The organism is Rahnella inusitata, from assembly GCF_018288855.1.
GTDB classification, from domain to species: Bacteria; Pseudomonadota; Gammaproteobacteria; order Enterobacterales; family Enterobacteriaceae; genus Rahnella; species Rahnella inusitata.
The window spans coordinates 172,567-287,909 of sequence record NZ_CP065025.1 but is presented as its reverse complement, the minus strand read 5'-3'; the positions used below and the strand labels follow the sequence as shown (position 1 = coordinate 287,909).

Annotated in this window: 89 protein-coding genes and 4 pseudogenes (2 of these 93 only partly in view); 41 read left to right on the top strand and 52 right to left on the bottom strand. The window is 51.8% G+C overall.

Annotation, left to right across the window (positions count from 1 at the left end):
• Positions 1-209: the 5' end (the start) of a LysR family transcriptional regulator gene (locus I2123_RS23125; protein WP_112164005.1), read on the bottom strand. The gene continues 703 nt to the left of window position 1, outside the view; 209 of the gene's 912 nt are visible here — the first part of the coding sequence; it begins with the start codon at positions 207-209; the stop codon falls past the left edge of the window.
• Positions 210-395: 186 nt separating this feature from the next.
• Between I2123_RS23125 and I2123_RS23120 the strand changes: the two genes are divergently transcribed.
• On the top strand, positions 396-1,001 hold the full coding sequence (locus I2123_RS23120; protein WP_213052905.1) for a cysteine dioxygenase family protein: 606 nt from the start codon (positions 396-398) through the stop codon (positions 999-1,001).
• Positions 994-2,610 carry a rhodanese-like domain-containing protein gene (locus tag I2123_RS23115; protein WP_213052904.1) on the top strand — a complete coding sequence of 539 codons (1,617 nt, stop codon included), beginning with the start codon at positions 994-996 and terminating at the stop codon, positions 2,608-2,610. The genes I2123_RS23120 and I2123_RS23115 overlap by 8 nt, the downstream gene beginning before the upstream one ends.
• 56 nt (positions 2,611-2,666) lie before the next feature.
• Here the strand turns inward: I2123_RS23115 and I2123_RS23110 are convergent, their stop codons facing one another.
• Positions 2,667-2,933, bottom strand: a complete 267-nt coding sequence (locus tag I2123_RS23110; RefSeq protein ID WP_112164008.1) for a YjbD family protein — start codon at positions 2,931-2,933, stop codon at positions 2,667-2,669.
• Positions 2,934-3,321: 388 nt separating this feature from the next.
• On the opposite strand from I2123_RS23110, the gene I2123_RS23105 reads away from it, so the two are divergent.
• The 4 genes from I2123_RS23105 to msrA all read left to right on the top strand — a co-directional run bounded on the left by I2123_RS23105 (position 3,322) and on the right by msrA (position 8,320).
• Positions 3,322-4,701 carry a glycoside-pentoside-hexuronide (GPH):cation symporter gene (locus I2123_RS23105; RefSeq protein ID WP_213052903.1) on the top strand — a complete coding sequence of 460 codons (1,380 nt, stop codon included), beginning with the start codon at positions 3,322-3,324 and terminating at the stop codon, positions 4,699-4,701.
• Positions 4,698-6,740 (top strand): glycoside hydrolase family 31 protein, encoded by a 2,043-nt coding sequence (locus I2123_RS23100; RefSeq protein WP_213052902.1) that lies wholly within the window; start codon positions 4,698-4,700, stop codon positions 6,738-6,740. Before I2123_RS23105 ends, I2123_RS23100 begins: the two co-directional genes overlap by 4 nt.
• A gap of 330 nt (positions 6,741-7,070) precedes the next feature.
• Positions 7,071-7,577, top strand: coding sequence for a peptide-methionine (R)-S-oxide reductase MsrB (gene msrB, locus I2123_RS23095; protein ID WP_213052901.1), 507 nt, complete (start codon positions 7,071-7,073; stop codon positions 7,575-7,577).
• 17 nt (positions 7,578-7,594) lie between these two features.
• A complete protein-coding gene (gene msrA / locus I2123_RS23090) occupies positions 7,595-8,320 on the top strand; it encodes a peptide-methionine (S)-S-oxide reductase MsrA (protein ID WP_213052900.1) in 726 nt (241 codons plus the stop codon).
• A gap of 35 nt (positions 8,321-8,355) precedes the next feature.
• Here msrA and fucP read toward each other — a convergent pair whose 3' ends face one another.
• The 7 genes from fucP to I2123_RS23055 all read right to left on the bottom strand — a co-directional run bounded on the left by fucP (position 8,356) and on the right by I2123_RS23055 (position 14,626).
• Positions 8,356-9,585, bottom strand: coding sequence for an L-fucose:H+ symporter permease (fucP, locus tag I2123_RS23085; protein WP_213052899.1), 1,230 nt, complete (start codon positions 9,583-9,585; stop codon positions 8,356-8,358).
• Positions 9,586-9,706: 121 nt separating this feature from the next.
• A complete protein-coding gene (locus I2123_RS23080; RefSeq protein WP_213052898.1) occupies positions 9,707-10,051 on the bottom strand; it encodes an L-rhamnose mutarotase in 345 nt (114 codons plus the stop codon).
• Positions 10,048-10,824, bottom strand: coding sequence for an L-fucose dehydrogenase (locus I2123_RS23075; RefSeq protein WP_213052897.1), 777 nt, complete (start codon positions 10,822-10,824; stop codon positions 10,048-10,050). The genes I2123_RS23080 and I2123_RS23075 overlap by 4 nt, the downstream gene beginning before the upstream one ends.
• Positions 10,802-11,659 carry an amidohydrolase family protein gene (locus tag I2123_RS23070; protein ID WP_213052896.1) on the bottom strand — a complete coding sequence of 286 codons (858 nt, stop codon included), beginning with the start codon at positions 11,657-11,659 and terminating at the stop codon, positions 10,802-10,804. Before I2123_RS23070 ends, I2123_RS23075 begins: the two co-directional genes overlap by 23 nt.
• Before the next feature lie 34 nt (positions 11,660-11,693).
• Complete coding sequence (locus I2123_RS23065) at positions 11,694-12,971, bottom strand: L-fuconate dehydratase (RefSeq protein WP_213052895.1); 1,278 nt, start codon at positions 12,969-12,971, stop codon at positions 11,694-11,696.
• Between the two features lie 29 nt (positions 12,972-13,000).
• Positions 13,001-13,843, bottom strand: coding sequence for a fumarylacetoacetate hydrolase family protein (locus I2123_RS23060; RefSeq protein ID WP_213052894.1), 843 nt, complete (start codon positions 13,841-13,843; stop codon positions 13,001-13,003).
• A gap of 42 nt (positions 13,844-13,885) precedes the next feature.
• On the bottom strand, positions 13,886-14,626 hold the full coding sequence (locus I2123_RS23055; protein ID WP_213052893.1) for an SDR family oxidoreductase: 741 nt from the start codon (positions 14,624-14,626) through the stop codon (positions 13,886-13,888).
• Between the two features lie 222 nt (positions 14,627-14,848).
• Between I2123_RS23055 and I2123_RS23050 the strand changes: the two genes are divergently transcribed.
• A complete protein-coding gene (locus tag I2123_RS23050; protein ID WP_112164019.1) occupies positions 14,849-15,610 on the top strand; it encodes a FadR/GntR family transcriptional regulator in 762 nt (253 codons plus the stop codon).
• Positions 15,611-15,737: 127 nt separating this feature from the next.
• Here the strand turns inward: I2123_RS23050 and I2123_RS23045 are convergent, their stop codons facing one another.
• Together I2123_RS23045 and I2123_RS23040 are read right to left on the bottom strand one after the other, a co-directional pair.
• Positions 15,738-16,643, bottom strand: a complete 906-nt coding sequence (locus tag I2123_RS23045; RefSeq protein ID WP_112164020.1) for a proline iminopeptidase-family hydrolase — start codon at positions 16,641-16,643, stop codon at positions 15,738-15,740.
• An 89-nt stretch (positions 16,644-16,732) separates the two neighbouring features.
• Positions 16,733-17,488, bottom strand: coding sequence for a LuxR family transcriptional regulator (locus I2123_RS23040; RefSeq protein WP_112164021.1), 756 nt, complete (start codon positions 17,486-17,488; stop codon positions 16,733-16,735).
• A gap of 227 nt (positions 17,489-17,715) precedes the next feature.
• Between I2123_RS23040 and I2123_RS23035 the strand changes: the two genes are divergently transcribed.
• The 7 genes from I2123_RS23035 to I2123_RS23005 all read left to right on the top strand — a co-directional run bounded on the left by I2123_RS23035 (position 17,716) and on the right by I2123_RS23005 (position 25,373).
• Positions 17,716-18,654: an ABC transporter permease gene (locus I2123_RS23035; RefSeq protein ID WP_213052892.1), complete on the top strand. Its 939-nt coding sequence runs from the start codon at positions 17,716-17,718 to the stop codon at positions 18,652-18,654.
• 2 nt (positions 18,655-18,656) lie between these two features.
• Positions 18,657-19,517, top strand: coding sequence for an ABC transporter permease (locus I2123_RS23030; RefSeq protein ID WP_112164083.1), 861 nt, complete (start codon positions 18,657-18,659; stop codon positions 19,515-19,517).
• Positions 19,514-20,500: an ABC transporter ATP-binding protein gene (locus I2123_RS23025; protein ID WP_213052891.1), complete on the top strand. Its 987-nt coding sequence runs from the start codon at positions 19,514-19,516 to the stop codon at positions 20,498-20,500. Before I2123_RS23030 ends, I2123_RS23025 begins: the two co-directional genes overlap by 4 nt.
• Complete coding sequence (locus tag I2123_RS23020; protein WP_213052890.1) at positions 20,484-21,515, top strand: ABC transporter ATP-binding protein; 1,032 nt, start codon at positions 20,484-20,486, stop codon at positions 21,513-21,515. Before I2123_RS23025 ends, I2123_RS23020 begins: the two co-directional genes overlap by 17 nt.
• Positions 21,516-21,582: 67 nt before the next feature.
• On the top strand, positions 21,583-23,031 hold the full coding sequence (locus I2123_RS23015) for an ABC transporter substrate-binding protein (protein WP_420834361.1): 1,449 nt from the start codon (positions 21,583-21,585) through the stop codon (positions 23,029-23,031).
• 219 nt (positions 23,032-23,250) lie between these two features.
• Positions 23,251-24,747 (top strand): MFS transporter, encoded by a 1,497-nt coding sequence (locus I2123_RS23010; protein WP_213052888.1) that lies wholly within the window; start codon positions 23,251-23,253, stop codon positions 24,745-24,747.
• Positions 24,748-24,794: 47 nt separating this feature from the next.
• On the top strand, positions 24,795-25,373 hold the full coding sequence (locus I2123_RS23005; RefSeq protein WP_112164027.1) for a TetR/AcrR family transcriptional regulator: 579 nt from the start codon (positions 24,795-24,797) through the stop codon (positions 25,371-25,373).
• A gap of 33 nt (positions 25,374-25,406) precedes the next feature.
• Here I2123_RS23005 and I2123_RS23000 read toward each other — a convergent pair whose 3' ends face one another.
• The 35 genes and pseudogenes from I2123_RS23000 to tssB all read right to left on the bottom strand — a co-directional run bounded on the left by I2123_RS23000 (position 25,407) and on the right by tssB (position 67,963).
• Complete coding sequence (locus tag I2123_RS23000; protein ID WP_208640489.1) at positions 25,407-25,571, bottom strand: DUF2474 domain-containing protein; 165 nt, start codon at positions 25,569-25,571, stop codon at positions 25,407-25,409.
• Between the two features lie 11 nt (positions 25,572-25,582).
• Complete coding sequence (cydB, locus tag I2123_RS22995) at positions 25,583-26,590, bottom strand: cytochrome d ubiquinol oxidase subunit II (RefSeq protein ID WP_213052887.1); 1,008 nt, start codon at positions 26,588-26,590, stop codon at positions 25,583-25,585.
• A gap of 2 nt (positions 26,591-26,592) precedes the next feature.
• Positions 26,593-28,017: a cytochrome ubiquinol oxidase subunit I gene (locus I2123_RS22990; protein WP_112164029.1), complete on the bottom strand. Its 1,425-nt coding sequence runs from the start codon at positions 28,015-28,017 to the stop codon at positions 26,593-26,595.
• A 563-nt stretch (positions 28,018-28,580) separates the two neighbouring features.
• Positions 28,581-29,948, bottom strand: a complete 1,368-nt coding sequence (locus tag I2123_RS22985; RefSeq protein WP_213052886.1) for a VasL domain-containing protein — start codon at positions 29,946-29,948, stop codon at positions 28,581-28,583.
• Between the two features lie 26 nt (positions 29,949-29,974).
• Positions 29,975-30,409 (bottom strand): type VI secretion system baseplate subunit TssE, encoded by a 435-nt coding sequence (gene tssE, locus I2123_RS22980; RefSeq protein WP_112164085.1) that lies wholly within the window; start codon positions 30,407-30,409, stop codon positions 29,975-29,977.
• Positions 30,409-30,948 (bottom strand): type VI secretion system lipoprotein TssJ, encoded by a 540-nt coding sequence (gene tssJ, locus I2123_RS22975; RefSeq protein WP_244207837.1) that lies wholly within the window; start codon positions 30,946-30,948, stop codon positions 30,409-30,411. The genes tssE and tssJ overlap by 1 nt, the downstream gene beginning before the upstream one ends.
• Entirely contained in the window at positions 30,920-32,014 is a 1,095-nt protein-coding gene (tssG, locus tag I2123_RS22970) for a type VI secretion system baseplate subunit TssG (RefSeq protein WP_213052885.1), read from the bottom strand. The genes tssJ and tssG overlap by 29 nt, the downstream gene beginning before the upstream one ends.
• Positions 31,978-33,741 (bottom strand): type VI secretion system baseplate subunit TssF, encoded by a 1,764-nt coding sequence (tssF, locus tag I2123_RS22965; RefSeq protein ID WP_213052884.1) that lies wholly within the window; start codon positions 33,739-33,741, stop codon positions 31,978-31,980. The genes tssG and tssF overlap by 37 nt, the downstream gene beginning before the upstream one ends.
• Positions 33,742-33,849: 108 nt before the next feature.
• Positions 33,850-34,059: a hypothetical protein gene (locus tag I2123_RS22960; RefSeq protein WP_213052883.1), complete on the bottom strand. Its 210-nt coding sequence runs from the start codon at positions 34,057-34,059 to the stop codon at positions 33,850-33,852.
• 522 nt (positions 34,060-34,581) lie between these two features.
• A complete protein-coding gene (locus I2123_RS25845; RefSeq protein WP_420834360.1) occupies positions 34,582-34,869 on the bottom strand; it encodes a DUF1240 domain-containing protein in 288 nt (95 codons plus the stop codon).
• A gap of 124 nt (positions 34,870-34,993) precedes the next feature.
• Positions 34,994-36,250: a PAAR domain-containing protein gene (locus tag I2123_RS22950; RefSeq protein WP_213052881.1), complete on the bottom strand. Its 1,257-nt coding sequence runs from the start codon at positions 36,248-36,250 to the stop codon at positions 34,994-34,996.
• 13 nt (positions 36,251-36,263) lie between these two features.
• Positions 36,264-37,856 (bottom strand): type VI secretion system protein TssA, encoded by a 1,593-nt coding sequence (tssA, locus tag I2123_RS22945; protein WP_213052880.1) that lies wholly within the window; start codon positions 37,854-37,856, stop codon positions 36,264-36,266.
• Entirely contained in the window at positions 37,856-41,281 is a 3,426-nt protein-coding gene (locus I2123_RS22940) for an ImcF-related family protein (RefSeq protein WP_213052879.1), read from the bottom strand. Before I2123_RS22940 ends, tssA begins: the two co-directional genes overlap by 1 nt.
• Entirely contained in the window at positions 41,278-42,510 is a 1,233-nt protein-coding gene (locus tag I2123_RS22935; RefSeq protein WP_213052878.1) for a hypothetical protein, read from the bottom strand. Before I2123_RS22935 ends, I2123_RS22940 begins: the two co-directional genes overlap by 4 nt.
• 1,252 nt (positions 42,511-43,762) lie before the next feature.
• Positions 43,763-44,104: pseudogene (locus I2123_RS22930) on the bottom strand (hydroxyethylthiazole kinase); the annotation flags it as partial.
• 43 nt (positions 44,105-44,147) lie between these two features.
• Entirely contained in the window at positions 44,148-44,441 is a 294-nt protein-coding gene (locus I2123_RS22925; protein ID WP_244879955.1) for a hypothetical protein, read from the bottom strand.
• Entirely contained in the window at positions 44,438-44,626 is a 189-nt protein-coding gene (locus I2123_RS25620; protein WP_244879954.1) for a hypothetical protein, read from the bottom strand. The genes I2123_RS22925 and I2123_RS25620 overlap by 4 nt, the downstream gene beginning before the upstream one ends.
• A gap of 761 nt (positions 44,627-45,387) precedes the next feature.
• Positions 45,388-46,487, bottom strand: a protein-coding gene (locus I2123_RS22920) for an IS3 family transposase (protein ID WP_213051187.1) whose coding sequence is annotated in 2 segments (ribosomal slippage) — positions 45,388-46,226 and positions 46,226-46,487 — 1,101 coding nt in all. Because the reading frame shifts where the segments join, the coding sequence is not laid out codon by codon here.
• 162 nt (positions 46,488-46,649) lie between these two features.
• Positions 46,650-48,066: pseudogene (locus tag I2123_RS22915) on the bottom strand (M23 family metallopeptidase); the annotation flags it as partial.
• A gap of 14 nt (positions 48,067-48,080) precedes the next feature.
• Positions 48,081-48,335: a DUF2345 domain-containing protein gene (locus tag I2123_RS22910; RefSeq protein WP_213052877.1), complete on the bottom strand. Its 255-nt coding sequence runs from the start codon at positions 48,333-48,335 to the stop codon at positions 48,081-48,083.
• 148 nt (positions 48,336-48,483) lie between these two features.
• On the bottom strand, positions 48,484-49,257 hold the full coding sequence (locus I2123_RS22905; protein ID WP_213052876.1) for a hypothetical protein: 774 nt from the start codon (positions 49,255-49,257) through the stop codon (positions 48,484-48,486).
• Positions 49,254-49,523, bottom strand: coding sequence for a hypothetical protein (locus I2123_RS22900; protein ID WP_213052875.1), 270 nt, complete (start codon positions 49,521-49,523; stop codon positions 49,254-49,256). Before I2123_RS22900 ends, I2123_RS22905 begins: the two co-directional genes overlap by 4 nt.
• Before the next feature lie 552 nt (positions 49,524-50,075).
• A complete protein-coding gene (locus I2123_RS22895) occupies positions 50,076-50,558 on the bottom strand; it encodes a hypothetical protein (protein WP_213052874.1) in 483 nt (160 codons plus the stop codon).
• Complete coding sequence (locus I2123_RS22890; protein WP_213052873.1) at positions 50,559-52,781, bottom strand: hydroxyethylthiazole kinase; 2,223 nt, start codon at positions 52,779-52,781, stop codon at positions 50,559-50,561.
• A 14-nt stretch (positions 52,782-52,795) separates the two neighbouring features.
• Positions 52,796-55,138 (bottom strand): type VI secretion system Vgr family protein, encoded by a 2,343-nt coding sequence (locus I2123_RS22885; RefSeq protein ID WP_213052872.1) that lies wholly within the window; start codon positions 55,136-55,138, stop codon positions 52,796-52,798.
• Positions 55,139-55,201: 63 nt separating this feature from the next.
• A complete protein-coding gene (locus I2123_RS22880) occupies positions 55,202-55,747 on the bottom strand; it encodes a hypothetical protein (RefSeq protein WP_420834359.1) in 546 nt (181 codons plus the stop codon).
• A 1-nt stretch (position 55,748) separates the two neighbouring features.
• The gene (locus I2123_RS22875; RefSeq protein ID WP_213052871.1) at positions 55,749-56,312 is read right to left on the bottom strand and encodes a transglycosylase SLT domain-containing protein; all 564 of its coding nucleotides are present in this window, start codon (positions 56,310-56,312) and stop codon (positions 55,749-55,751) included.
• A 1-nt stretch (position 56,313) separates the two neighbouring features.
• Positions 56,314-58,823, bottom strand: a pseudogene (locus I2123_RS22870) (type VI secretion system Vgr family protein).
• On the bottom strand, positions 58,820-61,471 hold the full coding sequence (tssH, locus tag I2123_RS22865) for a type VI secretion system ATPase TssH (protein ID WP_213052870.1): 2,652 nt from the start codon (positions 61,469-61,471) through the stop codon (positions 58,820-58,822). The pseudogene I2123_RS22870 and the gene tssH overlap by 4 nt, the downstream one beginning before the upstream one ends.
• Before the next feature lie 161 nt (positions 61,472-61,632).
• The gene (gene hcp, locus I2123_RS22860) at positions 61,633-62,124 is read right to left on the bottom strand and encodes a type VI secretion system effector Hcp (protein WP_112164047.1); all 492 of its coding nucleotides are present in this window, start codon (positions 62,122-62,124) and stop codon (positions 61,633-61,635) included.
• A gap of 32 nt (positions 62,125-62,156) precedes the next feature.
• On the bottom strand, positions 62,157-63,839 hold the full coding sequence (locus I2123_RS22855) for an OmpA family protein (RefSeq protein ID WP_213052869.1): 1,683 nt from the start codon (positions 63,837-63,839) through the stop codon (positions 62,157-62,159).
• A complete protein-coding gene (gene tssL, locus I2123_RS22850) occupies positions 63,839-64,525 on the bottom strand; it encodes a type VI secretion system protein TssL, short form (protein ID WP_213052868.1) in 687 nt (228 codons plus the stop codon). The genes I2123_RS22855 and tssL overlap by 1 nt, the downstream gene beginning before the upstream one ends.
• A complete protein-coding gene (gene tssK / locus I2123_RS22845; RefSeq protein ID WP_213052867.1) occupies positions 64,522-65,874 on the bottom strand; it encodes a type VI secretion system baseplate subunit TssK in 1,353 nt (450 codons plus the stop codon). The genes tssL and tssK overlap by 4 nt, the downstream gene beginning before the upstream one ends.
• 14 nt (positions 65,875-65,888) lie before the next feature.
• Entirely contained in the window at positions 65,889-67,436 is a 1,548-nt protein-coding gene (tssC, locus tag I2123_RS22840) for a type VI secretion system contractile sheath large subunit (protein WP_213052866.1), read from the bottom strand.
• A 29-nt stretch (positions 67,437-67,465) separates the two neighbouring features.
• Positions 67,466-67,963 (bottom strand): type VI secretion system contractile sheath small subunit, encoded by a 498-nt coding sequence (gene tssB, locus I2123_RS22835; protein WP_112164052.1) that lies wholly within the window; start codon positions 67,961-67,963, stop codon positions 67,466-67,468.
• A gap of 862 nt (positions 67,964-68,825) precedes the next feature.
• Between tssB and I2123_RS22830 the strand changes: the two genes are divergently transcribed.
• Positions 68,826-70,373 carry a methyl-accepting chemotaxis protein gene (locus I2123_RS22830; RefSeq protein WP_112164053.1) on the top strand — a complete coding sequence of 516 codons (1,548 nt, stop codon included), beginning with the start codon at positions 68,826-68,828 and terminating at the stop codon, positions 70,371-70,373.
• 118 nt (positions 70,374-70,491) lie between these two features.
• Here I2123_RS22830 and I2123_RS22825 read toward each other — a convergent pair whose 3' ends face one another.
• Positions 70,492-72,039: a methyl-accepting chemotaxis protein gene (locus I2123_RS22825; protein ID WP_213052865.1), complete on the bottom strand. Its 1,548-nt coding sequence runs from the start codon at positions 72,037-72,039 to the stop codon at positions 70,492-70,494.
• Positions 72,040-72,348: 309 nt separating this feature from the next.
• On the opposite strand from I2123_RS22825, the gene I2123_RS22820 reads away from it, so the two are divergent.
• The 9 genes from I2123_RS22820 (at position 72,349) to I2123_RS22780 (ending at position 88,133) form a co-directional block, all read left to right on the top strand.
• Positions 72,349-73,467: a tyrosine-type recombinase/integrase gene (locus tag I2123_RS22820; protein WP_213052864.1), complete on the top strand. Its 1,119-nt coding sequence runs from the start codon at positions 72,349-72,351 to the stop codon at positions 73,465-73,467.
• A 156-nt stretch (positions 73,468-73,623) separates the two neighbouring features.
• Complete coding sequence (gene ovoA, locus I2123_RS22815; protein WP_213052930.1) at positions 73,624-75,765, top strand: 5-histidylcysteine sulfoxide synthase; 2,142 nt, start codon at positions 73,624-73,626, stop codon at positions 75,763-75,765.
• Positions 75,766-76,327: 562 nt separating this feature from the next.
• The gene (locus I2123_RS22810) at positions 76,328-82,750 is read left to right on the top strand and encodes an autotransporter outer membrane beta-barrel domain-containing protein (protein WP_213052863.1); all 6,423 of its coding nucleotides are present in this window, start codon (positions 76,328-76,330) and stop codon (positions 82,748-82,750) included.
• A gap of 100 nt (positions 82,751-82,850) precedes the next feature.
• Entirely contained in the window at positions 82,851-84,449 is a 1,599-nt protein-coding gene (locus I2123_RS22805; RefSeq protein WP_213052862.1) for a tannase/feruloyl esterase family alpha/beta hydrolase, read from the top strand.
• A 120-nt stretch (positions 84,450-84,569) separates the two neighbouring features.
• Positions 84,570-85,235: a TetR family transcriptional regulator gene (locus I2123_RS22800; protein ID WP_244879953.1), complete on the top strand. Its 666-nt coding sequence runs from the start codon at positions 84,570-84,572 to the stop codon at positions 85,233-85,235.
• On the top strand, positions 85,228-85,563 hold the full coding sequence (locus tag I2123_RS22795) for an SMR family transporter (RefSeq protein ID WP_112164059.1): 336 nt from the start codon (positions 85,228-85,230) through the stop codon (positions 85,561-85,563). The genes I2123_RS22800 and I2123_RS22795 overlap by 8 nt, the downstream gene beginning before the upstream one ends.
• Before the next feature lie 34 nt (positions 85,564-85,597).
• Positions 85,598-86,461: a helix-turn-helix domain-containing protein gene (locus I2123_RS22790; RefSeq protein WP_112164060.1), complete on the top strand. Its 864-nt coding sequence runs from the start codon at positions 85,598-85,600 to the stop codon at positions 86,459-86,461.
• Positions 86,462-86,726: 265 nt separating this feature from the next.
• The gene (locus I2123_RS22785; RefSeq protein WP_213052861.1) at positions 86,727-87,404 is read left to right on the top strand and encodes a type 1 glutamine amidotransferase domain-containing protein; all 678 of its coding nucleotides are present in this window, start codon (positions 86,727-86,729) and stop codon (positions 87,402-87,404) included.
• 123 nt (positions 87,405-87,527) lie between these two features.
• Positions 87,528-88,133, top strand: coding sequence for a TetR/AcrR family transcriptional regulator (locus tag I2123_RS22780; RefSeq protein WP_213052860.1), 606 nt, complete (start codon positions 87,528-87,530; stop codon positions 88,131-88,133).
• Between the two features lie 74 nt (positions 88,134-88,207).
• Here the strand turns inward: I2123_RS22780 and I2123_RS22775 are convergent, their stop codons facing one another.
• On the bottom strand, positions 88,208-88,987 hold the full coding sequence (locus tag I2123_RS22775) for a (S)-acetoin forming diacetyl reductase (protein WP_112164063.1): 780 nt from the start codon (positions 88,985-88,987) through the stop codon (positions 88,208-88,210).
• Positions 88,988-89,200: 213 nt separating this feature from the next.
• Between I2123_RS22775 and I2123_RS22770 the strand changes: the two genes are divergently transcribed.
• From I2123_RS22770 to I2123_RS22755, 4 genes are all read left to right on the top strand, one after another.
• On the top strand, positions 89,201-89,641 hold the full coding sequence (locus I2123_RS22770; RefSeq protein WP_244879952.1) for a hypothetical protein: 441 nt from the start codon (positions 89,201-89,203) through the stop codon (positions 89,639-89,641).
• Between the two features lie 139 nt (positions 89,642-89,780).
• The gene (locus I2123_RS22765; RefSeq protein WP_112164065.1) at positions 89,781-89,963 is read left to right on the top strand and encodes a hypothetical protein; all 183 of its coding nucleotides are present in this window, start codon (positions 89,781-89,783) and stop codon (positions 89,961-89,963) included.
• Positions 89,964-90,598: 635 nt separating this feature from the next.
• A complete protein-coding gene (gene ompC, locus I2123_RS22760) occupies positions 90,599-91,729 on the top strand; it encodes a porin OmpC (protein WP_213052859.1) in 1,131 nt (376 codons plus the stop codon).
• A 211-nt stretch (positions 91,730-91,940) separates the two neighbouring features.
• Positions 91,941-92,426, top strand: coding sequence for an RrF2 family transcriptional regulator (locus tag I2123_RS22755; RefSeq protein WP_112164067.1), 486 nt, complete (start codon positions 91,941-91,943; stop codon positions 92,424-92,426).
• Positions 92,427-92,526: 100 nt separating this feature from the next.
• Here I2123_RS22755 and oqxB read toward each other — a convergent pair whose 3' ends face one another.
• Both oqxB and I2123_RS22745 read right to left on the bottom strand, forming a co-directional pair.
• Positions 92,527-95,679, bottom strand: coding sequence for a multidrug efflux RND transporter permease subunit OqxB (oqxB, locus tag I2123_RS22750; RefSeq protein WP_112164068.1), 3,153 nt, complete (start codon positions 95,677-95,679; stop codon positions 92,527-92,529).
• A 16-nt stretch (positions 95,680-95,695) separates the two neighbouring features.
• Complete coding sequence (locus I2123_RS22745) at positions 95,696-96,832, bottom strand: efflux RND transporter periplasmic adaptor subunit (RefSeq protein WP_244879959.1); 1,137 nt, start codon at positions 96,830-96,832, stop codon at positions 95,696-95,698.
• 441 nt (positions 96,833-97,273) lie between these two features.
• Between I2123_RS22745 and I2123_RS22740 the strand changes: the two genes are divergently transcribed.
• Entirely contained in the window at positions 97,274-97,630 is a 357-nt protein-coding gene (locus I2123_RS22740; RefSeq protein WP_112164069.1) for a helix-turn-helix domain-containing protein, read from the top strand.
• Between the two features lie 78 nt (positions 97,631-97,708).
• Here I2123_RS22740 and I2123_RS22735 read toward each other — a convergent pair whose 3' ends face one another.
• Positions 97,709-99,580, bottom strand: coding sequence for a hypothetical protein (locus tag I2123_RS22735; protein WP_213052858.1), 1,872 nt, complete (start codon positions 99,578-99,580; stop codon positions 97,709-97,711).
• A 43-nt stretch (positions 99,581-99,623) separates the two neighbouring features.
• Positions 99,624-101,720 carry a hypothetical protein gene (locus tag I2123_RS22730; RefSeq protein ID WP_213052857.1) on the bottom strand — a complete coding sequence of 699 codons (2,097 nt, stop codon included), beginning with the start codon at positions 101,718-101,720 and terminating at the stop codon, positions 99,624-99,626.
• A 320-nt stretch (positions 101,721-102,040) separates the two neighbouring features.
• Between I2123_RS22730 and kduD the strand changes: the two genes are divergently transcribed.
• The 12 genes and pseudogenes from kduD to I2123_RS22670 all read left to right on the top strand — a co-directional run.
• Positions 102,041-102,802, top strand: a complete 762-nt coding sequence (kduD, locus tag I2123_RS22725) for a 2-dehydro-3-deoxy-D-gluconate 5-dehydrogenase KduD (RefSeq protein WP_213052856.1) — start codon at positions 102,041-102,043, stop codon at positions 102,800-102,802.
• A gap of 72 nt (positions 102,803-102,874) precedes the next feature.
• Positions 102,875-103,513 (top strand): RpiB/LacA/LacB family sugar-phosphate isomerase, encoded by a 639-nt coding sequence (locus I2123_RS22720; RefSeq protein WP_056773844.1) that lies wholly within the window; start codon positions 102,875-102,877, stop codon positions 103,511-103,513.
• Between the two features lie 217 nt (positions 103,514-103,730).
• The gene (locus I2123_RS22715; RefSeq protein WP_244879951.1) at positions 103,731-105,311 is read left to right on the top strand and encodes a putative bifunctional diguanylate cyclase/phosphodiesterase; all 1,581 of its coding nucleotides are present in this window, start codon (positions 103,731-103,733) and stop codon (positions 105,309-105,311) included.
• Between the two features lie 24 nt (positions 105,312-105,335).
• Complete coding sequence (locus I2123_RS22710) at positions 105,336-106,049, top strand: GNAT family N-acetyltransferase (protein WP_213052855.1); 714 nt, start codon at positions 105,336-105,338, stop codon at positions 106,047-106,049.
• Between the two features lie 574 nt (positions 106,050-106,623).
• The gene (locus tag I2123_RS22705; protein ID WP_213052854.1) at positions 106,624-109,140 is read left to right on the top strand and encodes a type VI secretion system Vgr family protein; all 2,517 of its coding nucleotides are present in this window, start codon (positions 106,624-106,626) and stop codon (positions 109,138-109,140) included.
• Complete coding sequence (locus I2123_RS22700) at positions 109,140-111,278, top strand: T6SS effector phospholipase Tle3 domain-containing protein (RefSeq protein ID WP_213052853.1); 2,139 nt, start codon at positions 109,140-109,142, stop codon at positions 111,276-111,278. Before I2123_RS22705 ends, I2123_RS22700 begins: the two co-directional genes overlap by 1 nt.
• 13 nt (positions 111,279-111,291) lie before the next feature.
• A complete protein-coding gene (locus tag I2123_RS22695) occupies positions 111,292-112,002 on the top strand; it encodes a T6SS immunity protein Tli3 family protein (RefSeq protein WP_213052852.1) in 711 nt (236 codons plus the stop codon).
• Between the two features lie 41 nt (positions 112,003-112,043).
• Positions 112,044-112,157 (top strand): annotated as a pseudogene (locus I2123_RS25840) (T6SS immunity protein Tli3 family protein); the annotation flags it as partial.
• A gap of 73 nt (positions 112,158-112,230) precedes the next feature.
• Positions 112,231-113,405, top strand: a protein-coding gene (locus I2123_RS22685) for an IS3 family transposase (protein ID WP_112169525.1) whose coding sequence is annotated in 2 segments (ribosomal slippage) — positions 112,231-112,489 and positions 112,489-113,405 — 1,176 coding nt in all. Because the reading frame shifts where the segments join, the coding sequence is not laid out codon by codon here.
• Positions 113,350-113,940, top strand: coding sequence for a T6SS immunity protein Tli3 family protein (locus I2123_RS22680; protein WP_213052851.1), 591 nt, complete (start codon positions 113,350-113,352; stop codon positions 113,938-113,940). The genes I2123_RS22685 and I2123_RS22680 overlap by 56 nt, the downstream gene beginning before the upstream one ends.
• A gap of 2 nt (positions 113,941-113,942) precedes the next feature.
• Positions 113,943-114,200: a PAAR domain-containing protein gene (locus I2123_RS22675; RefSeq protein WP_213052850.1), complete on the top strand. Its 258-nt coding sequence runs from the start codon at positions 113,943-113,945 to the stop codon at positions 114,198-114,200.
• Positions 114,200-115,343, top strand: the 5' portion of a protein-coding gene (locus tag I2123_RS22670; RefSeq protein ID WP_213052849.1) for a hypothetical protein. 239 nt of this gene lie beyond the right edge of the window; the window shows 1,144 of its 1,383 coding nt (coding positions 1-1,144); its start codon is at positions 114,200-114,202; its stop codon lies beyond the right edge, outside the window. The genes I2123_RS22675 and I2123_RS22670 overlap by 1 nt, the downstream gene beginning before the upstream one ends.

The following is a 115,343-nucleotide window of genomic DNA, read 5'->3' as shown; positions in this document are numbered from 1 at the left end:
TGGCGGCATTGCTGATAAACGCGTTTACCCATCAGGGTGGGTTTCAGCGGTTTGGTCTGCCGGTTAAGTAAAGGAATGCCAAGAGACTCTTCGAAATTTTGCACACGGCGGGTGATAGCGGGCTGCGTCAGACCCAGTTCATCGGCGGCGAGACGCGTGGATTGCAGGCGGATCACCGCGACAAACGCGGTTAAATCTTCAATTTTCATGGCACTCAATGTCCGTCCAGATAGTCAGAAATCAATTCACGCAGCATAAATCAATTTTCAGAATGACGCTGGAACGCACTGCACATTTTTATGTGTGAATTGCATATTAGCTTATCCATAAAATGAATTTTGGTTGAGTTTGACCGGTGCTAGCCTGTCAGGAATGTTCATTAAAAGGGGAAGGCGATGACTGCGTTTCATAATGCGCCGTTGCGACAATTTCTTGCCGATTTTACGCGGCTGATTCAGGCACCTCATGGCCAGACCGAAGTGCTTGCACAGGGCAGTGAACTGCTGGCGACGCTGATCCGCGAGGATAACTGGCTGGCGGAGGAATTCGCACAGCCGCATGCTGAACATTATCAGCAGTATTTATTGTATGCTGATCCGCTGTCGCGATTTTCAGTCGTCAGTTTCGTTTGGGGGCCTGGGCAAACCACGCCGGTTCACGATCACCGCGTCTGGGGGCTGATCGGTATGCTGCGCGGCGCGGAAATCAGTCAAAACTTTGCTCGCCACGGTGACGGAACACTGCAAGCGGAAGGCGAACCTGTCACGCTGCAACCCGGTGACGTCGAGAAGATCGCCCCGGACGTGCAGGATATTCATCAGGTCAGCAATTACTACAGCGACCGGGTATCCGTCAGTATTCACGTCTACGGCGGCAATATCGGCGCCGTCTCACGCGCTGTGTATCTCCCTGACGGGCGCGAGAAAACCTTTATTTCTGGCTATTCCAATTCCAGTCTTCCCAACCTCTGGGACCTGTCAAAAGAGAAAACTCATGTCTGACTCTCATGCATTACCGCTGCGTCATTTCTCCCGGCTATATCAGTTCCTGCGCGAGGGACAGGAACTGGCGCTGATTGATGTCCGTGAGGAAGCCGCATTTGCTACCGGTCATCCTTTATTTGCCGCCAATCTGGCGCTGTCCAAGCTCGAACTTGAAGTGCTGGATCGCATTCCCAACCGCCAGACAGAACTGACGCTTTATGACAACGGCGAGTTCTATGATGTGCAGCACGGCGAGCGTAAAACTACGCGGGCAGCGGCTTTGCTGCATTCGCTGGGCTATAAAAATGTGGGTGTGCTGGCAGGCGATCTGGCTGGCTGGAAAGAGGCGGGCGGCGAGATCTTTATTGATGTGAATGTGCCGAGCAAAGCCTTCGGCGAATGGGTGGAACACCATTACCAGACCCCGTCGCTGACCGCTGAACAAGTGTTGGCGCTGCAACAGCAGGGCGCGAATATTGCAGTGCTGGACGTCCGTCGTTTTGATGAATATCAGGCGATGAGCATTCCCGGCGGCGTCAGTGTGCCGGGTGGGGAACTGGCGCTAAGGGTGCATGATGCGGTTCCCGATAAAAATACGCAGGTGATCGTCAATTGTGCCGGGCGTACGCGCAGTATTATCGGTACGCAGTCGCTGATTAACGCCGGTTTCAAACAACCTGTCGCGGCATTGCGTAACGGGACAATCGGCTGGACACTGGCGGGTCAGACTTTGGCGCATCAGCAGGATGCAACCTTCCCGGAACTGAGCGAAAAATCCCGTCAGGCAGCGTTGAAAGGCGCGCAGGCTCTGGCTATTCGTGCGGGTGTGCGGTCAGTGACGTTGTCACAAATTCACGACTGGCAGCAGGATGATTCTCGCACTTTATATCTCTTTGATGTACGCACAGCGGAGGAATTCCGGGCTGGTCATTTACCGGGTGCGCGCCACGTGGCAGGTGGTCAGTTGGTTCAGGAAACGGATCATTACGCGACGGTGCGTGGTGGGCGAATTGTGCTGTTGGATGATGACGGCGTGCGAGCCAACATGGCGGCGTCTTGGCTGGCGCAGATGAAATGGGAAGTGTATGTGGCTGATGTGACGGCAGAGGATTTCGCCGAACAGGGTGACTGGAAAGCACAGGTCGCTCCGGCTCCGGCGGTGGAATCCGTGACGCCACAACAGCTGCAACGCTGGCTGGACGACGGCGAGACCGGTGTCATTGATCTCACCACCAGTGCGAATTTCCGCAACCGGCGTATTCCGGGCGCAGTGTGGACAACGCGCGGCAATATTCCACAGATAATAGCTTCTCAGCCTGAGAAACAGCAGTGGGTGGTGACCTGCACCAGTGGTTTACTGGCACGTTACGCCGTCACGGAAGTGGCGTCATTAACGGCTAAAAATACCTATTTGCTGGAGAAAGGCACGGTTGGCTGGATTGATGCAGGACTGCCGCTTGAGCGGGGCGATAGCGCGTATCTGGACCATCCACAGGACAGATATCGCCGTCCGTACGAAGGAACGGATGTCAGTGCGCAGGCGATGCAGGATTATCTGGACTGGGAATATGGGCTGGTGGCGCAGCTGGAAAAAGACGGCTCGCACGGTTTTACATTATTGAAATAAGATACAGAACGAAGGCTGACGCCTCTGCGTGAAGCACGCAGAGGATCAGTTAATGCTTAACGACGGCCGCGCGGATGGGTGCGTGCAGTCCAGTCGTAGGTCGCAGAAGTACTAGGAACGGCTTTATTACGGCGTTTTTCCGCACGGGCTTTCGCAGCCACTTTTTCCTTTTCTTCCATCAGTTTGTCGATGTAATCATCTTTGATGCGGTTATTTTCAGAGTTGGTCAACTCGCGGCCCTGTGCTTTACGAGCCCGATCCAGCTGGGTTTTCAGTTCCCGCTGTTCGCTTTCCGTCATATCTTGTTGTGTCAGTCTTTTCATTTGAAACGCATCCTGTGAGGAAAGTGGCAACCAGTGTAGTCGTTAATGGGGGGAAATACCCGCGAGAGTCGCTGAAACAGGGTTTTTTGTGCGGCTGGTGCGGTAAAACGCGTTTTTATCCGATGCCGGATCCCGCCCTGAACTGCGGCCATGAAGCCGTTTTGTTGCCACGGTTACCGGCAATACATTTTCCATCACATCTTCCGGAGTTTCCCGCAAAACCTGCAAGATGTTCCCTTTCGATGTTACCGGTATCACAGAAGCTAAATATCGTAAGAAAATTATTATATCTCGTAATTGTAGCGGCCTTTTAACCTCTCTATAACAGATCCTCAGCCCATCGGACGGACTGACTTTTTTGTTTAACCGGAAAAAGGCAGATCGAGTTATGAGTGGAAAATTATCCGCAAAAGAAAAAGTGAGTTACGGTCTTGGCGATATGGCGAGCCATATTGGCCTGGACAACGTCATTATATTTTTAACCTTTTATTACACCGATGTTGTGGGATTACCGGCGGTATTCGTCGGGACAATGTTTCTGGTCGCACGCATCGCGGATGCTATTGTGGACCCGGCGATGGGGCTTATCGCCGACCGAACCCAAACGCGCTTCGGTAAATTCCGGCCTTATATTCTCTGGCTGGCGCTGCCCTTTGGGATCAGTTGCTTACTGGTGTACGCTGTACCAGAATCCCTCTCGCTGACCGGCAAAATGGTGTACGCCAGCGTGACCTATTGCGTGATGATGCTGATGTATACCGCCATCAATATTCCGTATTGCTCGATGGGCGCAATTATTACCCCGGATAATACCCAGCGTATTTCCCTGCAATCCTACCGCTTTTTCCTTGCCACACTCGGTGGGGCGATGTCCACATTCTTAATGATGCCTTTGGCGGAAATGATGGGTGGAGGAAATAAGCTGGACGGGTATTTCGGCGCGATGGCAATTATGGCGTCAATCGCCGTGGTGATGTTTTTATTATGTTTCCTCAATACTAAAGAACGTATTAGCGCGCCGCCGACGCATGAGAATTTCCTCTCGGATCTGCGTGATTTAGTGCGTAACGACCAGTGGCGCGTCGTCGCGGCACTGATCTTCTTTAACATCTCTTTCGGCGTCGTCCGCCTCGGCGCGATGATGTATTACGTCACTTATTATCTCGGGCATGCCAGCTACTTTATGTGGCTGCTGGCAGCGCATATTATCGGTAAAAGTCTCGGCAGTATGCTGGTCAAACCGCTGACACGAAACCGCAGCAAACTCTCCGCGTTCAGTCTGTGTGCCGTGTTAACCGGTGCGCTAAGCATGGCCATTTTCTTCCTTCCCGCCTGGATTTCACTGCTGGTCGGCATGACGCTGCTGGTCTCGACCTTCTATCAGGTCACGACCACATTAATGTGGGTGATGATGTCCGACGTGGTCGATTACGGTGAATACAAACAGGGCAAACGCATGGACGGCACCGTGTTCTCCACGCTGCTGGCGATCCTCAAAATGGGGATGGCAGTCAGCGGCGCGGTGGTCGGCTGGACGCTTGGCCTGAGCGGTTATGTTCCGCATGCAACCCAGCAAAACCCGGCAGCGATGTTGTCGATTATCGCGCTGTTCTCGCTGGTGCCGGGCGTGTTGTCGATGTTCAGTGCGCTGTCGATGCGGTGGTACAAACTCAACGACGCCACGATGAAAAAGATTAACCAATCCAAAATTACCCCTGAACGCGTGCCTGAACCTCAGGCCACCTTGCATACACAGGAGTCTGCATGAGCGAATTAATCGCCGAGAAAAACCGTATCCTTTGGCATTTCGATCAGCAAACGCTGGTGATTGAACCCTGGGGAGTCCACAGCCTGCGCGTGCGCGCCACCTGTCGTCCGGCGCTAAATGATCATCTTTGGGCGTTGTTGCCACTGAGCGAACAGCCGCAAACGGAAATCAGCCATGGGACAGAAACGCTGACCATCCGCAACGGCAACATTACTGCGACTGTTAACATCAAAGGGCAGCTGGCCTTTTACAATCAGCACGGTGAGCTGATTCTCGAAGAGTATTGGCGGCAACGCTCCACCGTGGGAATTGGCGCGACGGAAAAGAGTCAGGACAAATACATCAGCGCGCTGAAAATGGATGCCCGCGAGTTTAAAGCCATCCCTGGCGGCAAGCATCAGCTGACAGTGCGATTCGAATCGCGTCCCGATGAGAAAATCTACGGGATGGGGCAGTATCAGCAAAGCTGTCTGGATTTGAAAGGCTGCACGCTCGAACTGGCGCAACGTAATTCACAGGCCAGCGTACCGTTTATGCTTTCCAGTCTGGGGTATGGTTTGTTGTGGAACAATCCGGCGATTGGCGAAGCCACGTTCGGCAAGAATATCACCCGCTGGGAAGCGCAGGTGACCGAGCAGATGGATTACTGGATCACCGCCGGTGACACGCCTGCCGAGATCATGCATCAGTATGGTCGCACGACCGGCACTGCGCCGCTGATGCCGGAGTACGCCACCGGTTTCTGGCAGTGTAAATTGCGTTACCGTACTCAGCAGGAAGTGCTGGAGGTCGCACGTGAATACAAGCGCCGTGAGTTGCCGATTTCGGTGATAGTGATTGATTTCTTCCACTGGCCGAATCAGGGAACCTGGTGTTTTGATCCGCTGGACTGGCCGGATCCCAAAGCAATGGTCGCGGAACTGAAATCTCTCGGTATCGAAACCATGGTTTCTGTCTGGCCAACGGTAGACAGCCGCACCGACAATTACAAAGAGATGAAATCCAAAGGGTATCTGGTGAATACCGATCGCGGCGTTTCGGTGAATCTTGATTTTCTCGGCAACTGTACGTTCTTCGATGCCACGCATCCTGATGCCCGTAAGTTTGTCTGGGAGAAGGTGAAGCAAAATTATTACGATCTGGGTATTCGCACCTTCTGGCTGGATGAAGCCGAACCCGAATACCGCGCTTATGATTTCGATAATTATCGCTATCATCTCGGGCCGGTGCTGGAAGTGGGTAACATCTATCCGCAGAAGTTCGCGCAAGGCTTTTACGACGGGCTGCAACAGGAAGGCGAGACGGAGATCGTCAATCTGGTCCGTTGCGCTTGGGCTGGCAGCCAGCGGTACGGTGTACTGGCGTGGTCGGGCGATATCCATTCTTCCTTTCACGCGCTGCGTAACCAGATTGCCGCCGGTCTGAACATGGGGCTGGCCGGTATTCCATGGTGGACGACGGATATCGGCGGATTCCAGGGCGGTAATGTCAACGATCCGGCGTTTCAGGAACTGTTGATCCGCTGGTTCCAGTGGGGAGTCTTCTGCCCTGTGATGCGTTTACACGGCTACCGCGAACCGCAGATCCAGCCGTCAGAACCGTGGCGCGACGGCATCGCCCAGTGCAACAGCGGCGCTCCGAATGAAGTCTGGAGCTATGGCGAAGAGAATTATGAGCTGATGAAAAACGGGTTATTCCTGCGAGAAAAACTGCGGCCTTACATCAGCCGCGTAATGCAGGAAGCCCATGAGAAGGGCGATCCGGTCATGCGCACGATGTTCTATCAATATCCGGATCAGGCTGAAAGCTGGCAGGTGGAAGATCAGTACATGCTGGGCGCAGATATCCTGGTTGCGCCGGTGCTCTATGCAGGGCAACGAGAGCGCACGGTATGGCTTCCCGCCGCAGAGGTGTGGGTCGCGCTTAACGGTGAGCGTTATCCGGGGGGATCGACGATAACGGTGGCCGCTCCGCTGGAAGGTATACCGGTATTTGTGAGGGAAGGGGCGCAGGTGCAGGGGGAGATTGTTTTGAACTAGCAGGTGCCCTACATCCCGGATATGTTCCAGTATCCGCAGCTATTGCCGCAAAACCCCGCTTTTAACGTCAAAATAACTCGATCCGCTCCCTCCCCTGCGAAGGGGAGGGCTGGGGTGGGGTATTGAATAAAATTAATACGTTGAAGTCTGCTTTGACAAGGTGTTAGCCCTTACAACCCCTCCCGACCTCCCCCTTCGCAGGGGGAAGTGCAAAGCAAACCCCCTCAGCGATAACGGATTTATCACAAAATCGTTAACTCTCCGCGAGGATTCCGTAACACCCCTGCCTGTAATCTGTTTCCATCGATACCAACCGGCACGGTGGCAACTATGATCAACAGACGCAATTTCCTGCTCGGCAGCGGTGCAGTTTCCGCCGCAGCGGCCATGGGACTTTTTCCGGCGATTTTCGCCCGTAAGGCGGACGCGCAGGCAATCGCAGAACACTTCGAAGTGACACTCACCGATGACCAGTGGCACCAGCGCCTCAGTGATGCGCAGTATTACATCTTGCGCGAAGCTGGCACCGAACGTCCTTATTCCAGCCCGTTAAACAAAGAACACCGGGACGGTAAATTCGCCTGTGCCGGTTGCAGCCTGTCGCTGTTTTCCTCTGCGACTAAATTCGACAGCCGCACCGGGTGGCCAAGCTTCTGGAAATCATTGCCCAACGCCGCCGTGACGCGCCGGGACACCACGCTCGGGATGGTGCGCGATGAGGTACATTGCCGCCGCTGCGGCGGGCATCTTGGCCATGTCTTTGACGATGGACCACAGCCGACCGGCCTGCGTTATTGCATGAACGGGCTGGCAATGACGTTTACTCCCAACACGTAATCACCTGCGAGACCACTATGAAAATGACCGATAAAAGAGTGAAGTCGTTACGTAATTACAGTCTGATCGCCGGTCTGGTACTGGCATCTGCGTTCGTTTTCCAGAATAACGCTTGGTCATGGGGCGGCGCTGAACAGGCCGTGGTGATTGCCGCGCCTGCAAAGGATGAGCCCGCAGGTACGTCACACAGTGAAACCGCGCTGTTTGCGGGTGGTTGCTTCTGGGGGATCCAGGGAGTGTTCCAGCATGTGAAAGGCGTGACCAGCGCGGTATCCGGATATACCGGCGGCGCGGCGGGGACGGCGAGTTATGAGGAAGTGAGTACCGGCGAAACCGGTCATGCGGAGTCAGTGAAGGTGACGTTTGACCCAACTCAGGTGACCTACGGCGAACTGCTGCACATCTTTTTCTCCGTCGGCCATAACCCGACGCAGCTAAACCGGCAAGGGCCGGACACTGGCAGCCAGTATCGATCGGCGGTTTTCCCGCAAAATGCCGCCCAAACTGAGGTCGCCAAAGCGTACATCGCGCAACTCAACGCCAGTAAAAGCTACAGCGAACCTATGGTCACGACGGTCGAAAACAACGGGCACTTTTATCCGGCTGAAGCCTACCATCAGAACTTTTTGAATGATAATCCCGACTATCCGTACATCGTGGTGAACGATTTGCCGAAGATTAAAGACTTACAACATTATTTCCCGGCGAATTACCGCGAACAGCCGGTGCTGGTTAAAGAGTAGGGAAAACCGGGAGCGGAAGGCTCCCGGCTGACGGTTTACTTCGCCCGCTGACGTAATGCGTACGTTAAGACGACGGCGAAGCAGACCATCGGCAGCGCATAGGACACCGCCGTGGTGTAGCGGTCGGCAATTGCGCCCATCAGGTATGGCATGATCGCGCCACCGACTATGGCCATGATCATCACAGAACTGGCGCGTTTGGTCTGTTTGCCCATGTTCTTGACGCCCATCGCAAAAATGGTCGGGAACATGATCGACATAAAGAAGAAAATCGCCACTAATGCAATGACCGAGACGTTATCAATCCCCGCAACCACTACTGCGCATAAAACGATATTGATGATCGCGTAAATCACCAGCAGGGTGGCCGGGCGTACGAATCCCATCAGCCAGGTACTGAAAAAACGTCCGACCATGAAACTGATCATGCCGACGGAAAGCAGATAAGAAGCGTTCTGGTTCGACAGCGTATGCCAGTGCTCAGTGGTGTAGTTGATGAAGAATGCCCCGACGCCGACCTGCGCCGCGACATAGAAAAACTGCGCGATAACTCCGCCGGTGAAATGACCGTGTTGCCACAAACCTTTTTCCAGCCCGTGAGCTTCCGACGTGCTCTGTTCGCGAATATCCGGCAGTTTTGTCCGGCCAAACACAAAGGCGATCAGCAGCACTAACACCGCGATGGCCACATAGGTCATTTTCACTGACGAGAGACCCTCGGCGGTCGTTCCCTGCGTGGCGCTGAAGAACAGCGAGCCGCCGATAACCGGGCCGATGAACTGGCCTAAGCCGTTGAATGACTGGGAAAGGTTCAGACGACGTTCCGCACCGGCAGGGTCACCCAGCACGGTAGCAAATGGATTAGCAGCGGTTTCCAGACAACCCAGACCGAGTGCTATCACAAACAGCGCCAGCAGAAACATGCCGAAACTGCCCGCGCTGGCAGCGGGAACGAATAACAAAGCGCCCAGCGCATACAGGCATAATCCCACCAGGATCCCGGCCTTATAGCCGAACCTGTCCATAAAGAAACCGGCAGGCAGAGCGATGATAAAATAGGCGCCAAAGTACGCTGCCTGAAGTAAACCCGATTGGGCTTTATTGACGTGTAACACTTCCTGAAAATGCTTATTCAGCACGTCCAGCAACCCGTAGGATAAGCCCCACAGGAAAAACAGCGTGGTGACCAGAATAAACGCGAGCCGGAAACCGGACGTTGTTTTGCGCTCCGCATAGGCAGGTGAAGCGGTTTTGTCAGCGAGCATAGTGTATTCCTCAGTATCTGGTGAAGCATGTAGGGGTTCAGCTCAGGTGGCTGATTTTTTTATGTCAGATAACGTGAAAAAACGTGTTCGGCGCACCTTCCCGGCGAAGGGGAGGTGAAAACTACGGCTGATCCTTCAGGGAGAAAATCCTCTCCATTTCCACCCATTTCTCACCGGCAGGTGTCCAGGGTGTGGGGCGCTGATATTTCCACATCAGCGCTTCCCATTCACAGACTTTGGGGTCTTCCAGACTGCGGCGTTCAAACAGGCCGCTGTCAAAATCTTCCGTGGTTTCCATCACCATCATCAGCCGGTTTCCTAGCCGATAAATTTCCATTTCCGTGACGCCGTAACGTCTCAGATGTGCGGAAATTTCCGGCCAGATTTGCTGGTGATAACGCTGATATTCTTCGATAAGCAGCGGATCGTCGGCCAGATCCAGTGCCTGAACGTAACGGCGGCTCATGTTAACGCCCGGTCAAGATGCATGTAGCCACCGTCCACCGTCAGCCACTGGCCGGTGGTATGAGAGGTGCGTGATGAAAGCAGAAACACCACGGTATCGGCGATTTCCTGCGGCGTGGTCATGCGTTGCCCCAGTGGAATATGTGAAGTTATCTGGTGCAATTTTTCTTCAGGATTTTCGAAGCCTTTGATCCAGCGCTCGTACAACGGCGTCATCACCTCTGCCGGAATAACCGCGTTAACCCGAATTCCATCCTTAAGCAGCGCCGCTGCCCATTCGCGGGTCAGCGCCAGAATGCCGCCTTTTGCCGAGGCGTAACCGCTGGTGTTTCCCTGGCCGGTCAGCGCGGTTTTAGAGCTGATATTGACGATGGCACCCCGGCTGGCGCGCAGGGCGTCGAGGCTCAGATGCGCCATCAGATAGTAATGAATGAGGTTCTGCTCCAGTGAGCGGACAAAAGCTTCGCGTCCGGCGTCCAGCCCGACGCTGTCATTGGCACCGGCGTTATTCACCAGCCCGTCGATGCGGCCATAGCGGGACATCACTTCGCTTACCGCCGCCGCGCAGCTGGCTTCCTCACGCAACTCGGTGAGGATAAAACTGGCCTGTGGAACCTGCTGCTGCAGCTGATGCATCAGTTCATTCGCCGGTTCCGTGTTGCTGATAATGACCGGGATCGCGCCTTCCCCGGCCAGTGTCAGTGAAATGGCTGCGCCAATGCCTGAACCGCCGCCAGTGACTATCACCACTTTATTTTGCAAATGCAGATTCATTGCTCGTTTCCTGTAATCGGTAAACTGCGCAGGCATTGCCGCCAAAAATGGCTGCCTGCTCGTCAGAACTGAGCGTCGCGATGGCCTGCTCGCAGAGCGACCAAGGATCTTCGTCACTCTCCCCCAGCAGACACACCGGCCAGTCGGAGCCAAACATCAGCCGTTCAGTGCCAAAAATCTCCAGAGCGGCGTCGAAATAGGGCAACAGGTCATTAAGCGTGACGCCAGCCGGACGCGGTTCAGTCAGCAAACCTGAGAGTTTGCAACTGACGTGCGGCAGTGCTGCCAGCGGCGCAACTTGTTTTGCCCAGTGCGCCGCGCCGAGGCTCAGGTCGGGTTTGCCAAAATGATCCAGCACCAGAAAATAGTTATCGTGACGTTTGGCGAATTGCACGGCGTCGGCCAGATGCTGGTGCGTCACCAGAATTTCGTACACATAATCTCGCTGCTGTAACTGCCTGATCCCCCTGTTGATGGCGGAATTGCTGAGCCACTGTGCGGGTGAAACTTCATCCTGAACCTGATGCCGGAAGCCGTGCAGCAGCGGATGAGAAAGCGCCTCCAGTTGCTGTTCCAGCTGAGGGGGCAGCAGATCTATCCAGCCGGTGACGGCGCGCACAAAGTCAGTTTTTTCAGCGATTTCAAGCAGCCACTGTGTTTCGCGGCTGTCTGAACACGCCTGAACCAGGATCGTGCCTTGCATATCGTGACGTTGTAACGTGTTTCGCAACGTTTCCGGCAAAAAATCCTGCTTTAATACCGCCATGGTGTCGCTAATCCAGCGGTAATCTCGCGGTGTGTAGTGCCAGAAATGCTGATGGCTGTCGATTCGCATCCTTCAGGTTCTCCGCGTGTGTTCAGTCACAGGCTCAGGCGTGATGACGGTATTTGTCGATGGAAGCCTGATGCATTTCGATCGAGAAACCCGGCGCTTTCGGCGGCATATAGGCTGCGCCGCGAATGTCACACGGATGGACAAAATGCTCGTGGAGATGGTCGACATATTCAATCACCCGGCCTTCATGGGTTCCGGCGATGCACAGATAATCAATCATCGACAGATGCTGCACGTATTCGCAAAGGCCGACGCCGCCCGCATGCGGGCACACTGGCAGGTTGTATTTGGCGGCCATCAGCATCACTGCCAGGACTTCGTTCACGCCGCCCATACGGCAGGCATCAATCTGCACCACGTCGATGGCCTCACGCATGATGAATTGCTTGAACATGATACGGTTCTGGCACATTTCGCCGGTCGCCACTTTTACCGGTGCGACGCCGTGGCGGATTTTGCGATGGCCTTCGATGTCATCCGGACTGGTCGGCTCCTCGATAAACCACGGTTTGGCAAAGGCGAGGGCGTTCACCCACGGAATGGCCTCGTCGGTTTCCCACACCTGATTGGCGTCGATCATCAACTTGCGGTCGGGGCCGATTACTTCACGAGCGATACGCACGCGGCGGATATCGTCTTCCAGATCGCGGCCCACTTTGAGCTTGAGATAGTCAAAACCGGCGTCGACCGCTTCCTGACACAGACGGCGTAGTTTGTCGTCCGGATACCCCAGCCAGCCCGCCGACGTGGTGTAACAGGGGTAACCTTCAGCCAGCAGCTTTTCCCGTCTTTGTGGTTTGTTGTCCGCCCGTTGTTGCAGTAGCGTCAGCGCTTCCTGCGGCGTAATGCAGTCGGTGATGTAACGAAAATCGATGCACCGAACCAGCTCTTCCGGCGACATATCGGCCACTAACTGCCACAGCGGCTTTCCGGCGGCTTTACCCCATAAATCCCACACTGCATTGACCACCGCGCCCGTCGCCAGATGGATGGCACCTTTATCCGGGCCAATCCAGCGCAGCTGGCTGTCACTGGTAAACTCACGCCAGAATTGCCCCATATCGGCGGTAATGCCCGCCAGTTCGCGACCGACGATCAGATGTTCCAGCGCATTAATGGCCGCACAGCAGATTTCATTGCCGCGCCCGATGGTGAACGTCAGCCCATGACCGCGCAGGTCAGGATTGTCCGTTTCTAAAATCACATAAGCAGCGGAGTAGTCGGGGTCAGGATTCATCGCATCCGAACCGTCCAGCGAGAGTGACGTGGGGAAACGCACATCTTCGACCCGTAAAGCCGTAATCTTTGTCATTTCATCTTCCATCAGCAGAAATTAGGGGACTACGCCTGTACCGTCTTCTGGCGCTGTTCGCCCAGACCTTCGATACCCAAACGCATAACCTGACCGGCTTTCAGATACAGCGGCGGTTTTTGCCCTAATCCGACGCCCGGCGGGGTGCCGGTAGAAATGATGTCCCCGGCTTGCAGGCTCATAAAACGGCTCAGATAACTGATGATTTCGGGGATCTGAAAAATCATCGTGCGGGTATTGCCGTTCTGGAAGCGTTTGCCGTCGACCTCCAGCCATAAGTTCAGCTGATGCGGATCGGGGATTTCATCCGCCGTGACCAGCCACGGGCCGGTCGGGCCGAATGTATCGCAGCCTTTGCCCTTGTCCCAGGTGCCGCCGCGTTCAATCTGGAACTCACGTTCCGAGACGTCATTGATCACGCAATAGCCGGCAACGTGCGACATTGCGTCAGCTTCGCTGATATAGCGCCCGCCGGTGCCGATCACCACGCCGAGCTCCACTTCCCAGTCGGTTTTGACTGAATCACGCGGGATCTCCACATCGTCATTCGGCCCGACAATCGCGCTGGTCCATTTACTGAAAATGACCGGTTCTTTCGGGATCTCCGCGCCGGTTTCTGCCGCATGGTCGGCATAATTGAGGCCGATACAGATAAACTTGCCGACCTGAGCGACGCAGGCGCCGAGGCGCGGCTCACCGCTGACCAGAGGCAGGCTTTCCGGATCCAGACGGCGCAGTTTTTCCAGCGTTTCCGGGTGCAGAAATTCGCCGCGAATATCGGCAATGTGCGCAGAGAGATCGCGCAAATTACCTTTGCTGTCCAGCAGGCCGGGGCGTTCAGATCCTGCTTTGCCGTAACGTAATAATTTCATTCAAATCTCCCTCTTTAATGTATTAAATTTGGCGGTCAGGACTCAGTTACTCCAGCCGCCATCAATAATTTGTACCGTGCCGGTGGTGTAGGAGCTGGCATCGGAAGCCAGATACAGTGCCAGCTGGGCGATTTCTTCAGTTTTCCCGATACGCCCGATGGGCTGGCGCGAGACAAATGCCTGATAAACCTCGGCTTCGCTTCGGCCTTCCGCTTCAGCCTGTGCGGCTATGCGCTGGCGCAGAGAAGGGGATTCCACCGTGCCCGGACAGATGGCGTTGCAGCGGATGCCTCGGGTAACATAATCGGCGGCGACTGATCGGGTCAGCCCAATGACGGCAGCTTTTGATGCGCTGTAGGCAAAACGGTTAGGCACGCCTTTGATGCTCGATGCCACAGACGACATATTGATGATGGAACCGCTGCTGCGTTCGAGCATGGCGGGCAGAAAGGCGCGGATCATGTGGAACATCGCCGTCACGTTGAGGTCGAGCGCAAACTGCCATTCGCGTTCGCTGCACGTCAGAATATCGCCGCTGTGTACCACGCCCGCGCAGTTGAACAGCACATCGACCGGGCCGATCTCTTCTGCGGCTGCGGCGATGGCCTGCGGATCAGTCACATCCAGAATGCGGGGACGGATGCCCTGAATATCATGCAGCGCATCGATATTGATGTCGGTGGCAATGACCTCTGCGCCCTGACTGGCGAACAGCGTTGCGGTGTTAAATCCGATGCCTTGTCCGGCGGCGGTAATCAGAACTTTTTTCCCTGCCAGGTTCATAGCAACTCCTGAGAAAATTACGGTTATAGGTCTAATGGTCAGGCCATTGGAGGTGAAAAAAACGCGTGATAGGAGGTGCTTTTTGCTAAGATATTCGGCAAGCTCAACCCAAAAACACGATTTCGATTAACCAATTTTTTACATGCATAAAACAATTCAGCAAGATTTTTGTCCTAAAGTTGCTAGCTGAATCACTTAATGAGAATTGACCTCAGGTGTCCGATGCCGATAAAAAAATTAGAAAATCCCAGAATATACAGGCAGATAGCTGACCAGCTAAAAACGTTAATTGAGAGTAAGGAATTTCCGCCCGGCAGCCGCCTTCCTGCAGAGCGAGAGTTGGCCAGTCAGTTACAGGTTAGCCGTGCGTCGGTACGTGAGGCGCTGATTGCGCTGGAAGTCATCGGGCTGGTGGACGTCCGCGTCGGCAACGGTGTGATTGTCTGTCATCCGCCAGCCTCGGCGGTGATTCCGTCGAAGGAGCCGGTGATGTCTCAGGCAGGGCGCAATCAGTGGGCAGACGTGGATGATGAGCTGAATATCGAGCTGGATTTTACCGCCGAGTTACCACCATTTTCTCTGCTACAAACACGGCGATTAATCGAACCGGAAACCGCTGCGCTGGCAGCACGACATGCAACAGATGAGGAACTTGCGGCGATTCGGCTGGCATATGAGCAGAATTGTCGCGATAACCGGCAAGGTTCTGCGACTCATCCCGGTGACCGTTTATTTCATATACGCATCGCGCAGGCCAGCGGCAACCCGGCTTACGCGTTTATCATCGCTCACCTTCTCGGCCACCGTTACGGCACGATGTTTCGCAGCCTGCAAATGCATTACACGCCGCAGGACATGCCGCACCGTTCCGAGATTGAACATCTCGAAATCCTGACCGCGCTGGAAGCGCGCGATGGTCGCGCGGCTAAAAAAGCCATGAAAGATCATCTGGATGCAGTGATCAAGATCTTTGGGCAGGGGTAGAACCGGTGGGTTGCCACCTGTGATGGCTTTTAATGATGACTCGCTCCGCTCCCTCCCGTGTAAAGGGGTGGGAGCGGGTGGGGTATTAAAGTAAAATCAATAAGTTGAAGTATGTTTTGACAAGGTGTTAGCCCTTAAACCCCTCTATTCTGACCAAAAACTCTCCCACACACGTCATACACGCTTCGCGCTCTTCCACGTGCGGCATGTGACTGGAACTCTCGAAAATCACCCATTCTACCTTCGGGATCAGATCGTAAAACGGCTGCACAACCTCCGGGGCGGCTTCGTCGTAGCGGCCTGATATCAAGAGTACCGGCACATTGATGGTGGGAAGGCGGTCGATAATCGTCCAGTCTTTCATGCTGCCGATGACGTGAAACTCGGTTGGGCCGTTCATGGCGTGATAGACGGTCGGATCGGCGTCCATCGCGGCGAAGGTTCGCAGGACCTCTTCCGGCCATGGGTCGACGCGGCAGACATGGCGCTGATAGAACACCTGCGATGCTGCTTTGTAGTCATCGCTCTCAAGGGTTCCGGCGGTTTCATGCGCCAGCAGGGTGTGCTGTACGTCGGCGGGCAGCTCGCTGCGCAATCGGGCGGCGGCCTGTAGCCAGAGCGTCATCGAGGCGGGGGAATTGGCGATGACCAGCGCTTTCAGGCCCGCGGGCTGCGTCACCGCATGTTCGGCACCCAGCATTCCGCCCCAGGATTGCCCGAGCAGCGCGTAATCCTTTTCGATACCGAGATGGCGTAGCAAATTGTCCAACTCGGCCAGAAACAGCGCAGGTTGCCAGAACTCTGCCGGTTTGTCGGGCAGGTGCGTCGAGCGCCCGTTACCAATCTGATCGTAATGAATGACGGCGCGTCCGGTGAGGGCGATATCACGGAAGGCATCGACGTAATCGTGTGTGCAGCCCGGCCCGCCGTGCGCGACCACCAGCGGCGTGACGCCGTTGTGCAAATCGCCGCAAACGCGGTACCAGGTTTGGTATTCCTGAAATGGCGCAAAACCTTCAGTGACGTTAATCATGTTGTTTCCCCTGCCGGTGAATAATCTTTTCAGGGTAAACATCGCGACGGGGCTACACAGCTAGTAAAAAAGATAGAAAAGGACAAGGCTCAGCTGTCGAGCAGGCGGTAATGCATCGCGCGAACCACCGCCTGTACGCGGTTGCTGGCACCGAGTTTACGGGTGGCGGTGTTGAGATGCAGCGTCACTGTGGCAACCGAACGGCATAGTTTGCGCGCGATTTCTTTCGCGGTCAGCCCTTGTGCCGCCCATGCCAGACATTCGCGCTCGCGTTTGCTTAAACGCACATGCTGACAGGTCAGAACGCTGCTGTCGAAAAGCGGCAATACGCACTCCTGAAAGGTCATCGCCAGCAGGCTCAGATCGGCCAGCGCGTCGTGAATATCCAGCTCATGCCCGGCGCTGGTATGAATACCGGTAACGGTGACAAACCCGCCGTTGGGCAGATGCAGCGGAACCGTTGCGCCGCTCGGCATATTGTTATCACACATGTAATGGGTGACCGGTTTATTGAGATCGCTCAGACGGTTGTGCAGCGAGGTATTGTCCGGACGCTGATATGACCAGACGAACGGCGCGCAGCTCTCCAGCGCGTAATGCTGCACCGGATCGACCTGATAATACCCGCTCTCCAGCCACAACCTCTGCATGTCCCCCGGCACGTTGCACATGTGCAGCAACGACGGAGTGATCAACTCTCCTTCCAGAGAACGGGGAACCGGCGTGTAATCATAGATCAGGGCATCGAAGCCCAGACGCGATGTCTGTGCGAAAAGCTGACTGAACGCGCCTTCCACCGTGGTTTCCCGCATCAATTGCGCACTGTCTTTCACTGCGAGTTTCATGAATTTATCCTCGTCTGGCTTCTTTGCCGCATGAATTGGCTGATCGGGCACCGATTTTGCTCAACTTGATTTGTTGAATAAAAGTTATGCAATCGCAGTGCCACATCACGGCGGGTGCAAACCTAGTATTTTTGCTAACTACCGGCGAGGTTGTACGGGGGCTAACGTAGAACCACTGGCAAACAGACGCTCACATTGCACCAGAAACTGCCATTTAGAGGATTGCCATGCACCGTTATCGATTTCTGCTCTGGCGACCGCTGCAACTGCTGCCGGTGCTGCTGGGGATCAGTATTCTCACTTTTATCATGGTGCGTGCCATACCCGGCGATCCGGCGCGGATCCTGCTCGGTGTGCGCAGTTCGCCGGAAGCGATTGCCCGCATCCGGGCGCAGTACGGGCTGGATGAACCGATGTGGCAGCAATATCTCTATTTCCTGCGCAACCTGATGCACGGGGAAATGGGTAAATCGCTGATTTACCGTGTCGATACGCTGAAACTCATCATGACGCGCATCGAACCCACGCTGTATCTGGTGCTCGGCAGCGTGCTGCTGGCGATGCTGTTTACCGTGCCGCTGGCCGCCACTGCCGCCCGACATCGCGGACGGCTGGCCGATCAGATGATCCGCCTTTTATCCACCATCGGCCTCGGTCTGCCCGCGTTCTGGCTGGCGATCATGATGATTTTGCTGTTCAGCCTGTCGCTGGGCTGGTTTCCGGTCTCAGGCTACGGCAGCGATGCGGGGGAGCGTCTGCACCATCTGTTTTTGCCGTGTCTGACGGTGGCGCTGGCGCTCTCGGCGGTGCTGACTCGTAATCTTCGCGCCAGCCTGCTGATGGAATTACAAAATGATTATGTCACCGCCGCCAGGGCGCGCGGACAAAACGAAAACCGCATTTTCTGGCGGCATGTGATGCCCAATTCGCTGGTGCCGACCGTCAATCTGCTGGCGGTAAACATTGGCTGGCTGATCGGTAGCACGGTTGTAATAGAAAGCGTCTTTGCCATTCCCGGCATGGGCCAGCTGCTGGTCAAAGCGATCATCAGCCGGGATTACATGGTGGTGCAGGGCGTGGTGCTGGTGTTTGCATTGGCGACGGTAGGCGTGAATCTGATGGCGGATCTGGTGACGGTCGCGCTGGATCCGAGGGTGAAACTATGAAAATGAGTATGACCGATAAAGCTCCCACACAGCGTCTGCCAACCTTTCATCTGCGCTGGCTGCCGCGTCAGCAGGCATTGCGACTGGGGATCCTGATGTTGCTGGTGTGGGTTTTGGTGGCGCTGCTCAGCCCGTGGATTGCGCCCTACGACCCGATTACGCAGGACGCCGCCGCGACGCTCCTGCCGCCAAATCTGGCGCATCCTTTCGGCACTGATAATTTTGGCCGCGACATTCTCTCACGGGTGATGTGGGGGGCGCGGGTTGATCTGCAAATCTGCCTGATTGGCGTCATTTTTCCGTTCATCTTTGGCACGCTCATCGGCGCATTCTCCGGCTATCTCGGCGGCGCGGTCGATACGCTCTTTATGCGGATAATTGACGTGGTGCTGGCATTTCCGTTTCTGGTGCTGATGTTGTCGATCATCGCCATTCTCGGGCCGGGTCTGGGCAGTTTTTACATCGCGATGGCGATGGTCGGCTGGGTGTCGTACGCACGTCTGGTTCGCTCGCAGGTGCTGACCCTCAAACACCGCGATTTCATTCTGGCGGCTCGCAGCCTGGGCTACAGCCATCCGCGCATTTTGCTTTTGCATCTGTTACCGAACGCCCTGACCAGTTCGCTGGTATTTTCAATGTCCGACTGTGTGCTGGTTTTGCTGAGCGGGGCGTCGGTAAGTTATCTCGGGCTGGGCGTTCAGCCGCCGGTGGCCGAGTGGGGCGTGATGGTCGCCGAGGGGCAAAGTTTTATCACTACCGCGTGGTGGATCACCACGTTTCCCGGCCTGGCGATTGTGGTGCTGGCAATGAGTTTTAGCCTGCTGGCCGACGGTCTCGGCGACAAACTGGGGGAGCGCCCATGACGCTGTTACAGGTTCGCGGTTTAACCATTCAAGACCGGCAGGGCATCGCGCTGGTGGATCAGCTTTCCATGACGCTAAGTGCAGGGGATATTCTCGGGCTGGTCGGCGAGAGCGGTTCAGGTAAAACCCTTAGCTGCCGCGCCATGATGCGGCTGCTGCCGGGCGAAGGGCTGACTATCAGCGGCGGTGAGATCCTGTTTAACGGCACGGATTTACTGACGCTGAACGACAAACGAATGACGGCGATTCGCGGAAGGGAAATCGGCATGATTTTCCAAAATCCGGCCAGCCATCTCAATCCTGTGATGACCATCGGCCAGCAAATCGCCGAAAGCCGTCGCCTGCATTTTGGCGCAAGCCATCGTGAAGCACACCTTCAGGCGGTGGAATTACTGCGACAGGTGGGCATCCCCGATCCGCTACGCCGCGTAGATAACTACCCGCACGAGTTCTCCGGAGGCATGCGTCAGCGCGCGATGATTGCCGTGGCGCTGGCCTGCGAACCGAAAATGCTGATTGCCGACGAGCCAACCACGGCGCTGGACGTCACCGTGCAGATGCAGATTTTACGGCTGCTGCGCGATCTGCGCGATCTGCGCGATCGTCTCGGTATCGCCATTATTCTGATTACGCATGATCTTGGCGTGGTGGCGCAAACCTGTGACCGCATCGCCGTGATGTACGGCGGGCGGCTGTGCGAGACCGGCGATAAACGTCCGGTGCTGGCGCAGGCGATACATCCTTACACCCGCGGTTTGATTGACTGCCAGCCGGTCAGCGAGGGTGGCAGCGGAAGGCTTATCACGCTGCCCGGTCAGCCGCCTGTCGCGGCACGCTTCCCCACCGGCTGTCGTTTCCATCCGCGCTGCGCAAACGCCACGGCGCAGTGCCAGCGGATGCAACCTGCGATGCAAACCGGCCACGGCCACGTTGCCGCCTGCCACCATCCGCTGAGCGGGAGGGAAAATGAGTCTTCCATCTGAAAACACCCCGCAGCCTTATCCGCTGCTGGAAGTCGAAGCACTGTCGGTGGCGTTTCCGGTATCCGGCGGTTTTGGTCTGAAAAAACGCTATGTGCAGGCGGTAAATGGTGTGTCGTTGTACATCAACGCGGGCGAAACGCTGGGGCTGGTAGGCGAGTCCGGCAGCGGCAAAAGTACGCTCGGCAGGGCGATGCTGCATCTTGAAACCGCCAGCGCCGGACGCGTGCGGTTTCGCGGACAGCTGATCACCGACGGCGTGAAGCCGGACATCGCCCGTCTGCGTCAGCAAACGGCAATGATTTTTCAGGATCCGTACTCCTCGCTGAATCCGCGTCAGACGTTGGGGGAAAGTATTGGCGAAGTGTTGCGGGTGCATCAGAAAGTGGCGAAAGCGCAGATCCCCGCGCGGATAAGCGAGCTGCTGACGCTGGTCGGCCTCGACCCGGAACATGCAATCAAACGGCCACAGGCGCTGAGCGGCGGGCAATGCCAGCGCGCCGGAATTGCCCGTGCGCTGGCCATCGAACCCCGGCTGATCGTCGCCGATGAGTGCGTTGCGGCGCTGGACGTCTCGATTCAGGCGCAAATCATTAATTTACTGATGGATCTGCGCGAAAGCATGGGGCTGGCGATCCTGTTTATCGCCCACGATCTGGCGATTGTCCGCCGCCTGTGCGACCGCGTGGCGGTGATGTATCTGGGGCGCATTGTTGAAAGCGGCCCGACGCAAACGGTGTTTAACGCGCCGCGCCATCCGTATACCGCCGCGCTGGTGGCAGCCATTCCGGAAATCGATCCTGACCGCCCCTTGCCCGAACATTCTTTACCCGGCGAGCCGCCCAGCCCGGTCTCGTTGCCCGCAGGCTGCGCTTTCCATCCACGCTGTGCTCATGCGCTTCCCGCGTGCCGGCACGGCGTGGCACCCGAAACCCGGCATATTGCCGACCATGCCTTCGCCTGTGTGCTTGACGGCCACAGCCGCGACAGGATTTATCCGATGACTGAAGGAATGTGACATGAAGCAAAAGCATTTTAACGTTGTGGCCGCCGGGGTGCTGCTGGCGTTGAGCCTGGTCAGCGAAATGGCGCAGGCTGCCGGCGTATTAACCATTGGTCGTCGCGAGGACAGCACCACGTTTGACCCGATAAAATCCGCACAAAACGCTGATAACTGGGTGTTCTCCAACGTTTTCGATCCGCTGGTACGGGTCGATAACACCGGCACCAAATTGCTGCCGGGACTGGCAGAAAGCTGGACGATTTCACCGGACGGCAAAACTTATACGCTGAAAATGCGCGAAGCCAAATTCTCCGACGGCACGCCGGTGACAGCTTCAGATGCCGTGTTCAGCCTGACGCGCATCCGTGACGATGCGGGCTCACTGTGGAAAGATTCGTACAGCATTATCGATACGCTGAAAGCGGTCGATCCGCACACACTGGTGATCACCCTGAAAACCCCGTCGGCGGCATTTTTATCCCAGCTGGCGCTGCCGAACGCCTCGGTAATTTCACAACAGGCGCTGACCAAACAGGGCGCGGACGATTTCGCCGAGCATCCGGTCGGCTCCGGTGCATTCAGCGTGAAGGAATGGACGCGTGGTGAGAAAGTCGAACTGGTGAAAAACCCGTATTACTGGGATGCGGCGAAAGTGAAACTGGACGGCGTCGAATGGCTGACGCTGCCGGATGACAACACCCGCATGCTGAAGGTACAGGCCGGTGAAATTGATGCGGCGCTGTCGATTCCGTTCTCGCGCATTTCATCCTTGCAAAAAGACCCGAAACTGGATGTCGAGCTGGACACCTCCACCCGTGAAGATCACCTGCTGATTAATCATGCCCACGGTGATCTCGCCAAAGTGGAAGTGCGGCAGGCGCTGGATTTCGCCATTGATAAAAAATCAATCATCGATACCGTGACCTTTGGCTACGGCAAAGTCGCTAACTCTTATATCCCGGACGGTGCGCTGTATCACTACGCCGCTAACCTGCAGCGTCCTTATGATCCGGAAAAAGCCAAAGCACTGCTGGCTGCGGCGGGCGTAAAAAATCTGACGCTGAAATATCTGGTGAATGCCGGGGATGAAGTGGATGAGCAGATTGCCGTACTTTTACAGCAACAACTGGCAAAAGCAGGGATCACCGCCAATCTGCAAAAAGTGGATCCGAGCCAGAGCTGGGACATGCTGGTAGCGGGGGATTACGACATTTCGGTGATGTACTGGACCAACGACATTCTCGATCCGGATCAGAAAACCACGTTCACGCTGGGCCACGATTCCAACAACAATTATATGACTCACTACCATAACGAAAAAGTGAAAGCGCTGGTCGCCGCCGCCCGTATCGAAATGGATCCGGTTAAACGCGAACAGATGTACATCGATTTGCAGAAAATGGCCAAAGCCGACGTGAACTGGATCGATTTGTATTACAGCCCTTACCGCAACGTGACCCGCAAAAATATCAAACAATTCCATCAGAACCCGTTAGGCCGTTTCACGTTAGAGGAAACGGTGAAAGAGTAGTTTTTGCCACACCAGGGAAAATAAGACGTAGCTTAAAATCAGATCGTACTCTCCTTTTGCCCGCTTTCGAGCGGGCTTTTTCATGTCCGTAAAACGCATCCGTTCACGCCTCGCGGGTTAAATCATTCCTCAACCAACGGGCAGACTCACCTTGCTTTTGAGCGCCCGCTCAAGTACCTTTCGCGCTTGAGCAAGTGCTCAAAAACTTCTGAGGATTTTATGTTTTTCAACAACCGCTGGCTGACACTGGCTGTCGTCACCAGTACGCTTTTCCTGATCGTCGTCGATATGACGGTGTTATACACAGCATTGCCGCGCCTCACGCTGGCGTTGGGCGCATCGTCTTCGGAAAAATTATGGATAGTGAATGCCTATCCGCTGGTTGTCGCGGGCCTGCTGCCCGGCGCGGGCATGCTGAGCGACCGGCTCGGCCACAAAAAACTGTTTATGTGCGGGCTGCCGGTGTTTGCGCTGGCCTCCCTGTGCGCGGCGTTCTCACCTTCCGCCGAAATGCTGATCGCTTCACGCGTATTCCTCGCGGTCGGCGCAGCGATGATGATGCCCGCGACGCTGGCGATTGTGCGTCAGGTGTTTTCCAATGAACGCGAAAGGGCGCTGGCCATCGGCATCTGGGCAGCAGTCGCCTCAGGTGCCGCGGCGCTCGGGCCGGTAGTCGGCGGTGTCCTGCTGGAATATTTCTGGTGGGGATCGGTCTTCCTGATTAACGTGCCGGTGGTGCTGGTCGTCTTCCCGCTGGCGCTGCTGCTGATCCCTCGCGGCGAGGGTAACAAACAGCGTCCGTGTGATTTCGTCGGATCGGCGATGGTCATGGCCGGACTGGTCGGCGTGATTTATGCGCTGAAAGAGCTGAGCCAGATTAACTCGTCATGGACAGTTATCTTCAGTGCTGCCGCTGCGGGCGTATTCTTCCTTTGGCTGTTCGCCCGCCGCCAGGCGCGTTCAGCGCAGCCGATGATCGATTTCTCACTGTTCCGTAATCGCGCGTTTGCCTGCGGCGTCGGCGTGGCAATCACCTCGATGATCGCGATGGTCGGTATCGAACTGGTGCTAACGCAGCGCTTGCAACTGGTGCTCGGGTTACAGCCGATCATGGCGGCGATGTTTATTCTGCCGATCCCGGTAGCCTCCGCGTTGGCCTCGCCACTGGCCGGTATGTTGCTGCCGCGCTACGGTGCCCGCGCGATGATGGTGGGCGGATTTGCTCTCGCGGCGCTGGGGATCGTGAGTTATGCGCTGTGGCACCAGACCGGCACGGCGATGCAACTTATTAGCCTCGCGGTGTTAGGTTTCGGCCTCGGCGGGGCGATCACGGCGGCCTCGACGTCAATTATGCTTAACGCACCGGAAGAAAAAGCGGGCATGGTCGCGGCAATCGAAGACGTTTCGTGGGAGATGGGCGGAGTATTAGGTGTAACCTTATTGGGTGGCCTGATGACGGCAGTCTACAGCCGCAGCCTGTCGCTGCCAGCGGAATTAGTCACCGGAGACGGCGCATATGACAGTCTCGACGAAGCGCTGCGCATCGCGGCCAGTCTCAGCCCGGAACACGCGTCGCTCATTACAGATCTGGCGCGAACGGCGTTTGACCAGGCCTTTATGGCGGTGCTGATTTGCGCGGCGGTGCTGGTAGTCGCAAGCGTAGTGGTGCTGAAAATGGTATTGCGTAAGTCATTGGGCGCGCGCCAACCTTCCTGATAAAATGCTGGCCAGAGCGGTTGCTCAAGGCCAGCACAGGAAAGATGATGAAAGAAAACCCGGACTCGCTGAGAACCAAAATTCTCGACGGCGCGATCAGCCTCTTTATCGAAAAGGGGATTGAGAAAGTCACCACGCGGGAACTGACCGAGCACGTCGGTATTTCCCGCAGCCATATTTATCACTATTTCCGCGACTGGCAGACTTTATGCATTGAGGCGTTATCCGTGGTGATGCTGGCGGAGCTGAAAGAGTTCACCGAAGAGATCGCCCTGCTGCATCCTCAGGAAAAACTTCACACGCTGGTGCGCAATTATTTGCCGGACACGCAGGGTGACATCTGGCAACTCTACGGTTCGTTATGGCAGCTTGCCGCGCACAATGAGGCTTATGCTGAGCTGGCGCGACTGATGGTGCAGAAGTGGCTGGAGCTGCTGGCCGAAATCATCAGCGCGGGCATTCACACCGGCGTTTTCCGCTCCACCAACGCCGGACGCGTTACCCGCCAACTCTCCGCCATCATGAATGGCTACTCCGATCAGCTGATCGTCATGCCCTCCGCCGAAGCCCGTCAGGAAGCCATGGACGATATTCTGGATTTTGTGGGACTGGTGCTGGAGAAGTAAAAAAGGCCGCTATTGCAGCGGCCTCTTTGTAATTTAATGCTCCCGCATTCCCGCCATATACATCAGCACATGGAATACCGTCGCGACGACAAACAACCCCAGAACGCTGCCGCCCCAGATGATCGCCATCCAGCCGACGCGTTTCCAGAAAGGCGCTTTGGTGATGACCTTGTCATCCATTTTCTGAATCAGATTCATAATGCGTGCCCTCAGTGATAACCCTGATCCGGCGTGACTTTTCCGCGGAATACGTAGTAGCTCCAGAAGGTGTACACCAAAATGATCGGGATGATAAACAGCGCGCCGACCAGAATGAAGCCCTGACTTTGCGGCGGTGACGCGGCTTCCCAGATGGAGATGGACGGCGGAATGATGTTCGGCCAGATGCTGATCCCAAGGCCGGTATAGCCCAGGAACACCAGCGCCAGCGTCAGCAGGAACGGCGCGTGATGCGCTTTTTTGCTGATGGCGCGATACATCCATGCAGAGACCAGCACCACCAGCACCGGCACCGGCAGGAACCAGTACAGGTTAGGGCGCGTGAACCAGCGGGTCGCGATATCGCTGTGCGAAATCGGTGTCCACAGGCTGACGGCCGCCGTCACCAGCAGAAACAGTACCAGCAGCGGTTTGGCGATTTTATGCATCGCGTCTTGCAGCTCGCCTTCGGTTTTCATGATAAGCCAGGTGCAGCCGAGCAGGGCGTAAGCCACCACCAGCGCAACGCCGCAGAACAGCGTAAACGGCGTCAGCCAGTCCAGCGCACCACCGGCATAGGTGCGGTTAACCACCGGAATGCCGTTGATGACCGCGCCGAGCACCACGCCCTGACAGAACGTCGCCAGCACTGAACCGCCGATGAAGGATTTATCCCACACATGGCGTTTCGCCGGGCTGGCTTTGAAACGAAACTCAAATGCCACGCCACGAAATATCAGCCCGAACAGCATCAGCGTCAGCGGAATAGTCAGTGCATCCAGAATAACCGAGTAGGCCAGCGGAAAAGCGCCGTACAGCGCCGCGCCGCCGAGCACCAGCCAGGTTTCATTGCCGTCCCAGACCGGTGCGACGGTGTTCATCATGACGTCACGGTCGTGCTCTTTTTTTACCAGCGGAAAAAGCAGCCCGATACCCAGATCGAAGCCGTCCATCACCACGTACATCATCACCCCGAAGATGATGATCAAAAACCAGATCAGCGGTAAATCGATACCCATTATCAAACTCCCTTAGCGTCGTCGGACAGTGATTCTTTGATGGCTGACAGCGGACGCGCAGGCGTTCGGTGCTGGCCGGGACCGCCGTGATCGACGCTTTCACCTTCGTGCGCCTGCGGACCCTTGCGGATCAAACGCATCATGTAGCCGTAGCCGACGCCGAATACCGAGCAGTAGATCACGATGAACAGGATCAGGCTGACGCTCATCTGCAACACGTTATGGTTCGAGACCGCGTCTTTGGTGCGCAGCAGGCCGTAAACGACCCAGGGCTGACGCCCCATTTCTGTGGTTATCCATCCCGCAAGCAACGCCAGCAGACCTGACGGCCCCATCAGGAAAGCAAAGCGCAGGAACGCTTTTGATGTGTACATTTTGCCGCCGCGACGCAGGATCAGGCTCAGCACGCCAAGCAAAATCATCAACATACCCAGACCGGCCATGATGCGGAAGGTGTAGAAAATCACCGAGGAGTTCGGACGGTCTTCTTTAGGGAAGGATTTCAGCGCCGGGATCTGATGTGTCAGGCTGTGCGTCAGGATCAGGCTGCCAAGATAGGGGATTTCCACTGCGTAACGCGTTTCTTCGCGGTTCATGTCCGGGTAACCGATCAGCACCAGTGGGGTCGGTTTATCGTCTTTATTCTCCCAGTGGCCTTCAATTGCCGCGATTTTCGCGGGCTGATATTTCAGTGTGTTCAGACCGTGGGCGTCGCCCAAAAAGGCCTGGATCGGAGAGACAATCAGCGCCATCCACATCGCCATCGACAACATTGTGCGAATTGCAGGGGTATCACGGCCACGCAGTAAATGCCATGCCGCCGCCGACCCGACGAAAAACGCGGAGGCGAGGAACGCCGCCGTGGTCATATGCATCAGGCGGAACGGGAATGACGGGTTGAAGATAATCTTCATCCAGCTGACCGGCACCACCAGATTGTTCACAATCTCGTAGCCCTGCGGCGTTTGCATCCAGCTGTTGGAAGCGAGGATCCAGAACGTCGACATCAGTGTGCCGAGCGCCACCATGCAGGTGGAGAAAAAGTGCAGACCGGGGCCGACACGGTTCCAGCCGAACAGCATCACGCCGAGGAAGCCGGCTTCGAGGAAGAACGCCGTAAGCACTTCGTACGTCAGCAGCGGGCCGGTAATACTCCCGGCGAACGATGAGAACATGCTCCAGTTGGTGCCGAACTGGTACGCCATCACCAGACCGGAGACTACGCCCATACCGAAGTTAACGGCAAAAATTTTCGACCAGAAATGGTACAGGTCGCGGTAAGCCTCTTTCTTGGTTTTCAGCCACATCCCTTCGAGCACCGCCAGAAAACTGGCCAGCCCGATGGTGATGGCGGGAAAAATGATGTGGAAAGAGACAGTGAACGCAAACTGGATACGGGCCAGTTCAAGCGCATCAAGACCAAACATAACAACCTCTTTTTGTGCGTCAGGTAATCCTTTCAAACACAGGCACCGGCACGGGAACCGGCGATGTCTGACATTCGCAGGTGAAGTCTTGAATGAAAGGAAGGTATAACGGGGTTTTGCGAGAGGACGATTTAACCACAGCGGGCAAAGGCATTAACAGGGACGGTTTCGCAGGGAAATCAGTCCCTGAAACACTTTCGAATCAGAGGGGAAGAAAGGCGGCAGAAACTAAATGGGGCAGGCGTTGAAGAAAGCGCGAGTAACCTTAAAAACAGCGTGGAAATAATGTTGCGTTGATCTGGATCAAACAGTTTGGATGTTTTAGGGATGTAATTACCCTGCGTACAGTAATGACTTTTTGTGTACCAAAGCCGTTACCAAATGGTTAAAAATCCAATGCCCTTTTCGCTTTATGATCCTAATGCAATGTAAATTTATGTCATCGATTTTGATAATAATGCGGTGCGAAGGGGTAACGGTTGTAGCAAATTTTTACATTTTGAGTAAAAGAACAGAGGGGGAACCGCCAGCAGACAGTCGCAGCTGGCGGGAGTATGGCGGGTTTACTGGGGCGGTGAAAACGGCGGCGCCGGATCCAGCATCGCGTAGCGGTTGATTAACTGTGCAAACTGAACGTCGAGTTGCATCAGCAGTTGCGGTGAGACGGTAGTGTTCTGGCGTTTTGCTTCGGCGAGTTTTCGCAGTGATTCTTCGACAGGCGTGGCGCTGTTGAGTGCCTGCTGAATGGCAAAAACGGAGGATTTCAGCTGTGAGACAGTCATATATTTGCCGCGCTGCTCGTCCAGTCCGTTGAGCTTATCTGCCAGCTGTTGTAACTGCGTGCCTGCCGAGTACCAGCCGTCGAGTTTTTCCAGAGGGAGGGCGTTGGCGGAGAGTTGCTGCGTCCATTCCTGCGTCAGCTTTTGGGTTGCCGGGTTATCCGGCCACAGAGCCTGAGTCTGATACACCAGCTGCGTGCCGGTATCCTGCGCCCAGCGCGGCGAGAGTTTTGCCAGACGACGGGTTTGCTGCCGCGTTGCTGCAATAAGCTGTGGAGCTTCACGGTTAAGCAATTCGGTTTGGCGTTTTTTTAACGTTTCTATCGCCGTTGGGGTCAGCGGTTGCGGTATTCCCTGAAGCGTCGCCATCAGCTGTTCACCGGGTGGTTGACGATAAAAGGTCTTGATACCCGCCATCACGCTGCTGCCCGCCAGTATCGTCACCACCACACCCGCGATAAATCCTTTCCATTGTGGCAGGCGTCTGGACGCTGCGGGCGGGGAAGTTACCACCAGTGGCTCAACGGTTTCGTCTTGTGCAACGTATACCCAGCGCTCGCCTGTGCTGTCTGAGGATTCCTTTTCCGCCTGCATTGCCGCGGCGGGCAGCACGACTCCCACATCTGTGGTGGCGTGCATATTTTCGAGTCGAACCGCTGCGCCGTGCATAAAGGTGCTCAGTGTCGCCAGTTGACTGACATGTTTCAGCTCCAGACGCTGGAGTACGTCACAAAGCACATTGATCAGCTTTTCTGCCTGATAAATCTGCGGAAGGTCACGGTATTCCAGCGTCATTCCCCGCAGGGATTGCTGGAGCCGCTGGCTCAATCCGGTGAGGATCTCCATCCGCGCATGCACCGGTTGCGGCCACAACCCCGGCCACTGACGGGAGATCAGCGCTTCAAGGATGGCTAATCCTTCATTCAGCCCGTTCAGCCCGACGAGTTGCGCCCGCGCCTGGGTGTACCACGATGCGGTTTGCAGTTCGATACCGTTTTGCTGGAACAGGCTCAGGCAAAGCTGCTCGACCTTTTTCCAGTTCACATCCGGGCGCGCCGGATGTGTGAGTTTGCTCAGCTCTTCGCGTAAAACGGCGTACTCAGCCAGCGCACGCGGGTCACCCCCGGTGCGCAGCTGGCGTTCAATAGACATAATCGATTCCTTTCACAGGCGTCTGTTCAGATGAAGTGCTGTTGTTTCAGATGGCGGATTAATACGCGCCCTTCAGGCATAAACGCGGTGCCAAAGCGCACCAGTCCCACCTCTTTCAGTTCGGCGTCGATGCCGTATTCCAGATGACCGGGCGTGGATTGTGGCAACAGCACCACGTTCAGACTTTTCAGGCGCGGTTCGTATTTCAGCAACGTGGCGGAGAGGGTGGTTAACAGGGAATGCGCCGTGCCCGGCATTCCCTGCAAAATTTTGCTCATGTCCGGCAGGCCATAATCCGGCAAATGGCTGAGTGTTCCGGCGCGACAGTTGAGAATACGCTGCATGTTGTCCAGCACCGAAAGCACCACCTGATTCTCTTCACTGACCTGATGAAGCTCAAGGCCGCCCGCAAAGTTGCCGAGCAGCATTTCGTAGAGTGAGGGGGAGTGGGAGCCTGGCATCATTTTTTCTCCGCAAGCAGGGTCAGCGCGTTATTACCCAGTTCGATAGTGCGCGGTTTATCCGGATCCAAATCTTCACGGGTTAACACAAGACGCCACTGATCTTTGGCCATATCCGGATTACGGAACAGACCCACGACCGCCACAAATTTGGCATCCTTTTCCATCGGCATATCAAGTGATGCCGCAGTGCCCGGCTTCACGACCACGTTGCGACTGGCGAGAAGATCGTCTTTCAGGGCATCATCGCCGTCGCCTGCCAGTTGCTGATATACCGTTTTCTGGAAATTTTTATCATCGCGCAGCTGATAAACGCGAACCATCACTGGCTGCGAGGACGAGTTTGTCTCGGTGGCATCGGTATTCAGGGCTTCACGGGCGGTGAAATCCAGATGCAACACTTTTATCTGTTTATAAAATAGAGCTTTTGTGGCTGAGACGGTGCCGTCTGTTACCGTTTGGGTCAGCCCGCAGCCACTCAGTAGTAAAGCCAGCGCAGGCAACCAGAGTTTACTTTTCAAAGAGGTATGTAATAACACGACTATTTCCTTCCTGATGCATATCACGAGCCATTCCGCTGTAGCGGCCCAGCTCCACGGTAAAGTATTCGGGGATATCCTCTGACGGTGCGTCATTGTCCAGCCCCAGCCCCAGCACGCCGGTCAGCCCCAGCCGTATCGGTGTATCCCCCAGCACGGGGGCGGGTAGCAGGTGCGTTGGCACCGTCAGCTGAATACAGGCCTTATAGCGCCACCCCAGATACACTCGCAACAGCACCTGAAAATCCGCATAAATCTGACCGTCCGGCAGCCATTCACTGGCCTCGTCAGGGTCTGAGGTGTGCAGGGAAATCAGCAACTGGCTGTTGGCATCGGTCGCCTCATCTCCCATCACGGTGTAGCCGTCCAGCCAGTTAGCCCCTTCTTCAGCAAACGCCATCGGCGCGGTGATGCGCACAGATCGAAGGCAATGCGGCGTAATATCCGCTTGGGTGAAGGGCGCTAACAGCCGCACCAGCGCCTGCACGCCTTCCGCCGTTCTTCCCGGCTGGCGCATAACTCCGAGCAATGCCAGAAAGCGTGAGGAAGGTGTCGCAAAATGTTGTTGCGAACCGGGGATCCCCATACCAATCAGCCCCAGCAGGCTTTGCGATGTGTTGTCTTTGCCGCCTGCTTCGAAGGTGGCCGGATACGAGTATTTCCGCCAGATGCGGTAGAACTGCGTCATGATGCGGTGGTTGAAAATATCGAGAAAACCTTCGAGCGCCTCATGTCCTTCGCGCCGCTGGGTGATGTCGTCGATATACGATGTCGGCAGCGGCGAATCCACCCCGTACAGCCCCATAAACGTGGTGCGCACCGTCGGCGGCGCATCGGGATGTTCTTCATCCGTTTCGAAGGCCTTCAGTTCACTGACCGGGAACCCCATGCCCGGATGCGGGCGAAAACGCACCGGATCGTCGGCAGGATTGGCAGTGCTCCCCAGCGGCTGGCTACCCGGTTGTTGTTCCAGTAACTGACAGAAACGGAAAAAGTTGATCTTGCCGATGTCGCGCTCAAGCCTGGCGTTTAGCCGGGAATGCGCGGCTTGTGATTCTCTTCCCATTCCAGACGTTCTCCTGTCGGTTGCAGTATCAGGGTCAGGCGGTTAAACAGGTGGATATCGGTGTACAGTGCGAAGAAGCGGCTGAGCATTTCCCCGAACAGGCAGATATCGCCGGTACCGGCAAAGCCGTTGCTGTCGAGCGTGATTTCGATATGCACGCCGCGCAGCAGATAACCGCGTTCAAAGCGTTCGATCTCGCTGTGCTTCACTTCGGCGATGGCATCCAGACGGCGGCGGTTCATCTCATTTCCCGTCCAGTCATACAGCGCCAGCGTGCCGCGCAGGACTTCGGCGTTATCCATCATCCACAGGAAGCTGCTGCCCAGATGGCTCAGCACCCGCCAGTGAAAACGGTCGCGGTTCGGCGGATAACACGGCATCGACGGCACGGACAGATTGCGCACCCGCACATTGGCCCCGGTGGATTTCACCGCGGTATCCAGCACCGTGCTTTGCAGTGATTTTCGCGGCAGCTGGCCGTTGGTTCCGGTCAGGCTAAGGGACAGGTTTTCGTTCTCCGGCACGGTGTGGTTATCAAACGCCTCACCACCCAGCACCAGCCACGTATCGTGCAGGCCGGAAGGACCACGTTTGACGCGCGTGTGGTAGTAATACTCCGGTGCGTCGTGGCGCAGCATCCCGCCTTTGTGGCGGAAGCTGGTGAAAGGTACATACACCTGATGTCCCGAATGTTTGGAAGAGATAACCGAGTCCACCGAGTAGATCTCGGTATAGCCATCCTGCACGCGCATCGGGCGCAACAGATATTCCGTCTGCAAGGAGGAGAGCGAGAGCGGATCAGATTCCAGCGGGAACAGATTAATGACCGGCACGCAATGCAACCGCAGATGTTTTTCCGAGAACGAGAAATCATGTTCCCAGCGATTTTCCAGCACGACATCGATTTCAAACCACGCCAGTTCTGCTGGTAAAACCACGGTTTCGAGCCCTTTCAGCGCGGCGAACATAAATTTTTCGCGGAAAGTGAAGTATTCCAGCAGCAACTGATAACCGCTGAACGCGCTGTCGCCTTTTGGCCAAAGCTGGTCTTGCTCGCTAAAGCCCTGCGCCGCGAAGAATGCGTCCAGCGGCTGACGGTCGTATTGTCCCGGCAGACGGATCCACAGTTTGGCGGTATTGAGCGTTAAAGCTTCATGCAGGGCGCAGGCAAGAGGCGCATCGGCATCAAAATAGATCGGCAGATGGCTCAGGGTCATCTTGCTCCAGTCGGCCAGTTCGCCGCAGTGAAAACGCAGACGGATCACCGAGCGGCCGTCGGGTTCGGTATCCAGCACCGCGCGACTTAGCGAAAGTGGCAGCAGTTCAATATCCTGCGTGGTGGTGTAGCGACAGCGCGTGCGACGTTCTCCTATCGGGCGGGAAAGCACTTCAAAGCCTTTGCTCACCGCCATGCGCTCTTTCATTCCCTGCCATTCGGGGGTGAATTCCACAATGGAGAGGGAAGGGATGGTGCGCAGATAGTGAGGCCACAGCAGGCTGACCAGTCCTTCGGTCAGCTCAGGCAGATCGTCGTCGAGTTTTTCCCGCAGTCGTCCCATCAAAAAGGCAAAGCCCTCAAACAGGCGTTCCACATACGGGTCGCGGGCACCGGCTTTATCCAGATTCAATCCGGCAGCGCGGTCAGGGTGCGCACGGGCAAATTCTTCGCCCGCCTCGCGCAGATAACGCATTTCAGCGTCGAAGTATCGGAGGGTTAAGTCGTCCATGTTGGGTCTCAGTAAAATAAAGATGACCAAAATCAAGAGGGGAGTAATTCATATTCATTTACTAGCTATCTTACTTTTTCTAAGATAATTAGGATCACGACACATTGATTAGAAAGAAAAAACAATAACAATATCCTCTGTGGTTTTGACTAAACCATCAATTCCATCCCAATATTCACTCAGAGGAATAGGCTCAGGAAATAGTAAACTCTGACTTTCGCCGGTAAAAAATGAAAGTGAAGCGATAATTAATCCAAGGAGACAACAAAATAACATCAAGACATTTGCCACGTAGCGCAGAGTATATTTAGTAGCCATGCCTGGTGTCTAAACTGATGGAATTCCTTGGCACTCAATATATCCCTGTTTTTCAGGGTGTTTTCAAATATTATGGCAAATGATATCATTCCTGTTAAAGTTTTTGCTAAAAGTAATAATGAAATATTTATAAATACCTTTCCGGATTTACTAGAAATGTTTTTCCTTTGAATCAATACTGGGATTAAAATTAATGCATACGGCATGAAAAAATAGGAAATAAAATTGCAAAGATAGACCATGTTGAATAAACGACAACGGAATTATACTTTTGATATGAAGATAGCAAATAAAACCCTTTCAAAAAACAGAGAAAGTTAATCCAGAGAAAGTTAAAAAATCCAAAAAAGAAAAAACGTTGCTTCATATTATATATCATCAAAAAACACCACGGTGTTATGTCGTATATTTTCATTATTTCCTCCTTTCCTTTATGTCCTTATTTGTTTGCTTTTTTTGATTTTTATTGTCGTACCTCCCTCGAATTACATTAAAAATTAAATTTAACGCTCTCTTTTTAGCTCATTTCCCACATAATTGAATGCTAATAGCATATTTTTTCGCAGTCCCAGGCATCCAACCCGAGGGGGATTCATGACATGAAATGTACCCTTTATGCTCAAGAATAGAAATATACCCTAATGAAATAAATATTACTAAAACAAAAGAAAATATGCACAAATATTTGAAATATGGCATTAATTTCTCCATCTTCTCAATGGCTACATTTCGTTCATAAATAAATTCTAAAAAAAACCAACAAATTGGGAAGGTGAAAATGATTGGAATACAGACTAAACCAATAGACATCCATGAGAAAGTTATTACATGCCTAAATTCGAGATAATTTGTTATTTCACTAATCCAGAAGTACAGAGATAATAAAGATGTGCTGAATAATATAAATAATGAGGAAAGCGATCTTATTTTCATTTCAATATTCTCTAAGGTTTATCCCACTAAGAGCATCTCTTAGGTAATTTCTAACTTCAGATTCAATGACTATTTTACCTCTTATAAGCATTTCATCGGCAAACATAGCTCCCAAGTCCCAAAATCCTTTTTCCATTTCTCGCGCTTTTTCAACAAACTCTTGTTGAGCATGTTCAATGTACTCAATGAGTTGGTCGGTCATCCCGAATTTTTCATCAAGCTTGTTTAGCCCCCAGGCGGCTAAGAAACCAACACCTACCACAATTGCTAAATTTAGCGCTATAAATGGAGTTATGATAATAACACCTGCAGTAAAAGAAATGATTGAAACAATCCCGATTTTAATCACGTCCGTTGCAATAGAACCAATAAATGTTGAAAGTGTAGTTTCATCGTTTAAAATGTAGTCAAGAATTCTATAAGCTGCAGCAACATAAAAAGTAACTCTGGTTCCTTCTATAATTGATTTTGTAACTCCAAATTTCCCGATTCCTAAATCTACAATTTTAGGGTTTTTAGCAGCAAAAACTGGCGCGTTCAAAACTTTTCTAACCCCGGGGTAGCCACTTATTTTAATCAATTCTGTACCCTTAGCATTAGTAAAGTTCGTTGCTTTAATGCCAAAATTGCCAAGTTGAGAAATAATCATTGAAGTAGTGACTACATCTTTGATATTTGTACCGTAGCTGAGTATAAAAGCCCCCGGAGCGGACTGTGTGATCTGTAGCCATCCGCTCTTGTACGTTCCCCATGAACTTAGTACCTCGATACATTCTTCTGGAGTCAGCAGAGCAATGTCTTGATTATTCGCTTGTAGCATTCCTCTAAGTTTCATATCAGGCAATGTATTTGTATTAATCAACGCAGTTGCAGGATAATCAGGCACATACCCAGAATTTATTGTTTCTCCAGTGACATATGAAGACAGGGCCGGATTTTTCATCTCCGCTGAAGTTTGAGTTGCTGATGAGGAGCTTTCTGAAAACGCATACGTATCATTTATCATCGACGGGATAAATCTTGCCTGGCACGGGCAACTGCTTTTGCTGTGCAATGTGCCTGCAAATTTCCTGCCCATCACAGAATCTCCCGGGATGTGGCCTACGATGATAAACATGCCGGGATGTTTACCGCAAGTGACACGGTCCTGTTCTCGCGCGATTGCCTTCCCGAATAATGTGTGTGTGGGATCCCCTTCGGTGATGATGCCGCCGCAGGTCGTTTTATCTTTTATTACCAGGTAATAACCTTTTGCCATGATGTTCTCCTTTTTAACCGCACAACACCGCTGCACGTGCGGGATCCAGCGCTATCAGCCCGCTGAGCAGGTTGTCCATTTCGGTCAGTAAACGGTTCTTGTCACCGTCGCCGCGCTGATTTTTCATGCGCAGTAATTTCAGGCGGCGGGCTTTGACTTCAAAAATTAATTCCGGCTCCCACTGCTGCAAAGTGAGCGCTGCGCCACCATTATCGAGTTCGCCTAATAAATGCAAAGCCATATCACTCTTACCGTATTGTTCCGCAACGCGGGCCATTACCAGACGTATCAGCCATTGGTGTCGCGGTGTACTGATGCCGGGACGTGACTGCAACCAGCGCAGGGCCGTTTCGACGCCGTCGCTGTCGGCCTGCATCAGTGCTTCGGATTCGAGTTGAAGGATGTCGTCTTCGCCGGAAGTGACCGCAGCGGCGGTTTCGTTATCCCATCCACTGGCAGATTCCAGTACGTGCTGATTAATCCAGCTTTGCGTCACTTCATCGGCGAACGGTGTGCCGTCGCTCCAGGATAAAGTTTCCAGCCCCGGCAGACGGGTCAGCAGCAGGTTGAGATCCTGCGTGATGCATGTGGCCCAGCCTTCATAAGGTGTGCCAGATTTCGTGAGTGCCTGATGCAAATACCACTGCACATCCAGCCAGAAGTGGTTTACCCCTTCACCAAACATGGATTCCGCCTGCTCCAGCAATTCCAACCAGCTTTGTTGAAGGTAAAGACGTTTCAGCTGGGCGCGATATTCAGGGCGCGGCGGCATCAAACGGGTGCGGCCACTGGCATCCAGCGGTGGCAATTCGTGCACGGTGTCCCAGCGCACGCTTTTGATTAGATGATGGCCGGAGAGCCAACCCTGCGGTTGATCGCGAAGGTATTTCGCCAGCGTTTTGGCCTGTTCCATCAGATCGCGTCCGGACTGAACCGCGCGTAAGGAAGGAGCACTGTTGCTTTCTGGCGTGGAAAAAGACGAACTGCTGTTTTGCGGGACGACGGCGTTCATCCCGCCGGACTGTACCAGCCTGTTTTCCAGCGTGGTAAATAATGCGCCCAGCTGTGGATGGGAGGCTTCGTCCCAGTTGTTCAGTGCGTGTTCGATGACCGTCAGCGCGCCGACGATGCGGGTAAAATCAGTTTTTTCCACTTCCGGATACAACGACAGGCTGTCCAGTACGCGGGACCCGGAGATCCATTCCAGCGCCGTTTTACGACTGGCGGCACGCAGGGGATGCAAGCTTTCGCCAAAACGGGTGATTAACGCGGCCAGCAGGGAAAGGCCGTCGGCCAGACCGGCCTCACCGTCACGATGCAGACGCGCCCAGATGTAATAGGTGGCGACGCGCACGTCCTTGCACTGACTGGTCAGCAGTTTTTCTGCCAGCTCGCAGGTGAGGGTGGTATCTGCGCCAGAGAGTTTGTTGACCTCTTCGCGCATCTGCTGAAAATCATCGTCATAGCCGGGATCGGTTCCGGTGGGATTATCTGCCGACACCGGTTGCAGCCAGTTATCCCAGAGTTCAGCCTGTAGAAGCGCCTGCGTTAAAAGCGCTTCACGTTCTACGCCACAGGCGGCTTGGAGTGTGATTAATGTGGCCATTACTGTTCCTCAGCGATCGCATCAGGATCAAAAGGTCGTTCGGTCTGCGTCGATGCTGCTTGTACCAGAAAGATCTTTGTCGGCAGCGTGAAGTTACGTAACTGCAACAGACCGAGCGGGCCTTTACCCAGCTCGGTGCGCAATATCCATTGAAGCGGCTGTTTGTCCGGCGTGATGAAGGTCAGCTGATAGCGACCTTCGTCCAGCTTTTGCTGTTTAGCCTGCTCAAGCCAGCGGATAAGCCCCCAGGTTCCCTGATAATCACCGTACAAACGCGCACCGGCAGAGGTCGAGGTCCACGTCAGCATGGTGCCCGGTTTATAGGTATCCCCCGGCCAGCGGAAGCTCTGCCAGCTTTCCATCTGGTTGAAGTAATGCAGTTTTTGTCCATCGATAGACAGACTGGTTTCCACTACGTTCGGCACCGGGCGCGCCAGCAAATCAAAGCGCATACCCTGACTGCCGTCGGTGAACAAAATGTCAGAGATCTGGCTCAGCTGATTAATCGCCGTCAGGAACTCCGGGTTAAACGTGAGCCCCTGACTGTTCACTTTGTCCGGCACCCAGCGCGTGCCTTCTTTGTGCAGAACGCCGCTCAGCTGACGGGTCAGGAAGCTGTCGATTCGGCCACTGTCTTTGCGGATAAACTCTGCCAGCATTGGCAGCGACGCATCACTTTTACTGACCGCAAACGGATAACGCCCGTCAAAGGCTGATTTCCAGTTCGCCACGATGGCGTTTTTCCACTGGTCATTCAGGCTGGCGGAGGAGGGCTGTAACACGGTCTCCCACGCCTGTGTCAGCGGCTGGACAAACATGGTCTGACCAAACCCGCTCCACTCCTCACCCAGACTGGCGGCAATCAGGCTGCCGTATTCCTGTGTATCGGTCAGATCGACGCTTTTCCCCTGAAAGACGGTTTGCGCCAGTATTTGCGTCATTTCCTGCGGGTCTGAGGAGTTCGCGACCTGCTGGAGTTTCAGACGCACGCGTGTAATCCGGGTCAGCAACGTTTGCAGACTGAGGGAGGTGTCAGAGGACATCATATTCTGCGCGCTGCCTTTGCCCATCAGGGCCAGCAGCGGCCCAAAGGTCTCATCGAGCGGGCCGACTGGGCCGCTGGCGTGCTGATCGATAGCCGGTTGCGCGTCGCTGTTGATCAACGCTTTGGCGGATTTCACCAGAGAGTCGGTCAGCGCCTGATCTTTCTGGCCGGTCTGCCCCTGCCACGCCAGCATATTCATCAGGGCGATGAGCGGTGACTGGCGGACGTCGCTCATCAGCGTCAGCTGGTCGATAACGTCAGAGAGGTTTTTTGCTTCATTCCAGCGCAGGCTGTTGAGGAAGTTCAGCCAGCTGCCGGCAAAATCGGTGAAGTAGCGTTCAGTCAGACGTTTTTTCAGCGCCTCGGGGGAGATGTTATCGGCGACCGAGTAGCGGTTATCACTCAACACCCAGTCAATTTCTTCGCGGCGGGATCCCACCGCTTTGTCGATCGCCTGCTGGATCTGTTCATCCCATGCCTTGCGGGTAAACATGCCCGGCACCACTTCTTCGCTGGTAAACAGCCGCTGCGCATCGGTTCCGCCAGTCATGTCGACGAGCGTCATGTCTGCGTAATTGCGGCGCACCGAGAGCAGCATGTTTTCGTACAGCGTACTTTCGGCGTTGCGCTGGCCGATTTCTCCCAGAAGCACCTGACGCGCCTGTGATACCAGGGATTTATCGGCAGTGATTTTCCATGATGGCTGGGCAGGTAAATTTACCGCATAGAACTGCCATAAATCCGGTGCCAGACTTTGCCACAGGCCGGGAGAGACGCCGGGACGAACCGGTTCTGTGGTCTTCATCACCTGCGCGTAAAATGCGCCATCGGCTTTATCAGGGCGCGCCATCATCAGATAGGCTTTCAGCTGGTCATAACCTGATTTTGCCAGCGCCGCACGTTTCGGGCTATTGGCGGGCAGGTTGGCGAGTTCGTTAAGTTTTTGCTGCAAACTTGCCGCGGCTGCATCACGGATCAGACGGTTGCTGGCGTTGCCATACCAGGGCATCAGGGTTGTGAGCAGTTGGGCATTGTGATCCAGACCAAAACGCTGATACCACGGCGCTCCCCTTGCCACGTGGGCCTGCATCCGGCCAATGTCATTGCGCAACGTTTGTAAGGCGAGCAGTTGTTCGTCCGATACCGGCTGGAGTTTCGCCAGAGCCTTAGCCTGATCGGCGGCAGACACCATCTGATGACGGTTCACCGCAAAAGACATTACGCAGCCCGCGCCCCACAGAACAATCAGCGCCAGTACACCGTAGCAGAGTGTTTGCTCCCACGGCAGACCGACGCGGCGACCTTGCGCAGACCGGCAGTCCTCCAGCACACCCTGCCAGCTGGCTGGCACCGCCCAGGTTTTTTCATGCACGTCCGTCGCCGGTGTTGAGCTATCCGGCAGGCTGAACATCAGCCCGCGCAGGGGAATGCGCTGAGCGTATTCACTAAACCACGGCGTCAGGATCCTTCGCCAGCGCAATGCAGCGGATTCTTGCAGCGTGTTTGCCAGACGCAGAAGGAAATCATGCTGACGGTTGAGAAAGACCTGCTGTAGCCCCTGTTCGCGAAGCTGAGGCAACAGCGATTTCAGCTGCGATTCTACCGATTCCGGGGAACCATTCGCGGCAAAAACCGCGCCTACCGGCTGTTCAGCGCGCTCAGCCTGCGGCCACGCACTGTCGCAGACCTGCCACAGATACACCGAAGGTTGATAACGCAGCGCTTCACCGGTTTTTTCCAGCGTCCGCAGGCCGTCATCCAGCCACTGCGCGCTCTTACTTTGTGATTCTGTCATCGCCCAGACAATGCCATCGAGCGGGCGGCTGCGGCGGAGTTTTCGCCATTCGGCCAGACGGGTTTCGTCAACCTCCCGGTGCAGACTGCCTGCGTGAATCAACACGGTGCGCTGGCCTTCCAGCCAGCATTGTGTCGCCAGCTTAGGGGTCAGGGCGGTGATTTGTTCCGGTTCACCTGCCACCATCAGCAGACGAACTTTATACCACCAGAAAAAGCCGTAGCGGCGGCGCAGGCGGGTTTTCAGCTGGGCAACTTCGCTCAGTGTTATGTCTTCTGCCTTCTCCACTTTTTCCGGGGCAGGGGCGTCGTAGCCCTGAGCTTGCTGACGCATCTCATCAAACTGTTTTTTGCCTGCCAGACGGGTGCTGATAAATGAAATCATCGCACAAAGAGCAATAATACCCGTCGCAACGACCAGGCCAGTCAGCCAGCGGTCGTGTTCTGGAGACCCGGCTGTGAACCCCACTCGGGCAGGGTGTTGCCAGACCAGCCAGCACAATATTGCCCCGGCCAGTAAAAACAACAGGGTAATTGCCCAGAACAAAACTTCCGGTTTTTTTATGGGTAAGGCAATGCGCTTCACGCGTTATTCTCCTTGTGAGAGGCGTAGGGGGAGACGACGGTACTCCAGACACTGTCACTGTCTTGTTCGCCACTGATGATCATATGCGGTGCAGGGGATTGCCGGATGGCCTGCGCAGCGGCTGCAATGGCCAGCCAGGGTGCTGCACGGCCGGGGTTTCCCAGAAACTCATTAATATTGTGTATGCCTGTCGTGGGATCGACAGAGGCTAGGGGCGGATTTGCCTGTGCAACGATGGCACATTGATATCCTTCACTTGTGCCGGGTATACCGACCAGCCACAGATGCTGCAAAGCGGTCGCTTGCAAGGGAACCCAGTCAATAGCTTGATCAATTTTTTCCTGCAACGCGATGGGGTCTGGCCGTGAAAGTTCAGGCCGATGCAACAATGCTATCGGAGGCAGCGTTGTTTGAGTTATTCGGTTGCCTAACAGCAGCCCTGTGACGGTTTCGGCAGTGTTGTCTGGCTGCCTGGGGGCGATTTGTAGGGCAATCACCAGCAAAACGGCTTTGTCCTGAATGCTGTAATCGAGCCAGTGATCAATGGCCATCAGTCCGTGCCCGGGAATAAATGCCATGTGCGGCGTAAGATCGCTCTCAAGCCAGGCTTGTTGCCAGAGATCGCGAACCTGAGCAACCGGTAATGAGGAAGAGGATTCCAGCAAAACGGCGACAGGGTTATCCTGGGGTAAATGAGATAAAGGTTCAGTCAAGGTTTGCAATAACTCGGCAAAGGCGCTGGAAACCTGTGTTTGCGGTAATACATCCACGGAATCAGGTAACCGACTGTGCCTGACGCTGCTCTGGCCATTCCATGAAGTCTGAGAAAAGAGGATGTCTTCATTACGCAGTAATGCGTCAGTTGTATCCGTGAATTGAGCCTTCGCCACGAGTGCCGTCCGGTGCTCGGCCGCAAGGATTTGTAATGCCCGTCGTCCGCGACGAACCTCCTGTAAAATGACCTGTTCGCGCCTTTTGTCCCAGGCGTTAGCATGGATCTGCTGCATTATATATACCGTCAGGCGAAACCCCATGAGTACGACCCAAAACAAGACGGGGATCCCAATGGCAAACCACCAAAAGGAGGTTTCGCCCACCAGTTTCCCCAGAAACCGCATGAGTAGTATTCCTGTGGCAATAAGCCCCACCAACGTGCTCAGCCAGCGTAACGGCTTGGGCGGCAACGGGCGTAATGCTGGGCCAGGTATGGTATTTAGATTTACGGGCATGGGAAGACTCTAATATTATAGGTCAGAGATTAAATTAAACTGGGGCGTGAATTAACAGCGTATTTAATCTAGTGAAACTCGAAGATCTATAAAGGCTTTTTATCCTTCTGGATAAATAAATTCCTGATCTCGACTTCTTTAATTAATTTTTTGAGTAATACTTAGCTACGACATTATTGTTGCCTGAAACTCTTTCAAGAATCCACATATTTTGTAACCCCTTTAAAATCTTAATATAAACATCCTTTACGAGCTCGTTTTGGTTATTTTGTCTTCTAATGTGTCTTTTGCTAATCTATAAATACCTAATGTTATACAAAATTAAAAAAAAAGTCATAGAGTCATTCCACATGTTTAATGTCATTTTGACTTGAATGATCCTAATTTTCGTCAAACGAAACACTGCTTAATAATTTAAATGCATCTTGAGGGGGAATTAACTTGCCATTAATTTTAATACTCTCACCAGACCCACAAAGTGCATTGTCATTATGTATTAGGCAAAAATAAAATCCTTCACCAATACTACCGTCTTTAAGTTTTCTCATTTTATTTATAGCTATGTAGCCGTTAGAATTTTGACTCTCAACTTTTATTAATTCTAATTGATTGTTTTTGCCATTTTCCTTGTGATTTTTATCTGGTACGGATTTCCATTCTTTATTCGTGTAGTCATATACGATTTTATTATCTGTGCTACTTTCACTAACACCATTGTTGTTGGTTTGTTGAGTGTCATATCCTGCCTCAAATGCATCTCCAGAATAAATGCAACTCCATTCTGAAATAGGATATTTTTTTTGTAATATTCATCATCTGTTAGTGTAGGAAATACATGGTCTTTGAAGTGCACATTGCAAGCATCAAAGTTTGATGATGAGGAAATATCAGCATTGGAATTTGATGACAACCTCCTAATAACTGAAGTTGGTTTGTCTTGATGCGTTGGTACTGAATCTAACGCAAATGTGCTAAAGCTCAAAAAAATAGTAAGGCATACTAATGCTTCCTATGAGTATACCCTTCAGGAAATGGAATTGTTAAATTTCCAGAGGTGTCCGGGAATTTATCTTCGGTTAAAATAGCCAGAGCGACTCCGTATGCACAACATCTTGCATCAAATCCATTTAATGAAGGGCTATAAAGGCTGTTTATCCTACCGGGTAAATTAACTGCTGCGCTAGCTTTCCAGAAGGAAGGGCTCCGATAATAATACTTCGTTCCACTATTAGAGTTAACTGAAACTCTTTCATTTCATCCCATCTCCAATATGAGATAAGTTTGAATCAAGAGTTCTCCTTTGAGGTGCAGTTAAAATCGGCCTGCTACTTGAGTCTCTTCCTATAACCATAGTCAAAATATTATTTCTTGAATCTCTTAAATCACTTTTAGTGACATTCCCCAAATCATTACCTTCACGCTCATAATTGTGGGAATAACCATAAATATCTGTCGGGTCAGCATAATACCCATTAATTTCTTCGGCAAATGATGGATGCTCTGGATGACGGTTAAATGAAACAGAACCCTCAACTATAAGATTTAAGTTTTGTGATTCAATTGCACCTTGCCCCAGGAAGTGAGCTGCGCGCAGCATCATGAAAAATCAACTAAATTTATTGAAGCAACTCTCATTACTAATTTTTTTCAATTTCTATATGGTAAACACTTCCTGTGCTTGAGATATATACTTCTTCGGACTCACCAGTATCGTTTTCACTATTGTAAAAATGACCACCAATCAATTTATTTCTATTTGATATATAAGTGACAGTGTCAGTGTGAACTCCACCATCGAGAGTCATAATTAACGAAACAGGAAAGCTTATAGTATCCCTTCCCTTGAGAAATATTTTACCATCTGCAGTAACTCTGGCATCTGATACACTGTTAGGGGCATCGGTACTAATTAATATGAGTAAATCTATCATTTTAGATAATGGTTCACTTTTTTTTCATGACTACCGACGTCATCCAATACTTCATTTGAAACTTTCCCACAAAGCATTACTGTGTATTGGCTCAAATCTCCAAGGGCAGAATCATCTGCAGCGACAGTCATTGAGGAAAATAATAAACTAAAAAACACTATTGTTATTTTTTTTAAAATATTCATTCAACCAATTCTTCTATAGTTAAGTGGAGGGGTAACTTCGTCATTTATTGCATACCAAGCATGTTCAAAACTGGGCCAACGAACTAATTCAAAACCATTTGCTGCTGGGTTTACTCGGCGTGTGACTTCTAAAGCATCCGACACTTTACATCCTTTATCTGCCCAAAAATTAATCCCTAAACTACCGCTAGGCGCCAATCGCTTATTGACTATTATATATTTTTGCTTGCTTGCCCAGTAATATCCCCCAACATCGCAAGAATAATACGCATCTTCTACAGGAAGTTGATTGTTCGGCTCAATTGTGAAAAAAATCCATTCGATATGTTTATATATTCTCCATAATTCCTATAGTTCTCACGTCCAGTTAGATGTATGGTGCCCCTTCCTTTAAATCTTGCACCATCACCAACAATATTATTTCCAAGCTTATTGCCCTGATTTGTTCCTGGCTCATACATGTCAAAATAACTTAAATCACCATTTTCAATGAAAGATGAAAATCTACCAGTCTCTCTCGCCATCTGACTAAAATAATGTGCAATCCTCAAAGGGGAGGTAATCAAATATTTCCTTAGCGACTTCGGAAGTTCATTTATCAACCCTGAGGGTCTTATCACCTCACCACTGCTTTTTTCCCCTTGGTTAGTAATCCTCTCTATTAAGGTATCCTTACTTATGATCCCTTCCCAATATTGATGCCAGGATAAATCAGAGATCCGGGTCTGTTGATCCCTTCCCAATATTGATGCCAGGATAAATCAGAGATCCGGGTCTGTTTGCAGGCTTCGGACAAATTCTTCCGGAGTCTGGTTATTTAATGAGGAATGTGGCCGGTACTGGTTATATTCCTGCCGCCAGTGCTCGATCTTCTCCTGAGCATCTTCCAGTGACAGGAACCAGTGCACATTCAAACACTCATCGCGCAGGCTCCCGTTGAATGACTCGACCAGAGCATTATCTGTCGGTCTGCCGGGCCGTGAGAAGTCCATTGTCACCTTATTTTCGTATGCCCAACGGTCAAGCGCTTTAGAGATAAATTCGCTGCCATTATCCGTCTGCAACCGGTGTGGTATACGGTGCTGCATTTGTTTCAGGCGCTCCATAACAGCCACCACATCCTCTCCGCGCAGCCCCTGACCAACTTCGATCGCCAGGCATTCACGACTAAAATTATCCACTACAGTTAGGGCACGTATCCGACGCCCGTTGAACAGATTATCAGCAACAAAATCCATGCTCCAGCACTGATCTAATGCGGTCACTTCTGGACGGGCGTGTCGGTGCCTGGCTGTAACATGCCTGAGTGGGCGTTTTGCTCGCAGATTCAGTCCTTCCTGACAGTAAATTCGGTGGGTTTTCTTGTGGTTGACTAACCAGCCTTCCCTGCGCAAAAGAATATGAATGCGCGGGCAACCATAGCGGATCCGTGTCTCCGCAATTTCTCTTATCCGGTGAGTCAGGGCCCTGTCATCACGACAACTGCGATAGAGGTATACCGTGCGACTCTGCATCATTAAACGGCAACCACGACGCAGCCCGATACGAAAGGCGTCCAGCAGGTAAGTCACCGCTTCACGCTTCTGAATGGGCCTCAGAACTTTTTTCGAATGACATCCTGGAGCATTTCCTTATCCAGACTGAGGTCCGCCACCAGACGCTTAAGCCGTTGGTTTTCGTCCTCAAGCTGCCGCAAACGGCGCAGTTCTGTTACGCCCATACCGCCAAATTTTTTCTTCCAGTTATAAAAAGTGGCTTCAGAAATACCCATCTTTCTGCACACTTCCTCCACCCGAGTGCCTGTTTCGGCCTGTTTAAGGGCGAATGCTATCTGTTCTTCAGTATAACGGGTCTTTTTCATGGTTGATATGCCTCTCAGTGAGATGAAAGAAAGACCGGATACTTTAGTTTAGGCTGGCACTGTTTTCAGGGAGGAGATCACTTAATGGCGTCTTAAGTTCTGATGTCATTGGATAAGCATTCTGATAGTGCCTTACTAAACTTACAATGTTGTTTTCTCCTACCCAGCCACATTTCCTGAAATGCTCAATAAACCCACGCGGATCAAAATGCCATACTTTCCCTGACCCCAAGGCCCCTGAATCAAAACAAAGGGCCTCGGTATGCTGTTTAAACCTACCGTAGTCTTCTTCGCTCATCAGAATTCGATCCTTCGATTCCTGAGATCCCGGTACTTGCCATGTTGCGGTTTTTTCCGGTGTACATTGCTCCCAGGGCAGACCAGTCATCAGCCATTTGTACCTGGCATCAATGGTGCTTTTTTCCCACTTAAACGGAATACAGCAGATAAGTTTGCTGTTTTGTGCCGCATATCTGTCTTCTTGCCTGAGATTTCTTATTGCCGCTGAGTTGCACTGGCTATGTGTGTCTTTATCATCATCAATCAGCTGCCATCCCATCCAGTGGGGGAAATCGGCATCGCTAAACTTTTTAACAGCCGCTACGGCCAGGTTCACAACACCTTGCCCGCCGGGATAATTTACGGTCATCCATAAGGGGGCATCAGCAGGAACCAAGGTTTCATGTTCGGTGTTGATAATGCGCCCAAAGCGCAGCAGTTCATACCCGGCGCTCGGACTTTGCGGATAGTGTGAGGTGGCTGTTTTATAAAGGTTGTATTCATAGTCCTCGCCGTCGGCATTGACCAGAGGTGAACCAACAGGCTCATAGGCACCTTCTTCCTGCGCGCGCTCCTGTCGCGTAATCATCGTGCATGCCCCTTTACTGAGACTCATGCTTGCATACAACGGAACCGCGCTGGTATGCACTTCATTCAAGTTCGTTGTGGTAGCTATATTAGCCGAAGGTCGCGCCTCATAAAATTTCGTTCCTGCAGGGAGATAAAAATGAACATCGCCGTAGACAACATCTGTCCGGCCACTTTCATTAATATTCAACTCGCCAGTAGCTCTACCGGCCAATTTACTGATATTTGCCTCATCACAGAAAATCTGGAAATGAAATTCATTCTGCCCATCAGTCATTCCCGAAGAACCCAGCGGGGCTTTACGATAGATGTTAGCGTCAGTTTTGATCTCTGCTTCAAGATGTTTCAGATGCATGTACAAAGAGTAATAAACAACCTTCCCATCTTCACCGGAACCGATTTCAGTCTCATGCTTCAATAAAACATAGCCATCATCCGTGCCTCTGAGAGGCGAATACTTCAGCGGGAATTGATCTCTTTCCCAGGGTTTTGAAGGCATTCGAAACGACACGACCGTACCGTCAGCTATTGCCCTGATTTTCTCAGGCAATGCGCCTGAGTCCGTATGTGGTATATGGATCCCACCATGCCATGAATCCGATGCATTAAGAGGATATCCTCTGCGGGAACTGACAGGCATCAGCGCGTCAACCCAGTCAGTATCTGACTGGGTTGTATCCCTATCTCTCAGATATGGAGGACTGATAATCATGTTGTGACTCCTTGTCAGGAAAATGTGAAATGACTGGTGGGTTTTGTTGTTTCCGGGGCGACACTCGGAAAATCTTCTGGATTATTTGCCTTTTCCTGCCGACCGTAATTCCCTGCCTTGGTCAGATATTCCCCGGTCTTACCCGATTCAATCTTATTCTCATCCAGCGTGATATAACTGCCGCCGGCGTTAATCGTGATCTTCTTCTTCGCGGTAATTTTGATCTCATCTTCAGTGCTGGTGATCGCCTTGCGGGCTAGTAATTTCATCGTCGCGGAAACTTAATAAATGCATGACACTTTTTGGCAATTCTTTTTCTAATATAAATGGCAGTCTTGTAGAGTGACCTGTTTTTTGCTTTACAAATTTGAAAAAATGTTTTTTATTTTTTTTGTTGCGAAATCCCCTGCTATGTTTTCATAAGTCTAATGTGCCTCCCAGTTGTTGAATAGTAGATGCGCCTTCAAAAGCTTTAATACACATCGCCAGTATTTCATCACTGTTTCTAACCCTTCCAAATTCATCTATTTTCGTTGGGAAAATCACTCGTTTGTTACTCTTTATATTCCAGACTCCAGATCCTGCAGGTATCTTACCTTCCTGGCAGTTAAAGTCATTTACTACGACATATTTTCCATTGATTGAAATTTGACCGTCACCATTAGTATCTCCCAGAGAAAACCCTTGCTCTGTTTTTTTTGTTTTTGGATTATAAAAATCTGCGCCATGTAACAAGTTTATGTCGCTACCAAAATGAGAAATAGATGCTAACCAACTATCTTTACCCTCTAATGAAAACTGAAGAAATAACTTATTTTCGAAATTTATATCCTGTAGCATAGTAATGTGCGAATTGGGTAGAGAGTAGAGTTTTGTTTTGCCATTGTCACACTCATTTAACTCATTCATCAATAGATATCTATGGGAGGAAAATAATATGATTGCTTTTTTATCTGTGGTGATGCGCAAGAGACCGTTTCCATTTTTCGTGTCTTCTTCAGTCAAGTTGCTTATTTTGCATTTTTTTGCACTTCCTGTTATTAAATTTTCCAAAATGACCTCGGACATATCATTATTATCAAGGTGTATTTTAATGTCATTATTTTTAACTGAGATTGAATCATAAGATAATGCACTTAATGAATAAATATGAAATATTGTAAATAAAGATATTAATGTAAATGATTTCATATCATCATTCCTTTAGCTGTTTTCGTAAAGAATTTGCGTTGTTCAAATCCTTTATCTGCTCCGTTGATGGCTTTTGTTACTTGTTCTATGACTCTGTTTTCATTTTCACCTTGACCTTTGTTCATTATATATTCTTTGTCATTATCCATTGATTGAATCGTTTTTGGCTTTATTCCTCGAATGAAATATCCGCCCGTATCTATGCAGTTATATTCGTTCTCAGTTACTTTTTCTGGTGAGTTGATAATTGCAGGTTTTTTCTTCATTTTACTTGTGTTCTGTTTTTTATATTCAGAGTCATCCCACCAGTATGCATCAAAATCATTAGTCTGTAGCCATCGTCTACACATCATTAGCCTTGGCGGTAAGCTTCCTGATGACTTCATTCGTAGTTAAATATATATTATTAGTAGCTGATGTCTACATCGGACAGAAAACTATTATCGACGTTTTAATAAATTGAAGTTATAAAATCACCTTTTTCACATCTAGCTTTGCTGTCGATTCATGCTCCTAGCTAATTCTATTTAAAATCTGATTGTTAATAAATCTGTAAATTCCATTTTTAAATTCAAAATAGTTATTCAGCCCTGTGACTACTTTAATCATTTAAGGCTGAGCGTTTAAATACTAAGTCCTGCGTGTAAATGTTAATGGTCAGCATTCCCCCAAAACGGATTAAAAATGAAATTAACTTATTCACCTCTCTCTCCTAGGTTGATTTAACTCAGGGGTTTCAAGCACAAAGTCACAATGATAATTCGTAAGTATTTCGCCTTAGATTAATTGGTATTGAAATCCCCATCTGGATATATGCATCATCTTATCTTGAATGAAAGATATATGCTTTTGTAATAATCAAAAAAGTAAGGATCGCCTCTGCCAGTAAAAATGAAATTTGTCTCTTTCGGTAAATCTATTTCTGCCTGAAAACACTGTTCAGAATGGTATCCAGCATCATCTTCAGACTTGCACGAAATTACTGCACTCATGCCGGTAAATTTCGGTGTGACATTTATATCTGCCAAAACCGGGATGCCTTCAGTTACTGCCTCCCATTCTCCGCCATCATTCATTGTGAAATAATCACTTTTCTCACTTGATGAATTCCTGCATAGCTTGAGGTAGTCGGATGAATTTGCATGCTCATCACTAATAATTAAACAATCATTTTTTTTGTTTACTTTCCATTTTACAGGGATATTTATAGCAGCCTCTTCCAAAAAAGTTGATTTATACTCTTCCCGGCTATAACACGAATTCGCAAACAAAAATAAAAAAAGTATCATAATGTTTTTCATTTACTCATCCCCAACAATAGAATATGTACTTTGCGTTGATTGAAATCTGCGCTCAAAAGATTGCTGATCCCATCTGTTTATTACCATGCTAACAGATCTTGAACTTTCGCGTGTAACTCCTGCATCTGCTCTTCGTAAAACTCCATTTTTTGCTACGAACTGCCCTCCTGAATCAATACAGTTATACGGTGTTGTCGATATATTTTGAGGATCATCGATTAAAGGAACCCTTAACCGATTTGGATTTCGCCACCAACTATCATCATAATCCGTACTACGCAACCATCCTCTATAAGTCCAATACCCCGAGTAATTCGCTAGGCCGGTTAACTGTTTAAATCCTCGCCCGCGGAATTTCATCCCATCTCCAATGTGAGATAAGTTTGAATCAATAGTTCTCCTTTGAGGTGCAGTTAAAATTGGCCTGCTACTTGAGTCTCTTCCAATAACCACAGTCAAAATGTTATTTCTTGAATCTCTTAAATCACTTTTAGTGACATTCCCCAAATCATTACCTTCACGCTCATAATTGTGGAAATAACCATAAATATCTGTCGGGTCAGCATAATACCCATTAATTTCTTCGGCAAATGATGGATGCTCTGGATGACGGTTAAATGAAACAGAACCCTCAACCATAAGATTTAAGTTTTGTGATTCAATTGCACCTTGTCCCAAGAAGTGAGCTGCGCGTATTGGATTATTCATGCCATATTTAATCAATATAGAGTTTATAGAATTACGATATTTCTCTCTAATATCTTTAGCTGTAGTGGAGTAAATCCTGCTTAAATCTATTTCATCTACCCAGCCACACTTCCTGAAATGCTCAATAAACCCACGCGGATCAAAATGCCATACTTTCCCTGACCCCAAGGCCCCTGAATCAAAACAAAGGGCCTCGGTATGCTGTTTAAACCTACCGTAGTCTTCTTCGCTCATCAGAATTCGCTCCTTCGATTCCTGAGATCCCGGTACTTGCCATGTTGCGGTTTTTTCCGGTGTACATTGCTCCCAGGGCAGACCAGTCATCAGCCATTTGTACCTGGCATCAATGGTGCTTTTTTCCCACTCAAACGGAATACAGCAGATAAGTTTGCTGTTTTGTGCCGCATACCTGTCTTCTTGCCTGAGATTTCTTATTGCCGCTGAGTTGCACTGGCTATGTGTGTCTTTATCATCATCAATCAGCTGCCATCCCATCCAGTGGGGGAAATCGGCATCGCTAAACTTTTTAACAGCCGCTACGGCCAGGTTCACAACACCTTGCCCGCCGGGATAATTTACGGTCATCCATAAGGGGGCATCAGCAGGAACCAGGGTTTCATGTTCGGTGTTGATAATGCGCCCAAAGCGCAGCAGTTCATACCCGGCGCTCGGACTTTGCGGATAGTGTGAGGTGGCTGTTTTATAAAGGTTGTATTCATAGTCCTCGCCGTCGGCATTGACCAGAGGTGAACCAACAGGCTCATAGGCACCTTCTTCCTGCGCGCGCTCCTGTCGCGTAATCATCGTGCATGCCCCTTTACTGAGACTCATGCTTGCATACAACGGAACCGCGCTGGTATGCACTTCATTCAAGTTCGTTGTGGTAGCTATATTAGCCGAAGGTCGCGCCTCATAAAATTTCGTTCCTGCAGGGAGATAAAAATGAACATCGCCGTAGACAACATCTGTCCGGCCACTTTCATTAATATTCAACTCGCCATTAGCTCTACCGGCCAATTTACTGACATTTGCCTCATCACAGAAAATCTGGAAATGAAATTCATTCTGCCCATCAGTCATTCCCGAAGAACCCAGCGGGGCTTTACGATAGATATTAGCGTCAGTTTTAATCTCTGCTTCAAGATGTTTCAGATGCATGTACAAAGAGTAATAAACAACCTTCCCATCTTCACCGGAACCGATTTCAGTCTCATGCTTCAATAAAACATAGCCATCATCCGTTCCTCTGAGAGGCGAATACTTCAGCGGGAATTGATCTCTTTTCCAGGGTTTTGAAGGCATTCGAAACGACACGACCGTACCGTCAGCTATTGCCCTGACCTTGTCAGGCAATGCGCCTGAGTCCGTATGTGGTATATGGATCCCACCATGCCATGAATCCGATGCATTAAGAGGATATCCTCTGCGGGAACTGACAGGCATCATCGCGTCAACCCAGTTATCATCTGACTGGGTTGCATCTCTTTCTCTCAGAAATGGAGGACTGATAATCATGTTGTGACTCCTTGTCAGGAAAAAGTGAAATGACTGGTGGGTTCAGTTGTTTCCGGGGCGATACTCGGAAAATCTTCTGGATTATTTGCCTTTTCCTGCCGACCGTAATTCCCCGCCTTTATCAGATAGTCACCCGCCGTACCAGACTCAATCTTGTTCTCATCCAGCGTGATATAACTGCCGCCGGCGTTAAGCGTGATCTTTTTCTTCGCAGTGATTTTGATTTCATCTTCGGTGCTGGTGATGGTGATGGCCTTACGGGCAAGCAGCTCCATGAGATCGTTTTGCGCCTGCACGGTTATCGGCCCCTGATTGGCGATAAGCTTCATGCCCAGCTTTCTGACGAAGATACTTAGGGTATTGCCTACGCCGATAAAGAAGTTTTTCGCGACGCTGACGTCGGCATTTTTACCGGCGGTGGCAATCAGGTTATCGCTGGCACTCATTTGCAGATGACCCCCGCTGCTCAACGCGATCCCCTTTGGCGCACTCAGTAATAGGACTGCCTGTTTAAGTTCTGTGAGGTTTTGCTGCAACAGACTGATTTGAGCCTGAAGATCTGATGGATTGGCCGTCGCCGTCTGGGCATTTTCGGAAATAGACTGCATCTGCTCATGGGCGTTTTTCAACACGCTGATAGCGGGTTGCATTTCCAGCACTTTCCCCTGAGCCTTTGCCTGCCCGTCGGCGCTGATGAAGATGCCTTTTTCCGCGCGAATTGCCCCGAAGCTGTCGGTGCGCAGTTCAAAGCCTTCCCCGCGCTGCTGCTTCGCCGCATCTACCAGATGTCCCAGGTTCAGCTGGCTTTTGCCGCCGTATTCGGTGCTGAGCTTGATGTGCTCTTTACCGCGCTCGTCTTCGAGACGCAGTTTGTTGTTTGACGGCGTGCGCAGGACGTTGCGCCTATAGTTCTTGATGGTGACGTGGTCGACGTGCGCCGAATCGTGCAGGACGTGGGCGATGTACGGGCGGTCCGGGTTGCCGTTCTCAAACGCAATCGCCACTTCGGTACCCGCCAGCAGCGGCATATGCATGCCGTAGGTGTCACCGGCGTAAGGGCGTGCCTGACGTACCCACAGGCTTTCGTAGCCCTGTTCCCACGCGTCCCGGTTGAACAGCATGTTGACGCGATAACGTCCGTCTTTATCGATATGACCGTAGGTATCGTTGGCGGTGGTGCTGGTGACGCGGGCGGGCAGGGTGCCGGCCATGACCGGTTTACTGGCCGGAGCAGGGCGGAAGCAGTAATCCTCGGAGTACGGGATGGCGTCGAATGCCACCTCAAAGCTTTTGTCGCGGCGCGCCGAGCAGCGGGTGTGAACAATAATCACGCCTTTGACGAATGCCGGAGGGGCATCGCCACCGGTCACTTTCAGCTCCATACCCGGTACTAAGGTGGCGGCGTTGGCGATACCGTTAAAGCGCGCCTGATTATTCAGATACTGCTCGTGGCGCAGGCGGGCGTAGAACGCGCCGCTTTCGGTTTGTGGCTCGCGGCCTTCGGCACCGGCGGTCAGGTAGTTATCGGCGTAGTGATAGGCTTCACCGTAGGTGGTGGCATCGCCGCGGGTGATATCGGCGCTGCCGGACAGGTCTGACGTCGCGGTGCGGTAGTTATAATCACCGGTGCTGACGGATTTTTGCACCACCTGATGGATACTCGACAGTGCCCACGCGGACTCGACCCCGCTGTCGTGCATGCCGGAAGGCGGCACGGCGTTGAGAGTTAGTCCTTGCTGGTAGAACTGCTGGTCGTCGTAAAACTCGACGACGTCGATGTTGAGTTTCGGGTCAGCGGTGAAACGGAACCAGATACCGACTTCGGCCAGCAGGCGTGAAATAAAACTCAGATCATCTTCGCCGTACTGCACCACCTGTTCGCGGCGCGGATACGCTTTGGCGAGCGTGAAAACAAAATCTTGTCCGCGCATATCGTGGCGGTCGCGCAGGATTTTATCTACGATGTCCGGCACGGACATGTCCTGATAAATGCGGTTCTGATGGCTGCGGGAAAGCAGGGCGAGGCGCGGTTGCAGACACAGCGCGTAGCGGCTCTCATCTTTAGAAGTGGAGAGATGCGTAAACGCGGTAACCACGCCCTGGATCACGCGCTGCGGTTGCTGAACGGAAACGCCAAAGGCTTCGGCGACGGGTGCCTGAAGCGTGAGTGAGGCGTCCTGCATCAGCATAGTTGTCGGGTCGATGTTTTTATCGGTGCTGGTGAACTGAATGTCGTACTTAAACGGCGAACTCAGCCACTCTTCGCCCTCAAAACTCAGCACATCCAGCGCTGTGCCGCTGCCGCGTACGGTGAGCTTGTGGTGGCTGTGGTCGAAAAATGGCAGTGAGTTCGTCATGTACAAATGTCCTTATCAGCATAATTAGCATTGTCAGCCACACCATATGAAATTTCTTGCGACTTACTTGAGGTTGAAAATTTTATAGCCTGTATTGGAGGGTAATTTATCTATATGACTCGAGCGTTCACCATCAGGTTTATTGCTATCGTAGATGATGTATTTTGTATCTTTGACACCATTATTTTCTTTATTTTTTATGACAACTAAGATGTTATCTTTACCGAACCATATTGATTCGGGTTTGTCTCTTTCTGCAAAGCAGAAACCTTCAGGTTCATTTTTCCCTTTGTCGCCGTTTCCCCAACCGTTGATCAAACATCCCTTGATGTATGGAGAACCATATTCAAGAGCGAAGATAATTGAATTGTTTATGCATTTTGAAAAAGCAATGTCCCCGACAAAATCGTGACTACCAGACGGGTTGTCTATAAAGGCCCCTGTGATTATGTTTCTGAACTTTAAGTACAGAGTGTCGCCATCAATTGTCTTTAAAGACAAGAGTTGTATTTCCTCACCTTGTTCTGATGTACAGCTTTTGACTTCTTTAATAGAATCAGCAAAGCATGGTAGGGTATAAAAACAAATGATAAAAATTATCATGCGCATGCTATTTACCTATTCCATCTCTAAGTATCTGCATATTATTTGGGTCTTTCACTAGTTTTTCCGCACATGGTTTGATGACGCTATAGTACGCTTCATTTGTACCACGGTAAGCTGTATACGCTTCTTCTAAAGATGATTTTTTATTAATCCAATACTGTAAATACTCAGTCCCAATTTTAACATTCTCGCTTTCGTCGTACATTTTATCAGACTGATAAAATATATTTGCATCTTCAAATGCCCGGTGAGTTTCTTTGTCACTTGGCATTTTACCTCCTTTAGCCTGCTGAACTCTATATTTAAATACTTGCTTTACAGCACCAAGTTGCATTTGCATTAACCCCTTAGCACTATGCTGATTCATTCCTGCAAATTTCTTAAATCTTGATTCCTTATATATTTGGCAAACTATATAATCAGTTTTCATAATGGATTTATTATTTTCGATCACTAGAGCCCTGACTTCTTTCAATCTTTTTGCATCGTCCACCATTATTTTCTTAGGTTTAGAGTCTCCCGTAGGAGTCAATTTTTCGCTATGTTCTTTTAAAGGTTTTTTTACCATGCTATTCTTCCTCGTCAATGTCATAAATTGATATTTTTGCAACTTCATTTTTCTTGGATGAGATTAATTCTGTCAAACCATTTTCATCAGTAACACCTTTAATTTTCACGCCTGTAGACAATTCCATTTCATAAGGCCAATCCTTAAGTGCTTGGCCAGTATTTTCATTGATAAGAGTGAAATGTAAATCATAGTCACCGGTTTTGATGATTGGCAAAGCCATAAAAATTGGCTTAATCACTGCTTTATCTAACCGCCCATAATTACCAGCCTTAGTCAGATATTCCCCGGCCGTACCCGATTCAATTTTGTTCTCATCGAGCGTGATGTAACTACCGCCTCCGTTAAGCGTGATTTTCTTCTTCGCCGTAATCTTGATTTCATCTTCGGTACTGATGATGGAGATCCCTTTGCGCGCTAATAACTCCAGCATATCGTTTTGCGCCTGAACGCTGACGGGGCCCTGATTGGCAATCAGCTTAATACCGAGTTTCCTCACAAAAACGCTGAGCATGTTTCCCACTCCGATAAAAAAATTCTTCGCCACACCGACGTCTGCGTTTTTACCGGCCGTTGCAATCAGGTTATCGCTGGCTGACATTTGCAAATGCTCCCCGCTGCTCAGCGCAATGCCTTTCGGGGCATGCATCAACAATACTGAAGCGGTCAAGTCTTTCACCCGTTGATTGATGAGTGAAACCTGTGCCGCCATATCGGCCGAGTTGCAGTCGCAGCTTGTGCGTCGTCGGAAAGTGATTGTGCCATCTCCCGCAAGGTGGTCATCTCACTCATGACCGCATCCATCTCCAGCACTTTCCCCTGAGCCTTTGCCTGGCCATCAGCGCTGATGAAAATCCCTTTCTGTGCGCGGATTGCCCCGAAGCTGTCGGTGCGTAGTTCAAAACCTTCCCCGCGCTGCTGCTTCGCCGCATCCACCAGATGTCCCAGGTTCAGCTGGCTTTTGCCGCCGTATTCGGTGCTGAGCTTGATGTGCTCTTTACCGCGCTCGTCTTCGAGGCGCAGTTTGTTGTTTGACGGCGTGCGCAGGACGTTGCGCTTGTAGTTCTTGATGGTGACGTGGTCGCCGTGCGCCGAATCGTGCAGGACGTGGGCGATGTACGGGCGGTCCGGGTTGCCGTTCTCAAACGCAATCGCCACTTCGGTACCCGCCAGCAGCGGCATATGCATGCCGTAGGTGTCACCGGCGTAAGGGCGTGCCTGACGTACCCACAGGCTTTCGTAGCCCTGTTCCCACGCGTCCCGGTCGAACAGCATGTTGACGCGATAACGTCCGTCTTTGTCGATATGACCGTAGGTATCGCTGGCGGTGGTGCTGGTAACGCGGGCGGGCAGGGTGCCGGCCATGACCGGTTTGCTGGCCGGAGCAGGGCGGAAGCAGTAATCCTCGGAGTACGGGATGGCGTCGAATTCCACCTCAAAGCTTTTGTCGCGGCGCGCCGAGCAATGGGTGTGAACAATAATCACGCCTTTGACGAAAGCCGGAGGGGCATCGCTGCCGGTCACTTTTATCTCCATACCCGGTACTAAGGTGGCGGCGTTGGCGATACCGTTAAATCGCGCCTGATTATTCAGATACTGCTCGTGGCGCAGGCGGGCGTAGAACGCGCCGCTTTCGGTTTGTGGCTCGCGGCCTTCGGCACCGGCGGTCAGGTAGTTATCGGCGTAGTGATAGGCTTCACCGTAGGTGGTGGCATCGCCGCGGGTGATATCGGCGCTGCCGGACAGGTCTGACGTCGCGGTGCGGTAGTTATAGTCACCGGTGCTGACGGATTTTTGCACCACCTGATGGATACTCGACAGTGCCCACGCGGACTCGACCCCGCTGTCGTGCATGCCGGAAGGCGGCACCGCGTTGAGCGTCAGCCCCTGCTGGTAGAACTGCTGGTCGTCGTAAAACTCGACGACGTCGATGTTGAGTTTCGGGTCAGCGGTGAAGCGGAACCAGATACCGACTTCGGCCAGCAGGCGTGAAATAAAGCGCAGATCATCTTCGCCGTACTGCACCACCTGTTCGCGGCGCGGATACGCTTTGGCGAGCGTGAAAACAAAATCCTGCCCGCGCATGTCGTGGCGGTCGCGCAGGATTTTATCTACGATGTCCGGCACGGACATGTCCTGATAAATGCGGTTCTGATGGCTGCGGGAAAGCAGGGCGAGGCGCGGTTGCAGACACAGCGCGTAGCGGCTCTCATCTTTAGAAGTGGAGAGATGCGTAAACGCGGTAACCACGCCCTGGATCACGCGCTGCGGTTGCTGAACGGAAACGCCAAAGGCTTCGGCGACGGGCGCCTGAAGTGTAAGAGAGGCGTCCTGCATCAGCATGGTTGTCGGGTCGATGTTTTTATCGGTGCTGGTGAACTGAATGTCGTACTTAAACGGTGAACTCAGCCATTCTTCGCCCTCAAAACTCAGCACATCCAGCGGTGCGCCGCTGCCGCGAACGGTGAGCTTGTGGTGGCTGTGGTCGAAAAATACCGAGGCAATACTCATTGTTCTTCCCCTTTGAACGCCAGCGTAATTCCTTCCTCTTCATCCCAGCCTAACGTCAGTGACGTCGTCCGCTGTTTCTGTGACATGCGGCTCAGCAGTTGCTGGCTCAGCACCGGCAAAATCTGCTGGTTGAGCAGGCTGTCGATGTTGCGTGCGCCAGTGTCCGGCAGCATGCAGGCGGCGACCAGCGTGTCGTAGAGGCTTTCTTCAATAATGCAGTTCAGGCCGTAATGTTTGTTCAGGCGCCTGGCCACTTGTGCCAGCTTCATCTCGACGATGGTGCGCAGAGCAGTGGCATCAAGCGGGCGGTAAATCAGTGTCTGGAAACGGGCCAGCAGCGCGGGCTGGAAGTGGTCGCGCAGTATCGGGCGCAGCAACTCCTGCAAATCGCCGCCGGTCGCTTCTGGCTGATCGTCCAGCAACTGCATCAGATGGTCACTGCCGAGGTTCGCGGTCATCAGGATCACGGTATTACGAAAGTCGATTTCGCGCCCTTCGCCGTCGCGCATGATGCCTCGGTCAAACACCTGATAGAACAGGTTGATGACGTCGCGATGAGCTTTTTCGACTTCATCCAGTAACACCACGCTGTACGGACGCTTGCGCACGGCTTCGGTGAGAATGCCGCCCTGACCGTAACCGACGTAGCCCGGAGGCGAGCCCTTGAGCTGGGACACGGTGTGCGCTTCCTGATACTCGGACATGTTGATAGTGATGAGCGATTTCTCGCCGCCGAACAGGGTATCGGCCAGCGACAGCGCGGTCTCAGTTTTACCGACGCCACTTGGGCCGACCAGCAGGAACACGCCCAGCGGACCGTTCTCGGAGGTCAGGCCTGTTTTCGCCGCGCGCAGGCGCTGCGCCATATCCATCAACGCCGCGTCCTGCCCGACCACGCGGGTGGCGAGGTGGTGTTCCAGCTGTAGCAAATCGGTCTGTTCGTCTTTTAGCAGGCTGGAGAGCGGTACGCCGGTCCAGTCGGCGATCACGGTGGCGACGGTACGGGCATCTACGTCCAGCGATAGCAGCGGCGCGTTGCCCTGCACGGCGCTCAGCTCTTCCTGCAATGCCGCCAGACGCGCTGGGTCGGCTGCCTCCTGACGGGCGTCGATAATCTGCGCGGTCAGATGTTTTTCAGCCTCGTACTGCTGTTCGAGTGTTTGCTGACTGACGGCCAGCTCTTCGCGACGTTTCTCCATCTGGTGCAGGCGGTCGGTGCCTACGTCCGGCAGCAGCAGTAAATCTTGTTCGATGGCCTGCTGTTCCATCGAAAGCGCCGCAAGCTCGGCGTTAATCGCCATCAGCGGCTCTGGCAAGGTGTCGATGCTCATGCGCACGCGAGCACCGGCGGTGTCGAGCAGGTCAACGGCTTTGTCTGGCAGCTGGCGGCCGGTGAGGAAACGACGTGACAGGGTCACGGCAGCGGTGATGGCGGCGTCGAGAATATGCACGCCGTGGTGCTGGGCGTAGCGACCTTTGAGGCCGCGCAGCATCAGGCTGGCTTTGGCGTCGTCCGGCTCGTCGACTTTGACCATCTGGAAGCGGCGCTCAAGGGCGGCGTCGCGCTCAAAATACTGTTTGTACTCTGACCAGGTGGTTGCCGCGATGGTACGCAGTTCGCCGCGGGCGAGGGCAGGTTTGAGGAGGTTGGCGGCGTCTGCGCCACCGGCCTGATTGCCCGCGCCGATGATGGTGTGCGCCTCGTCGATAAACAGCAGCACCGGCGTCGGCGACTGCTGCACGGCGTCGATGACGTTTTTCAGGCGCTGTTCGAACTCACCCTTCACACCGGCACCGGCCTGTAGCAGACCAAGATCGAGAGTGCGCAGGCTGACGGTTTTCAGGCTGTCCGGTACGTTACCTTCAGCAATGCGCAGCGCCATACCTTCGACCAACGCGGTTTTACCGACGCCGGGCTCACCGACCAAAATCGGGTTGTTTTTACGGCGGCGGGACAGGATGTCGATCATCTGGCGGATCTCGGTGTCGCGCCCGAAGATAGGGTCGATCTGCCCGGCTTTGGCTTTGGCCGTGACATCAAGGGTGAATTTATCCAGCGCGGCCTGCAGGGCTTCGCTCAGGTTCTGACCAGAAAGGGTATCGGCATTGGGTTTAGGGGCCACGTCGTTTAGGGAAGAGACCTGCATACTCAGACTGGCCTGCTGCTGCAGTTCAGGACGCTCATCGGACTGTGCGTCCAGTATAGGTTTCAGGCGGAGGATGTGTTCTTCGCTCAGGCTGAAAAGTGGCCACGCGCCTTCGCAATGCAACAGGCGGGGCTGAGCCAGCAGCGCTTCAAGCAGATTGATGCTGCGGATGGTCTGGTTATCTTCCTGAAGTGATGCCGCCAGCCAGCCCGCTTTCATCAGCGATTGTAAATTCTGAGAAAGTTGCGGACGGGAATGCACCGAACGCGGCAGGGCGTCGAGGTGTGAAAGCAGGCTTTGCCACAGGGCGTCCATGTCCCACTCGTAGCGGCGGGCGATCACAGTGATATCGCCTTCGCCCAGCTCCAGCAGCTTAAGCAACCAGTGCTCGATGGAGATCTCCGCATGGGCGCGGGTCTGGCAGAGCGTTGCGGCGGCTTCCAGAGCCTTTGCACAGTATGGGTTTAAACGACGAAGTAAAACGGCTGACTGGTTTTCCATGCTGAATTCCTTTTTCAGGTACGCTACCGCCCATAGCCTTTTCCGTTGCGGGAAACCCAGGCCCATAAGGTCGATGTCCGGTGATGTTTTTGTTTGCTCAACCGCCAAGCAGCGGCTCAGGAAACAAAAACAGCAGACGGCGAACCGTCTGCTAAAAAGTCTTACGCGGTAGTACGTTCGTTCCAGGAATCGGAATGAATGATGTTGCCGTCTTTGTAGGTCCAGGTGATTTTTTCGTAGCGCAATTCGATCGCTTCGAGGTGGTTATGTTTTTCCATTGCCGGATCTTTGATGTCGTGCATTTTTGGCGCGACTTTGACCAGCTTGACGTTTTCCAGTTTGGTGTTGAAGTACTCCACTTCCTGGCCTGCGTCATTGATGCGATACCATTTGAATTCGGCAGATTTCAGGGTCTGACCGGTGGTCACTGCTTTGTAGAGGTACGGGCTGGAGGAGTCGATTTCCTTGGTAAACAGGAACGGGGTATGAATACGGGTACCCGTCAGTTTGCCGGTATTGTTATCGGTCGGGATGTACAGGTTGTGATCCTGTGCTACCACTTCGATGCTGCCTTCACGATCTTTAACGTCTACGGAGCCTTTAATGTCCGCACCGCCGTCGTCTTTCAGCCACAGATAAACAGGAATTGCCATGAGTAAATCTCCATTTCTAGGTTAAGCACTCATCAATCATTTGATGAATGTGGGATTGCTGCTGCCTGACAGGCATTGGCCTGCGGCACCAGACTGATTTCGACACGGCGGTTGGCCGCGCGGCCTTCCGGGGTATCATTGGTTGCAATCGGGCGTGTTGCGCCATAGCCCTGAACGGCGAAGCAGGTCGGGGAGACATCGCTGGTTGAGAGCATCCAGTCGCGCAGCGCTTCAGCGCGTTTCTCGGATAAAATCTGGTTCGCCCGCGCATCGCCGGTGATATCGGTATGGCCCGCGACGACAATCAGCCAGCCCGGCTTGGCCTTGATGTCGATTAGCGCATTGACCAGCAGTTTTGTACTGTTGGGTTTGAGCTGATATTTGCCGGTGTCAAAGAGCGACAGAGCATCGAGGCGCACGGTTTTCGGCGTCTTTTTCTCCACGGGTGGGGGAGGCGGCGGTGGAACATAGTTTTTGATTGCCGCCATCAGCGGTAATCTCAACCGTTCGCCCTGATACAGTCCCAGCCCGAGACGAAGCGGTTCGCCGTTGCGGAACCAGTCGTTAAGCTGTGCTGCATCCTGACGCAATATCTCCACGGCCTTCGCTTTCGCTGTGTAATCCTGCATGCCGATACTCTCGTAATGGCGGATGTCGAAAGCGACGCGGTGCAATAACTGCCGGTTGTGCCAGGCGCTGCAACACAGTGCGATGACAGCCCCCAGCGTCAGCAATGTAACGGCATGGCGCAGCATCCTGCGGCGGGATGTCACACCACTGCCAGAAGGCAGGTCAGGGAAAATGAACTCTGGGAAGTGCAGATGACCGCCGTCCGCCTGCGGATGCCAGCCTGCCACCTGCGTCAGCGCAGTCCGGTCAGCCAGCCAGCGCTGCCAGAGGGAACCCGGCACGACGTGGTTCATTTTGCTTACCTGATGTAGGATCACCTGCTGAACGAATACGGGTGCCACATCTTCATTGCTTTCCTGCAATACCGGCATCACCTGCGCTTTAAGCCAGTCACTGTGCTCATTGAATAACGCTGTTTGTTTAAGGCGTTGAGCTTGCTCAGAAGCCCCCTCTTGACGCTGCCAGTTTGCCAGCGTTTCGGGCATGGTCAGGGTTGACCACAGCGTCACCGATTGAGATTTCTGCTGTGAAAGCCAGACCGGACTTTGCGTCAGACTGGTGGCTACGGTGCTGATCAGCACCAAAGGGATGGTGCGGCGGGTGTCACGTCGTAGCTGAACCATCTGCCAGCGCAGTTCATGCAGGGCGGACGTTAATGCGCGTTCATCACCATGTTGCTGCGGATTAACCACCTGCATCATTGCCAGCTGATTGATCCATTCAGGGCGTTGCCAGAGGATCTGCCTCACCAACTGGCGAAGTGAACCACTGTCATCGACGCGTACCCAACAGCCCTGTGCGGTCTGTTGTACCGCGTTGTCACCGAAGAGTAATGCCAGGTCATCACCACAAACCAGAACCACCGGCAGACGATAATTTTCTGCGGGAAGATTGGCTGACAAAGTGTCTGTCAGCTCAGCGTCTGGTTGAAGACCTGCACGCCACAGGCCGATAACACAAATAATGATGGTCAGCAAAAACGCCAGCCAGCGCGCTGCGGGAGATAAGGGCAGAAATACAAGGCACAACATGCCTGCCAGTAATCCGGCCCACAGCCATAAAACCCGTCGCCTCAGTGGACTCATTACACTGACCCCGGTAATAAGGTCGGCAATAACCCTGAAAGCCAGTGATCCAGCCCCCACCAGAGCAGGGCCACGATGCAGCTCGCAAGACACAGACGCACCGGCCAGTAACGAAGCCAGACACTCATGCGACTGCGAGAAGCCGCCACGGCGAGTGCCGGACAGGTTGGCGAAATTGTCAACGCTGGCACCCGCGCAGTAAGTTGATCCACCAACTGCTCTCGCTCGGCTACATCCGGGGAGCTGTAACCCCCCTGAAAACCCAGCATGAGTACCCGATGGAAACAGGTCAGCACGGCAATGTCGGGCGCAGGTTCACGTAAGACGGTACGCATGTGTTCATAGAGCAGGTTACCGGCGTCAAGCGTATTAAAGAAATGCGCCTGCAGCGGCGAATTGCACCAGACGAAATACGCATCATCCTGCACGCCGCGCCCTTTGACGGATTCATCCAGCAAAGCGCACTGGGCATAAAGGATATGCTGGATGCTCTGCTCGCTGACCCCTGCATTTTTGAGGTGCTGGCAGACGCGTTCGACATCAGCCACGCATTTTTTCCAGAATGTACGCCCTTCGCCGTCTGGCCAACTCACGCCCTGACGCAGGCTGATCACCTGTAACCAGGTGTCCTGAAGCAGGGCATCAATATCCACGGACTGCGCTTTATCTTTTATGGATTGGCTCATGCGCGTAACACCGCAAACAGTTCAAGCTGGATCTCACCCAGTGTGCCCGGAACATAGAATACGCAGGCACCCGCTTCCATCATCTGCTTCGCGGCAGGATGGTTGAGGTCTAGGGAGAAATACTGGTTTTCCAGTCGTAACGGGATTGCTGCCGGTACATGGCTCAGAGGCGTCAGCGGGATCCCGCTCAGCGCCACGTTTACTACGTTACCCACGTCATCCGGCGCACCGACTTTGCAGAGCCGTGGGAACTGCGTTTGCAACTGGGCAGAAGAGAGGGTTGAGCGGACGGACAGATAGAAATCCACCCCTTCGCGCAGACGCGGATCGTGCAGGTTACCGCGCCATTGGTTAATGCGGGAGTCATGTACCAGTTCAATCGCGACAACACGGGAAGGCAGGCTGGCTTCGAGCAGGACATTGAGCAGCGCAAACAGCGGCGGAAAAACGGCTGTCAGGCGGTCATGCTGATAGGCGGGAATTGCCGTGACGTCGTGCTCGAGCGAAAACGTCAGCAGGTTACCGGCCAGACGTGCCAGTTCCTGATACAAACGTTCAGGATGCACCTGCGGATAGCGCTGGAAATTCCCCAGTACGGGCTCAGCGCCGTTAAGGGCGTTCAACAGCCAGAACAGTGACACGTCAGCGACGGCAAAGTCGGCCATGCGGGCATTGCTTTCACGGCGCATTCCCATCAGGCGCTGTAATCGCGCCCGTAGTTGTACCATCAGTATTTCCAGTTGCTCACCGCACCAGTGGCTGGCTTGCAGGCTCAGCAGCGGAGGAATGAAGTGAGTATCCAGCGCCCAGCTACCCTGCGCATCTCGCAGTAAACGGGCGACAGGACAGACCTGATAATCGCCGTTTTCCTGTGAATCAAGTCGCAGCGTCAGTTCGTGCGTCATGACGGCGACCTGCTTCTTATCGTCGCCGTAATAGTTTTGTATATCCCGCCACGCCTGACGATAACGCACCGGACGTTCGGCGCGCTCATCAGGTTGCAGACAGTTGCCACCGTTGGCATACAGTTGAGGCATTGCCAGCATCACCGTGGTTTCAACTGCGTCAGCGGGAAGGCTGGCGGCAAGCGTTAGCGTAGGTGGGAGTAAATCGGCACAATCGGTATCGATCAGAACGCCATCCTGAAAACGGACATTTAGACGTTCTGCTTTCAAACGCCCTTGCGCCAGCGCATCCTGCTCGAACGTAGCATGAAGCACCCCCCACGGATGGAGGACGCCCATTTGCGCGATGCATTCGTTTGTCCAGGCCTCCAGGGAGGCCTGTTGTTGAAACTGTTGCGGTGAAACCAGAATTCCGCGTGTCCACAGGGGACGTTCAATCTTCATTGCGCCTCCCGGCTTTAAGCTTTCGCTTTAGGCATCTGAGAAACCAATGACAGGTTCACGTCCATGCCTTCGACCTGGAAATGCGGTACGGCGTACAGTTTCACGCGGAAGAAGCCAGGGTTGTCTTCGATATCTTCTACGGTCACTTTGGCATCGCGCAACGGGTGAGAGGCTTGCAGGTCATCGCCCGGATCGGTCATTTCGGTGACCAGCGTGCGGATCCAGGTGTTCAGCTCCAGCTCCAGCAGGCGGCGGTCTTTGGTCGTACCGATGTTTTCGCGCTGAATCAGTTTCAGGTAATGCGCGATGCGCGACAGCAGGAAGATGTACGGCAGACGCGCATTGATGCGGCTGTTGGCCGTGGCATCAGCGGTGTCGTACAGGGCGGGTTTCTGCGCGGAGTTAGCAGAGAAGAAGCAGGAATAGTCGCGGTTTTTGTAGTAAGACAGCGGGATGAAGCCCAGGTTGGCAAACTCAAACTCGCGTGTTTCCGGGATCATGACTTCGGACGGAATTTTCACCTGATTGCCGGTGCCCAGATCATACAGGTGGATTGGCAGATCGGTCACTGCGCCGCCGGCCTGCGGGCCACGGATTTGCACGCACCAGCCGTTCTTGATGAAGCTTTTCACCATGTTGGCGGCGAAAGCGAACGCGGCGTTGGTCCACAGATATTTCTCGTGATCCGGACCTTTCACTTCTTCGACGTAGTTGAAGCTGCGTACCGGTACGGTGTCCGGGCCGTAAGGCAGACGACCGAGCACGCGCGGCATGGTCAGGCCGATATAGCGGGCGTCATCAGAGTCGCGGAAGGATTTCCACTTAGTGTATTCTGCGCGGTCAAAGTAGTTGCCGATGTCTTTAATCGCAGCCACTTCTTCCATAGAATCTTTCAGGAAGAATGCGGGGCCGACGGAGCCGACGAACGGCATGTGCGCGGCAGCGGACACTTTAGAAATGTTGCGCAGCAGCGCGATGTCCTGTGCGCTGGCATCAAACTCGTAGTTGGAAATCACAGAACCAATCGGCTCGCCGCCCGGCGTGTCATATTCCTGAATGTAAGCGTGACGGTACAGGCCGCTTTGGATGATTTCAGGGCAATCTTCGAAATCCTGACGCAGGTCGTCTTTGGAGACGTCCAGCAACTCGATTTTCACGTTTTGACGAAAATCGGTGCGGTCGACCAGGAACTTCAGGCCACGCCAGCCAGACTCCACGCGCTGAAAATCCGGGTGGTGCATCACTTCGTCCAGCTGACGGCTGATCTGATCGTCGAGCATGGCGATGTGACCGTCCAGCAGGGTTTTATCCAGACGTTCGACTTTTTGACCTGAGAGTTTCAGGCGCTCAAGGAACACCTGAACTGCCGCGGTGACGCGTTCGTCGGTGGTGACATCAGACATCGCCTGATTGTCCTGGAAGATATTGACGTCGCCCAGAGAGGCGACCGGGGTCAGATTGATTTTTTCAAACAAAGACGCATAAACACTTCCTGCGTCGGCACGTTCCAGCACGGTTGTGCGGCTTTCTTGCGTATTTTCTGTGTTCACAGACATGAGCATGATCTCGAGTTGATCCGATTCAGGAAGAGTTAAACGTTCTGAGGCGCCAGAGCCGCCAGTTCCGCGCGCAGGTCATCACTCAAATGGTCATCTTTGAGGATGGTTTCGAGTTCTTTGCGGAAGGTGGCGTTGTCTAAAAGGTTAGATTTGAGGTCGCGTAACAAGTTACGCATCGCCAGCATGGCGCGCAGTTGCGGGATCTGACGGGCAACCTGCTCAGGCTCGAAATCCTTCATGTCTTTAAAGCTGAGCTTGATACTTTCTTCACTGCGATCGCCGGCCAGCGTGTTTTCCACAGTCAGGTCCAGCGCCGGGCTGAATTCCGCTAATACGCTGTTAAAGTTATTTTTGTTGATGTTAGTTTTTTCACGTTCGGAAAGAGGGCGGGTTTCTTTACCATTGCTGTAGTCGCCCATTACCATAAGTTTTAAAGGTAATTCGACTTTCTTCTGTGCGCCGCCGGTGTGTAAGTCCAGTTTGATATTAACGCGTGCTTTGGGTATTTCTTCCTGAAAGCTATTAGACATGCCTATCCCTTACTATGGAGTGATAAACGCTGCCAATGTGTCAGTAAATAAATGAAAGACTGGCAACCCTGCCATGCAACGACATCCATATACGCACCTGTGTGTGCAATTTAAATTAGGGTCACAAGCGAGACAAAATATTTATGGAGACATTTCGCAGTGTGTTTTGAATTTATCTTTAAAGAGAAATTTAAGATAAGTACCTGTGGTTGGTATCTTAGAAACATTAGTGATTCTATTGAAAACTAAAAAATGTAACTAAACATTGCTACTTAAGAGGCGTGGCGATAACGATCATTTTACTGATTTATAGGAATTTTCTTCACATGAACCCGCAAGGTGCACGGTGTAAGGGTTTGACTGTTTCAATTCTTTTTTAATTATCTAGGATTTTTCGTAACTGGCGCACAGTTTAGGATAAATTAATCCAATTTTTTCCAAAAAATAAATTTTTGGAAACCGCTGGAAGGTGGGTTAATTATAAGAATTTTTCTCATTGAGATGCAGTAATATTCGTAACGTGAAGTTCTCACTCAGCAAGGTCATGCAGCGTTTTAACGCATTAATTACAATTTTGAATTATATACGTCATAAATCTTAGGGTTCATGTGAGTGTGAATGATGAGGATATAAAGTATTGATCATGCCCATTCTAACGTGAAAGTTAAAAAATCGTACAGATGATAAGAATTTTCCTGCGCTAGAGTAATCAGGGAATATTTAGCAGAATATTCACTCTGTCCTGGGAGACCCGCAGATCGATCATCCTGCCGTAAATTTGTGATAACACGCACGTTATTCTAAACTTTTTGTGGAATATGCCGATAAATAGACTCCTAGTCTGATGCATAAGAGTCCATCTATGTCGCTTAAAAAGTCTTCTTTGCTTGTTCTTATTGTCCTTTTTGCTCTTTTCTTCGCCAGCATGATGTCAAATGTCTGGTTGCTTACGCGAAGTAATCATTCGCTGGATGATGTGAATAAAGAAATCCGCGTGGTGCTTTCTATCATTGATCCGATCAACCACAGCCGTACGTCTCGCGTGCGGGTGATGGAATATATGAAAGAAATCGAGAACGGTAACGACCAGCAGCTGAAACCGGCGCTGGACGGAGTCACTGAAGCCACCGGCAAAGCCGATGCTGCCTTCCAGGCGTATCTTAATGCGCCAAAGTTGCCGGGGGAGGCGCCTCTTGCCGATGCGTATCGCGAAACGTACCTGAATTATCGCCAGAACGGTATCCAGCCTCTGATCCAGGCCGCGCAGGCAGGGGATCAGGCCCAGTTCAAAGCGCGTATTCCGGCGGTGGTGACACTAGATCGTCAGTATGAAATCGTGCTTGATAAAGTATTGGCGTTGCATGAAAAATACGCTAAAAACCTCAACAGTGAAGCACAAAGCAACTTCAATTCTGGCATCGGTCTGACAGTCGCGTTCTGTCTGTTATTCCTGGTGGTGATCCTTGCCGTGTTAATTTTCCTGAAACGTTACGTGCTGAACCCGCTGATAAGTTCACGTGACCATTGTCGTCAGATCGCCGAAGGCTATCTGGACACGCCGGTACCGGTAAAAGCGAATTCCCGCAGTGAGATCCAGGAGCTGATGAAATCGATGGAGCATATGCGCCTGGCGCTGACGCAGATTATCAGTCAGGTACGTGATACCAGCCACACGGTGGCGCACGCGTCGCAGGAAATTTCGGCGGGGAATATCGATCTGGCCTCGCGCACGGAACAGCAGGCGGCGGCGTTGACAGAAACCGCTGCCAGTATGGAAGAGCTGGGCGCAACGGTAAAACAGAATACCGAAAACGTCGTTCGAGCCAGTAGTCTGACCCGTGAAGCGGTGAAGAATGCCCGCGCCGGTGAGAAAGTGGCTCAGGAAGTGATTCAGACTATGGGTCGCATCAACAGTAGTTCTAAAAAAATCGAAGATATTACCGGTGTGATCAACAGTATTGCGTTCCAGACCAATATTCTGGCACTGAATGCTGCCGTGGAAGCCGCCCGTGCGGGTGAACAGGGGCGCGGTTTTGCCGTTGTCGCCAGTGAAGTGCGTAACCTGGCGCAGCGCAGCGCCGTGGCCGCGAAGGAGATCGAGAACCTGATTTCTGAATCGGTTGCCAATATAAAAGAAGGGTCGGATCAGGTTTCCCGTACCGGTGATTCCATTACGGCGATCATTACGTCGGTAACACAGGTGGATGTGCTGATGGAGCACATCTCGACGGCGTCGGATGAGCAAAGTCGTGGGATCAGTCAGATAGAACAGGCGGTGACAGAAATTGACGGTGTGACGCAGCAAAATGCGGCGCTGGTTCAGGAATCCGCGGCAGCAGCCGCGTCGCTTGAAGAGCAAGTGCATCACCTGACGAATTCTGTGTCGGCGTTCCGCTTAGCGGCGGTGTAATGATTACGCCGGGCTTTATCGCCCGGCTATTTATGTCCCAAATATACCCGTCATCTGAAGACAAGATAAATCGCGAAACTTACGAGATTTAAATGCTAGAAAGCCGCCATCAAATCAGTTATCGAAATACGCCAACCGCATCAACCAGTCTTTCCGCCTGCTTTTTCAAAGCAGATGAAGCCAGTGCACCTTCTTGCACCTGAACGGAATTCTGATGAGTAATGCGATCTAACTCCTCGATGGCTTTAGCGATATCCAATAATCCCAAATTTTGTTCGCCGGTGGCCGTTCGGATTTGGGCAATAAGCGCTGAAACGTTCTGAACCTGCAACACAATCTCCTCCATGGTTTTTCCAGCCTGCGCCACCTGTTTTGAACCGGAAATAACCGTATCGGCACTGGCATCAATCAGCCGTTTAATTTCACTGGCAGCAGATGCGCTGCGTTGCGCCAGACTACGCACTTCTCCGGCGACGACGGCAAATCCTTTACCCTGTTCACCCGCACGCGCCGCTTCGACGGCGGCGTTCAGTGCAAGAATGTTGGTCTGGAACGCGATGCTATCTATCACATTCGTAATTGATGCGATTTGCTCAGAACTGGCAGTAATTTCCTGCATCGTGCCGACAACGGCTTGCATCGCGCTGCTGCCTTTTTCTGCTGCCTGACTGGCATCGAGCGATAACTTATCGGCCTCGGCGGCGGTTTGCGTGTTGCTTTGTACGGTTGCACTCATTTCATTCATTGCGGCAGCGGTTTCGCCAACGTTGGCTGCCGTCTGTTCGGTCCGCTGACTGAGGGAATCATTTCCCTGCGCCAGAGACTCACTGGCGATTTTCACTTTCTGCGCCTGACTGTGAATATCGTCCACCATCCACCGGCAAATAAGACCAAGTTGCCCGACTGACCGCAGCGTCATACCAATTTCATCCGTCCGCTCCATTGGCGCGATCGTATGGCTGGCACCGCTCGCAACCTGCAGAGTCTGTTTGCACAGTTGTTCGAGCGGTCGGGTAATTTGCCATTCGAGCCACAGGCCAAGAAAGAAGATTACCAACGCGTTAAATGCCAGAACGGAAATCATTTGTGACGCGGTCAGTGCGGAGAGCATCGATACCATGACGGAATTGATCAAAAGAAGTGCGAGTAATCCGCTGCGGATCCTCCAGCGAACGGAAAGTGTTTTCAGTACGGAGAGCCCGCGGGTGACGCCGGTGCGGATCAGTAAACCTTTATGCAGTCTGCGGTTGTTGAGTTCACCGCGATTCATTTTATCGTACAGCGACTGAGCCCCGGTGATTTCCGCCGCGGTCGGTTTTGTCCGTACCGAAAGATAACCGCGGGTCTGGCCGCCGCGAATGATCGGCACCACGTTGGCGCGCACCCAGTAATGATCGCCGTTACGTCGGCGATTTTTCACCAGCGCCGTCCACGGAAAACCTTGTTGCAGCGTCGACCACATATCTTTGAATGCCTGAGGCGGCATATCGGGATGACGAACAATATTATGCGGCTGGCCGATGATGTCTTCGCTGGCAAAACCGCTGACGTCAATAAACGCATCGTTGGCGTAAGTTATCTGGCTGCTGGCGTCCGTCGTCGACATTAATGTGGCATCGTCGGGATACTGATATTCCTGCTGAGATACAGGCTGGTTATTGCGCATGGTGACTTATTCCCTTGTCAGGCTGCGATTGAAATAGATAACTGTTCCTTAACTATCAGGTTGTCGGCCTCAGAGAAATTTTCTTTAGGGATGTCACACTGATGTTGAGATAAAAGAGCATCAGATAACAAATCTGTGCATATTTTCGACGATACAGGTGTTCATAATTCCCGTGCTAAGTCCCTTATTTTTCATGCTTCGTTGTCATTGTGACTCCAGACTTAATAGGTCTGGAGTCATAAACCTTTTGCCTATGATCATCAGGCTTGTTATAACTGCCGCCCATGATTTTCCTGTGAAACATCGCTGATGAATGACCCTCTCTCTGATACCGATACTGACTTCGCCTCTGAAAATGTGGGGCGTCATGTGCTGGCCTATCTTCAGCAAATCAAAGCCACGCCACTGGCAAAACTGGATGACTTCGATGAAGAGGGAAATGCGACCGTCGGTCAGGTAATCAAAGTGTGGATCCGGCTTTCATTACTCCTCACCCGCCGGCGCCCTGAAATTGCCGTTTCGTCGATCATGAAACATGTGCTGCCGGTGATAGGCGACGTCCCGCTGAATAAAATCACCCGCCTGCGGCTGAACCGTTTGTTCAACGTGCTGCTGGCCGATGGGAAAATCTCCGAGGCGAAAAGGGTGTTTGCATTGTGTAAGCAATTTTTTAGTTGGGCCGAAACCCAGGGTTATCTGCCTTATTCGCCGCTCGGCGCGATGAAACGTCGGGACGTCGGCGGGCGAAATACACCGCCACGCGAACGGACATTAACCGATGCTGAAATCTGGATTTTCTGGCACGGATTAGATCTGTGGGATATTTCAGAGCAATGTCGCTGGGCGCTGCGACTCTGTTTACTTACCGCGCGTCGGCCGGACGAAGTGGTTCGTGCGCGTAAAGATGAGTTTCATTTGCGGATTAATGTCTGGCGACAGGGGACACGCAACAAGTCGGCCCGTGATCACAGTCTGCCGCTGACGCCGTTGATGCGGATTTGCATCGATAAGCTTATCGCCGCCAGTCCGAAGGAGACGCCATGGCTCGTGCCGTCGCCGAAAGATGATCAAAAACCGTTATCTCGCGGGGCCATTACTCAGGTGATTCGCAGAATGCTGCGCGCTGAACGCGGGCTGGGTATCGCGCCTTTTACCACAAGGGATCTTCGCCGGACCGCCCGGTCAAAACTTTCCGCATTGGATGTTTCCAACGATGTCGCGCGCAAAATCATGAATCACTCGCTGGAGGGGATCGACCGCGTTTATGACACCCATGACTATTTACCGCAGATGAAACAGGCGCTCGACGCATTTTCTGACAATATTGAGGGCATCATTAATGCGCCAGATTATTTATCATTACGGCATAAGTATGAAGGCGAGTTCTTGCAGATTCCTGAAATATCGCTGCTGTATATGGAGAATTAACCGCTTTTAACGCCATAACGTTTTTTTCACACTGTTGAAAGAATGTCCAAGAATAATAACCAACACGCGGTAAGGTTGCGCATCGACGGGACAGCGGATCTGAGCTGCTACACTTGTAGATTGATTTGGCAATGCCAGAAGACTGAGGAATAAATGATGCATCCACAACAACCGCACGCTATCGGGCTGCCAGAAGCGACAAAAACACTCCTGCTGAGCACCGGGACGGCGGAGCAAAAACGTCATGAAATTCGTAAATACTTTATTCAGACCTGGGAATTATACGAAAGCCTGTTTGACTGCCTGGCTGATGAAAGGGCGTATTACAACAAAGCGATTACCCTGCGTCATCCGCTGATTTTCTATTTTGGCCACACCGCCACGTTCTTTATTAATAAATTGATGGCCGCGGGGCAATTGCCGCAGCGCATCGATTCACAAATTGAATCGATGCTGGCGATTGGCGTGGATGAAATGAGCTGGGACGATCTCGACGATCAAAACTACAACTGGCCGTCCGTGGCGAACTTGCGTGAATATCGTAAGAGGGTGCGCGAGGAAGTGACAGGCATTATTGACACCATGCCGCTGAGTTTGCCGATCGACTGGAACAGTCCGGCGTGGGTGATTCTGATGGGCATCGAACATGAACGTATCCATCTGGAAACCTCTAGCGTGCTGATCCGCCAGTTGCCAGTAGAATGGGTAAAAACTCAGCCACACTGGCCCGCGTGCAAAGAAGCAAGAACTGACCGCAAAACCGTGCCTGAGAACCAGATGGTGGCAGTCAAAGGTGACGTTGTCACTCTCGGCAAAGTTGATGATACCTATGGCTGGGATAATGAATACGGATCATCTGATCATAAAATTCAGGGATTTAGCGCCAGCAAGATGCTGGTGAGCAATGCTGAGTTTTATACTTTCATGCTTGCCGGGGGATACCAGGATACGCAATGGTGGGATGACGAAGGGGCAGGCTGGCGTGATTTTACTCAGGCAGAAATGCCGACATTTTGGGTCGGTTCGGTGCGCGAGCCTGAGCAACTGAAACTCCGGCTGATGACAGAAGAAGTGCCGATGCCCTGGGACTGGCCAGCGGAAGTTAATCAGCTGGAAGCCGCGGCGTTCTGTCGCTGGAAAGCAGCGCAGACCGGTGAATCCGTGCAGTTGCCGACAGAGGCTGAATGGATGATTCTGCGTCAACAGGTGCCGGGCGATCAGCCTGACTGGGAAAAGGCGCCGGGCAATATCAATCTGGAATACTGGGCTTCTTCGTGCCCGGTCGATCACTTTGCGCAGGGCGATTTTTACGATGTAGTGGGGAACGTGTGGCAGTGGTCATCCACGCCAATCGGGGGTTATAACGGTTTCCGCGTTCATCCATTATATGACGATTTCTCAACGCCGACCTTCGATGGGAAACATTCGATGATCAAAGGCGGCAGCTGGATTTCGACCGGCAATGAAGCGCTGAAATCTGCACGTTATGCTTTCCGCCGTCACTTCTTCCAGCACGCTGGCTTCCGCTATGTGGTGTCCAGTCATCAGGAAGTTCAGACAGTAAATCCGTATGAAACAGACGGACTGGTCGCGCAGTACCTCGATTTCCAGTATGGCCCACGCCATTTTGATGTACCAAACTATGCAACGCAACTGGTTGATATCGCGATAAAACACGTATCTTCGCGCACGAGAGCGCTGGATATTGGTTGTGCTACTGGCCGAGCCAGTTTTGAACTGGCACGGCATTTCGATACGGTCGTCGGGATGGATTATTCCGCCCGCTTTATCGATGTCGCTCTGGCACTCGCGCGTGGTGAAGCCTGCCGTTATGTGATCCCGGAAGAGGGCGAACTGGTGGATTATTGTCAGGCGGTGCTGGCAGAATCCAATATCACTGAACGGGAAACCGGACGCGTGAGCTTCGTACAAGGCGATGCCTGTAACCTCAAACCGCAGGCCGAATTGTACGATCTTGTTCTTGCCGCTAATCTGCTGGATCGCTTGCGGGAACCGGCGTGCTTCCTGAAAGATATTGCCCCAATGATTCGTTCTGGCGGTTTGCTGATGCTGTCATCGCCTTATACCTGGCAGGAAGATTACACGCCGAAGCAAAACTGGCTCGGTGGATTTCGTGAAAATGGCGAAGCGGTGACCACGCATCAGGCATTGCGACGCATACTGGCCGCCGAATTTGAGGAAGTACAGGGGCCTCAAAATGTGCCGTTTGTTATCAGGGAGACTGCCCGTAAATTCCAGCATACTGTTGCAGAACTGACACTCTGGCGTAAGCGCTAAATCTTGTAGTAAGCCGAAGCAGTAACTCAACACTAAAATGGCCGCAAATGTGGCCGTTTTTTTTTGCCCCCTCATTAACCTGAAAGACGAAGTCATTCATGATAGTTAAGGTGTTCTCGGTCCTGTTTGTTAATGATGCCAATAGAATGTTGTAACTAAATAACCTTTAATAACTACCCGACTTTGGTATCACTTATTTATCAGTCGGCTCGCCACCACAATGACATTATTTCGCGATATTCGGTTTTTAGATGAATGAAAGAAACCACAGAGAGAAGTCATCAGGCTCATGTTCAGAATGGATTTCATGACAGGGATTAGCATCAAAGATAAGAAAAGCTCTCATTATCAATGATTAATTTTACTTAAATCATCGTATTTTTTGCACAAAGTTCTTACTTAATCTATACATAAAATTAACTCAAATTGTACATTTAGCAGGCTATGTGCATTATCTCTGAGGATGGCTTTTAATTTTATCATTTTGATTAACTGGCTTTAATTGGTGACAGGGGAGACGGAGTTTCCGACAGCCAGGCCTTTATCCCATTCAGAGGAATTTATGCATACCCGATTGCCCTTATCCAAAGTAGCCATTGCCGTCCTTGCCGTGATCGGTTCTCCAACAGTGTCTTTATTTTTCAGCCCGCTTTATGCCGTGACCTTGCAGGCTTTTAATCCAGTCGATAATGACCAGTTAAACGGTAATCTTTTGGTAACGGGTGGTGCGGTCACTGAGCTCACAGGGAATCAGCAATTCGCGCCCGGTGTTGATGGCTCGGTGAATACCACACTCGGTGCATTGCAAGGCCTCAACCGAATTGTTAACGATCACGGCGTGCTCGGTGCGAACCGTCTGGATATCGGACCTGCGAACTTTGGTATCACCATTCCGGATCCGACGACTGGCGGGAATACCACTTTTCAGGTTTATAACCCGGCCAGTCTTGTGGCACTGGCACCCATCGATGCGAGTACATCGGTCGCCGACGTTGTGAACGTGCAGGACAATCAATACATCAATACCCGTATTGCTGATGTGAATACCGGCGGTACGTTAAACGTGAATATTGGAAAGACGACTTCAGCGGCAAATGCGGCCACCAATGCCTGGACAATGGCGGCCAAGCAGAGCACCTTATTTAATGTCGATGGCACCAGCGGTGCAGATTCCACCCTGAACTGGAATTCCAATAACCGCATTACCTTCACCGGTACCGCTGCTGACCCGACCGTTCCCCGCCAGCTTTCCGTACAAAACCTGATGACCTATAACGGCGCGTTCACCGTTCAGACCGTAGATGGCGCAACCAACAGCTTTAACGTGACCAATGCAGCAGGCCTGAAAACCTACAACGACTGGCTGATCACACAGCTCAAATCCGGAAATCTGGATAAAAGTACTTATCTGTCTAACTTCAACAAAGCGTTTATCCGCAGCACTAACACCGTCGATTACCTGATTTCCGCTGATGATCCGACTGACGATGTGGCTCAATCCATCGGCAATCGCATTGTGATTAACGCCACCGGCGCCAATGCAAAAGTAAACGTCGCGGCGGGGAAAACGCTTGAAGTCATCGGCGCAAATGGCGGTGCCATCCGCGGGAGTAATGGCGCAGAAGTGACGGTAAACGGCAAAGTCAGCAGCTCTGGTTCGTTGGGTTCTGAAGGCTCAGCCGTATATCTTGATGCCAGCAGCGCGACGAACAACGGTGTCATCAACGGCGGATTTATTAACCGCGTCGACGGTACCGGCGTCGGTTCTGCCGGTTTTGGTTCGAACGGCGTTCAGGTACAAAACGGCAGTACCTTCGATAACAACGGTATCGTCAACTTCGCCACCACCGGCGGCACGACCGCGGCGGTCAATCTTGGTGCAGGTTCAGCGGCAACCAACAGCGGCAATATTAACGTCGGGGTGAATGGTTCGAGCGCGACGGGAAGCACCAGCGGCGTGCTGGTGGGGGATGCGACAGCCTCGTTTATCAACAACGCGGGCGGCATGATTTATCTCGGGCGTGGCCCGCAAAACAGTCTGACCGACAGCACCGCGGATACCGCTGTAAATCAGAGTGGAACAACGGCGGGTGTGCAGGTCACCAGCGGCGGCAGCGCAATTAATAATGGCAGCATCGTGCTGGGTTCGAGAATTCAAAATGGTGCGGGGATGCTGGCCAGTGGAGGCACCGGCATCACCATGCTCAATAACGGTAATATCGATGTAACCGGCAAGGCAACCGCCATTCCTCGCGAAAATATCGCGATGTCAGTACTGAATGCCAGCGGAAATATTAATAATGCAGGCATCATCAACCTGACCGGTGTTAACGCCACCGGCGTCAAAGTGGTGGCTACGCAGGGAAATACCGCCTCCGCGACGTCCACCGGCACGATTAACGTCGCAGGCGGTTCGGATCCGGCCAGCGGCACGCGCAATTACGGCGTGTGGGTAGAAGGTCAGGGCACCGGCGGCACGGCCTCGGCCAGCGTGGATGGCCCGGTCAATCTCACCGGCAACGGGGCAATTGGTGTTCATGCACGCGGTAACGCCACGGTGGATGTCGCTTCAACCGCCATTCCTACGTTTAGCGAAGGCAGTAATCAGATTGGCTTCTTTGCTTTCGGCCCGAATGCAAAAATCAACAGTATTGGTAATAACGCATTTGATGTGACGACCACCGGTTCGACCATGTTCCGTCTCGAACAGGGCGCTGATTTTGACGGCACCAACCTGACCCTGACGTCATCCGGCGCGAATTCCGTCGGCGTGCTGGGCACCGGCACCGGCGGCACGGTCATTTCCAGTAAGAATGCGACCTTTGAAGTTTCCGGCAACGGCGCGACCGGGATGGTGATCGAAGGCGGTGCCACCGGCAGTATCGACACCGACACCACGTTTAATCTTTCCGGCACCAACGCGGTCGCCGCAATCGCTGACGGTCAGCGGCATACGCTGGCGGGCACCAATACCGGGTCACCGGTGCAAAGCACTGCGCTAACTTCGGCAGCTGTTCTCACTTCCGCACAGAACGGGCTGACTGGCTACATCGCCCGTAACCGCGCCACGCTCACTAATTCCGGCGATATCACCTTTACCGGCGCAGGTGCGACCGGCTTGCGGGTCGAAACCGGTGCGACTGGCATCAATACCGGTAATATCAGCGTCAACGACGGCGGCGCAGGAATAATGGTTAACAGCGGCACCAGCGGCCTGACCACGACGGCAACGACCAGCGGAACGATTGATGCAAACGGTGGCAGCATCGCCAGCCGTACCCGTGGCGTTACTGCCAGCGGGGCAAAAGCTGTAGCGACGCTGAGTAATGGCTCGCTGATTAATCTCAATGGCGTTGGCGCGCTGGGCGCGGAAGCCATCGATGGTGCGACGGTCAATATCGCCAGCACCGCTACGCCAACTTTCAACAATACCGATCAGATTGCTTACCGTGCGAGCGGCGCGGGGTCGACTATTAACAGCGCCACCAGCGTTCTGAATGTCGACACCGACCGTTCCACGCTGTATCGCATTGCCGACGGCGCCACCCTGACACTTGGAAGCGGCTCTTCTTTAACCGCATCCGGCACCGACAGCATGGCACTGGTCAGCACGGGGCCAAATGCGCGGATTAATACCAACGGGACCCGACTCATTGCCAGCGGTACCGGCGCACGGGCAGTGACCGTGGAAGGTGGCGCACAGGGGAATCTGGATACGGCCAGTTCATTAACACTTAGCGGAACAAACAGTATTGGCGGCGTCGCTGACGGGCAGAAACATCAGCTTGACGGCACCGCCACCGGCGCTCCTGACGCCAGTACAACGCTGACCAGTGCGGCCTCACTGATTTCCAGTGCATCCGGCGCTATGGGGTACATGGCCACCAATCTGGCCAACGTGATCAACAACGGTGTGATAGCCCTGAGCGGAGCAGGCAGCAGCGGCATGACCTCTCAATTGGGCGGAACGGTCACCAGTAATAACCAGATCACGCTGACCGGCGCCGACAGCACTGGTTTAAGTGCCACACAAAACGGCATCGCGACAAATAATTCAGCACTGATCCTTAGCGGGGCTACCAGTACAGGCATAAGCGCAACGCAAAACGGCATCGCGATAAATAACGCCCGCGTGGATTTATCAGGTATTGGCAGCACCGCTGCACGCCTGTCGTCAGGCAGTACTTTCAGCAACAACGGCACGCTACATGTTTCACAAGGTACGGGGATTGATGCCAGCGGGGGCGGCACGTCGGTTGCCCGCGCCGGTGATATCACGGTCGATAATGGCATCGCCGGTGTGCGTCTCTCTGACGGCACGCAGCTGGTGCTTACCGGAACAGGAAATAACATCACGACCAGCGGCACTGCTCACGGCGTGTTGCTCGATACCGGCGCGGCGGGTCTTTCTCTCAATAACACCACGCTGAACATCAACGGCACGGGCAGTGGCATTGAGAATCGAACGGAAACCGGCAATGTGACGCTGCAAAACACCACTATCAATGTCACCAACGGTAACGGCATCAGAACTGCCACGTCGTTTGATCCGGCGTCGACGCTGCGCGTCAACGTCAACGGAAGTGGTACGGCGTTCAACTTCACCAATGCCGATCTCAGCACCACCTCCGGCGCGCTGACACTGGGCGAAGGCTATGTCTTCAATGTTACCGGCGCAGGCGGAACTGGGATCAATGCCAATACCACCGGTGACATTGTCACGTCTGCTACGGTAAATGTCACCGATACGGCGGGAGGCTCAGCGCTGGTGGCGGGCACGGCAGGCACGGTGCTCAATACTGGCGTGCTGACCTCCGCCAGCCTCTCCGCGCCGGTGGTGGATCTCAGTAACGGCAGCACAGCACGGTTTGAAAACCGGGGCATCATTACGCCGTCTTCTGCCAGTGCAGTGGCGGTTTCCGGCAGCGCAGGCAATGATGATGTTCTGCTGACCTCCGGAAACGTGTTCGGTGATATCAATACCGGTGCAGGTGATGACACCATTACCTGGAACGGCGGCACACTCGACGGTAGCCTGTCGCTCGGCGCTGGCAATGCTAACCGGGCATATATCAATAATGTTGATTTGTCACAGACCCGCCACATTACCAGCGGAATTGGTGAGGATAACCAGGTCAGTTTCTCGCAGATTGTCTCGCGCGGCGGCACCTTTGATACCGATGATCTCACCCGTGGCGTTAATCTGGGTAACGGCTGGAACGTGATCAACTTTGTCGATGGCACGCAGTGGGAGCTGACCGGCGATCTCAAACTCGCGCACAGCAACGTCAATATCGACAGCACCTCGACGCTGTTTGCCGGTAACGGCGTTAATCCGACGATTTCCGGCGGCGAAGTAAACTCGGCGATTGTGACTAACGCCGGTCTTATCGATCTGACCAACGGCAGCGGATCGCCGGGCAACTCACTGACCATCAATGGTGATTTGGTGTCGGATGGCGGGACAGTAAAAATGATCACTAATCTCAACGAAGGCGGCGTGCTGAGCAATCAGTTCACCGATTCACTGAGAATTACCGGCAACGCCAGCAGCGGGACGACACTGCTCGACCTGACTGCGGCGGACGTCAGCACGGGCAAACTCACCGACCTCAATCACTCTTCGACGATGGATGCTTATGAAGGGATTTCACTGGTGCAGGTTGGCGGAAACGCCAGCGCAGGCAGCTTTGCGCTTAAGGGCGGCTATCTGGCCGCCGGGCCGTGGCGTTATGATCTGTACAGCTTCGCGCCGGGTGCCAGTGATGCCAATCAGCGCGAAGTCGCAGGCGGGATCAATAACACGTTCTGGGATTATCGCATCGGCAATGCCTATGTTTGTCAGGGGGACGACTGTAATCGCAGAATCCAGCCCGCTGCGGTCACGCCGACCAATCCGGGCACGCCGGAAGATCCGTCCACACCGGTTGATACCACCAGCAGGCCGCTGACGAATCCGCCGGATGACGGTTGCGTGGTGAACGGTATCGATAATTGCGCGCCGGGGCGTCCGGCCGTCACGCCGCAGGTGCCGTCCTATATCTCCGCGCCGGTGGCGCTGGCCTATTACAACGCGTCGATTATCGATGATTTGCATAAACGCCTCGGCGAACTGCGGCACGAGCAAAGCCGTCCTGACGGCACCGGCGGTGAGATGTTCCTGCGCTACATCGGCTCGAACATGACCTACAAATCCAACGTCAGCTTCAAGCAGTTTGGCTATGATTTCGATATGGATTACAGCGCAGTGCAGGTGGGCGGAAACGTATTGCGGCTCGACGGTGACAAAGATAGCCTGCGCGGCGGGCTGGCTTACACTCACGGTAACAGCCGGATGCGGCCAAAAGCAGCAGACGGATTCAGCAGCACGACCTTCGACAGCGACAGCATCGCGCTGTATCTGACCTGGCAGCGACAGAACGGATTCTACATGGACGGCGTGTTGTCGTTTGATAATCATCGCGGCCAGACTGACATTCCACGTCAACAGGAGGTTGGCTCGCCGAAGGCAAAAAGCTGGAGCGCATCACTGGAATCGGGATATCCGTTCCTGTTCGACAACGGTGTGAAACTCGAGCCACAGGCACAGCTGATGTATACGCGCATCAATATGGATAACTTCACCGACAAAGACAGCACCACGGTGGATTATCAGGATTACAGCCAGACCATTGGCCGTGCAGGGCTGCGCGCCGATCGCACATGGATTGACGAAACAGGGCGGCAATATACGCCTTACCTGCGCGCCAACTATTACCGTGGCTGGGGCGGCGAAGCGAAAACCACCATCGGAGCGCAAAACGCAGACATCAGTCAGACCTTCGCCAGCGGGAAGTTCGGTCAGATGGGCGAACTGGGCGGCGGCGGCACCATCACCTTTAAAAATGATGTGTCGTTGTATGCTGAAGTGGACTACCGTAAACAGATCAACAGTAACGGCGCAAAAGGCTGGGGCTATACCGGCGGCGTTCGCTGGACGTTCTGATAATTCAACACCGCGAAGCCCTGTAGAGATACAGGGCTTTTTTCACACCACGTTTAGTGACAAACTGCCGCATTAACTTCGATGAAATGAACGCTGTCTGATGAAATCTCCTCTTTTGACCTGCTTCTTACTGCTGATGTGTAGTGCCGCCACCGCCGCTCCCCCAAAAGCATTCACCCAGGCGCAGTGCGTCGGTCTAAAAACTGCGCACGTTGATGCCGCCAGCATTGGATTACCGACGCGCGGCGCGGTGATAACTGCCGTGGCGATGGCCGGTCAGCCCAACGAACCGCACTGTAAGCTGGAAGGTCAGATCAAACCGGTCAATCTGAAAGCCCCCAATATTGAGTTTCAGCTGTATTTGCCGCTCCTCTGGAATGGTAAAGCGTTGCAGCTCGGCGGGAGCGGTTTTGACGGCGCGATTAAAGGCGCTGACACCGCACGGCTGGCTCCCGCAGCAACGCCCGGCGCACTGAAGCAGGGTTACGCCACCTTTGGCAGCGACTCCGGCCATCAGGGTGGCGTCTCCGATGCGTCCTTTACCCTCAATGATGAAGCCTGGGAAAACTTCGCCGGTGCGCAGATCAAGAAAACCCATGACGTTGCGATTGCGCTGATTCAGCAAGCTTACGGCCGCAAGCCTTCACGCATGTATTTTCAGGGTAACTCGCAGGGCGGCCACGAGGCGCTCGCCGCCATTCAACGCTTTCCGCTGGACTACGATGGCGCAATTGCCATCCACCCGGTCTACAACGTCGTCGAGTTACATATGGCAGGGATCCGCATCGGCCAGGCAGTTTACAACACGCCCGGCGCGTGGATTTCTCCGGCGAAATCTGCACTTATCGCCAACGCTGTGATGGGCGCATGCGACAAACTTGACGGCCTGAGCGATGGCATCGTGGCGAACGTCAAAGCCTGCGACGCGACCTTTACACTGGCCCATTTGCGTTGCAAGGACGGGAAAGATGACGGCGCAGGGTGCCTTTCAGATAAGCAAATGTCGCTGGTAAAGATGCTCAGCAAACCGGTGTCGTTGGGCGTCACTCTGCCGACAGGCGACCGCTTCGCGCCCTGGCCGATTTTACAGGGCGCAGACGCTGCCTCGATAGTCAGCGTGTTTGGTTCCGGGGCGGATAAACCCAATCCGGAAGCCTCCAATCTGATCATCTCGTTTCCGTACATGATGGGCGATCAGGCGGTACGTTATGAAGTGATGCGGTCGCCGGACTTCGATTCCCTGACCTTCGACCCGGCCACGCACCAGGCGCGCTTGCAGGAACTGGCTTCTCAGGTTGATAACAACGATGCTGATATTCGCGCTTTTGTGCAGCATGGCGGCAAACTGCTCATGATGCACGGCACTGCTGACATGGCCGTGCCGCCGGGAAATACCGTCGCGTATTACGACAGACTTAAGACACAGTTTGGTGAAAAAACGCTGCGCCAGTTTGCGCGGTTTTATCTTGCTCCGGGATTTACGCACTACAGCGGGCCATTCCGTCTTAGCTGGGATTCGCTCGGGACGCTGGATAAGTGGGTAGATCACGGCATCGACCCTGGCCAGCAAGTCATGATCGACACCAATAAAGCCACCGCCGGGCGCGAAATGCCGCTGTGCGATTATCCTTTGTTCCCGAAGTACAAAGGGCAGGGTGATACCCGCGTGGCGAGCAGTTTCGAATGCGTAACGCAATAATTTATTTTACTTCTCAAGGTACCCGTCGGTTATGACGGGTACTTTTTTAGCTTAAATTGCAACTACATTCCCTCTGTTTACCTGTATAAATTCATAGGTGAACGAACGTTCTCAAAAAACTTGAACATCCGTTCAACTCTTGGCATTATCGTCCGCTGTGAGTTCTTCATATCGGGTTTTTCTTTGGCCTATCTGTGTAAAAAAGATCGCCGAGCTTCATTGCTGGAAGCCGCGGCGCACATCGCCCGCCGCGAAGGGTTAGCTGCCACGACAGTTCGCCGCGTGGCTCAGGAAGCAGGCGTCGCAACGGGACAGGTTCATCATCACTTTTCCAGTGCCGCCGAATTGCGCGCACAGGCTTATGCGCAGGTGATGAAAACCCTCAAAGCTCAGCTTCTGCAGAAAAGCCTGCAGCTAACCGCACGGGAACGCCTGAACCTACTACTGATCGACCCGCAAGATGAACAATCGATGATGGCCATTCCGCTCTGGCATGAGGCCATGTTACTGACCGAACAGGAACCGCTGATGAAAACCGCGTTCGCGCTGTCGGTGTCTGACTGGCATGCGCTGGTTTCTGACGCCATTGAGGACGGGCGTTCGAACGGTGAGTTTATCGCCGGGGAAGCGCCTGAACATATTTCATGGCGGCTCATTGGACTGAGCAGCAGCATGGACGCCATGTCGCGGCTTGACACACTTAATCTCACGGTCAGTTGCGCCGAATACAATCTCAAACGCGCGATACAAAACGAGCTTTACCCCAAGGAAACTGTAAATGTTTAAAACCTACCTAATTCTCGGACTGGCCATCGTGGCTGAAGTCATCGCCACCAGCAGCCTGAAAAGTTCTGAAGGGTTCACCCGTTTATGGCCAAGTGTCGTCACGCTGCTGGGGTACGCCATCGCCATCTTTTTACTGTCCCTGACGTTAAAAACGCTGCCGACAGGCATCGCTTATGCGATCTGGTCGGGCGTTGGGATCGTCCTTGTTTCGGCAATCGGCTGGTTTGGTTACGGGCAAAAGCTCGATACGCCTGCCGTAGTTGGCCTGGGGCTGATTATCGCCGGCGTCATCGTTGTGAACGTGTTTTCAAAATCTGTCGCGCACTGAACGCGTGACATTAAAGCAGCACCAGGAGTTCATCTTGCAGAGCGAACAGAAACCAGATTTTCATGACGACTTGATCAAAGAATTACTCTATTGGATCGAAGTCAATTTAAGTGATCGTCTGACCATGGAAAAAGCCTCAAAGAAAACCGGCTATTCCCCGTGGTATCTTCAGCGATTATTTAAAAGCAAAACGGGTCATGCGCTGGGAAAATACATCCGGGACCGCCGTCTGACCATGGCCGCGATCGCGTTGCGCCTGACGAATATGCCGATCCTCGATATCTCACTGTATTATTCCTATGATTCGCAGCAGACGTTTACGCGTTCATTCAAGAAGAACTTTGCCGAAACGCCGGGGATGTACCGTCGTAATGCGTCATGGACAATGAACGGCATCACGGCGCCGTTAACGGTCGATGAGTTCCCGCAGCCGGAATTTGAAATTGTTGAATTGCCGGAGATGGCATTTGAAGGTCAGACAACAACGCACACGTACCCGATTGAAGCGCTGTTTAACAGCAAAAATCACGTTCACCGTGCCGAACTGCTGCGTTATCTGACCACACCGGAATCACTTCTCGCGCCGGTGTGGGGGCTGTCTGACTGTCGTCCGGATACTAACGATGAAGTGGCAAATGCCTTGCAGATGGATTACACGGTCGCGCATCAGGTCAATATCAGCGACAGTCACGACATCTTTGTGCCCGCCAGCCGCTATCTGAAAATCAATTATCCGTATGATCTCAGCCGCCTGAACGATTTCATTCTCTACATGTATTCGGTATTCCTGCCGACGCTGGGTTTGGAATTTATCATGCAGCCGGACCTTGAGAAGTATTCTCGTGAATCTGCACTGAACGGCGTCACCTGCGAATACTACATCCCGCTGGCGTCGTAATGCGACGCCATCAAAACCGGGCAGGGTGTGAACAGCAGGGGCTGTACACACCGGTTCTTACTGCTGGCATCAGCGGGAAAGGATCCCCGCTATAAAGAAAATCAATTTATTTTAAAAAACCACTAGACGACCGGTCTAATCATTGTTAACTTAACGACATGCCGCTTGCAGCCCATCGCATAAGCAAAAAATTTATCTTTTTTTTGATGTGCAATTAGACGACCGGTCTAATTCAAAATAACTGTTCATCACGCGGAGATGTAAAATGAAAATTCTTATGGTTCTGACCTCACACGATCAACTGGGCACCACTGGCCGTAAAACCGGTTTCTGGCTGGAAGAACTGGCTGCACCGTTTTACGCGTTTAAAGATGCCGGAGCACACATCACGCTGGCCTCCCCGAAAGGCGGCAACCCGCCGTTGGATCCAAAAAGTAATGAGCCTGATTTCCAGACCGAGCAGACGCACCGTTTCGAAGCCGATCCCGACGCAATGGCCCAACTTGCCGCAACGGTTCGCCTCGACAGCATTTCTCAGTCCGACTTCGACGCCGTGTTCTATCCTGGCGGTCATGGCCCTCTGTGGGATCTGGCTGAAGATAAGGATTCAATCGCGCTGATTGAAGCCTTCCTGGCGGCAAACAAACACGTAGCGCTGGTTTGTCATGCACCGGGCGTGTTGCGCCATGTGAAAACGCCAGAAGGGAAACCGCTGGTAGAAGGCAAAAAAGTCACCGGTTTCACCAACACTGAAGAAGAAGCGGTGGGTCTGACTAACGTCGTGCCTTTCCTGGTCGAAGATGAGCTTATTGCTAAAGGCGGAATTTATTCCAAAGGGGCAGACTGGAGTTCTTATGTGGTCACCGACGGGTTGCTGATCACCGGCCAAAACCCGACCTCTTCGGCGGCGACGGCGGAACAACTGATCAGGCAGCTCGCTTAATCACGCCATCAACCCTCGCGGTGACTTTTTTCTTTCGGTCACCGCGGCTTTGCATTCTTTACATGAAAGGGTTTCACGAATTCGTTACTATACGACTGGTCTTGTATCAGGTGAATCAACTCAATGGCTACTGCAACGCATCTCCATAGCAACGACGTCCGCGACCACATTTTGGCTACCGGCCAGCGCATCATGGCTGCCAAAGGTTTCTCGGCGGTTGGACTGAATGAAATCCTTAAGGACGCGGGTGTGCCTAAGGGATCTTTTTATCATTACTTCGGTTCGAAGGAAGCCTTTGGGGCAGATATTCTGGCGCGCTATTTTGAGGATTATCTGGCTGAACTCGACAGCACGCTCCATCTGCCTGGCTTGAATATGGCGCAGCGACTGATGAAATATTGGCAAGTATGGCGCGAATCTCAGTCATTCTCTGATTGTCAGGGAAAATGCCTGGCCGTGAAACTGGGTGCGGAAGTTGCGGATCTTTCGGACAGCATGCGCTTAACGTTAAAATCCGGCACCGCGGGAATTATTGGTCGACTGGCAGAGGCTTTAGAAAAGGGTATCGCCGAAGGATCACTGACTCTCGACGATGAGCCAGCCAGAGTCGCTGAAAGTCTGTATCAGCTTTGGGTAGGTGCCAGCGTGATGGTCAAAATCGTACGGACGACCGAACCGTTTGATTCCGCCTTGCGCATGACACAGAAAATCATTCATATCACCGCCTGACGTTCTGCCTCTTTAAACGCAAACGGCAACACCTTATCCGGTGCTGCCGTCAGTCAAATCACTTTCCTTGTTAATTAATTAAATACCATACCACCGTCGATCAGCAATGACTGCCCGGTCATATAATCTGAATCCGGGCCCGCGAGATAAGACACGCAGCCAGCGACATCTTCCGGTTCGGAGAGGCGTTTCAGGGTGATATTTTTGGCAAATTCCTGCGTACCGTAACCCACCGGTTGACCGGCAGCGGCAGACACCTGACGGTCAATCTCTTCCCACATCGGCGTTTTCACAATCCCCGGACAGTATGCATTCACGGTGATCCCGAGCGGCGCTAAATCGCGAGCTGCAGTTTGAGTCAGGCCGCGAACGGCAAATTTACTCGAGCTGTAAATCGCCAGTTCCGGATTACCTACGTGCCCGGCCTGAGAACAGGCATTAATAATTTTCCCGCCGTGACCCTGCGATTTAAATGCTTTGATCGCGGCCTGAATGCCCCAGATCACACCTTTGACGTTGATGTTATACACTTTATCGACAATCTCAGGCGTGATGTCTTCAATCAGCGTCGTTGGCGCGATGCCGGCGTTATTGACTATCACGTCAAAACCGCCCAGCTGTTTAGTTGCCGCTTCTACCGCAGCAAAAACCTGATCACGGTTGGATACGTCAGCAAGCTGCGCAATGGCGCGGCCACCGGCATGATTAATCTCTTCAGCGACGTTCTTCGCCGTTTCATGATTAAAATCCACAACCGCCACAGCAAAACCGTCTTTGGCAAGACGCAGTGCAATCGCGCGGCCAATCCCCTGACCGCCACCTGTCACTAAAGCCACTTTTCCATTTTTAGACATACAACCATCCTCTATGTATTCGGTATCTTCTTCAGGTGCTGCGCGCAACGCACGGGAATACCATCCCGGTACATTTACGTGAGCTGCTTACTGGTTTACGCCCCTGAGCCCGCATGTGCAATTGTTAGCCACGGTCATTAACTGTATCGGTTCGAATAAGTAGGGAGGTACAGATTGAAAGCGTGGCGGCAGTTAACTCGGGTAGAATAGGGGATGGATTACGCTAAAAAGGGCAACACAATGGTCGATGACAGCCTCATTTTATTTCGCGAGCGGCTTACTGCGCTGACGCGTTCATTACAAATATCTCCGCAGGTGGCCGAAAATCAGGTGCTGGATCGCATGGCGCTAAGTTTTCGCAAGCTGCTGAATTTCCTTGCCGAAGACGAAATGCTAACGCAGCGGGCGTTCCTCCAGGCGCCGCACGGCAGTGAAACCCAAACGTTGTTGTCGCAACTGATTGCGGAAAATCTGGCCTACAGCCAGCAGAATGGCTTGTTCCGAGATGATATTTCCGCAGACCTGCTCGGACAGTGTTTCACCGGCATGCTGGCAAAGCTGGCGCAGACCGCAGGCGATCCGGCTTCACGACATCAAAACAGCGTGGCGTGCGCAAAGTTATTTTGCCAGGGGATCTGGTCAGGCGAGGCTTAGTCGATTTATCGCTTTGCAAAGCAAAAATGGTTGGTTCAATTCGTGCCGCAGAAACGGTTAACTGAGCTCACTCCAGCAGCAGATGAAAACTTCTGCGCTGATCGTCGAACGCACTGACAGTGATTAACCGGAGGGCCGTATGAATGTATCTGCTACTGAGCCTCGCTCGTTCTGGCAACGTCTGACTCGCCGCAAGGTGAGCGCGCACACTGAAGATAAAACGCAGGATACCACGCGTCTGCTGGAAAGCTTTCTGGCCACGGGCTGTCTCTACGGCATTGATGTGGGGAACAGTGATCCCGCGTGGTTTCGCCGCTCCTGATCGCTACACCCGTTTAATGCGCATCAGTTACTGGAATGAACTGTGCGTTTAGCAAACTCTTCTCCTGAGAGTAGCCGTTGTACCCTGAATAACGGGTGTTGACGTTGCGGTTAACGCAGTTTCAGCTTCCGGTATGAAGGTTGTTGTGGACATTTATTTGTTGTGGATGGTTAAACCGTTCTCTCTGACCTCGTCGTATTTCTTAGTTCTCTCTCATTTGTTGAGCCCATAACTTTCGCCGGTTATGGGTTTTTTTATGCAAAAAAAAGCCCCGCAGTCAGGCGGGGCAATCTGTCAGGTCGAAGACAGGGGGATCGCGACCTGTAATGAGAAATAATAAAACCAAGGAAGGTTGAAAAATGAACTGCAGTGATGATGCCACAATTCGACAATTAAATTACCACAAGATAAAAGCAATATATAAATACAGTTTTTATATACTTGTATTTATATACATTCATCGAAAATATAGATATAGCTCATTGAAATAATTAGCAATAAATAATAAAAATAAACGTGATATTTTTCTACATAAGAACAGAACTAGTTGGGTAGTATTACTGCGAGCACTGACTCATAAATAAAGTACATATAATAAATTTAAGTATTCAATTAAATGATAAAGGAATGACGTCATGAAATTAAAAGCATTGGCTCTTATTGTTCCAGCATTATTAGTTGCAGGCGCGGCACACTCTGCAGAGATTTATAACAAAGACGGCAACAAACTTGACCTGTACGGTAAAGTAGATGGCCTGCACTATTTCTCTGATGACACAGGTAAAGACGGCGACCAGACTTATGTTCGTGTCGGCTTTAAAGGTGAAACTCAAATTACTGACCAACTGACCGGTTACGGCCAGTGGGAATACAATATTCAGGCCAACAATACTGAAGGTAACGGCACTTCAGGCAACGCCACGCGTCTGGGCTTCGCAGGTCTGAAATTCGGCGAGTACGGTTCATTCGATTATGGTCGTAACTACGGCGTAGTGTACGACGTTGAAGCCTGGACCGATATGCTGCCAGAGTTCGGTGGCGATACTTATACCACCGCTGACAACTTCATGGTGGGCCGTACGAACGGTGTTGCAACTTATCGTAACACTGACTTCTTCGGCGAAGTAAAAGGCCTGAACTTTGCACTCCAATACCAGGGTGCTAATGATGGTGACAATAATAATGAAGGCACAAATAATGGCCGCGATGTTCGTCATCAGAATGGCGACGGTTATGCACTGTCTACCACTTATGATTTCGGCATGGGTATCAGCGCAGGTGCAGCTTATGCATCTTCTGACCGTACAAACGATCAGACAAACGCAGCGGGCGAAAACTTTGCAGGTGGCGATAAAGCCGACGTCTGGACTGTAGGCGCTAAATTCGATTCAGAAGGCGTTTATCTGGCGACCATGTATTCTGAAACGCGCAATATGACACTTTACGGTGATAACGGTGTTGCAAATAAAACTCAGAACTTCGAAGTTACTGCACAATATCAATTCGATTTTGGTCTGCGTCCGGAAGTGTCTTACCTGCAATCTAAAGGCAAAGACCTGACCGCTGATGGTAGCAACTCTTCCGATAATAATGACAAAGATCTGGTTAAATACGTTTCTGTTGGTACCAGCTATTACTTCAACAAAAATATGTCCACCTACGTTGATTACAAAATCAACCTGCTGGATAGCGACGATAATTTCTACGAAAACAACGGTATCTCTACCGATGATATCGTAGCAGTAGGTCTGGTATATCAGTTCTGATTCTTCTGACCAAAAGTCTGAGTATTAGCGCAATGAAAACCCATCTTCGGATGGGTTTTTTTGTGCCCAAATCGTGACTTTATGTGCGTTAGGCTCGTGACCTCCTTCAATAATGCAACAGTCTTTGTTATATTATTGACCAGCTCACGTACAGGGTTATTCCTCTGTGATACGGTGCTTAACCTAAGACTTGGTTTCTCAGGACAATGACATGTTAGATTATCGCTTTCCGACAGCCATGCAGATGGTGTTTTGTATCGCTCAGTCCCAAAAGGCTGAACAGCGCTGCACCAGTGCGATCTTAGCTACGGGTCTGGAAGCCAACTCCAGCTTCATCCGCAAACTGATGGTGCCGCTGACTCAGCATGGCATCATCGTTTCCACGCTTGGCCGTACCGGCTCAATTCATCTTGGCCGCCCCGCTGAAGACATCACGCTGCGCGATATTTACTGCGCCGTGATTGAAGACAAACGCCTGTGGGCCGCGCGTCCTGATGTCCCAGCCCGCTGCGTCGTTAGCGCCAATGCCTGTACTTATTTCAAAAATATTGTGAATGAGGCCGAAGAGGCGTCATTGCAGGTACTGGGCCGTCATACCGTGGCCGATGCGCTGGCCGAGTTCGAACGCGGCGGCAAGTACAAATGTACTAAAGATCTGGCTGCGGAATACGCAGACAATTCTCTCTGCTCTAAATAGAATTTCTGCCCTCAAGATTCCACACCTGAGATTTCTACAATGTTCAGATGTAAAAAAGCCGGGATAATATCCCGGCTTTTTACTTTCTGTCATTCACCACTCAGACGGTCTGGTTTTCCAGCGCAGGTTGTTTACGCGTCACCAGCTTGCGCAAGGCGACATAAAACACCGGAGTCAGGAACAACCCGAACAACGTCACGCCCAGCATCCCGGAAAACACGGTGATTCCTGTCACGCCGCGCACTTCAGCGCCAGCGCCGTGACCGAGGATCAACGGAATTGTACCGGCGATAAACGCAATCGACGTCATCACGATAGGGCGCAGACGCAGGCGACAAGCCTCAAGCGCCGACTCCACAATCCCTTTCCCCTGCATCTCCAGTTCACGGGCGAACTCGACAATCAGGATGGCGTTCTTACAAGCCAGCCCCATCAGCACCACCAGCCCGACCTGCACGAAGACATTGTTGTCACCGCCGGTTAGCCATACGCCAAACAGCGCGGAAAGCATCGTCATCGGTACAATCAGGATAACCGCCAGCGGCAGCGTCCAGCTCTCATACAGCGCCGCCAACACCAGAAACGCCAGTAAGACCGACATCGGGAACACGATCAGCGCCGCGTTACCTTGTGTCGATTGCTGATAGCTCAGATCCGTCCATTCGATATTCATGCCGTTTGGCAGCAGGTTTTTCGACATCGCCGTCAGCTCGGTCATGGCCTGCGTCGAAGACAGCACGCGCGGGTCAGCGTCACCAATCAAATCCGCCGCCGGGTAGCCGTTATAGCGGATCACCGGATCCGGTCCGTAGGTAGTGGTGATATTCAGCATACTGCCGATCGGCACCATTTCACCTTTGTCATTACGGGTACGCAGATTGGCGATATCCTCCACGCTGTCGCGGAACTGGCCGTCGGCCTGCGCCATTACCTTCCAGGTGCGTCCGAACCGGTTGAAGTCATTGATATAAGACGAGCCGAGATACACCTGTAACGTGCTGAACAAATCATCCAGCGACACGCCCTGCGCCTTGGCCTTATCACGGTCGATGTGCGCATCCAGCTGCGGCACGTTAGCCTGATAAGAGGAGATAGGGAAGCCCATCCCCGGCGTCTGCATAATCGAACCGGACATGGTGTTAATCGCAGTCTGTAACGCACCGTAGCCCAACCCTGCACGATCCTGAATATACAGCGAATACCCGGACCCCTGACCTAAGCCCAGAATCGGCGGCGGCATAATCGAGAAGGCAAAGCCTTCCTGAATCTGCGAGATCTTGGCGTTGATTTCAGCGTTGATTTCAGCCGCCGTGCGGGTACGTTCACCCAGCGGTTTCAGCGCGAAGAACACCGTGCCGGTATTTGGGGTATTGGTAAACTGCAACGCATTCAGGCCGGGGAAGGCCACCGCGTCTATCACGCCGTCGGTGCTCAGACCGAGCGCACTGATTTTGCGGATCACCGCATCAGTGCGCGACAGCGAAGCACCTTCCGGCATTTTCACACCGGCAATCAGGTACAGCTTATCCTGCGTCGGAATAAAGCCGCCCGGCACCGCTTTGAACATAAACGCCGCACCGCACAGCAGCAGGACGTAGACGACAAATACAGCGCCACGACGCCCGAGCGCTTTCGAGACTGCGTTCTGATAACGATGCGAGCTGGCGCTGAAGAAGCGGTTGAACGGTCGGAAAATCCAGCCGAACAGACGGTCAATCAGACGCGACGGCATATCCTTCGGCGCACCGTGCGGTTTCAGCAGCAACGCCGCCAGCGCAGGGGAGAGCGTCAGGGAGTTGATCGCTGAAATTACGGTAGAAATCGCAATGGTCACCGCAAACTGTTTATAGAACTGCCCGGTCACGCCGGAAAGGAACGCCATCGGCACAAACACCGCACACAGCACCAGTGCGATCGCAATGATCGGTCCGGACACTTCCCGCATCGCCTGATGTGCAGCCTCCCGTGGCGCTAAGCCTTCCTCGATATTTCGCTCGACGTTTTCCACCACGACAATGGCGTCATCGACCACAATCCCTATCGCCAGCACCAGCCCGAAGAGACTGAGCGTGTTTAGTGAAAAGCCGAGCAGATACAGAATACTGAACGTGCCGATAACCGAAATCGGCACCGCCAGCAGCGGAATGATCGACGCACGCCAGGTTTGCAGGAACAGAATCACCACCAGCACCACCAGCACCACGGCTTCCAGCAGCGTATGGACCACGGCACTTATCGAGTCACGCACGAAGACCGTCGGGTCATACGGTGCACGCCAGGTCATACCTTCCGGGAAACGGGCTGAGAGTTCGGTCATTTTGGCACGCACGGCGTCTGACAAATCAATCGCGTTCGCCCCTGGCGACTGGAAGATACCAATGCCGACCGCATCTTTATTATTCAGCTGCGAGCGCAGGGCATAACTGCCTGACCCCATTTCAATACGCGCAACGTCGCGAAGACGGACGATTTCGCCATTATCACCGCTTTTCAGGATAATATTGCCGAACTCTTCTTCGTTTTTGAGACGTCCCTGTGCGTTGATGGACAACAGATAGTCGCTGTCTTTAGGCATCGGCTCAGCGCCCAGCTGACCGGCTGAGACCTGAACGTTTTGCTCACGCATTGCAGTGACAACGTCACTTGCCGTCAGCCCACGCGCCGCCACTTTGTTCGGATCGAGCCAGACGCGCATGGCATATTCGCCCGCACCAAAGATCTGAATTTGCCCGACACCCGGCAAACGCGCCAGTTCGTCTTTCACTTTCAGCGTGGCGTAGTTACTCAAATACAACGAATCGTATTTACCGTTCGGCGATACCAGATGCACCACCAGAGTTAACGTTGGTGACTGTTTCTGCGTAGTGACGCCCTGACGCCGCACATCTTCAGGTAGCCTCGCTTCCGCCTGCGCCACACGGTTTTGCACCTGAACCTGTGCCTGGTCCGGATCGGTACCCGGACGGAAGGTGACAGTGGTGACCAGCACGCCGTCGGAACCGGCCACGGATTTCATATACACCATGTTTTCGACGCCGTTGATGGCTTCTTCCAGCGGCGTCGCCACGGTTTCAGCAATCACTTTCGGGTTAGCACCCGGATATTCAGCGCGAACCTGTACGCTTGGCGGCACCACATTCGGGTATTCGCTGACCGGCAGCAGGGGAATGGCAATCGCCCCGGTGACTAAAATCAAAATCGACAAAACGGCGGCAAAGATCGGCCGGTCGATGAAAAAGCGGGAAAAGTCCATGTGTCAGGATTCTCTTTTATTGAACGGCGGCAGGTGTGGGAGTCACGCTGTTGGCCGCCATGCTGACGGTTTTGGCGTTAACGGGCATACCCGGCATAAAGACTTTCTGAACGCCGTCGATGATGACGCGGTCGCCGGCCTCTAAGCCTTTCTCAACGATGCGTAAGCCGCCGAACATTCGGCCCACTTCGACATCACGACGTTGCGCTTTGCCATCCTTATCCACCACGTAAACAAACTTACGATCCTGATCGGTCAGCACGGCTTTGTCGTCCACCAGCATGGCGTTGAATTGCGCACTACCCGGCAACTGCACGCGGGCAAACAGCCCCGGTGTAAAGGTACGTTCGCGGTTATCGAGCACGGCACGCATACGAATGGTGCCGGTGCCAGAATTCAGCTGGTTATCGGTGAAATCGACCACGCCCTGATGCGGATAACCGTTTTCACCCACCAGACCGACGTGAACCGGCAGGCGGGACTGTGGCGTATCGCTGCGCTGGCCGTCACGCGCCATCGCCTGATAACGCAGGAAAGTGCCTTCATCCACATCAAAATACACATACACCGTGTCGAGAGAGACCAGCGTGGTCAGCACGCTGGCGGTATCGCCTGCTGTAACCAGATTACCGACGGTTATCATCGCGCGGCTGGCTCGTCCATCAATTGGCGACGTGACGCGGGTAAAATCGAGATTCAGCTGCGCCATATCCAGCTGCGCCTGCGCGGCCAGTACGTCGGACTGCGCCTGAGAAGCAGCGGAACGACGCTGCTCGGCAATTTCTGTAGAAACCGCCTGCGTGCCGATCAGTTTTTCAGTACGGGAGGATTCGCTGCGGGTCAGGCTGGCCTGATTGCGCGCACGCACCAGTTCCGCCTGTGCCTGCTCCTGCGCGGCGCGGTAAGTGCGGTCATCAATGGTAAACAGCACCTGACCTTTCTTCACTTCCTGACCTTCCTGATAATTCACTTTGTCGATATAGCCGGACACGCGGGGACGAAGCTGAACGCTTTGTACCGCTTCCACGCGGCCATTAAAGGCATCCCACTGGCTGATCTGTTTGATCAAAACATCAGCCGCACTGACCTGCGGGGCAGGCGGAGCGGCGTTTTGCGCCACGCTGTTATCACACCCGGCAAGCAGGGCGACCATCAGCGCAACCCCTGAAAGACGCAACGTCAAAGGCGTACCGCGCAGGCGGTCGCGTGCAACAACCAACGGTTTTTGCAGGTTTTTCATTATTTTTATTTCCAGTGAGTAAGTGCTGTCAGGCAATACAACCGGTCTGTCCTCCGGGTAACGTCCTTTGCCTGATCTGACTTTTTTGGGACTTGTGCTGTTCATCAGCACAATTATGTATCAATGTTTGATACAATTGATTCGAGGGGGATTGTAAGGAGGTGACTACTAAAGTGCAAGAAATACTGTTACACTTTCTGTGCTGTTTTACAGAACGTTTACTTCCGGGAACGTGACTATCCCGTAACGATGAATTAAATGCAATAGTAAAACTTGCATTTAATCGCAAACTGAGTCAGTTTAGAAAAAGACGCCCTCGGGGGGCGAAAACTGATAAGAGATAGGAGAGAGTCCATGAGAACCGAGGATTTCATTCACGACCTGATTGACTGGATCGATCACAACCTGGAAGAGCGACTGGATATTAAGACCGTTGCCAAACGCGCAGGCTATTCGCGCTGGTATCTGCAACGGATGTTCAAAGAGCACACCGGATTGCCGATGGGCGAATTCATTCGTGAAAAAAAGCTGAAGAAATCGGCAGATATGCTGGCCAGCAGCCGCGAACCTATCGTCAGCGTTGCGATATCGCTGGGCTTTGACTCGCAGCAGTCCTTCACCCGCAGCTTCAAGCGTCAGTTTGGACAAACGCCGGGTGACTGGCGCCGTGGCCTGACTATGGAAACAGAATGTCAGGGATCAATGCACTAAACTTCGCACATCTCCCTGATTTAAGTACCGCTGGCCCGGCTCCCGCCGGGCAGTGATGTCTGCACTATCCCTGCTTTTTTAGTCTTCAACGCTTGCCGCCGCGGTTAGCGTCATATTCTGCTGCCAGATAACATTCCCGCTCGTCTCAGGCTGCGCAATAATGGCCGTGTCAGATAACCGGTTGTTAACGAACATCAGCGAACCGGCGGTTTGCAGCGTCAATGCGCTGAAATCAACTGAGCTTTGAATCAAAGTCGAAAAATGAATGTCGATTTGCTTCGGCTCGTTACCTGACAAAATGAAAGGCACCTTATTTATCCGGCTTCCCTGAAGATCCAGCGTGGAAGACGCGACGGCCACTGATGCGTCACTGCTGCCGCCCTCAAATTCACAGTTTACAAACCTCAGCGGCGCTTTGCTGGCAAAGGCATGACCATTCAATGCGTTAAAAATGGTATCGCGGAAAGTCACGGATGACGTGACATTGCTTTGTATCAGTGGGGCGGCGTCGTCAATGAGTGTGAACTGACACTGACGGATGATGTTTTTGCGTGCCGAACGCTGAGACGCCTGGCTTATCACCAGTTTTTTGTCCGCCGTACATCCGGTCATCTGTAAACCGTCAGCATTAACCCACAACATGCCTGATTGCGGAATATTTGCATTGCTAATAACCACCATGTCTTCCAGCATCAGGTCACTCACCCCCGAACGTGCGACAAACCACGGGCAAACGTGCTTGCGGACGTTAATCCTTTTGGCGCTGCCACCCCAGGTCGCGCCTGAGTTGGCGAAAGTCATTAATCCCGAATTTCCGGTATAGGTCAGGTCATGCTCGAATTGCCCGTGGGTAACAAACGGACCTTTCTCCGCACTTTGTCCATCTGCATGACAGTTTTCCACCAGGCAATACGCGGATGCGGTGAAATCGTTCAGATGCCGCGCACTCGAAACGTGGCAGTCGCTGACATGACCGTATAGACAGTAAATTTGCTGCGTCAGATAGCCCGCTCCGCCATATGCCACGTCAGGCGGGTTGGTCAGAGAACATTGTTGCGTGAGGTAGTGCGTATTCCATCGGCGCATGACGACCGGCCAGAACGAACCGGTCGAGTGGATCCCGGCGACGTTGGCGTAGACCGCATACTCAAAAGCCACCGGATGACTCCCCGTAATCGGGTCGCTGCCTGCACCGGTGAATTGCATGTTTTTGATGTTCACGAATTCGACAGGTTCGACTTTCTGCCAGCTAATCACTCGCCCGGCAAGCAATGCCCAGCCGTTGTAATAGCCAGTCTGAATGTGCGTACCGTCGGGGATCGCGATAACTTGCACCAGCTTTTGCAGCTCCCGCGCCGCCGAACCACTCACCGGAGCAACCTGCACCGCATACCAGTCACCCACGTGGAACACAGAGGAATCGCTCACGGGGAAAATATCCGTTTGCTCCACAAGCGTATCGGTCAGAGTGAAAGTGACGGGCGCACCGGCAGTCTTTCCCTGAAAAAACATTACCGCAGCAAAAGGATCGTTGACCGGCGCGTCGGCGATCCCTTGTGTGCTGACGGTGAAGTTTTGAAAATCAAGGGTGATGCCCGAACGTGAGAAGCGATGACGGCGCTGGAAGAGCAGGGCGGAACTGGCATAAATCTGAGTGATTGCGGTGTCATTGACCAGCGCATCGAGCGCGTCATCGGCAGGCCGGGTGCTGTCCATAATGCCAAAAATGCGGAAATCGGCCACACCCTGATGATTGAGTAACCAGCGCCCGAGACTTGTGTGTCCCGATGCCACCACGGTGCCATTATTCACTGTTAACGTACTGGTGTTATCCCAGTAATAATGACCACCGCCTCCATCGCCAGTCTGATAATAACCTTCGACGAAAACCGTCAGACCTTTGCGCGGCTTTTGTTGCATGAGTGCTGATATTGAATTAAGTGCTTTCATAGCATCAACCTTATGTATGCTCCGGATGAGCAAGCTCACTCTTTCAAAGTTCTGTATTCCTCACCATAATATGTGGCCCTGTCTTTTCTGGCACAACCGATTTGACGTTAATCATGATGTTGTCATGTTCAATAAAATAAGAGGGCGTATTAAAAGCTTCCGTAGAAAACTGTCGCCTTCCCTGAATAAAATTTGCATTTCTTGCCTGATAATAATTAATCCCGTCAGTCAGATGGATATGCATTCTTTCCGAATCTCTCACTTCACTGCGCATCGGCCCTAAAAGCCATGTGACGGCCTGTGAACCGGCACGCGAAATTAAGGGGCTTGATGAATTGCCGCCCTTCAGGGATGAATCCCCGTTAATCACCAATGTCTGGGCATCCTCTGCGGCTAATACCAGTGAAACATCGTCAATCTGACAGGCATTAAAATACGTCTCTTTATTTTTGATTAAAAGAGATGCTTGCGCATCCGTACCTCTGAACCAGCAACGTACAAAATGAATGACAGAATGACCGCTCAGTGAATTACGCGAAGCAGGATAAGGGTGAGAAGCAATATAAGGATCATCGGCGGCTAAATGACTGTTGGTTGAATCGTGACGCGAATCTAAAGTAAAACCACATCCCTCAAAAAAATTCATCTTGGTACTACGATTGCTACGTTGGAATAACGTCAGTTCGCCGTTAACGGTACACCCCCGAACTGTGACACCATCACAATTAAGCCGCAGCATACCGATATTGCCTTGTTCAGGATCCCTTTCAATGTGCACATCTGTCAGGGTTAAATCACTGACCTTGGTATCCGCAATGAATACTGAACAGAAATGTTGATTAATTACAATGCGTGCGGCTGACTGGCCCCAGTTTTTTCCTGAATTAGCCAATGTCAGCGTTCCTGAGTTACCGGAAAAATGCAGATCGTGCTCATACTGACCATGGGTGACAAACCCTCCGGTGCTGTCGCCATTACTGTGACAATTGACCACTACGCAGGATGAACTGGCCGTCAGGTCATTGAGATGACGGGCGTTTGATGTCGTGCAATTGGCAATGTGGCCATACTGACAGTAAATCTGCTGAGTGAGATACCCGGCACCACCCCAGGACACTGACGGCGGATCAGACAACGAACATTGCTCCGTGCGAAAGAATGTATTCCAGCGGCGGAAAATCACAGACCAGAAGGTGCCCTGTGCATGAAGATTAAATACATCGCAGTAAATCGCATATTCAAATACCACCGGCTGGGAACTGGTATCAGGGAGTTGCCCTTCAGCAATAAAGGCCATATTTTTAATCGTCACATATTCGACCGGAATAACCTTACGCCAATGTAATGAAGTTCCGGCATCCAGCGACCAGCCGCATCGGTAATTCAGCCTGACATGGCTGTCATCAATAACTTCTGTCACCTGTACTAATCGCTGAATTTTTCGCTCCCATTGACCTGAAAGTTTTTCTGATTCCAGGCAAAACCATTGCCCCACAGGGAATTGGTTGCTATTGCCGACCGGGTATATTTCTGCCAATAAATTAAGGGGAGTATTCAAAACGGTCACAGTAGTCTGTTCCTCAAACTCCCCCCTGAATGAAAAAATAGCGGATATATAATTATTTTTAGGCTCCGTAAGCGGTTCCAGACCCGCCGTAGTGATCGTATGTCCACCGAAATCAAGGGTGAGGTTAGAACGGGTAAACCGGTGCCGGGAACAGAAATTCAGCGCAGTATGCGCCTCAATACGATGAATAAGCGGGTCATTCACCATCGCTTCCAGCGCAAGATCTGCGGGATCCTGACCATTAAAAATACCGAACTGCCGAAAATCAACGACCCCATCATGTAATTGTATCCAGCGTCCTTTATCACCCTGTAATGCAGAAATAACCGTACCCTGATTGGCAGGTTTTTGGCTGGCAGAATCCCAATACACTAATTTAGCGCCACCATCGCCGGCAAAATGGTACCCCAGAACCACCACGCATAATCGATCTTCAGGGGCAGTGATTTTCCTGAGCATCATAATGTTACTCACGCTAATAATATTAGCGTGACTTATTTCAACCGCTTTTATTAAGCCGGCTGAAACAACCCCCCCGGCGATGCCCGAGAGCAATTCCCTTCGATTAATCATGAACACCACCGGAAAAAAGTCAGATAAGCCAAGACAGCACCTAGTCAATGAGTATTGCTCAACCTTTACTTAAATCAAATTCCCCCCTATTCATCAAACAAAAATCCCGTGTTTAGCTCCGGTAGAGGCTCAGGACGTGATCAACTCAACAAAAAACGACACCAAAGTTCATCTAAATTGAAATGATGTTTCAATTTCTTGAGTTGCGCGAAAAATCTCGCTAAACTTCCTTCCATCAGTTCGTGGCCGGGCGTTGCCCGACTCAGTCTTACGTGACGGAACAGCGCATTCGCCTCCGTTTTATGGAAAAAGGAAACATCATGATTCTGGATAATTTTTCACTGAAGGGAAAAGTCGCCGTGGTGACCGGATGCGATACCGGTCTGGGTCAGGGCATGGCGATCGGTCTGGCAGAAGCAGGCTGCGACATTGTGGGTATTAACATCGTTGAACCCACAGAAACCATCGAACGCATTGGCGCAACCGGCCGTCGTTTTCTGAGCCTGACGGCCGATCTCAGCGATACGAAAGTGATCCCGGCGTTGCTGGAACGCGCCGTCGCGGAAATGGGGCATCTGGATATTCTGGTAAACAACGCCGGGATTATCCGTCGAGAAGACGCCATCGAATTCAGTGAAAAGAACTGGGACGACGTCATGAATCTGAACATCAAATCGGTGTTCTTTATGTCTCAGGGCGTCGCGAAACAGTTCATCGCCCAGGGTACCGGCGGCAAAATTATCAATATTGCGTCTATGCTGTCTTATCAGGGCGGGATCCGCGTACCTTCTTACACCGCATCGAAAAGCGCCGTGATGGGCGTAACACGTCTTCTGGCGAACGAATGGGCGAAGCACGGCATTAACGTGAACGCCATCGCGCCGGGGTACATGGCGACCAATAACACCCAGCAACTGCGCGCTGACGAAGCCCGCAGCGAAGAAATTCTGAGCCGCATTCCGGCCGGACGCTGGGGTACACCGTCCGACGTCATGGGGCCGGTCGTATTCCTGGCTTCACCGGCGTCCGACTACATTAATGGCTACACCATTGCCGTCGACGGCGGCTGGCTGGCGCGTTAATCCGCCACCCAAATTACCCAATAGCATTCACAGACAGCAGCGGTTCACGCCGCTGCCCAAAGAGGAAATCCCATGAAAATTGCATTGATGATGGAAAACAGTCAGGCCGCGAAAAACGCGATCATCCTGAAAGAGCTGAACGCCGTGGCTTCAGAGAAAGAATATCCGGTGTATAACGTCGGTATGTCCGACGAGCAGGACCATCACCTGACTTACATCCATCTGGGCATCATGGCCAGTATTCTGCTTAACTCCAAAGCGGTTGATTTTGTGGTTGCAGGCTGCGGCACCGGGCAGGGCGCGCTGATGTCTCTGAATATCCATCCGGGCGTGAACTGCGGTTACTGTATCGATCCGGCGGACGCGTTCCTGTTCGCGCAGATCAACAACGGTAACGCGCTGTCTCTGCCATTTGCTAAAGGCTTCGGCTGGGGCGCTGAGCTGAACGTGCGTTTCATCTTCGAGAAAGCCTTCACCGGCGTCAAAGGCCAGGGTTATCCGGCTGACCGTAAAGAACCTCAGGTTCGTAACGCGGGCATTCTGAATCAGGTGAAAGCCGCCGTGGTGAAAGAAAATTATCTCGACACGCTGCGCGCTATCGATAAAGAACTGGTGAAAACCGCCGTGAGCGGTGAACGTTTCCAGAAATGCTTCTTCGAAAACGGTCAAAATAAAGAAATCGAAAACTTCGTGCGCGAAATTCTGGCGTAAGTATTCAGTTGATTTAATTTGTAGAAACCGGTGCTGATTGAGCATCGGTTTTTTTTGCGACTCATTAAGCAAAAATAACCCTAAACTTTAGGCCGGTTATGCCGATAACTTAGTATCAGATAAATGATGGCTCATATACCGCTCGCCAGACGAAATATGAGGTACACCATTGATATATATCATTATAAATATAATAGTCTTTTATTAAGGGTTCGTCATGCCGTCAACGCTTAGGACTCATATAAAAAAAGAGTTTTTGTTAATAGGATTAATATTTCTGTTCGCCTATTTATGTTCAGTCATGTTCAACCTAAGTGAGAGTTTCTTTTATTTTTTCTCAGAATATGAGAAATACAATGTCGACGAGGTATTTATCGCTATAAATATCACTGGCATGGTGGTGTTTATTTATGGTCTTATGCGTATCAACTTCATGTCTAAAGAAATCAAAAAACGCATTGAGGCAGAAAAGACCGTAGACTGGATTTCAAGCCACGACGTTATCACTTCCTTACCCAATCAAAAATTCCTGGACTCCTTTCTTTCACGACACGCTGAAAACAAACAACTGGCTAACCACGCTGCTTTTAGTATTGAAATAAACCGCTTTAAAGACATCAACGACTTATTGGGTTATGAACATCGCAATGAAATATTCAAAATTGTAGGCCAGCGAATTTCTTTTATTTTCCCCGATAATGTTTTCAAATTACGAGGAGATGAGTTTCTGGCCTTTAAATCAAACAAAGATAAAACGGATTTATTTTTGCTTGGCGAGCGAATCGTGAGCAGTCTTTGCAGCCCAATCCCGATTGAAGGTTTCACCTTTAACATCGCTGCTAATGTGGGATTCTCGCGATTTCCTGAGGACTCTGACGACCTCCGGCAGGTTATTCAACAATCAGCTTGTGCGCTACATATGGCGAAGAAAGCGGGGCGCGAAAAGGTAATGGGATTCATCCCGGCGATGCAGGATAACCTGCTCGCGACGGCGCTGTTCAGGAGCGATTTTAAGAAAGCACTGGCAAGTAAAGCTTTTACGGTTCACTACCAGCCATTGGTCGATTTGAGAACCAGTAAAACGGTGGGTTTTGAAGCGCTTGCCCGTTGGGAAGTTTCACCCGGAAAATTTACGCCACCCAGCCTGTTCATTCCTCTTGCAGAAGATATGGGGCTGATCCCCGAACTGACGGAACAATTGTTCCGCCTGGCATGTCTTGAGACACTGAACTGGCCTGCCCAAATCACGCTTTCATTTAATATTTCGCCGATATTATTGTGCAACAAACTGCTGGCACCGAGCATCATCAGCATAATGGACGAGATGGGTCTTGCAGCCGATCGTCTGGAGATTGAAATTACAGAAAGTGCGCTGTTTCAGGATGCTAATGCCGCCAGATATACCTTGAAAAAACTGAGGGACGCAGGAATAAAAATCGCGCTGGACGATTTTGGTACCGGGTATTCCAGCCTTTCACAGTTGTGTAATTTCCAGTTCGATAAACTTAAAATTGATAAAAGTTTCATCGACACATTTCGTGATAATGAAAAGCAGGACAAGATTGTTCGTTCAATTATATCACTTGCGGGTTCGCTCGGCGTGAAAGTCACTGCTGAAGGCATTGAATATGCAAACCAACTGGAGTTACTCAAGGATCTGGGTTGCGATATTGGACAAGGTTATTTACTCGGCAGACCCGCGGCTAAGGCTATATTCCATCAAGTCACATCATCCATTATCTATAATTTCCCGCTGCAAAAAACAGAAAGAGAGATGAGTTCTTCACCTCCATTTTAAATCTCGACGACAGGTAAAATAAAAATGACGGAATTAAACATCTATGGTCAGGGATTAGGGAAATCATTGCCCGACTGGCAACCAAAATCCGCACCACAAAAAGTGATCCTCAAAGGTAAATCTTGCCTGCTTGAGCCCATTGATATTAAGCATAGTCAGGACCTTTTTGAAGCATGGCACAGCATTGATGACGAGCGCGACTGGACCTATTTTCATATAAAAAGACCCCAGACCATCAGGCAGTGTGATCATTATATTGCGTCATTGGCGGCAAGTAAGGATCCACTCTTTTATGCAGTCATCATGGCTACAACCGGAAAAGCCGTAGGCTTTGTTGCTTTGCAGCGCATAGACCCGGATAACGGCGCTGTAGAAATTGGCTGGATTAATTGGTCACCTTTGATGAAACGCACCTTGTGCAGCACGGAAGCGATTTATCTTTTGCTCGATTATGTTTTAGGGACGCTGCAATACAGGCGATGCGCCTGGAAGTGCGACAGTTTGCATGAGGCTGCCATCAAAGCAGCTGAAAGGCTGGGATTTCACTACGAAGGGACGTTACGTCAGCAACAGATTTCAAAAGGTCACAGCCGTGATACCCGTTGGTATTCGATAATTGACAGTGAATGGGGCGTAATCAATCACGCTATGCATCTGTGGTTAAACTCAGCAAATTTTGATGACAGAGGAAGACAAAAACAAAGTTTGTCCGCATTTATGGGTTTGACGTCCAATTGACCTGCTTCCCGTTGATTAGTACAACCCGATGAGAGTGAAGGATCCGACATTACTAACTGAGCGTTGTATTTCATCCTGGGGGCAGGTCAGTAGCTAAATATATCACGAATAAAAGTCGATATCATAGTTTTGAATGATAGGTAACCTCAATATTAATACAATTATATATACATTTATTTTTATATTTCATATGAACGATAGATTAGCTATTGTTTTCGATCTTATCACACCGTGAAAATTACTTTGCCACTCAGGTGCGTGTCAGATTTTTCGTAAATTTCTTTTAAAACTGTGGCCTGTTGCCTAACTGGATTTGATTAAGGTCCAGTTAAAATCATTCGCAACGGTCATAATTTAAAATCGGTTGGGACATTTTGAAACATCTGTGTATTAAGAATATTCTTGTTCTGTGTGCAAAGACTAATCAGATAATTCATACCATAAACTGCTGCCCTTTACTATTAGGGGCCAGGAGCAGGTAAAGACTATTATAACTTGCAAGTCTGATTTATTTCTCCACTTCAAAGTTGTACTCTTTGTGTGGTTTTATACTTTAACTTTCAAGGAAGATGTTATGCCTAAACCTGCACAACATGAAGCCGTTCAGGAGAATGACACACTTAATCGGTACCTACTCACTTTCCAGCACAATAGTAATATTGATGCCGATGTCATTTCATTTACTGCTACTGAATGTCTTAGCCAGCCTTACTGTTACTCCATTAAATTCAGCTGCACCCGCCAAAATCTCCCACTCAATGAGATGCTCAACTGCAACGCCAGTTTTATTCTAAGAGCACCAAACCCGCACAAATCCTGGGATACGGACCCGAAATGGGACCAGTTAAAACAGGTAAACGGCATTATCACTTCTTTTGCACGCATCGATTCCTCGCCTGATGAGGCGGTATATGAGTGCATGTTAGAACACGAACTGGCCTTACTGAACAAAACCAAGAAATCTGCCGTTTACCTCAATGTTTCGGTCCCGGACTTAGTTAAACAAGTCATGCTGGAACACCGGGAGATTGAAAGCTACAAAATTGACTTTGATAAATTAATCTATGCCTATTCTGCACGCGAGATGGTCATACAATGGCAGGAAACGGATCTCCAGTTTATCCTCCGCCTTCTTTCTGAAGTCGGTATTTGGTTTCGATTTGAAAACCACCCCAAAATTCACACAGAAGTGATCACCGTCTTTGGCGACTCAGATAGCCGATATATATTCAGTGAAAATAAAATTCCCTACGTCCGCAATTCAGGGATGACAAGTGCCAATGAGTACGTGACAGAACTGAAGGAATCCTATTTCGTCATACCTGACAGTGTGTTGTCTCGCAATTATAACTATCGTGACCCGTTTACTCACAGTGCTGAAAAATCAGTTCATGTGCCCAATATACCCGATAGCATCAAATCCGGACGTGAATATCACTATGCCGATAACCACCTTTCTACAGGTGATATCTATGCGAGGGAAAGCGACAGCGCCACTTTCAACGCCCGTATTCGCCATGAAAATTTGCTTAACGACCAGAGCGTATTTTCGGCCATAACAAACGACCCGTCGTTATCTCCCGGCTGGATGTTTTATCCTGAGGGAAATGTCTCTGACGGGTTCAAACGTGGGTTTGTTGTTTGCCGGACTGAGGTCAGCGGCAGTCGGGGAGAGCACTTTATTGCAACCTTGCACGGGATCCCTTACAGCGAAAACTACTGTTTCCGTCCGCAGCGGCTCCCCGGGCCTGTGATTGCGGGGACATTACCCGCCAGAGTCTCGATCAGAGAGCAAAATGGACTCTATGCCAGCACGGATAAGCTGGGTCGCTACATTGTTAAATTTGATTTTGATTTAGATGAAAAGAAGAAAGGCTACGAAAGCGCATTCGTCCGGCTAGGAAGACCTTACGCGGGTGATACGTATGGGATGCATTTTCCTTTGCTTGAAGGCGTTGAGGTCGCGATTGCCTTTGAGTACGGAGACCCTGACAGGCCGTTTATCTCCCACGTACTTCATGATGGTCGACACCCCGATTTAGTTACGATGTACAACGATACCCGCAACGTCATCCGCACTCCCTCTTTCAACAAAATCAGACTCGAGGACAAACGGGATCAAGAACACATCAAGTTATCAACTGAATATGGCAAATCCCAGCTTAATACGGGCCATATGGTGGATAGCCAACGCAAGAAGCGCGGCGAAGGGTTAGAGGGCCGTACAGACCACTGGGTATCGTTGCGTGGGGCAAAAGGGCTCCTGCTGACTACCGAAGCACAACCCCGGGCTCAGGGGCAACAATTAGATATGGCCGCTGCCATTGCCTCTCTGGAAGGTGCTTTAGCGCTGGCAAAGACATTGCAACAATGTGCCACGACGGCGGGAGCCAGCTCCGTAGATACCCAATCACAACAGAGTTTACAGAAGGTGTTGGACCACTTAACCGGGCCCGCTATGTTGGCCTACTCTGACGCGGGACAGGCCCATATAACTCCCTCGACCCTTCAATTATCAGCCGGGAAGGATTGGGTCGCAACGTCGGGCAGTAATGCAAGTATCAGTGTCTTGAAAAAGTTCTCGTTGGCTGTCGGCGATAAAATCTCATTGTTCGCCCGAAAACTCGGCATACAGATGATCGCCGGTGCCGGTGATGTGGTAGCTCAGGCACAGCAAGGCGGGATGCACTTGTTGTCTCATCAGGATTTTACCCTGACCAGTACCGATGGAAAAACCAACGTCAGTGCCAAACAGGGGATCCAACTGACCTGTGGTGGTGGTGGTATCCGCATTAACGCTGACGGTTCAGTGGAGATATTCTCGCCGACGGGGATTGACCTTAAAGGCCCTAATCTGGCGTTTAAGGGACCAGAAAGTGTCAAAACAACGGTGCCTGCATTCAAAAATGGTGCGTTTAAACGCCGATTCAAACTTCATGCGGCTGACAACCCGGAACAAGGCCTGCCTGAACAAAAATTCCGCCTGAAGAGCGAAACGGGCGAAATTCTGGAAGGGGTAACGGATGCCGAAGGGCACTCAGCCCTGTTTGATTCGGTGGACCTGAATACCTATAAGATGGAACTTCTCTGATGGCAGATACTAAAACCAGCCCTTACCGCCAGCGTGTGGTCGCTGACAACGTTGTCCCAGTCCACGAGGCTCACGGCATCGAAGCCCAAACCTGTAATGTCGCGGTACCCCGTCCGATGCCCTGCATTGTTATTCTCATCCACGGTGTTAATGACGTAGGGGAGGCCTACCAGAATCAGGAAACAGGTATCATCGAAGGCCTTAATAAGCGCCTCGACCGAACAGATTTATACCCGCACGAATGGAAAGACTTCCTGATGCAGCAAGGTGAGGATGCACAGAAGAAAATTAAAGTTCCTGGCCGTTCGCCGGTGATCCCGTTCTATTGGGGTTACAAACCGGTCACGCATGATGAATGGAAAGCAGACCAAAAAAGATATCGTGAAGAGGTCAGTAAACTCAGCAACGGTGCGCACTTACCCTATGACGCGTATCAGGAAAATGACCCACAAAAAATGGCAGCAATGGGTAATGACGGCAGCAATACGGTTAAATTTCAGAATGACTGCTTCAAAAATACCCTTGATGTGAATTTTGCCAAAAACGGTGGGACGTTCGCTAATGCCACCACCAATATCCCGGATATGTTAGGGCCGGGTTCTAACGGTCTGGTGGTTGCCGCCGCCGGCTTTGGCACGCTATACATGAACGGGGGCAATTTCACCCATCCTATCTTCCATAACCCGCACCGAATCTATCAGTTCTTTGCAGCCCAACGGCTGGCAGATTTGATTCTACAAATCCGAAACAATGCGGAAACACAGCAAGATGTGATCAATATTGTCGCCCACAGTCAGGGGACAATTATCACTATGCTGGCCAATATGCTGGTCAAGAAACAAGGTGCGGAGCCCGCTAACTGCGTGATCCTCAATCATTCCCCGTATTCACTCGAAAGTCGTTTTAGTGAAAACCTTCAGGAGGGGCATCATCAGACTGATAAGGCTCGTCAGAAAACCTTTAAAAACTTCTGCAATCTGATGGCAACCCAATACAAAGGCGGACAGCACTCGGAAGAAGAGATCAAAGCATTGGAAAAACTCTGCGCCCTGCAAAAGGATGACAAAAATAAGTGGCGGAGTGACCCCCGCTACAGCCGCAACAATAATGGCAAAGTCTATAACTACTTTTGCCCGGTTGATGGCACGGTTTCACTTCAGAACATCAAAGGATTCGGTTGGCGTGGGGTCCCTAAAGATATCGCGACGGGTATTCCCAATCTCTACCAGAGAGTTTTCTACCAGCATGGTGAGGTAGGCAAAGCTCCTGATGGCCAACCCTTTAAACTTCCGGCCGCACAAAAAGGAGATTTCAAAACCACCCCGGGCATGAACGCCAGTTATGACTTTAATGACGTCATTATCAACGGCGAAGAATTGCCTGAAACCTTCACCTTTACCCTCATGGGTGAAGGGAATCATCCTGACGAGGATCCCGCAACCTGTGATATCCCATATTCAGGCCACGTAGACCCTGACGGCCCAGACCAATCTATATCGTACTCGGCAAAAGCCGGGGCCATCAGCAGGACGAAAACGGCAACCTATGCTTTGAATAACTACGAGTATCGATGGCCTGTGGGTCACGTGTTATCAAATGAGGAACTGGCGATAGAAAGTGCCGACCGTGGCAAAACAATGGTCAAAGGCATTATCACCGGCACGAAAGATTTTAAAGAGTTGCAGCTGACATGGCTGAAAACGCGTGATGAGCTGGAAAAGGAATGGAAGCAAGCTGACCCGGTGGGTTATAGCCAGCACTCCTCAATTGTCATGAGTAAATTGACGCCGTCTCACGCCATGGCCTTTGATCTGGCCGTAGGGCAATGCAAGTCTTTTGACTTTAAATGGGGAGAGTTCTGGATGGACCTGCTTCATCGAGCAGACTGGCGAGACGCTCAGAATAAATTCGGTCCTGCTAAAGACTACTATCAGACAGGTAAACTCAATAATGCATATACAAAATTCTTTATGAACAAGCCGGATGATACTTTGCCAACGGGTGACTTTGGTGTGGTCAATGCGTATTACAACAGTACCAAAGTAAAACCAGCAAGATATCCCGAGATCCATAATGAAGAAACTCCAAATTTACAATGGGATATGCCAAAGCCGCTTAACGACTACCAAATGAAATAACAGGGATAAAGCAATGAAGGGATTATTAAAATCATCGGTCATGTTGATGACATTGACTGTTTTAGGCTGTCAGGCTAAACAGGCACCCACACAGGTTGTTTATCGTTTTGATGACCACCGTTTTCTCGAACTGACCGGATACGACTGCGAAGGGGCACTCTGGTATACCGACAGCCAGAGAGGAATTCACTCGCAGATCACATCTCAGTTCTTTCGGATTTTCACCAAGACCTATATACATCCATCTGAACAGTATATAGCGATTCCTAACTGGGATACTGGACATGGTGGTGTCTCAGTTTCTAAAGACTATGGTCAAACATGGCGGCCAGCAAGGCCTTCCCCGGGACCGAATGAGCCCGATGGTATGGATTCGCCTCCACAGGAGGATGTAATTTCCTTCACGGTTGTAAATGACCAAGGTTTTTTACTCACCAAGAAAAGCCTCTATATGTCTTCTAAGCCCTTCGAAGATCCGAGAGTTCAGCCCGGTGGGCCGGGAATTCCTCACACCCTGCAAGATGGCCAAGTTCAAGTAATTAAGCCCGGCTCTGATGGTTGGAAATGGGGCATGGTGTACTCAACGAAACGAGGCCTTGTTGATACTGTTCAAATACTCAAAACCAACTGGCAGGGTCTACCAGATAAAGTGCCAGAGGTGAATAACTACAAGGGCTGGGATCATATGCGTTGCGATATGAACGCCGGAAAAGAGAATGAATGATGGAAAGCGTAAATGGATTTTTTAAAATATCGGCCATATTGATGGCATTAACTGTTATAGGTTGCCAGGCCAAACAGGCACCCACACAGGTTGTTTATCGTTTTGATGACCACCGTTTTCTCGAACTGACCGGATACGACTGCGAAGGGGCACTCTGTAGTGGCATAGTGAATTTGGCCACCTGAATAGAGGTGATATCATCACCTCATAGTCAAAACAGGTGACATTATGACCGGACGTAACAGACGCAATTTTAGCCCCGAGTTTCGCCTCGAAGCCGCCCAGCTTGTACTCGATCAGCATTACACCGTTGCCGCCGCTGCCACGGCAATGAATGTCGGTAAATCCACGATGGACAAGTGGGTCCGGCAGTTGAAAGAAGAGCGAGGGGGGAAATCACCCATAGCTTCACCAATGACACCTGAGCAGATTGAGATACGTGAGTTGAAGAAAAGACTCCAACGCGTTGAAATGGAAAGGGATATATTAAAAAAGGCTACCGCGCTCTTGATGTCAGACTCCCTGAACAGTTCTCATTAGTTGAGAAACTCAGGGCGCGGTTTCCTGTTGCCGTTGTGTGCAACGTGTTTGGGGTTCATCGCAGCAGCTATAAATACTGGCGGCAGCCAAAGAAGCCTGATGCCGCACGCGTGGCATTACTGGGCCTTGTTCGTGAAAGCTATCGCGAAAGTAATGGTTCCGCAGGTGCACGTAATATTGCCGCGATGGTCACCACCAAAGGCGTAAAACTGAGCCGCTGGCGGGCAACAAAGCTGATGAAAGAACTTAATCTCATCAGCTGTCAGCAGCCTGGCCATCGATATAAGAAGGCGTCTAAGGAACACGTAGAGATACCTAATTATCTGGAACGCCAGTTTGCAGTAACAGAGCCTAATCAGGTCTGGTGCGGTGATGTGACTTATATCTGGACAGGTAAGCGCTGGGCTTATTTAGCCATTGTGCTTGATCTGTTTTCCCGTAAACCGGTTGGCTGGGCGATGTCATTTTTCCCTGATTCCGCACTGACAGGTAAAGCCCTGTCGATGGCCTGGGAAGCACGGGGAAAACCGGCTAATTTACTGTATCACTCGGATCAAGGCAGTCACTATACCAGCAGGAATTTCAGACAGTTACTGTGGAGATATCAGATAAAGCAAAGCCTGAGTCGCCGGGGAAATTGCTGGGATAACAGTCCAATGGAACGGTTCTTCAGAAGCCTGAAAACAGAGTGGGTACCGGATAATGGCTACGCGAATTTTAGCGAAGCCAGCACGGCAATAACGAATTACATCACAGGATATTACAGCCAGCTCAGACCTCATCAATATAATGGTGGTTTGACGCCGAATGAATCAGAACGATTGTTCTGGAAAAACTCTAAAGCTGTGGCCAGTTTTTGTTGACCACTACAAGGTAGCTTTTCAATTTTACCGGATCTTCACTGAGACATACATACATCCTTCCGAAAAGTATATTGCTATTCCGTGGTGGCATAGTGGGCCCGGAGGCCTGAGTGCTTCAAAAGACTATGGTAAGACATGGCAGCCCGTAGGTGCTTCCCCCGGCCCTAATGAGCCTAAGGGTGATAATGCGCCTCCACAGGAGGATGTAATTTCCTTCACGGTTGTAAATGACCAAGGTTTTTTACTCACCAAGAAAAGCCTCTATATGTCTTCAAAGCCCTTCGAAGATCCGAGAGTTCAGCCCGGAGGGCCGGGAATTCCATTTACGACCGAAGACGGTGCGCAACATGTCCTGACAGCTCAGTTTCCGGGGTGGGCATGGGGGTCAGTTTACTTAACTAAACGCGGGTTGGAACATGATACTGCGCAGTACAAAACCAACTATCAGGGTCTTCCTGATAAAGTCCCTGAAGTGAAGAATTATAAGGGCTGGGACCATATGCGTTGCGATATAAATGCAGGAAAAGGGAAATAGTCATGTTAGGTGTGATCCGTTTAAATGACCCACTGGAGAATGGCGGCCAAGTTATCTCTGCATCGGGGTCTACGTTCATGGATATCCCTGTAGCACTGAAAGGTGACACCGTATTCTGTGAATTACATCAGGGTACCTATCCGATCGTTGGTTGCCACGACTCGTGGACAATGAACGACCGGGGCGTGGCTATAGATGGATGCAAGGCAGCTTGCGGGTGTGCCATGAGATCAACTCTGACCATAGCAGGAGTAGCCTAATGGTGTGGAAATTATACCCACCTCAAAAGGGAGCGGGCGACTTTAAAGTGCCCTGGTTGGTTTTCCTAATAATTTACATTTTAGTTATTGGAATCAGCCTATTGATAAGAGCCAGCACATGGCCAGATAAAAAACATGTCGATGCGGTATTTATATTTGATTCCGTGGTGTTCCCTATTTTAATCGTAACTTCAGTAATCTCAGTTCTGTGCATGTTTGTAAGTGCCGAATACCATCTTGAAGAATCAAAGAAATTAATTGCTGACTGGCAAAAATTTAGCTTGAAAAGCTATGCAAGTCAGCACTTAAAAATCGCTGCATGGTCTCTTGTATCACCCGTCAATGATCTAGCACTCAAAATGCTGAAACTCGAGGGGGAATTTCCGCTAGCCCCTAAAACCCCCGTTAAGATAGCCACTGGTATCGACGAATTTGAAGCGACTCGCATACAGCAAGTATTGAGCCAGCTTTTGACACCAATGGCAGAAACCTTAAAAAAATACCCAGATTTTGATATCACTTATTGGGTTAGGGCAGGGGATGAGTCTACAGGAGACGATATAAATTCAATAATCGCAAAATTTGATATTAAAGCCTCTGGGAATCGTAAAATGATTGGGTTGAATGAATGCCCGAATTACTCCCTCATTAATACGATGATTTCAGATTCTAACCAAACTTATCGCTACCGACATATGTTAATTATATGCGATGTAAACAGTGATACAGAATCTGAATGTATGGAAACAGCCAGTGCCTTTTATTTCTGTAGTGACTACACAGAGCAAAATAATAAACACCCTGTATATCTGTTTCAACCAATGACAGATAGTAGCGATATAAACAAATCAACCTCAGTATACTTAGAGATAGAAGATAGCACTGACTCAATACCTAAAACACTCTGGCACACAGGTTTATCTCGGCTTGAGAAATACCCTTTATTGAAAGCATTAGATGATGGCAGAGCTGCACAAAACAGATTAGAACTGGAATTATCACTGGGGAAAAGGTCGGAAGGTTATGCATGGCTAGCACTTGCTGCTGCATCTGATGCAGTTATGTATGCTCAAGGGGCACAGCTTTTAGCAGCATCAGACCGAAACCAAGCTGGCTTGATAAAAATATCACCAGAACTGCCTA

What these genes read in the sequence shown, in the direction of transcription:
- I2123_RS23080 (WP_213052898.1), bottom strand. Translation starts at nt 10,051, where the DNA reads ATGAGCCGCCGTTACGTTCAGGCACTGGATCTGGCCGACGATCCGCTG.
- I2123_RS23050 (WP_112164019.1), top strand. Translation starts at nt 14,849, where the DNA reads ATGCCGATAAAAAAATTAGAAAATCCCAGAATATACAGGCAGATAGCT.
- I2123_RS23045 (WP_112164020.1), bottom strand. Translation starts at nt 16,643, where the DNA reads ATGATTAACGTCACTGAAGGTTTTGCGCCATTTCAGGAATACCAAACC.
- ovoA (WP_213052930.1), top strand. Translation starts at nt 73,624, where the DNA reads ATGCATCCACAACAACCGCACGCTATCGGGCTGCCAGAAGCGACAAAA.
- I2123_RS22785 (WP_213052861.1), top strand. Translation starts at nt 86,727, where the DNA reads ATGAAAATTCTTATGGTTCTGACCTCACACGATCAACTGGGCACCACT.
- I2123_RS22925 (WP_244879955.1), bottom strand. Translation starts at nt 44,441, where the DNA reads ATGATAGATTTACTCATATTAATTAGTACCGATGCCCCTAACAGTGTA.
- cydB (WP_213052887.1), bottom strand. Translation starts at nt 26,590, where the DNA reads ATGGGTATCGATTTACCGCTGATCTGGTTTTTGATCATCATCTTCGGG.
- I2123_RS22950 (WP_213052881.1), bottom strand. Translation starts at nt 36,250, where the DNA reads ATGGCAAAAGGTTATTACCTGGTAATAAAAGATAAAACGACCTGCGGC.
- I2123_RS22810 (WP_213052863.1), top strand. Translation starts at nt 76,328, where the DNA reads ATGCATACCCGATTGCCCTTATCCAAAGTAGCCATTGCCGTCCTTGCC.
- I2123_RS22740 (WP_112164069.1), top strand. Translation starts at nt 97,274, where the DNA reads ATGAGAACCGAGGATTTCATTCACGACCTGATTGACTGGATCGATCAC.
- msrB (WP_213052901.1), top strand. Translation starts at nt 7,071, where the DNA reads ATGATCAACAGACGCAATTTCCTGCTCGGCAGCGGTGCAGTTTCCGCC.
- I2123_RS22900 (WP_213052875.1), bottom strand. Translation starts at nt 49,523, where the DNA reads ATGAAGAAAAAACCTGCAATTATCAACTCACCAGAAAAAGTAACTGAG.
- I2123_RS22910 (WP_213052877.1), bottom strand. Translation starts at nt 48,335, where the DNA reads ATGAAATTACTAGCCCGCAAGGCGATCACCAGCACTGAAGATGAGATC.
- I2123_RS23065 (WP_213052895.1), bottom strand. Translation starts at nt 12,971, where the DNA reads ATGACAAAGATTACGGCTTTACGGGTCGAAGATGTGCGTTTCCCCACG.
- I2123_RS23020 (WP_213052890.1), top strand. Translation starts at nt 20,484, where the DNA reads ATGAGTCTTCCATCTGAAAACACCCCGCAGCCTTATCCGCTGCTGGAA.
- I2123_RS22820 (WP_213052864.1), top strand. Translation starts at nt 72,349, where the DNA reads ATGAATGACCCTCTCTCTGATACCGATACTGACTTCGCCTCTGAAAAT.
- I2123_RS22990 (WP_112164029.1), bottom strand. Translation starts at nt 28,017, where the DNA reads ATGTTTGGTCTTGATGCGCTTGAACTGGCCCGTATCCAGTTTGCGTTC.
- I2123_RS22770 (WP_244879952.1), top strand. Translation starts at nt 89,201, where the DNA reads ATGGATTACGCTAAAAAGGGCAACACAATGGTCGATGACAGCCTCATT.
- I2123_RS22795 (WP_112164059.1), top strand. Translation starts at nt 85,228, where the DNA reads ATGTTTAAAACCTACCTAATTCTCGGACTGGCCATCGTGGCTGAAGTC.
- I2123_RS22830 (WP_112164053.1), top strand. Translation starts at nt 68,826, where the DNA reads ATGTCGCTTAAAAAGTCTTCTTTGCTTGTTCTTATTGTCCTTTTTGCT.
- I2123_RS23030 (WP_112164083.1), top strand. Translation starts at nt 18,657, where the DNA reads ATGAGTATGACCGATAAAGCTCCCACACAGCGTCTGCCAACCTTTCAT.
- I2123_RS22710 (WP_213052855.1), top strand. Translation starts at nt 105,336, where the DNA reads ATGACGGAATTAAACATCTATGGTCAGGGATTAGGGAAATCATTGCCC.
- I2123_RS22745 (WP_244879959.1), bottom strand. Translation starts at nt 96,832, where the DNA reads ATGGTCGCCCTGCTTGCCGGGTGTGATAACAGCGTGGCGCAAAACGCC.
- I2123_RS23005 (WP_112164027.1), top strand. Translation starts at nt 24,795, where the DNA reads ATGAAAGAAAACCCGGACTCGCTGAGAACCAAAATTCTCGACGGCGCG.
- I2123_RS22885 (WP_213052872.1), bottom strand. Translation starts at nt 55,138, where the DNA reads ATGACGAACTCACTGCCATTTTTCGACCACAGCCACCACAAGCTCACC.
- I2123_RS23015 (WP_420834361.1), top strand. Translation starts at nt 21,583, where the DNA reads ATGGCGCAGGCTGCCGGCGTATTAACCATTGGTCGTCGCGAGGACAGC.
- I2123_RS22905 (WP_213052876.1), bottom strand. Translation starts at nt 49,257, where the DNA reads ATGAAATCATTTACATTAATATCTTTATTTACAATATTTCATATTTAT.
- I2123_RS22805 (WP_213052862.1), top strand. Translation starts at nt 82,851, where the DNA reads ATGAAATCTCCTCTTTTGACCTGCTTCTTACTGCTGATGTGTAGTGCC.
- I2123_RS25845 (WP_420834360.1), bottom strand. Translation starts at nt 34,869, where the DNA reads ATGTCTATTGGTTTAGTCTGTATTCCAATCATTTTCACCTTCCCAATT.
- I2123_RS23120 (WP_213052905.1), top strand. Translation starts at nt 396, where the DNA reads ATGACTGCGTTTCATAATGCGCCGTTGCGACAATTTCTTGCCGATTTT.
- I2123_RS22735 (WP_213052858.1), bottom strand. Translation starts at nt 99,580, where the DNA reads ATGAAAGCACTTAATTCAATATCAGCACTCATGCAACAAAAGCCGCGC.
- I2123_RS22890 (WP_213052873.1), bottom strand. Translation starts at nt 52,781, where the DNA reads ATGATTATCAGTCCTCCATTTCTGAGAGAAAGAGATGCAACCCAGTCA.
- I2123_RS22680 (WP_213052851.1), top strand. Translation starts at nt 113,350, where the DNA reads ATGAATCAGAACGATTGTTCTGGAAAAACTCTAAAGCTGTGGCCAGTT.
- tssH (WP_213052870.1), bottom strand. Translation starts at nt 61,471, where the DNA reads ATGGAAAACCAGTCAGCCGTTTTACTTCGTCGTTTAAACCCATACTGT.
- I2123_RS22895 (WP_213052874.1), bottom strand. Translation starts at nt 50,558, where the DNA reads ATGAAAAACATTATGATACTTTTTTTATTTTTGTTTGCGAATTCGTGT.
- I2123_RS22825 (WP_213052865.1), bottom strand. Translation starts at nt 72,039, where the DNA reads ATGCGCAATAACCAGCCTGTATCTCAGCAGGAATATCAGTATCCCGAC.
- I2123_RS23100 (WP_213052902.1), top strand. Translation starts at nt 4,698, where the DNA reads ATGAGCGAATTAATCGCCGAGAAAAACCGTATCCTTTGGCATTTCGAT.
- I2123_RS22730 (WP_213052857.1), bottom strand. Translation starts at nt 101,720, where the DNA reads ATGATTAATCGAAGGGAATTGCTCTCGGGCATCGCCGGGGGGGTTGTT.
- I2123_RS22700 (WP_213052853.1), top strand. Translation starts at nt 109,140, where the DNA reads ATGGCAGATACTAAAACCAGCCCTTACCGCCAGCGTGTGGTCGCTGAC.
- tssE (WP_112164085.1), bottom strand. Translation starts at nt 30,409, where the DNA reads ATGCCAGGCTCCCACTCCCCCTCACTCTACGAAATGCTGCTCGGCAAC.
- I2123_RS22765 (WP_112164065.1), top strand. Translation starts at nt 89,781, where the DNA reads ATGAATGTATCTGCTACTGAGCCTCGCTCGTTCTGGCAACGTCTGACT.
- tssK (WP_213052867.1), bottom strand. Translation starts at nt 65,874, where the DNA reads ATGAAGATTGAACGTCCCCTGTGGACACGCGGAATTCTGGTTTCACCG.
- oqxB (WP_112164068.1), bottom strand. Translation starts at nt 95,679, where the DNA reads ATGGACTTTTCCCGCTTTTTCATCGACCGGCCGATCTTTGCCGCCGTT.
- I2123_RS22875 (WP_213052871.1), bottom strand. Translation starts at nt 56,312, where the DNA reads ATGGTAAAAAAACCTTTAAAAGAACATAGCGAAAAATTGACTCCTACG.
- I2123_RS23010 (WP_213052888.1), top strand. Translation starts at nt 23,251, where the DNA reads ATGTTTTTCAACAACCGCTGGCTGACACTGGCTGTCGTCACCAGTACG.
- ompC (WP_213052859.1), top strand. Translation starts at nt 90,599, where the DNA reads ATGAAATTAAAAGCATTGGCTCTTATTGTTCCAGCATTATTAGTTGCA.
- tssF (WP_213052884.1), bottom strand. Translation starts at nt 33,741, where the DNA reads ATGGACGACTTAACCCTCCGATACTTCGACGCTGAAATGCGTTATCTG.
- I2123_RS23035 (WP_213052892.1), top strand. Translation starts at nt 17,716, where the DNA reads ATGCACCGTTATCGATTTCTGCTCTGGCGACCGCTGCAACTGCTGCCG.
- I2123_RS23070 (WP_213052896.1), bottom strand. Translation starts at nt 11,659, where the DNA reads ATGCGAATCGACAGCCATCAGCATTTCTGGCACTACACACCGCGAGAT.
- tssL (WP_213052868.1), bottom strand. Translation starts at nt 64,525, where the DNA reads ATGAGCCAATCCATAAAAGATAAAGCGCAGTCCGTGGATATTGATGCC.
- I2123_RS22715 (WP_244879951.1), top strand. Translation starts at nt 103,731, where the DNA reads ATGCCGTCAACGCTTAGGACTCATATAAAAAAAGAGTTTTTGTTAATA.
- fucP (WP_213052899.1), bottom strand. Translation starts at nt 9,585, where the DNA reads ATGCTCGCTGACAAAACCGCTTCACCTGCCTATGCGGAGCGCAAAACA.
- I2123_RS22675 (WP_213052850.1), top strand. Translation starts at nt 113,943, where the DNA reads ATGTTAGGTGTGATCCGTTTAAATGACCCACTGGAGAATGGCGGCCAA.
- I2123_RS22705 (WP_213052854.1), top strand. Translation starts at nt 106,624, where the DNA reads ATGCCTAAACCTGCACAACATGAAGCCGTTCAGGAGAATGACACACTT.
- I2123_RS22880 (WP_420834359.1), bottom strand. Translation starts at nt 55,747, where the DNA reads ATGCGCATGATAATTTTTATCATTTGTTTTTATACCCTACCATGCTTT.
- I2123_RS22720 (WP_056773844.1), top strand. Translation starts at nt 102,875, where the DNA reads ATGAAAATTGCATTGATGATGGAAAACAGTCAGGCCGCGAAAAACGCG.
- I2123_RS25620 (WP_244879954.1), bottom strand. Translation starts at nt 44,626, where the DNA reads ATGAATATTTTAAAAAAAATAACAATAGTGTTTTTTAGTTTATTATTT.
- I2123_RS23110 (WP_112164008.1), bottom strand. Translation starts at nt 2,933, where the DNA reads ATGAAAAGACTGACACAACAAGATATGACGGAAAGCGAACAGCGGGAA.
- tssG (WP_213052885.1), bottom strand. Translation starts at nt 32,014, where the DNA reads ATGGGAAGAGAATCACAAGCCGCGCATTCCCGGCTAAACGCCAGGCTT.
- I2123_RS22695 (WP_213052852.1), top strand. Translation starts at nt 111,292, where the DNA reads ATGAAGGGATTATTAAAATCATCGGTCATGTTGATGACATTGACTGTT.
- I2123_RS23060 (WP_213052894.1), bottom strand. Translation starts at nt 13,843, where the DNA reads ATGAAATTATTACGTTACGGCAAAGCAGGATCTGAACGCCCCGGCCTG.
- tssC (WP_213052866.1), bottom strand. Translation starts at nt 67,436, where the DNA reads ATGCTCATGTCTGTGAACACAGAAAATACGCAAGAAAGCCGCACAACC.
- I2123_RS23115 (WP_213052904.1), top strand. Translation starts at nt 994, where the DNA reads ATGTCTGACTCTCATGCATTACCGCTGCGTCATTTCTCCCGGCTATAT.
- I2123_RS22960 (WP_213052883.1), bottom strand. Translation starts at nt 34,059, where the DNA reads ATGGCTACTAAATATACTCTGCGCTACGTGGCAAATGTCTTGATGTTA.
- I2123_RS22780 (WP_213052860.1), top strand. Translation starts at nt 87,528, where the DNA reads ATGGCTACTGCAACGCATCTCCATAGCAACGACGTCCGCGACCACATT.
- I2123_RS22935 (WP_213052878.1), bottom strand. Translation starts at nt 42,510, where the DNA reads ATGCCCGTAAATCTAAATACCATACCTGGCCCAGCATTACGCCCGTTG.
- I2123_RS22985 (WP_213052886.1), bottom strand. Translation starts at nt 29,948, where the DNA reads ATGTCTATTGAACGCCAGCTGCGCACCGGGGGTGACCCGCGTGCGCTG.
- I2123_RS23025 (WP_213052891.1), top strand. Translation starts at nt 19,514, where the DNA reads ATGACGCTGTTACAGGTTCGCGGTTTAACCATTCAAGACCGGCAGGGC.
- I2123_RS23040 (WP_112164021.1), bottom strand. Translation starts at nt 17,488, where the DNA reads ATGAAACTCGCAGTGAAAGACAGTGCGCAATTGATGCGGGAAACCACG.
- I2123_RS23055 (WP_213052893.1), bottom strand. Translation starts at nt 14,626, where the DNA reads ATGAACCTGGCAGGGAAAAAAGTTCTGATTACCGCCGCCGGACAAGGC.
- kduD (WP_213052856.1), top strand. Translation starts at nt 102,041, where the DNA reads ATGATTCTGGATAATTTTTCACTGAAGGGAAAAGTCGCCGTGGTGACC.
- hcp (WP_112164047.1), bottom strand. Translation starts at nt 62,124, where the DNA reads ATGGCAATTCCTGTTTATCTGTGGCTGAAAGACGACGGCGGTGCGGAC.
- I2123_RS23105 (WP_213052903.1), top strand. Translation starts at nt 3,322, where the DNA reads ATGAGTGGAAAATTATCCGCAAAAGAAAAAGTGAGTTACGGTCTTGGC.
- tssB (WP_112164052.1), bottom strand. Translation starts at nt 67,963, where the DNA reads ATGTCTAATAGCTTTCAGGAAGAAATACCCAAAGCACGCGTTAATATC.
- I2123_RS23000 (WP_208640489.1), bottom strand. Translation starts at nt 25,571, where the DNA reads ATGAATCTGATTCAGAAAATGGATGACAAGGTCATCACCAAAGCGCCT.
- I2123_RS22855 (WP_213052869.1), bottom strand. Translation starts at nt 63,839, where the DNA reads ATGAGTCCACTGAGGCGACGGGTTTTATGGCTGTGGGCCGGATTACTG.
- I2123_RS22755 (WP_112164067.1), top strand. Translation starts at nt 91,941, where the DNA reads ATGTTAGATTATCGCTTTCCGACAGCCATGCAGATGGTGTTTTGTATC.
- I2123_RS22775 (WP_112164063.1), bottom strand. Translation starts at nt 88,987, where the DNA reads ATGTCTAAAAATGGAAAAGTGGCTTTAGTGACAGGTGGCGGTCAGGGG.
- I2123_RS23075 (WP_213052897.1), bottom strand. Translation starts at nt 10,824, where the DNA reads ATGAATCTGCATTTGCAAAATAAAGTGGTGATAGTCACTGGCGGCGGT.
- msrA (WP_213052900.1), top strand. Translation starts at nt 7,595, where the DNA reads ATGAAAATGACCGATAAAAGAGTGAAGTCGTTACGTAATTACAGTCTG.
- tssA (WP_213052880.1), bottom strand. Translation starts at nt 37,856, where the DNA reads ATGGCCACATTAATCACACTCCAAGCCGCCTGTGGCGTAGAACGTGAA.